This is a genomic window from Vreelandella sp. F11, assembly GCF_042466685.1.
In the GTDB taxonomy this organism is placed as follows: domain Bacteria; phylum Pseudomonadota; class Gammaproteobacteria; order Pseudomonadales; family Halomonadaceae; genus Vreelandella.
Map to the genome: position 1 here is coordinate 396,013 of NZ_CP170448.1, position 115,343 is coordinate 511,355.

The window sequence follows — 115,343 nt, forward strand, 5'->3', positions numbered from 1 at the left end:
CCTACGGGAGAAAGGGGGCTCCGGCTCCCGCTATTGGATGAGCCTATGTCGGATTAGCTAGTTGGTGAGGTAAAGGCTCACCAAGGCAACGATCCGTAGCTGGTCTGAGAGGATGATCAGCCACATCGGGACTGAGACACGGCCCGAACTCCTACGGGAGGCAGCAGTGGGGAATATTGGACAATGGGGGCAACCCTGATCCAGCCATGCCGCGTGTGTGAAGAAGGCCCTCGGGTTGTAAAGCACTTTCAGCGAGGAAGAACGCCTATCGGTTAATACCCGGTAGGAAAGACATCACTCGCAGAAGAAGCACCGGCTAACTCCGTGCCAGCAGCCGCGGTAATACGGAGGGTGCAAGCGTTAATCGGAATTACTGGGCGTAAAGCGCGCGTAGGTGGCTTGATAAGCCGGTTGTGAAAGCCCCGGGCTCAACCTGGGAACGGCATCCGGAACTGTCAGGCTAGAGTGCAGGAGAGGAAGGTAGAATTCCCGGTGTAGCGGTGAAATGCGTAGAGATCGGGAGGAATACCAGTGGCGAAGGCGGCCTTCTGGACTGACACTGACACTGAGGTGCGAAAGCGTGGGTAGCAAACAGGATTAGATACCCTGGTAGTCCACGCCGTAAACGATGTCGACCAGCCGTTGGGTGCCTAGAGCACTTTGTGGCGAAGTTAACGCGATAAGTCGACCGCCTGGGGAGTACGGCCGCAAGGTTAAAACTCAAATGAATTGACGGGGGCCCGCACAAGCGGTGGAGCATGTGGTTTAATTCGATGCAACGCGAAGAACCTTACCTACCCTTGACATCTACAGAAGCCGGAAGAGATTCTGGTGTGCCTTCGGGAACTGTAAGACAGGTGCTGCATGGCTGTCGTCAGCTCGTGTTGTGAAATGTTGGGTTAAGTCCCGTAACGAGCGCAACCCTTGTCCTTATTTGCCAGCACGTAATGGTGGGAACTCTAAGGAGACTGCCGGTGACAAACCGGAGGAAGGTGGGGACGACGTCAAGTCATCATGGCCCTTACGGGTAGGGCTACACACGTGCTACAATGGCCGGTACAAAGGGCTGCGAGCTCGCGAGAGTCAGCGAATCCCTTAAAGCCGGTCTCAGTCCGGATCGGAGTCTGCAACTCGACTCCGTGAAGTCGGAATCGCTAGTAATCGTGAATCAGAATGTCACGGTGAATACGTTCCCGGGCCTTGTACACACCGCCCGTCACACCATGGGAGTGGACTGCACCAGAAGTGGTTAGCCTAACGCAAGAGGGCGATCACCACGGTGTGGTTCATGACTGGGGTGAAGTCGTAACAAGGTAGCCGTAGGGGAACCTGCGGCTGGATCACCTCCTTAAACGATGCGTCACAGTTAGTAAGCGTCCACAATGAATTACCTGATCAGAATGCTGTTGATGAGCAGTGATAAGTGACTTTTTCTTTTTAATACGAAAAAAAACGCTTATCACTGCTTATAGCAGTCGCTCTTTAACAATGTATATCATGCTGACAAGAACACTTCGCAAGAAGTGCTTCTTAAATTGTGATACGTCTCAAGCGTATCCGGCAAAATGAAACGTTATCATTGCGAAAATCCAGACTCCTTCGGGTTATAGGGTCAAGCAATGAAGCGCACACGGTGGATGCCTAGGCAGCCAGAGGCGATGAAAGACGTGGTAGCCTGCGATAAGGTTCGGTGAGGTGGCAACAACCTGTGACCCGGACATCTCTGAATGGGGAAACCCACTCATCATAAGATGAGTATCGTGCCCTGAATACATAGGGGTACGAGGCGAACCAGGGGAACTGAAACATCTAAGTACCCTGAGGAAAAGAAATCAACCGAGATTCCCCTAGTAGCGGCGAGCGAACGGGGACCAGCCCTTAAGCATGAGACTGATTAGGCGAACAGATTGGGAAGTCTGGCCGTAGCGGGTGATAGCCCCGTAGTCGAAAATCTGATCATGTGAAATCGAGTAGGTCGGGGCACGAGAAACCTTGACTGAAGACGGGGGGACCATCCTCCAAGGCTAAATACTCCTGGCTGACCGATAGTGAACCAGTACCGTGAGGGAAAGGCGAAAAGAACCCCGGAGAGGGGAGTGAAATAGATCCTGAAACCGTGTGCGTACAAGCAGTAGGAGCCCACTAGTTGGGTGACTGCGTACCTTTTGTATAATGGGTCAGCGACTTATATTCAGTGGCGAGGTTAACCGTATAGGGGAGCCGTAGGGAAACCGAGTCTTAACTGGGCGACACAGTCGCTGGATATAGACCCGAAACCGAGCGATCTATCCATGAGCAGGGTGAAGGTTGAGTAACATCAACTGGAGGCCCGAACCAGGATCTGTTGAAAAAGATTTGGATGACTTGTGGATCGGAGTGAAAGGCTAATCAAGCTCGGAGATAGCTGGTTCTCCTCGAAAGCTATTTAGGTAGCGCCTCACGTAGTACCGCCGGGGGTAGAGCACTGTTTCGGCTAGGGGGTCATCCCGACTTACCAACCCGAGGCAAACTCCGAATACCGGTGAGTAACGCGTGGGAGACACACGGCGGGTGCTAACGTCCGTCGTGAAAAGGGAAACAACCCAGACCGTCAGCTAAGGTCCCGAAATCCTGGTTAAGTGGGAAACGATGTGGGAAGGCTCAGACAGCTAGGAGGTTGGCTTAGAAGCAGCCATCCTTTAAAGAAAGCGTAATAGCTCACTAGTCGAGTCGGCCTGCGCGGAAGATGTAACGGGGCTAAACCAGGTACCGAAGCTACGGGTTCACGCTTAGGTGTGAGCGGTAGAGGAGCGTCGTGTAAGCCGATGAAGGTGGATTGAGAAGTCTGCTGGAGGTATCACGAGTGCGAATGCTGACATGAGTAACGATAAAGGGAGTGAAAAACTCCCTCGCCGGAAGACCAAGGGTTTCTGTTCGACGCTAATCGGAGCAGAGTGAGTCGGCCCCTAAGGCGAGGCCGAAAGGCGTAGTCGATGGGAAACGGGTCAATATTCCCGTACCGGACATGGTTGCGATGGGGGGACGAAGAAGGCTAGGTGAGCCAGGCGTTGGTAGTCCTGGTGAAAGTGAGTAGGCTGGGATCTTAGGTAAATCCGGGATCCTTTCAGGCCGAGACACGAGATGAACTGACCACGGTCAGGAAGTCACTGATGCCACGCTTCCAGGAAAAGCCTCTAAGCTTCAGATCATGTGCGACCGTACCCCAAACCGACACAGGTGGTCAGGGTGAGAATCCCAAGGCGCTTGAGAGAACTCGGGTGAAGGAACTAGGCAAAATGGTGCCGTAACTTCGGGAGAAGGCACGCCGGCGTAGGGTGAAGAGACTTGCTCTCCTAGCCCGAACCGGTCGAAGATACCAGGTGGCTGCAACTGTTTATTAAAAACACAGCACTCTGCTAACGCGCAAGCGGACGTATAGGGTGTGACGCCTGCCCGGTGCCGGAAGGTTAAATGATGGTGTTAGCCGTAAGGCGAAGCTCTTGATTGAAGCCCCGGTAAACGGCGGCCGTAACTATAACGGTCCTAAGGTAGCGAAATTCCTTGTCGGGTAAGTTCCGACCTGCACGAATGGCGTAATGATGGCCACGCTGTCTCCACCCGAGACTCAGTGAAATTGAAATCGCCGTGAAGATGCGGTGTACCCGCGGCTAGACGGAAAGACCCCGTGAACCTTTACTATAGCTTCACACTGGACGCTGATGTTGCCTGTGTAGGATAGCTGGGAGGCTTTGAAACTCGGACGCCAGTTCGGGCGGAGCCAACCTTGAAATACCAGCCTGGCATCATTGGCGTTCTCACTCAGGTCCGTTATCCGGATCGAGGACAGTGTGTGGTGGGTAGTTTGACTGGGGCGGTCTCCTCCTAAAGAGTAACGGAGGAGCACGAAGGTACCCTCAGCACGGTCGGACATCGTGCATTGAGTGCAAGAGCATAAGGGTGCTTGACTGCGAGACAGACACGTCGAGCAGGTGCGAAAGCAGGTTCTAGTGATCCGGTGGTTCTGTATGGAAGGGCCATCGCTCAACGGATAAAAGGTACTCCGGGGATAACAGGCTGATACCGCCCAAGAGTTCACATCGACGGCGGTGTTTGGCACCTCGATGTCGGCTCATCACATCCTGGGGCTGAAGTCGGTCCCAAGGGTATGGCTGTTCGCCATTTAAAGTGGTACGCGAGCTGGGTTTAGAACGTCGTGAGACAGTTCGGTCCCTATCTGCCGTGGGCGTTGGATGTTTGAGAAGGGCTGCTCCTAGTACGAGAGGACCGGAGTGGACGACCCTCTGGTGTTCCGGTTGTCACGCCAGTGGCATTGCCGGGTAGCTATGGTCGGACGGGATAACCGCTGAAAGCATCTAAGCGGGAAGCCCCCTTCAAGATGAGACATCCCTGAGGCCTAGAGCCTCCTGAAGGGCCCAGCGAGACCAGCTGGTTGATAGGCACGGTGTGGAAGCGCTGCAAGGCGTTGAGCTAACGTGTACTAATGGCCCGTGAGGCTTGACCCTATAACACCCAAGGGGTCTGGTCGTGATGATAACGTAGAGGTTGAGAGATCAACAGAACGCCGGATACGCAGCGTGTGGCCTGACTCACATGAGCAGGCGGCAGGCAATGAGACGATCACAAACAGCATGATGTACATTAACAGTTACGCCTGACGACCATAGCACGCGTGAACCACCTGATCCCTTGCCGAACTCAGAAGTGAAACCGCTTAGCGCCGATGGTAGTGTGGGGTCTCCCCATGCGAGAGTAGGTCATCGTCAGGCACTTATTAAACGAAGAACCCAGCCAATCGGCTGGGTTTTTTGTTTGCGTGGAAAAAAAGCCATTACTTTCCATAAAAATACAGATGTCTTAGAAACCTAAAACATGTGTTTTAAAGACATTTATAACAATAGGTTACGTATTTGGCATGGTATTGTTGCCAAGCAGCATCTAGTATTATGCTGCACGCACCCGAAGTAAAATCTCAGGAGGAGAATCGGTATGACGACGCAATTAGCCAAGAAGTTAGCAATCGCTCTGTTCATGGCCTTGATGGCAGGCGGACTGGTAGCTTGTGACGATCAAGGGCCGGCTGAAGAGGCTGGTGAAGACATTGATAACGCCACAGAAGATGCCGGTGAGAGCATGGAAGAGCTCGGCGAAGATATTGAAGAGGCAGCGGAAAACTAGGCCGAGCATTTGTTGATGAGTTAAACGAAGCAGTCGCTGAAAAGCGGCTGCTTTATTGTTTGTATCGCGCCTATTATGGTTAGCCTAAATAACGATAAAAATGGGGTGTCAACGTGCTGCTACAACGCGATAAAAGTTTGCTGTTAATGGTCGATTTCCAGGCGGGCCTGCTGCCTGTGATCGATGGTGGTCAAGAAGCCGTTAAGGAAGCAGCTTGGCTAGGGGAAATGGCGTGCTTGCTTGAGGTGCCGGTATGGTTAACAGAACAGTCTCCAGAGAAACTGGGAGGCTCCTCGGCAACCCTGCTGACCTGCTTGAATGACTATCAGCTTTGGCAGAAGCAGCATTTTGGGGCCATGGCGGAAGCTGAATTTCGTGAAGCACTAAACGCAACGGGAAAAACGCAGATCGTACTGTGTGGAACGGAAGCACATATCTGCGTGCTGCAAACGGGATTAGGGCTATTAGACGCAGGCTACGAGCTTTACTGGCTGAGTGATGCCTCTGCCAGTCGTCGGCCGCAAGAGGCTGCGTTTGCCCGAGAGCGCGCCTGCGCAAGGGGGGCTGTGGCGGTGACAGCGGATATGGTGGCTTATGAGTGGCTACAGCGCTGCGACACAGCGCTGTTTAAAGAGGCGCACCAGCGGTTTTTGAAGCCACGTTCAGCTCGCCCCGTACGTTTCTTCTAGGCTGTTTGCCTCGCTCTAGCGATCACTCTCCTTGCGAGTGAAAACGAAGGTATCACCCTCGGATGCCGAGGCATCGAAACGATAGCCTGCTACATCGAATGCTTTGAGTTGTTCTGGGTCGTTGACCTGTTGCTGAATCAGCCAGGCACTCATGAGTCCGCGGGCCTTTTTGGCGTAGAAGCTGATGATTTTAAAGGTGCCGTTTTTCTCATCTTTAAACACCGGCGTAATGACCCGAGCATTAAGCTGCTTGGTGTCTATCGCTTTGAAATACTCATTCGAAGCGAGATTCACCAGCACGTCAGAGCCGCTTTCAGTAATGGCCTCATTGAGCGCAGGCGTTAGTAGTGGCTTCCAGTAGGCATATAAATCCTTACCGGCACTGTTGGAAAGCTTAGTGCCCATCTCTAGCCGATAGGGCTGAATCAGATCCAGGGGCCGTAGCAGGCCATATAAGCCGGAGAGTATGCGCAAGTGGGACTGCGCATAACGGTTCTCTGCTTCGCTGAACCTTTCCGCTTGGAGGCCGGTATAGACGTCGCCCTGAAAAGCCTGCGCAGCGGGCTTGGCATTGCTCAGCGTGAAAGGGGGGCGCCACTCCTCAAAACGCGCCGCATTCAGCCCCGCCAATTTATCGCTGATGCCCATAAGTTCACTGATTTGCTGGGGCGAGTAGTCGCGCAAAATAGTGATCAGCGCTTGGCTGTGCTTTAGAAAGTCAGGTTGTGTCACCTGCTCAGTGGTCGGTGGGGTTTCAAAATCCAGCGTTTTAGCGGGAGAGATAACGCTCAGCATTGCATGCTCCTAAGGCCATCATAAGTGAACGTAGTATACCAAGCCTCGGCCAAGGCCGAGGCTATAGCTTCGATAGTTCTGGCGGAGCCGCTTACTGCCTACAGGCGGGGCTCAGCAGTAGCTTTAAGGGCAGGGATTCGGCATGCGGCGGTGAATATCTTCGATTGCCTCTAACACTTCGTTATCCAGTTTTAGGCTCTCGCTGGCAAGGTTGCTTTCCAACTGCTCCATTGTGGTGGCACCAATGATATTGCTGGTTAAAAAGCTGCGTGAGTTAACAAACGCCAGCGCCATTTGCGCGGGATCTAACTCGTGCTTCTCAGCAAGCGCAACGTAAGCCTGAGTGGCGGCTTCGGCTTCAGGCGAGGTGTAGCGCTTAAAGCGTTCATACAGCGTCAGGCGGCCTTTAGGTGGCTGCGCACCGTTGAGATATTTACCCGAGAGCACACCGAAACCTAGCGGCGAGTAGGCTAATAAGCCAACCTCTTCACGGTGGGCTATTTCAGCCAAGCCGACTTCAAAGGAGCGGTTAAGAAGGTTATAAGGATTTTGAATAGACGCCACGCGGGGTAAATCCAGCTTCTCGGCGAGCTGCAGTGAGCGCATTACGCCCCAAGGGGTATCATTAGAGAGCCCTATAGCCCGCACCTTGCCGGCATCAACCAGCTCTTTCAGCGCAGAGAGCGTCTCTTCTAACGGCGTCGCGTCTTCATCTTCGCTATGCACGTAACCCAGTTTGCCAAAGAAGTTGGTTTGCCGGTCTGGCCAGTGCAGTTGGTAAAGATCAACGTAATCGGTATTCAAGCGCTCCAGGCTGGTGTTAATGGCCTGATGAATATGCTCACGGGTTAAGCGCGGCCCGCCGCGGATATGGTCAAGTCCTGGGCCTGCGGCTTTGGTGGCTATGATGAGATCGTCTCGGGCGCCGCGCTGCTTTAGCCAACTGCCGATATAGCGTTCCGTCAGGCCCTGGGTCTCGGCCATGGGTGGGACGGGGTACATTTCTGCGGTATCAATAAAGTTGATGCCAAAGGCCACTGCCCGGTCAAGCTGCTCGTGGGCTTCGGCTTCGCTATTTTGCTCGCCAAACGTCATCGTGCCTAAGCAGAGTCGACTTACCTCCATGCCGGTTCTGCCAAGTGGGCGCGTTTGCATTTTCATCTCCTTCATAAGGCGGAATTGCCACAAGATAAGCCACTATTACCCAGATGGTAAACGGCGTATGAATGGCATGTTAGCGAGGCTCTTTGCAAGCAGCAAATTAATGGGGTTGAGTCGTCGCAAAGGCAGGCGTATGCTTGCCAGCCCATCGACCGGCTAAAGGCCGGTTTCTCGTGTGGTTGGCAGCTATTTTTGTGACTGCTAGCCCAAGATTCCAACAGACAGGCAGGGTGGTTTGCCATGCTGCAGGCATCAACGTTATTTACTCGGCTAGAGTTTCGCCTAGCTGAACGGCTGTTTCATAATCACTGGTTGTTGCCGCGATCAAAGCGCACCCAGCGTTTAACGATGTGCTTATTTAAGCGCTGTGCGGAGGCGGGTCACCCTGACGCGCTCTCTGTTTATGGCCATATGTTGTTTCATCGCAGTCAGACGCCCCAGGACAAAGCGCGCGGTGCGCGATACGTTCTGGAAGCGGCGCATGCCGGGGATGTAAAGTCACAGTACCAGGTGGCACAAATCCACGAGCACGGCTGTGCTCAATACCCGCGCCGCGAAGACTATGCGGTCACGTGGTACGCCCGTGCCGCTCAATCGGGGCACTATCTTGCGGCGGAGCGGCTTGCCCGCGCTTATCGCCTGGGTGAGTTAGGCTTGGCGGTAGATGGCGAGCGAGCGGCTTACTGGCAGCGACAGGCGGATCAGCCGACACTAAATGATGTGGCCGCTGCATGAAGCGTTACCGCATTTTGATTGAGTGAGGAAGGTTGTGTCCGAGACGCTACCCACAGTGCTAGATATTGAAGCGTCCGGATTTGGGCGTGGCAGTTATCCCATCGAAGTAGGCATCGCCCGCGCTGATGGGAGCTGCTGCGCTTTTCTCATTCAACCGCTGGAGGAGTGGACGCACTGGGATCCCAAGGCCGAACTGCTGCACGGCATCACCCGTGAGCGCCTTATTCAAGAGGGCTACCCGGTACGCCAGGTCGCCCACTGGCTGAACGATGAACTGCGCGAGCTGGGTAAGGCGTACAGCGATAGCTGGGGATACGATAACACCTGGCTATCGCTGCTCTTCCATCACGCGGGCATGCTGCCGCGTTTTCGCCTTGAGGCGCTAAGAATTCTGCTTAGCGAGGAGCAGCAGGCAGTGTGGAGCGACACCAAAGAAGCGCTGATCGCCGCACAAGGTATTCACCGCCACCGGGCAGGAGAAGATGCCCGCTTACTGCAGCTGACCTATCAGCATACCCGCAGGCTCACCGAGCACCCGGGACGTTAGTAACTCTCCCTCTCATCAGCTTTATAGTTTGGCTTCAAGCGCCTCAAGCAAGTCATGGGGTGACGGCGCGTCTAACAGCATCTCGCGGGTGGGAGATGCTAAAAAGCCATGATTAACCGTGCTGTCTAAAAAATTCAGTAGCGGCGAATAGAACTCGTCAATGTTCAGCAACCCCATGGGTTTTTCATGCAGGCCCAGATAGCCCCATGTCCATATTTCAAACAGCTCTTCCAAGGTGCCGATCCCGCCAGGTAAGGCGATAAAAGCGTCGGCATTGGCCGCCATGGTGGCTTTGCGTTCGTGCATATTGCGCACCCGAATCAGCTCACTTAAGCCAAAGTGGGCCTGTTCGCGCTCCACCAGGTGGTCGGGCATGACACCAATGACTTCACCACCAGCCTCAAGTGCTGCGTTAGCCAGCTCGCCCATCAGGCCAACGCGTGCCCCGCCATACACCAGCGTGTGGCCGCGTTCAGCGAGCGTGCGTCCCAGTTGATTGGTCGCCTGGCGGAAGGCAGGGCTGTTACCTTCACGGGAGCCAAGATAAACGCAAATTCGAGCCATTCGTTTATTCCCTGTCGTTAAAAAATGAACGTAACTAAAACCGTAGCCAAAAAGAAAACGAGATTACTACGAGGCTTAGGGTAAAAGGAGCTTAGGGTAAACAGCGGTCTACCTGGTAGTGCTCATCCATCCACTGCCCAATCACATTGTCACCGCAAAGGTGGTGGGCGTACTGGGTGTGCAGGCAGCGTATCTGGTGCCAGTTGCTGATTCCGCCAATACCACGCTCGGTCATCACCTTGGTGTAACCTAGCTTAGCGACTTCTTCGCGCTGAGCATCGCTCATAGCGTCCCAGCGGGCGGTCACATAGTCGCGATGGCTCTGTTGGTAAGCCTCAAGAAATTCGGGCTCTTCCTGCAGGCGTTGCTCGAGTGCTTTGATAACCCCAACGGCTTCGATGCGGGAAATCTCAACTTTCAGCACGTCGGAACAGAGCCAATACAGGGTGGGGAAGGGTTTACCATCGACAATCGGCGCCATACGCAGTACTAGCGGCGTACCTTCACCGTCGGTGGCGGCGACCGCTTCGATACCACGCGGTGCGCGGCCAAGCTGCTGGGCAATAATGGCGAGCTGACGTTCGTCAGGCGCTTGGTTGGTGCGTATCACCATTGGGTTGGTCTCTCACGAACGGTCGTCTTGAACAAATTTAGTCGAGCGTCCAACGGCACGGAAAAAGCAGCGATTGAGCTGTTCAGGCGACGCGACATAGCACCACGTCCGCTCACAGTATTCAGCGGCTCGTGCCATTAGCACGTCATAAAGGCGATTGAAGGGGGCATCATAATCGTAGGGGTCGGCACCAAACAAGCGGATATGCGGATAGTCGGCAAAGCGCTCAATAAAATAGCGCTCAAGGTCTGCCTCCACGGCGCGATGCTGGGCGACGTTGTCAGGGTCTATCCAGAGATTGTAGCGGATTGCCATTATAAGGCTCCTGTTGCCCCGTCAGTGCGGGGCAGCGTCAATCAGGCGGGCTCAGGCGCGTCTTGCAAGTGTGACGTTAGCGCCTCGCGTAGGTCACCCTCGATGGGCTTGGCGCACTTGGCCTGGTGGTCATACTGCACCATAACGGTATGCCCCAGGTTAGTGAGCTTGCCGTGCTGCCGCGCCTCTTGGGTCACTGTAAACGAGCTGGTGCCTAACCGCGTTAAGTAAGTCCGTATTTCGATATCGTGACCGTAAAACAGTTCAGCCCGGTAGTCGACCTCCATACGGGCCATAATCAAGCGCCACTGCTTAGGGTTTAAGTCAGGGGTAAAGAGTTTGAACAAGTCGTTCCGGGCAAGCTCAAACCACGCTGGCAGGCGGGTGTTGTTAATGTGCCCTAAGGCGTCGGTATCGTAAAAGGCGGGCTCAATGGTACGGGTAAACATGGCTTGTCCTTGTTATTAAAAAAACAGCTATTAGTACGGGTAGTCGCAACGGCAACGCTCAGCATTAACCCAAGCAAGCGCTTGGTCAAGAGTTCTTGGTCAAGCGGTGCGGCGTTGATACCACGCGGTGAGTTGCATCCACACCAGTAGCCATAGCGTGGCAGCTACGAAGCCGGCCAATGTGCCCCATAGCAATCCCAGTGTGCTGTAAGTATAGGAAACACATAGCGTGTAACTCAGTAACGAGCCAAGTCCCATCGGGTAGTGTTTGATGACCGTCGCCACCGGTGCTGCCCCATGGTTCAGGTGTAGGATCAGCAAAAAAGGCAGCATCGTGACGGGAAAGGCGGCCAACGTCCCCGCCCAGGCGGGCGGCAGCCAGTGGGCAAGGCTGGTAATGGTAAATATGATCACGGTGGCAAGTGCCGCGCGGGCGGCAAGCGCCGGTAATGAAAATGCTCTGCTGGCGGGTATCCTGATATCAGTAATGTTGCGAAATAAGCCGCTGAACAGAGCAATGGCACACAGTGTCACCAGCGTGCCGCTTAGGCGCGTGAAGTTAAACTGAGCGAGCAGTGTGCTAACGGCGAGCCAAGCAACCAAACCGCCCGCCACGCCGCCAATAACACCTTTAACACCAGGCTGTCGTCCAGCCAGCCAATAACCGGCCCCTAGCGCCATTGTGGCCGTAAACCCCGCCAGAGTATGCACTGCGCTTTGGGTCGCAAACTGAGGGGAAATCTCCAAGCCGATAAAAAATAGCGCCAACGCCGTGCCTAATGGATAGCCCGCTAGCAGGCCTGCCATGCGCGGGCTAGCGCGCACCGCTATCGCGCCTAGCCCCAGCACCATGCTGATAGAGAGCCCTAATTTCGCTAGCTGCCAAGTGAGAGGGACTTCAATCATGCGGCGTAATCCTTGCTGTTATTGTTTGCGGGCTGTCAGACTGTGGGCTCGTTACTTAAACCAAGCGCAGGCCTTGCTGGTCGCGCCAAGCGGCTTCAAGGGCGTCTTGTAGAGGCGCTTGCAAGTGCGCGGGGAGCGACTCCTGGGCCGCTTGCAGTGACTCAAACGAGCGGTTGCGCAACCAGCAGTACGCCCAGGCGCAAGCTTCGGCGTCGCTATCGGGGGTCGGACGAGCGGGCATTTGATTAAGCAGAAAAACCGCCGTGCGCGGCGCCCATAGCGGCATTTCCCCTAGCTCATCTTGGCTCCACTGCTCAAGGGTGGCGCCGCTGGGCGTGGCGTCGGGGGTGCCTAATTTCGCTACCCGTGCTGTCTCAGCCAAAATAAGCGCTAGTTGGTCAGTATCCGCTTGGCCTAACGAGCGCCATTGCCGCAACAGCGCCGATAGCCCCGCCCGCATCTTGGTATAAAAGTCATCTTGCGGCATGCTTGGCACAACCCCTATTGAATGAGTGAGATGTTTCATGGCCTACGATTTTGCCACGCCTGTAGAGCGACGCCACCCAGAAGGTGGCTGGGCATCGCAAAAATGGCACCGCTACGGCGACGAGGTACTACCCCTTTGGGTCGCCGATATGGATTTTCGCTCCCCGCCCGCGGTGATTGATGCGCTGCAGGCGCGAGTGGCCCACGGTGTCTATGGCTATGGCGAAGTGCCCGCTACGTTAACAGAAACCCTGTGTCAGTGGAGCGCCCACCACTATGACTGGCCTATTCAGTCGGCGTGGCAGCAGTGGCTGCCGGGCGTTGTGCCAGCGTTGCACTTGGCCGCGTTAGCGCTGACCGAGCCGGGCGACGGTGTATTGACGGTGGCGCCGATCTACCCGCCATTTTTAGACGTTGCCAAGCGCACCGGGCGACTACCCCAGCAGGCGATGCTGGCAGCGCCTTCAACACCCAATGAGCCTTGGCAGCTCGATATTGCTGCCTTGGAGGCCGCTATTACGCCACGTACGCGCTTGCTGCTATGGTGTCAGCCCCACAACCCTACGGGGCGTGTATGGCGGCATGAGGAGCTTGCCGCGTTGGCTGAGCTAGTGGAGCGCCACGACCTTTGGGTGGTCTCCGATGAGTTGCACTGTGACCTGTTATTAGACGAAGGCGCCCAGCACCGCCCGTTAGCCGCGGCATTTCCTCAATTAGCGAAGCGCACCATTACGCTATGGGCACCGTCGAAAACCTTTAATCTGGCGGGCTTAACCAGCGCTTGTGCGGTGATTCCCGATTCGGCACTGCGTGAGCGGTTTGCAGCGGCTACCAAAGGGTTACTTCCCGATGGCAACGTGCTCGGCTTGGTCGCGGCGGAAGCAGCGTATCGACATGGCGAGCCGTGGCGCCAGGAGCTGTTAAGCGTGCTACGTGAACATCGGGAGACGCTGCAGGCGCGGGTAGCGAGTTGGCCGGGGGTTACTTGGCGTGCGCCAGAGTCGACCTATCTTGCCTGGCTGGATATGCGCGAGGCAGGGCTAGGCGATGCGCCGCATAAGACGCTGCTAAAAGAGACGGGAGTCGCGCTTTCGGATGGGGCGGCCTTTGGCAGCCCCGGCTTTGTGCGGCTTAACTTTGGTACCACCGCTTCCCAGCTGGAAGCGGCGCTGTCGCGTATGGATTCCCTGCTGAAGGGGGATTGAAAGCCCCTAGTACAGCATCGCAAAGAGTTTGCGGCGGTAAGCAACGGTTAGCGGGTGTTCGGCGCCGAGTGCGTCGAACACCTGCAGCAGCGTTTTGCGCGCCGCGTCATCGTTATAGGCGCGATCCTGTTTCATCAGCGCCAGCAGCGCTTCCAGCCCTTCATCGTAATGACCGTCGGCCACTTGGCGCAGGGCGCGCTGGTATTGTGCTTCACTGTCAGTGCGATCGCCCAGCGCGGCGACCTCTTCGGCGCAGAGTGCCTGCTCGCTAAATTCGATGCTAGCGCGTACGCCCCGTGCAGGCGCCGCATCGCGCTCTTCCGGCGGCAGGTTATCCAGCACATCGCGGGCCTCATTGCCTTGCCCTTCTGCCAACAGTACTCGGGCGAACGCTACTTGATAGGCGTAGTGTTCGGGGTATTGCTCCATTAAGGTTTGGTAAATCTCGCGGGCGCCAGCGGTATCGCCTGCTTTCAGCGCCTCTTCCGCCTGCTCTTCTGGGGTGGGCGGTGCCTCACCTGGGGCCGGGAAGTAGCGGTTCAGCCACTCACGCACTTCTTTCTCCGGCAGAGCGCCCTGGAAGCCATCGACTAAACCGCCTTGGCTAATCAGCTTCACATCAGGCACCGACTGTACGCCCAATTGGCCGCCGATTTCAGGGTTCGCTTCGATATCGAGCTTGCCGAGCAGGAAAGCACCCGCGTACTCAACTACCAGCTTTTCCAGTATTGAAAGCAGAGTACTGCTGCCAGGGTGAGAAGGTGAGTAGCAGCCCAATAGCACGGGCACCTTCATGGAGGCTTCCAACACCTGCTGAATATTGCCTGCATTAAGCTCGATAATAACGTCTTCAGGGCGCACCGCCCCTTGGTTAGCGTCAGGCGTGGGAGCGTCGGCATTTCCGGTATCCGCAGTCAGCGGTTTACCTGAGCGGGGATCAATAATCTGCATGGGTAGACTCGGCATCAAAAAATGAACAATAGTTCCCCATGATATGCAGGCATGCCCGGGAGGATTCAAGGAAAGAGGGGGAAATAAAACCCAGGGCGCAATCATAGGCGCCCTGGTCGAGCATTTTTCTGGCAATGTTGCTGGTACTGTTTCGAGTACTGTTTCTGATACTGCTTAAGGAATGATGCGTTCAGCGCGAAGGCGGGCGAACAAGTCGAAAAACGCCGCACGGGTTTCGCGGAAATGGTCAAAGCCGAAATCACGGGATTTGGTCACATCGTTGACGCACTTAAGTTCGCGCCCCAGGTCGGCATCGGTGTGCCACCAGGAGGCCAGCTTGGAAACGTCAGGTTCAATCAGGTCGTGTTGTTCGGCCATTTCAGCCCAAGTTGGCGCAATGTCGGCCATTTGTATTTCAAGCGGTTGCGGCGTTTCCGGGCAGTCCGGCACTTCAAGGCCGAAAAACTCACCCATTTCATTCCATAGCCGACGCCAGCGGAAAATGTCGCCATTGACGGTGTTGAAGGCTTCGTTATGCGCCCCAGGCGATACTGCCGCCCACTCCATCTGCCGCGCCAGCACCAGCGAATCGGTTAGGTCGGTCAAAGCGTTCCACTGGGTCTGCGAGCCTGGGAAAATAAACGGCTTACCCGTGGCTTTGCAGATAGAGGCGTAAACCGCCAGCGTCACGCCCATATTCATGGCATTACCGCGGGCATAGCCGATCACGGTGTGCGGACGGTGCACGTTCCAGCTAAAGCCGTCCCGATCCGCTGCTGCGAACATGATGTCTTCGAGGGTGTAGTAGAAGTTCTCACCCGGTACGCGGGGCGCTGATTCACGAAATGGCGTCTCGGTCTTGCCACTACCGTAGTTCTCGAAGGCGCCTAGGTACTGCTTGGTGCCGGTGACCAGCGAGACATGGGCCACGCTTGCGTCCTGCAAGGCATCAAGCAGGTTGTGCATCATTGCGCCGTTGGCCTCGACGTTGGCCTTTTCATTTTCGCGCCGCACCCAAGTGCAATAAAACACGTGGGTGATGGGTAGCCCCGCCAATGCTTCAGCTGTGGCCTCGCGATCTAGCAGGTCGGCAGCGACGGGAATGACTCCTGCTTGATCAGAGGGGCGTCGAGATAATCCATAGACACTCCATCCGCTAGCGGTGAGGTAGCTAGCTAAGTTGCCGCCGGTAATACCGGTCGCGCCGACGACTAATGCGGTGCCTTTGCGCATGTTTAACTCCTGTTGCAGACAAGATTTTCGGAACGGGCACCGGAAATACATTTTGTGCCCGATGAAAAGCAGTCTGGTCGCCGATGATCATTGCTACAATTGGAAAAATCGCAAATCTTTATTGCGCTAGGAGCAACTTGATGGATCTCAATGCGCTACGCATCTTTGAGCGCGTCGCCGCGACCGGCAGCTTTACCGTCACTGCACGTCATTTTCATCGGGCGGTGTCGTCGGTCTCACGTCAGATTGCCTCTTTAGAGGAGGCGCTTGGCCAGCAGTTGTTCTACCGCCATACCCGGGCTGTGACGCTGACCGAAGCGGGGTGGCGTTACTATCAGGAAGTTCGCGAGATACTGGAGCGGCTCGACCTGGCGACCGAAGCGCTAATGGCGCCTAATACCGAGCCTAGCGGCATGCTACGTCTCAACGCCCCGGTGGCTTTCGGCCAGCGCCAAATCGTGCCTATCCTGCACCACTTCCAGCGCCGCTACCCGGCGATCAAAGCCGAACTGATGCTGACTGATCAACTGACCGACCCGGTGCGCGAGGGCATCGATATCACCTTTCGCGTCGGGGCATTGGCGGATTCCACCTTGGTGGCACGCCGCCTAGCGCCAATGAATTATGTGGTGGCCGCGGCGCCCGACTATTTGCAACGTTGTGGTACACCCACCCGCCCGGACGACCTGAGCCAGCATGACTGCTTACTTTACCAGGGCGAAATGGGCCGCCAGCGCTGGTATTTCAATACTGCTGATCAGTCACAAGCCTGCACTTATAAAGTCGACGGCAGCCTCTACAGCAACGATGCCGAGAGTTTGGTGCGCGCAGCATTAATGGGGCAGGGGCTGGTGATGTTTCCCACCTGGCTGATCGCTGACGAATTGGCATCCGGCGCACTGGTGCCGATACTCGAAGCGTGGGAGTGCGAAGTTATGCCGGGCAGGCGCGATATCCACGTGCTCTATGCTCAGCGTCGCCTACACACACACAAGGTAAGTGCATTTCTAGATCATCTGTTTGAGATGGTTGGGCCTACACCACACTGGGATCGCTGGCGTGAACAGCAGGATTAGCGCCGATAACACAGAAAAGGTGTCTGAGAATATTTAACCTGCAACCGCACATGCAACAACCGTCAATCTTCACGCATGGCTCGGGCCAACATGTCGTTGATGGGTTTGGCCAAATAGCTTGAAAAACTTCTTTCGCCTGTACGCAGCATCACTTCAGCTGGCATACCAGCGAGCAATTTCATGGTTTCGGTCATGTTTTCTTGCCCTACAGTGGTGACGCGCAGGCGCACCTTATAATAGCGGGCCCGGGTCGCTTCATCCTCGAAACTGTTGGCACTGACGTGGATAACCTCGCCGTCGATGACATTTGAAAGACGCTGGTTGAAAGCGCTGAAACGTATCTCGGCAGGCTGACCCATATAAAGGTGGTCGATATCATGGTCTGGCACTTTGGCTTCTACAATAAAGCCGACATCGGTTGGCACAATATCGAGCAGCGGATCACCGGAACGGATAACGCCGCCCAGCGTATGCACTTTTAACCCCACCACCGTTCCCGACACCGGTGCCAGCACCTCCGTGCGGTTCACCTTATCCATTAGGGCGGTGAGACGTTCTTCGGCGTCGGCCACTTCGGCTTGGATCTGGCGTAGGGCTTCGCCTACCTGCTGCTGAAACTCCTGCAGGCGAACCTGTTTTTGCAGCGCATTTTCACTGATTTGCGAATGCAGGCGAGCGACTTCTGAGGCGTGCTGGGCATTGATGCTTTGATATTCGAGGCTCTCGCGCTCCAGTTCGTGCATCCGCTGACTGCTGATCATGCCGTTTTGAAACAGTTTTCGGTGGTTGGCGACGTCGCCCTCAAGTGAGCTGATACGGCGCTGATTGATGGTCTGGGTATTGATCAATCCTTCAATCTGCTCATTCATTTGCACCATCTGCTCATCAAGAGAAGCAAGCGTGCTTGTGAGCGACTCCCGTCGGGAATCGAATAAACGGCGTTGTACTTCAAGCACCTCCCTCACACGGGGATAGTCCGAGGTGGTCAACTCCTCGGGAAAGTTGAGCGTTTCGGCGTCGCTGAGTTCAGCCAGTAGTCGGATCTCGGTCGCTCGGCTGATGAGATAGTCAGAGCGGGTGACCCGCAGTTGTGAGCGTACCTGGGTATCGTCCAACACCATCAGGATATCGCCCGTTTCAACATGATCACCATCTTCAACCTCGATGCTTTTGACAATACCGCCTTCCAAGTGCTGCACAGTCTTGGTGAAGCTCTCTACTGATACGGATCCTGGCGCCACAACGGAGACCGCAAGATTCGCGAACACCGACCAACTGCCAAAGCCTCCTAGGGCGATAATTAGGATGGCGATGCCCAGTCGGCGGTAGCGCGTATCCTCAACCGGCAGTGCATCGGGCTTTTCAGCTGCGGTATTGTTGCCTTGTGACTTTTGCATGTTCATTACTGAGCCTCCTCGCCGCCATGGCGACCGCGTGCACTGGGTTTTAGCGACGCCACGCGCTGAGGTGGCGTGGGGCGACCTCCATCTGCGGTCATGCGAGTAACTGGCGCTATTCTGGTGGGTGGCTTGAGCGAGGCGATTTGGCCCTCTTTCAACACTAATACTCGATCAACATTTCTAAGCAGGAGCGAACGGTGAGTAATGATCAGTGCCGTGGTGCCTTCCTGGCGTAGCCGAACGAGACAGTGAGCAAGGGAGTGCTCGCCCGCATCGTCCAGATTGGCATCGGGCTCGTCCAGAACTATCAGTACGGGGTGGCCATACAGCGCCCGCGCCAAGCCGATACGCTGGCGCTGGCCTGCGGAGAGGGCATTACCGCCATGGGAGAGCCAAGTGTCATAGCCGTTCGGCTGTTCGAGAATCATGTCATGCACACCGGCTCTCTGCGCCGCCAGTACCACTGCTTCAGGGTCGACTTCGTCAAAGCGAGCAATATTCTCCGAGATCGTGCCATCGAAGAGTTCAATATCCTGGGGCAGGTAGCCAATGTGGGGCCCCAGTGCCATGCGGTTCCACTGGGTGATATCGGCGCCATCCAGGCGAACACAGCCGAACTGGCTCGGCCAAATACCCAGCGCCACACGCGCAAGCGTCGACTTGCCGGAGGCGCTGGGCCCCACGATGGCGATGTGCTCGCCCTTGGCAATGGTTAGGTTGATATCGCGCAGGGTGGCCAGCTTCTGTCCAGGCGGCGCTGCCGTGACGCCATCAAGCGCGAGACGGCCCTTAGGTTTGGGAAGTGGCATACGCGGCTCTTCAGCAGGAATCGCCGTCAGTAGCTCACCGAGGCGCGCCTTGGCGGTACGAGCGCCAGCAAATCCCTTCCAGCCGTTAATCATTTGATCGATAGGCGCCAGCGCCCGCCCCATCAGAATGGATCCGGCAATCATCATGCCGGGCGTCAGGTCGCCCCCAAGTACCAGATAAGCCCCTAAGCCAAGAATCAACGACTGGAACATAAGCCTTAGCACCTTGGAGGTGTTGGTGATCAGCCCGGCTCTATCGCTGGCTTTGGATTGCAGAACCAGGTATTCGCGATGGCGAGCGCTCCACCGCCCCATGATGCCGGGCAGCATACCCATGGCGTGGAGCACCTCTGCATTTCTCAGATTGCTGTTAGCTAGATCCTGGGACATCACATGCTGACTGTTGGCATCGTTCAGAAGCGATTTGGTGGTGACTTCGTTAATGATGGCAAGTGTCGCCAGGATGATGCCTGCCCCCAAGGCGAAGAGCCCAAACCAGGGATGGAACAGCGCAAGCACACCGATATAGATCGGTACCCAAGGGGCATCGAAGAAAGCAAACAGGCCATTGCCGGAAAGAAATTGACGGAGTGTCGTCAGGTCATTCAGCGGTTGCGCCGAGGGCTTGCCGGGCATCATCAGTGAGCGTTTAAACATAGCCGAATACAAGCGCTGACTGATCTGGACATCGAGTTTGTTACCGATCCTTACGAGTATGCGCGAACGCATTAACTCTAGCCCGCCCATGACCATAAAAAGAAAGACCACAACCAGGGTCAGCATCAGCAGTGTTTCCTGGCTTCGTGTGGTGATGACCCGGTCGTAAACCTGCAGCATGTAGAGGGGCGGCACGAGCATCAGCAAGTTAATAAACAAACTAAATAGGCCAACGTAAAGGAAGCTGCTTCGGCAGGTGCTAAGCACTTTCTGCAGATCTGACCCCTCGCGTGAATTCAACATGGCTGAGCTCCAGGGCATTGTTGGATGTTCTTTAGGCCCAGCTCTCAACAACTGATAACAACGCCTTGCACAGTCATTAAGGGGGTCGCTATGAGAGGATTCATCGCCTGTTGGGCACCTATCTGCCTTTAAAGCAAAGCCACTCTTTTGTAATTGTTGTGTAAGTTGTTTGTTAGTTAGCGTATCAGGTTATTTTTAAAGGCAGGCTATTAATTTTTTAGTTTTGTTTGAGGTAATAACTAGTGTGCGTTTTTGCTAATCACCGAGATTTATCGTAAGACGAGGGCGTTATTTTTCTACTGAAAACCGCTTGTTTTTTTTGTCACCATATCCCCGCTTAACGCTCAGTACTTTTATGTGTTTATTATTATGATGTTGATTATATTGATTTTTTTAATATAACTTTAGCGATTTGCTGTAACAATTAGATACAAAATAGTGTTTCTCGCCGCCGCTTGCTACCCCTAAAAGCTCGATTAGACTCACGAAGTGTCACTCCGATTTGCCAGCGGTTTAAAGCTGTCTGCAAAGCGGTGAGGAAGAGAACATTGTAACAAGCGTTGTAACAAAGATTGAGGTGGTTACTCCCAGGCGCACGCGCTGGTGCGTTCGTAGAATTCTAATGAAAACCGTGAGGTGGACCATGTTTTCAATGTCATTTGTTTCCGGTCAGGCGAAGTCTTTACTGGGAACCGTTCATGAAGGCGGGCGCTGGGGTAGAGATACGTTTCATGACCATCAGTTACACGTGGTTCCACATCCCAGCCCGTGGGAGTCGTCTATCCAAGCCATACGCTTGGCGTGGGAAGATGCTCGTAATGAAGTCTCGGTATTTGAGAGTTTCGAGCGGCCCTTCGTTTTCGAAAACTTGCCTATGCCAGCGTTGGGAAGGCTGAAAATGCGCCTGGAAGCAATGGATGAGTTCGGTAACGTGCTTCCTAGCTCAGACATGACGATAGATTTAGATGTGGTGCCAGAGAGTGATACGTCTCAAGAGACGCTTCCAGAGTCAAGAGAGGAAGCGTCTCTTGAGACTAAGAGTGCTGCGCTCGTCGATGACCTGATGCTTCCACAAGCTGACGGTGGTTTTGCGGTTCAGGCGGTGATAGCAGATACCTTCACTCCGATTCGGATTCAGGCAGAAGATGCTGACGACAGCGATGGTATCTCGGCGGTTATTACGGGCTCCGGTATTAACGTGGTCGATGACCCCGTCAGCCAGCCGAATGCGGTCAATGCCGACGGGCAAGCTTATGTGGACTATGGCGACGGTGTTAATGGTGGGGAAACACTGACATTCACGTTCAGCGTTGAAGAGGCGGGTGAGTACGAACTGGCGCTGGGCTATGCGCTTAGTCAAAACGACGATGGCAGCGATCGAAACCGGCCTCTACGGTTGGACGTCAATGGCGAGTTAGTGGATCGCATGTTCGATCTCCCCAGTACCACCCTGACGAGTACTTCAACCGACTTCAGCGACTACGGTGAACGTACCATTCGTGTACAGCTTGAGGCGGGCGAGAACACGGTAACCTTTACCTCTAACGGCGCTAGCGGCCCTAATGTTGACTACCTGGAAGTTCGCGCACCGGATCCGGATGTGTACGTTGTTCAGGCGGAAGATCTCGTGCTTTCGCCAGTGGCTGACAACGAAAACGGTGCGACCAACCGTGTGGTCACCGTGGACAACATCGCCGATTTTACCAATGGGTTAGAAACCTTCCGAGTGGGCGCCGAGGGCGCAAGCTATCTCGACTGGGCATTCAACAATGCCAATGCCTACGGCGAGTTCACTCTGGATGTCGCCACTTCGGGCACCTACAGCGTGACGGTGACTTATGCGACCAGTTCCGCGCGGCCGTTGGGTCTCTCCTTGGTGGATGAGGGTGTTTTGACCCCGCAAGGTACATTCAATTTCACCCCGACGGCGGAGCCGAACTACTACCCCGACGATGTCAGCGATGTGCCCACGGCCAATCAGCCAGCGGGCCCAACGGGTGGCAATCCAACTCGACAAACCGAGTGGGAAGGCTGGTCCACCGAAACCATTGAAATCTCCCTCGCCGCGGGCAGCAACACCCTACGCCTTGGCGGCGCCGCCAACGGCCCCAATATCGATAAGTTTGAGGTGGCGCTAGTGGCGGCAGACCCGGTCGCCCCCACGACGCCAGTGATCGATGCCATCGTGGTGCAGGCTGAGGACGCCGAACTCGGGGCTGGTAATGATGCAGGCACCTTGGTGCGCGATGCCGAGAACCCTGAAAGCGGGACAAGTTTTCAAGGACTTCGTCCTGATTATTCTGGCACCGGCTATGTCGACTACGGCAGTGCGCCGGGCGATAGCCTAACCTTCACGGTCAATGTCGCCGAAGCCGGCAGCTATGATCTGAACTTCCGCTATGCTAGCAGCGGCGACCGTCCGATGAGCCTTGCCGTCAACGGTTCGCCGCTGGCGCAGCAGGCCTTTGCGTCCACGGATCCCAACGCAACTAACCAAGCGCCAGAAGGCTTCGATGTGTGGGCTTATCAAAGCCTGACCACCGAGCTCGTTGCGGGCGACAATACCATTGTGCTGAGCATTCCCGCTGGGGCTGGCAGCGGCCCGAATCTCGACCGCCTGGAAGTCACCACCGCGGGCACCGGCCCGGTCGGCGATGTTCAGGCAGATGCCGACGAAGCGCCGCTGGCATTCAGCGCTGACAACAGCGTGATTAACGGTGCTACCGTGGGCGAGGCCGGTTTCAGTGTGACCGGGCTCGATGCAGACATTGCGACAGTGGGGATAAGCTTCGATGGCGGCGTCACCGTTGAGGAGGTAACGCCTAATACGGACGGCAGCTTCACTCTCGATCTTTCTGGCCGTGGCGACGGTGACCTCACAGCCACTCTGATCGCCATGGATGCCTTTGGTAACCGTGTCGAGCAGTCAATTGATCTTACCCTGGATACCACGGCTGATGAAGGCGATGATCTAGCCCTTGAGGGCCCGGCTGCCGAGATCCCGGATGGCGACAGTGCTACGGTCGTATTCGGTGTGGCGGGTATCGACGCCGGCTCGACCCTTGAAGTCAGCTTTGATGGCGGCGCGACGCGTCAACCTGTCACCAGCGATGGCGATAGCCTGTCGATTGACCTTAGCGGCCAGGGTTCAGGCGACGTGACGGTAACGCTGATTGTCACCGACGCGGCCGGTAACGAAGCCAGCGTGCAGGATACGGTGACGCTCGCCGCAGCATCTGGGCCGGTTACTCTCGATGTGGTCTTTGATGAAGCTTCGATTACTCCCTATAACGACACCCAGGACAACCCGGCAAGCGGTACCGGCGCAACGGTGGAAGATGACGGCGCCACGCTTTCGCTGACTGATAATGTCTGGAAGCGGGCAGAACTGCCAAGCAGCTACACCATTACCGGCCAGACATTGCTGACGCTGGATGTGGCGATTTCGGACGCGCCGGTACCGGAAATTGTCGCGATCGGTTTTGATAACGACGACAACCCCTTCAACGGTGGCAATAGCGTCTACCAACTAGGCGGCACCCAGACCCAAGGTGGTTTCGTTGATTTGCGCGGCCAAGGTGTCGACAACGGCGACGGTAGCTTCCGCTTTACCATAGACCTGTCGGCGCATGCCGGAATCACAATCGACTCGCTGGTATTCGTCAACGACGATGACGTAGGGGCCAAGGGCAGCTCAAGCTTCAGCACCGTGAGCCTATCTGAAGACGAGGGTGTGGACACCAACAGCGCGCCGCGCGTTGTCGGCGGCGGCATAGCCGACCTCAGTCTTGATGAAGGCGCCAACATCGAGGTCGATCTGCCCTTCGTCGATGATGATGGCGACGCGCTGAGCTACAGCTTCGTAGTGACCGATGGCGACGGCCAAGAGGTGGTCGTGGAAGGCCTGAGCGTCGCTGATCAAGTGTTGAGTGGCAGTCTCGAAGGGCTGGCACCCGGCGACTACACCATCTCGGTGACCGCCGATGACGGTACCGCCAGCACCTCGACCGACTTCACCCTAACGGTCGAGAACGTCAACGAGGCGCCGGTGGTCGAACCGATAGCGCTCGAACCTTACTTCGGTGAAGTGGGCGAGAGCTTCATCCAGATTCCGCTTTCGGACTTCGCCGAGCTGTTCTCCGACCCCGACGGCGATACCCTAACGCTCTCCGCCGAGGATTTGCCCGTCGGCCTTGAGGTAATAGACGGTATTATCCAGGGTATTCCCAGCCAAGGGGGCTCGTTCGATGTAGTGATTCGCGCCACCGATCCATCTGGCCTTTCAGCTACCCAAACGCTGAGCTTCGTTATCGAAGGCACGCAAGTAGGGGATGCCATCACCATTGAGGCGGAAAATTTCACTGACCTGGATGCCGCCAACTTGATCGTGACCGGCAGTGCGAGCGCATCCAATGAACAGCTGATCCGGTTAACCAGTAACGCGCCTGCCACCATCGGCACCGACTTGGCCGCCGGTGGTGTCGAGCCTGGCTGGTACGTGGCGCGGCTGTATGTGTTTGATGAAAACGATGGTGAAGGTGCATTGACGCTCACCATTGGCGATACCGTGCTGCAGGCGCGTAATAGTGCAAGTGATAGCCTAAGTTCCGATGTGGTGCTCAACGACAACTTTGGCACCATCGTGGGCAGCGGGCCAAGGGGGAATGCAGGGCAGAGTGGTAACCGCAAGGAGATCGTGTTTGAAACGCCCTTTGAGGTGACTGCTGGTGATTTAGCAAGTCTCGAATTGCGAGGTGCCGGTGGCGAACAAATGCGCATCGATTCGCTAACGTTCGAGCGAATCGATGAACCGGTTAACTCGGCGCCGACGCTTGAAGGCCTCTCTGCCGACGTTAGCGTCGACGAAAACAGCTCAGCCGTGGCTAACCTGGTGATCGACGATGCCGATGGTGACAGCCTGACCGTCACGCTGTCCGGTGCCGATGCGGCGCTATTTACTTACGATGAGGTGAGCGGGGAGCTTGCGTTCGTCAACCCGCCGGACGCCGAGCTGGCCGCCGACAGCAATGAAGACGGCATCTATGAGCTCACGGTGACCGTTTCCGACGGTGAAGATAGCGTTTCCCAGGACACTCTGATCACGGTGGCGGATATTAACGAAAGTATCGTCATCGATCAGACGGCTTATTCGATTGATGAGAACCTGACCGAGATCGGCGCGATTCCGGTGGTCGACGAAGATGGCGCTACGACAGGCCTTAACGCACCGGTATTTGCTATCACCGGCGGCATTGATGCACCGCTGTTCACCATCGATGCGTCGACCGGCGTACTGAGTTTCACCAGCGCCCGCGACTTCGAGCTTCCGGTGGATGACGATGAAGATGGCGTTTATGAAGTAGAGGTCACCGTTACCGACGGCGACCTGACCGACGTCCAGACGCTGGAAGTGACCGTGAATGACGTCGACGAAGACCCCTTGGCGCCGATCACCCTGCAAGGCGAGGAGGCGAGCGTCACCGATGTCGGTGGCACCGGCCAGGGGGCCGTCACGCGTGTGGTGGATGCCGACAATCCCGATGACTTCGGCAACTTCCGGGAGGGCGCGGTCGGCGACGCCTACCTGGACTTCGGCACCGACGCGGGCGATCAGATCACGTTCAATATCGACGCACCCGCAGCGGGTACCTACACGGCGACGATTCGTTATGCTAACGGCGCCGCCACACCTCGGCCACTCGACCTGACGGTCAATGGCAGTGCGCAACCGCAGGTGCCTTTTGCCAACGCGCCGGACGATGGCGTCAACGACCCCTGGGATGAATGGTTGGAGCAGGAGGTGCAGGTCACCTTTGAAGAGGGCGCCAATACCTTCACGCTGACCATCCCCACGGTGGCTAACGGTGGTACGAACAACGGCCCCAACATTGATCAGGTCGTGTTCAGCTTCGATGATGGTGATACGACCCCAGCGCCGTTCACCTTCGAGATTCAGGGCGAGGCGTTGTCGATCGACGATGATGAGCCTACTCCCGATACAGTGGTGCGTGACGCCAGCAATCCTGAAACAAACGAAGCGGCGGGCCCCGATGGGCTATGGGATGGCTATACCGGCACTGGCTATCTGGACATGGGTGGCGAAGCCGGTGATGCGGCCTTCTTTGACGTGAATGTCGAAGAAGCGGGCACCTATACCCTGAGCGTGCGCTACACCAATGGCGGTGGAGACGGTGCTGACCGGCCCATGAATATCCTGGTGGGCGGCGAGCCCCAGGGTGAGATGGCCTTCCCCATCACGGGTGAAGGCAACGCTGGCTGGTTGAACTGGCAAGAAGCCACTATCGAAGTTGAGCTTGAGGCGGGCAGCAATACGATTCGGCTTGAGAACGTGGGCAATGCAGGCCCCAACATCGATAGCCTGAGCGTCACGCGGGACGGTGTCGAGCCGCCGGATGTGGTGGAACCGGTTGACCGCTTTTCGGTCAAGATCAACTTCCAACCCGACGATGTAGCGATACCGGAAGGCTACATTGCCGACAACGGCAAAGCCTTCGGCACTCAGTCGGTGACCATCGACGGCCAGACCTACCAATATGGCTGGGTCACCGAGGCGTCGATCTACGATGACCAGCCCGGTACCATTCCATTAGATATTTCGAGCCTTACCAACGTGGCGGTCAACGACCGCACCGATGACATTGCGGGGCTTGATCCGCGTCAGGGCACCTATGCCCATTTTGACCAGCCTGGAAGCCAGTATGTGCGCGCTGGCTGGGAAATAGAGCTGGAAGACGGCTACTACGAGGTCACCATTTCGATTGGCGATACCTCTGGGCCGTACGACAGTCGTAATGTCCTGAATGCAGAAGGCGAGCTGTTCAACGATCCCTTCACTCCGTTCCGCCCTGACGACTTCCCGGCGGACAGTAATCCGGGCGACGACACCGAGGGCGTGCGCTCTGACTTGGTCACTCGCATCGTACAGGTGAGCGACGGTCGTCTGACGCTGGATTCGCTGGGTCTCGATAACGAGAATACTGAGATTCAGTACATTGAGATCCAGTCGCTTCCCGACCTAACCCCGGATGATGATCGTGAAGCGCCGCAGGACTATGCCTTCTTCACCGATGCCCGTGCTATTGCTGGCGTTGGGGAGAATGAAGTGGAGGTTGATCTCGACGGAGAAGATGGCGCTGTCCCCACCGGTGTTGATCCGACCTCGGATATCTTCGTGGGGATTTCAGTGGTCGATGGGCGTGGTGGTGCCTTGCTGGAAAGCCTAAACGACGGCTCGGTGAAGCTATTCGAAACGGTTACCGGTGAAGAGGTCTCGTTCAACGTTAATACGACCGGCGGCTTTGACTCACTGACCATCTCACCCAGCCAGATGCTCAAGCCGTTTACCAGCTATACGCTGGTGATCGATGGCTTCCAGGATCGCGGGCCCAACGATGATGCTGATGCGCCCACCCGGGAATTCCAGAAGTACACTAACACCTTCGTCACCGGTGAAGAGCCGGAAGTCGTCGCCCGCGACGTGGCCTTCAACGATGTGGTTGAGCTCAACGGTGCTGCCGACAATGCCTATGGCTTCACATCGCTCGAGATGAGCCCCGACGGCGCCTTCATGTACATCGCGACCATTGGCGGTGATCTGTTGCGCTACAACGTCGATCCGGTCGACGGCTCGCTATCCAACCGCCAGGACCTAAGCCTGCCGAACGATTACTTCGACCAGCCCGGGGAGAGTCAGCAACGTGGCATCATCGGCTTGGTGGTGGATCCCACCGACCCGAACGTGCTGTGGATCACCGATAACTACCCGATCCCGCTCAATGGGCGCGATAACGGTGTGCCGGAGTTCAGTGGTCGCATCACCAAGATCACGCTGGACGGCGGTAGTGATTTTTCCGGTACCGCCGAGCCCTACATCACCGGGCTGCCACGCTCCAACGGCGACCATGTGACCAATAGCCTCGAGTTCCGCGCCAATCCGGACTATGACGCCGACACCAACCCTGACGTGCCGACGCACCTGCTGTATCTGATTCAGGGCTCCAACTCGGCCATGGGTGAGCCGGATAGCGCCTGGGGCAACCGTCCTGAGCGTCTGCTGAATGCCGCGGTCATGGAGATCGACCCGACCCGTGATGCGCCGCCTGGGGGCTTTGATGTCTCCACCGAACCGGTGCCCGACAATGGCCAGAACACCCGCTACGATGACCCGGATGGCCATCCCAAGGATGATCCTATCCCCATGGGCAACGGCGAGTTTCTGGTGTTCGATGAACGCGGTGTGGCCACGGTGCAGGATGCCGACGGTACCGTGCTCCAGAGCTACTACGACCCCTACGCCGAAGGCGCGGTGCTAACGATCTTCGCCACCGGGGCGCGCAACGCCTACGATCTGGTATGGCACTCCAATGGCTTCCTGTACGTGCCGACTAACGGCTCGGCGGCGGGAGGCAACGTGCCGGACGACCCCTCAACGCCAGAGAACGAGCGTTACACCAACGTCGAGAAGCAGGACGACTATCTGTTCAAGGTCGTCGAAGGGGGGTATTACGGTCACCCCAATCCGCTCCGGGATGAGTACATCATGAACGGTGGCAACCCCACCGGGGGCACTGACCCTAACCAGGTTGATAGCTACCCAACCGGAACGAATCCCGAGGGGAACTACGATATCTCCGGTGTCTACTCGCTGGGCGAGAACCGTTCACCCAACGGTGCGGTGGAATACACTAGCGGTATCTTCGGCGGTAATCTACAGGGCAATCTGCTGTTCACCGAATACTCCGGTGGTGATGACGTGCGTAGCATTACCCTTGATGCCAACGGCAACGTGATTGGCGACGATGTGCTGCGCGATCCTGAAGGTAACGTTATCAGCTACGTCGATCCGCTGGATATTATCGAGAACCCGGTGACCGGCCAGCTCTATCTACTGACCTTGAACCGGGGTAATGGGCAGAGCCAAATCATCCGCCTCGACCCGGCACCGGGCGGTGTCGTTGATCCGGTTGATCCCGATCCGGGCGACGATCTGGTATCGCTGTTGGTCATCCAGGCTGAAGATAACACCCCCAATGACGGCACTGCGGTGACGATCGCCGAGGGTGGCGGCGCGGAAATCCAGATTCGTGACATTGATAATCCAGAATCCACTGCAGGGCTACCTAACGGACTGCGCCCCGGCGCCTTTGGTCTGGATGGCAATACCAACGGTGATGACGGGGTGCCCGGCGGCTATGCAGACTTCGGTGCCACCAATGCCGATTTCCTCACGTTCAGCTTTAATCTTAATGCCGACCAGGCCGGTGAGTCGGTGCTGCGGCTGCGCTATGCCAATGGTGGTACCGCTGATCGACCGCTTGAGGTATTCGTCAACAACGTTAGCGTCGGAGTGTTCGACTTTAGTCCTCCTCCAGGGCTGACTGGCGATGCGGCCTGGGCCGAGTGGCTGACCGAAGACGTGGCAGCGTCGCTGGTGGTGGGAGAAAATACCGTCCGGTTGCAGTCTACGGATAATACCGGCCCCAACATTGACCAGCTTGAAGTGCTGCAGTCGCCGCCGGATACCACGCCAAGCTTCACCGAATATGAGGCTGAGGACGCCTTGCTTGATGGCCCTGTAGTGGTGCCGGAAAGCGCTGATGACCGCAACGCCTCTGGCGAAGGCTACGTTGATTTCGATGGCACAGGCGATCAGACCATCACCTGGACTGTCGATGTCAATGAGACCGGCAACTACGAAATCGGCTTCCGCTACGCCCTGGCGGCGAGCAAAGCCGACCGCCCGATGGAAGTGACCATCAACGGCGTTAACTTAGGGCTGGTCAACTTCGTCGGCCAGAGCAATGAGGCGGAAAACGACTGGTTCTTCCAGGAGCTATTGGTCAACCTGCAAGCGGGCAGCAACACCATCAGCGTCACGGCACCTGAGGCCAACGGTCCCAATGTGGATCTGCTTCGGGTTCCAGATGCACCTACCGACACCTTTATGCCGGTGTACGCCGATGTCTCCGACGGTGCGCGCATTGAGCTGGAGAGTGGCGACAATGCGCGCACAATCAACGACCTGACGGCCGATTTCTACTTTACGGTGGATGCCGATGGCCTTTATCGCCTGGATCTTGCGGCTAATGCCGGTGCCAACGACGGCCAGGGCTTGACCCTGACGCTTAACGGTCAGCCAGTGGATGTACTGGCCTATCCGGGCCAGGGGGATGCCGGGGAAGAAGGCACCTATGTCGAGCTTGAGGCGGGCGTGGAGTACAACCTGCGAGTGGTTTCGACTGCCGATGGTGCCGATGAACTGGACTATCTTGATGTGACACCGGTCTTGGGTAATGACAACGCCGACATTGCCATCCAAAGCGGCGATGCTGCCTACTACTCTGACCGGCTGCACTTCAGCTACCTGGAGAACAATAGCGCCTCGAACCCTGATCGGGACTTCAAAGAGAGCGCAACGGTAACGATTTCTAACACCGGAAGCGAGACATTGGAGATTCTCGATGCCGATATCGATGGCCCGTTCGTGCTACAAAACCCGAGTATCTTCGAAGGCTTGACGCTCGCCGCTGGAGAGTCGCTGGAGGTGACGGTGCTGTTTGACCGTGACAGTTACAACCCGCCAACCAACGACGCTGGTGACGGAGTGTTCGAAGGGCGCATTCGTCTGACGACCAACGATGCCGACTCGCCGATTGCCGAAATTCACATGGCAGGCTTCTGGCAGGCGCGAGACGAGGGCGGTTGGGAACCCAATGTTAACGAGGTCTGGGAAGTCTTCGGCTTCGGTAACCGCATCGATGGCCTGACCACAGTGGGAGGCGGCGAAAACTCCGTGCTCAATGACTTCGACCTTTATCGCCCCGTCAACGACGACGAGGTACTGTCGCGCTACTGGACGCTGGCCGACGGTGCTGGCGAGGCGAAGATCACCCAATTGGCGGCTTATCATGGGGATGGTGGCGCGACGTTGGGCATTCACAATCCTGGGAATAAAAACCAGGACATCATCTTCAGTAACCATGCCGGCGACAACAACCAAAGCCTTCTGCCGATTAAAGGAAATGGTGATTTCGCTACCGCGAGTTTCTCGCTTGCCGATATTCCTAGCGGTTGGGCCGGCCAGGGTGTGTTTGGCATTGAAGTGGCGAACCTGTCCACCGACCCATCGCTGAACCCCGAGGGGGGCGGCACGCCGCCGGCCGATGCCGAGGGTATCGAGCGTGGCTACACGGTGCGCATGTTCCGTGCGCTGGACGCCGAGGGCAATGTGATTCCCAATACCTACCTGGGCGTCATGGATTACACCGGCATCAACTACGACTACAACGACAACATGTTCCTCATTGAGGGCGTGAAGCCGGTGACCGGTGGTGAGCTGACGGTAATCAATAATGACGGCATACCGTCCAATGATCGCCTGGTGATGTCGCGCATCGAGAATCCGGCCAACGCCGCGCAGGAAGTGCACGACGAAGTCACCATCACGATCAGAAACGATGGCTTCGAAACCCTTGATATCAACAGCATTGAAGTCAGTGATACCACCCTGTTCGAGCTGACGGAGGCGTTCGCGGCGATTAGCCTGGAGCCGGGCGAGTCCATCGACGTAACGGTGCGCTTCATCGCCGATGACCCCAACGATGCCAGCCTGTACGAGGCAAGCCTGGTCATCAACTCAAGCGATGCTGATGAGGGCGAGAAGGTCATCCAACTCGCCGGTTTGGCCCAGAACCAGTCCGAGAGCGGCCAGGAACCACTCGTTCAGGAGATCATCAACGCCTTCGGCTACACCACCAATGTGGCCGAGGGGCAGATGAATCAGGGCGGGCTGGTGGAAGCCAATGGCGACGAGATCCTGTCGCCTTACTTCCAGCGTGCTGACGGTAGCTCGCCGATCAAGATCACCCAACTGGCGGCCTACCACACCCAAGGCGACGTGGCCCGCCTGTTCATCCACGACGTGGATAGCCGGGATCTCGACGAGATTCTGGCCCACGATGAGGCCGATGGTCAGACGCTACTGCCGCGCACGCTCAACAATGGCGATCTCTTGACCACGACGACGTTGGATCGCGATGCACCCTTTGGGTTCTTCGCTGAGATTTCGGGTCGCCAGGGCTATATTTCCTGGTCGGATCCGGATGCCAACCTTTATGAGGACACCATTGATGCTATCGGCAATCCGGGCACCAATCTCAACTGGGACGAGAACGACGGCCATCTGATTCGCGTCTATATCGCCAAGGATGCTGCCGGTAACGTGATTCCAGATACCTATATCGTGATTCAGGATTACGCGGGGGTGAACTACGACTACAACGACAATATCTTCCTGGTCGAGAACGTCCAGACCTATGATCCCACCGGGGCGGAGGATGCTGACGGCAATGGCCGGGTGGATCTGTACGACGACGATGACAACGACGGCATACCGAACTTCCTCGACAACCCCGAACCGGTCGGTCAAACCGCCTTCAATGACAGTGAAACTGCATGGGCGGTGGGCAGCGATGGCTTGACGCTCGAAGCCAAGCTTTATGATAACGGCGGCCAGGGGGTGGCGTATAACGACACCACCGCTGCGCACCAGGGGGCGGCCTTCCGCGCCGACGAAGCGGTGGATATCTCCAACGGCACCGAGGCGCTTGGCTACATTGCCGATGGCGAGTGGGTCGAATACACCCTCAACGTAGAGACAGCGGGCACTTATACGCTTAGCTTCTCAACGTCTGCGGTCACCGACGGCAAGACCATCACCGCGGCCTTTGAACAGGGTGGTGGCTTCTATACCCCGGCGCAGGTACAGGATCTGCCTAACACCGGTAGCTTCACCAGCTTCCAGACCGTTGGTCCTCTTACCTTTGAACTGGAAGAGGGCGAGCAGGTGCTAAGACTGACCTTTAACGGTGGCCAGTTGGATCTGGCCTCGTTCACCCTGGACTTTGAAGCACCAGTGAACGATGGACAGAGCGCCTTTAATGACACCCAGACTGCCTGGGAGGTTGGCGCGGAGGGCTTGAGTCTGGAAGCGCGCTTCTATGACAACGGTGGTCAGGACGTCGCCTATAACGATACCACCGCCGCTCATCAGGGCGATGCCTTCCGCTCCGACGAGGCGGTGGATATCTCCACGCCCTCGCAGGCGATCGGTTTCATCGAGGACGGCGAGTGGGTGGAATACACCATCAATGTGGCGGAAGACGGCGTTTACGACCTCGACTTCCTGACCTCTATGGCTTCCTCCAACCCAGCCGCACGCTCGATTACCGCAAGCTTCGCCAAGGGCGATACGCCCTACGTGACGGCTTCATCGGTCGGGGTATCGCCAACGGGAAGCTGGACCTCCTTCACCCAGACCGATACCACCCAGGTAACGCTCGAAGCCGGTGAGCAGGTGCTACGGCTAACCTTCAATGGCGGGCCCATGGATCTCGCATCGTTCAACTTAGTGCCCGTTGATCAAACCCCGGTCAATCAGGCGCCTGAGGTGGAGGCAGGTATTAATGACATCACGATGGTGGAAGGCGAAGCGATCAACTTCAGTCTACCTGAGGATGCTTTTGTCGATGACGATGGGGATAGCTTGACTTATACCGCCAGCGGCCTGCCCAGCGGAATCTCTATGTCAACGGAAGGCGTGTTCTCGGGGACGGCCACTAGCGCGGGAAGCTTCGACATTATCGTGACTGCCTCGGATGGTCAGGATAGCGTTCAGGCAGCGTTCACGTTAGCGGTAGAAGAGGCCCCGGTCGTCGACGGCCAGCAAGCTTTCACGGATGACGGAACTCCCTGGCAGGTGGGTAGTGACTTCACGCTAGATGCGGTCAACTACGATGAAGGAGGGCAGGACGTTGCTTATAACGATGCCGAGGCTGATCAGATTGGATCGGATTTCCGCCCCGGTGATGGTGTGGATATCGTCGGTGACGGTGACGCTATTGGCTGGGTGGACGAGGGCGAATGGGTGGAATACACCCTTAACATCCAACAGGCTGGGGTCTACGACCTTTCGTTCTTGTCTGCCCTTGGTGATAGCAGCGGTGCACAGCGCAGCATCACGGCGACCTTTACTAAAGGCGACGGCACGCCCTACGCGTCGATTGACCCGGTGGTGATATCGCCGACAGGTGGCTGGGGCAATTTCCAGCCCACTGATGCCACCCAGGTAGCGTTAGAGACCGGTGAGCAGGTGCTGCGATTGACCTTCAATGGCGGGTCGCAGGATCTGGCTTCGTTCAGCTTGGCGCGTGATGGTCAGCAGGCTTTCAATGCAGGCGGCACTCCATGGGTGGTGGATGCTGATGAAGGTTTGACGCTTAATGCGGCTCTGTTCGACGAAGGTGGCCAGGACGTTGCCTATAACGATGCTGATGCTGTTCAGATTGGATCGGATTTCCGCCCGGATGAAGGGGTAGATATTGTTGGGCAGGGCGAGGCGATAGGCTGGGTCGATGAAGGTGAATGGGTGGAATACACCATCAATGTCGAACAAGCTGGCAGTCACACCCTGTCGTTCGTGACCTCGTCACCCAATGATGGCCGCACCATCTCTGCTGCAGTTGAACAGGATGGCGTCTTTTACGAACAGTCCGCCCCGGCGTCGGTGCCGAACTCTGGCGCCTGGGGAATCTATGTGGACGGGCCTTCGCTGACGCTGGATCTTGAAGAGGGTGTCCAGGTGTTGCGACTTACCTTTAACGGTGGTTCTCAGGATCTGGCTACGTTTCAGATCAGTCGCGATCCTGATGTAAGTGCGGCCAGTGTGTTGAACATGGATATGATGAACATGGCCAGCGATATGAGTGATGGTTCGTTCATGGAGGAAGAACTCGTTGCGATGAGTGATGATGTGAGCATCAGCGGCGTGCAGGAAAATGACCAAGGCGCCTTGATGTAATGCTCGAATCATATAGCACTTGCTAGAGTCTGCGAGGCGGTGCTGATGAGATAAAAAGTGCTAATCAAGCCTGCGAGAAATCGCAGGCTTGAATTGTGCAGTGAATATGGTTTGCCACTGTCGGCGGTGTGATCCCCTTTTCTCTATGGGCTGCGCAAGAAGCCCGCTGAGTGACAGCAAAGGATGGGATTGTGTCTAGGCAAATTCGATCAGTTCGTGGCGCAAAAGGAGCCAACTACGTATGTGGCCATCGCCCTGATCCATGGCAGTATGCACTGCTCAAACGCATGATTTTCGAAATTGGGGGAGTGCAGTCGACTGAAGGGACGCTAGAAGAGATTGCTGAGGCAATAGTGAAAGCTAATGTACTAGAGGAAATTAGCCGACACATAAAAACAAAAAAGGCAGACCAGTAAGTAACTGATCTGCCTTTCAAAATATTGGTAGCGGGGACCGGATTTGAACCGATGACGGTTATGAGACTGATGAAATAGGGACATATTATATGTCCTAAAATTACGTTTAATGCTCTAAAATCATCATTAGGAAGGGTTTTTTCTGGGTTGCGTTCGTTGAGGCCGTGTCATTTAAGAGCACATGAGGGAGCTTATAGTTGGCACAAAACTTGGGGAAATTCCTTGAAAGGAAGTGACCTTCGGGCCAATCACAGGGCACAGTCAAGCTGATGAGGTAGGTCGAACGTAGATGACCTTATGCCTCAGTTTCCTGAAAGCCAAGATCGAGTAATCCTGGCCGTAAATCAACTAACGCACTGGCTGGCACACCAAGCCAAAACAGGTTCCGGGCACGGGTTACCGCAACATAGCCAATACGCCCAATCTCTGTATCCACGCCGTTCATTAAGCCTTCGGCATGTTCCTTATTTGTCAAATACAACACTGCATCCAGACTTTCTCCCTTCGCCTGATGAACTGTGTCAACGCGAATGCGGGGTCGGTCATTATTCCCATTCAGGTCAGCGGCAGATAGTAACGGTCCATCAGGCAAATCTCTTGTAGTGAGCTTGCTACCAAGCTTATTAACGCTCGTCAGACCACAATCTTTATTAATTTGAGCCAGCAAAGTTTTGACTCTATTAAGTAATAGGGGGTGCCACTGCGCTTTTCCATTGAGCGATACACCGGGCAGTCCTGAATCAGGATTACGAGTAAAAGCCCAGATGAGCCGACGTAACGCCTGATCCTCACGTTGGGATGTGAGCTTAGCCAACATCCCATTTGGAGCATCAACGAGCAGGTTGACGATACCGATAGCCACCAGCCTGAATGCACCTTGATAGTCTTTAAAACGCTCGCGCAGGATTGCAGCCTGTGTAAACCGTTTGACGATGCCCCAACCTGGGGCCCCTTTGTTGCCAGCCAGTTTATCTGCCTGTTTGCGTCCGCGGCAGAGTACCGCCGAACGCTCCAGCCTAAGGCCAGCGGCCTCCACTGCTCTCTGAAACGAAACAATGAGTTGCTCTCTGTCATTCTTACCGTAAGCTACAAAGAAGGGACCATGGACTGTATCAGGCGCTTCCCTATCTGCGGCATCGGTTCGTCCGGCCAGATGGTTGGCCAGATCAAGGATTGGTGGCACGGACCGGAAGTTTCTCTTCAATTCGAGGCTATTTACGCCGTCACGTTGCCCGTACTTTGACAAGAACGCCCCATCAGCACTGGCAAATTCATAAATACCCTGATTTGGATCACCTATCAGTGAGACCTGACAACCAGCACTCACTAGCTGCTCGATGATGACCTGATGAACCGTTCCGATATCCTGAGCCTCGTCAATCAGGATATGCGGATAACGGCGAACCAGAGCACGCAGAATCCCAGGTTGATCTGCTAACGTGCGATAGCACCAGTAACGCCCGAGGTTGTGTGTGTAGGCACCGATCCGCCCAAGGCGATGCACCACGTCTGCAGCTTGGGCAGTATTGAGCCTGTGCATTTCACTTTTAATATCCGAGTAGCAGAAGTAGACACCTCCAGCGTCAATACCGACCTGCATTTCATTGATAGCGCGCGGGTAAGGATCCGTTTGAAAGGTGAATCCTTTCAGAAATGCTTCTCCACCGGTCACAAGGAAAGCCGTCTGTTGCGCGCCCATCGTCCGATAGGCATGAGGGCGCAACACGTTGCTGGTGATGAAAGTATCCAGCGTATCTATGTCCACGCGGTTGTTGACGTTGCTGCTGAGCCCCAGATCTTGATATTCCTTTCGGAAAGTATCTACAGCGACATTGGAGAAGGACAGGAGTGCCACACGTCCACGATGATTACCAAGTTTTTGACGAATATTGGCCAGACGTCGCACGGCAGTGAATGTCTTGCCGCTGCCAGCACAGGCAATTACTGACAAGGGCTCTACTGAGGCATCTATAACCTGCGTCTGCTCTTCGGAAGGGTGGTTCACTACTTGGCCTCCGCTGTTTGACAGGCATGAGAAATCGCATTCTGGATATACTCTGGCACTACAAAAGCGTTGCCTTCGGCAATAACTTGCGCAAGTGACTGGCCAAAGCGCCCCTTCTGCACATTATTTTGTTTGCGCTCAAACATGCCGCTGAATAGAGTCCGTGCTTTGGCTGCATCGCCTTCTTCCTCTTCGACCTTAGTCTGGAGGTCTTGCGCGATTCTCGGGTGCATATTTCTAAGTGCCGCCAGCATTGCGGTGCGATTAACGTCAACCAACGCCAGATCATATTCGAGAGTTTTGAGACCGCAGAAAACCTTAACGAGGGAATCCTCGTTTTTCTTCATCCTGGCGGTATTGTTTGAAACCCTAATTTCCTCGTCGAACGTGGGATAAACGGCCACCGTTTCTCCGGTTTCATCCGCTTCACTTACTGGATCCGCGTCGGTGATCACGGATACTGGAATTTTCAGGGCCTCCTCGCCAAACAGAGGCAAAAAAGAGTCAAAATTGAGTCCTTCGACACTGATCAGGCTGACGCCGTGCTTGCGCAGGTTATAGCCACACATTTCCGCGAGCACATTGACCAGCATCAATTCGGCCGCGCCTTCAACGAAGATGATACGACGGGCAAAAAACAGTTCAGCGCGGGTCACATCAAGGTAGCGTTCGAGCTTTTCTCTTTTTCCCCTTTCGAATTGGATGGTGCGTGGGAAGAAAGTCTCCACGCCAGTGGCTGTTTCGACCAGACATGTGAGGCTGTCGAGATTAGCAATGCTGGCGAAGTTGGGGGAATGGCTAGAAACAAACAACTGAACGGGCTTCTCACCCTCCCCATCTTGAATCGATTCCAGGTAATCTAGCAACACCGCCTGCAACTGCGGATGCAAGTGTGCCTCAGGCTCCTCAATGATCAGGCCTCGGTAACTCGCGTCAGCGTTCCTGGCCAGCTCACAGAGAACCACCGCCATGTAAATCAGATTGTTAAATCCAAGGCCGTTCTGTTCAATTTCGAAGTCGTCCACTACTAACGACAGGCGTGATGCCAGCTTCTGAAAATCGCTTCCGCTCAATCCCAAATCCAACACTTGGGCTAGCTGAGACCCTAGCATCGTGTCATGCCGACTTGTGATGGCCGAGTGAGCGGTAATAATCGGATCGTGGCCCCTTAGCTCTTCATCGAGCAGTTTAAGTGCTTCATTAATTCCATCACGACCTTCATCATCGGCAAGGAGCTGAAATAGTCGAGCCAGCTTGCTATGGCGATTGGGCTTGAGACCCTGTGAAGCATCTCTAAGAGGTGGCAGGTAGACACCGCGAAGGTTCTCGATCATATCCGCGGTCAGGCCTATCTCTTCATGGTCTCCACACCAACGCCTTACTCGCAGCCTGCCAATCTTGTCAGCTTCTGAATAACGGATGTTAATGTGAGCTTCAAACCTGCCATCTTCGTCCGGCTTCAGTGCTGCCAGAAAGTCGGCTTCGTCGTCTACGTCCAAATCCTGGAAGACGTACTTAAACTGGATGTCACCTGCCGGATCGCCCCCCTTTGGTCGATGCATATCGTCGTTGTTAAAGCGCGGGTATGGCTCGTCGTATCCTGCAAGTAGCGCGCGCAATGCATCAACAATAGCGGTCTTGCCAATGTTATTAGAGCCGACCAGGACGTTCAGCCCGGGCTGAAACTCAAGGTCAACAGATTGCAATTTTCTGAAGTTCGTTATTTTCAGTTTTGCTAGATACACTGATGTAGCGCCCCCTGTGGATCGGTTTTTAATTCATCCATTGTTATCACGACTGTGTAATCAACACATCACCTGCGCCCCATCCCAGAAAAGGTCCTAAGCGGTTACCCCAGCAATAGCATGCTTCTATACCAATGTGATACCCCAAGCCCAGGGGAGGAAAAGGGCTATTTCCGCTCCCTAAATAAATTTTATCCCGCTAGCCCTTTCTTAAGTCGTTTCAAACCTTCGCGGTTACTGGGAGGCCTCAGTAGCCTCAAGCCTGCCATATTTTGTAAACCTTGAGAGTGCTTACTAAAATTAGATATGGTTGTGGCAACAGGTACCTAAAGCTCACTAAAAATAAACGGTTTCGGGTACCGACAGCCTGAGAGAAGGCCGGTAAGCTATCTTTCAAACTTCACGGAGATAAGCACATGACCCACCTCAAGCCGCCAGCCTCTCCCCTAGCCGTTTGCGAAGACATTCTGCGAAAGAGTAAACAATACAATTTGGAGCATCACTGTTTGCCGAGTGAGAACAGAGTGATTGATAGACTGTTGAACAGAGGCCACGAGCTGGAAAGCGCCCATCTGGAACTGCACCGTAAGCTCGGCCATCACCCTCATGCACTGCAGGAATTTCTCGCCAAGCTTTTGAGTACAGCCGCATTTTGGAAACCGGAAGACATGAAGGCCGCCCGTGCTAGTCGATATCGTCTCATTGAGGTCAATCGGCAGATTGCGGACAAGGCTATGGAGCTCTCGACGCTGCTGGATGAGCGCAGCGTGCTCCATAATCATTCCGGCTTCGCCAGCAATACCCATTATCATGTCTGCGAAGTAATCGAAGAAGCCTCTGAACACAACCCTTTGTTTGGAATGGAGATTGGGGATAAGCTTAGCCGCTTACACTATCAATATGACCTAAAATATTGGCCATCACTAAGCGACTTCATGGACGAACTAGCCCAGGATGCTAGCGACGCAGATATTGAATACTGATCCGCTAACCAAGGCGGCCACGGAGAGCTCTAGATCGTCAAAAGGTGATTTTCTCAGGGCCTTCCTCGCTGCCATCGAGGAAAGCAGTGCTCAGGTGTTTGGGCGGCTGCCCAGTGACTTGAAGATCACGGACAATACCATGGCCTCCTTGATTAACTGCGCACTGGAGCTAAAGGTGGACGAGATGGCATCCACCGACTATGTGAAGCGCTTCCGGCAGAAGGAACGCGAGCGCAGTAGAAGGACATCCTATTGGACATCAGCCAGCAATTGAAAAGATGAAATAAACACTCTGCTCGGATATGCCTGATTCGAACAAAATTTCAACTTAAAAGTAGAGCGGTATAACCATATTGTATGTGCTATGCGTCACTTGCTGCATCAACGCAAATGCTCCCATCATGAACGCTAACCGGGTCTCACAGTGCAAATAGGTCGTTTATTATCACTGGCTGCTTTGCGCCGTATTGTGTGCATGCCATAGATAGGACGGATAACCTCTTGCCGAAATGCTAAATATAATTTTTCTTTAAGAGCTGAAAAAGTCGTAAGATCAGTCAGGTCTTATAGGCTTGGAGTACTCATTTTGCCAAACGTTTTTTTCTCATACTGTCACGCTGACGAGGTGCTGAGAGATCAGCTAGAAAAGCAGCTAGCGATGCTCAAGCGTCAAGGTGTTATCGACAGCTGGCACGATCGAAGAATTGATGCTGGTCAGGAGATCGACGCAGCCATTGATGAACATATCAACAGCGATGAGATAATTTTGCTGTTAGTGAGTCCTGATTTCATTGCTTCCGACTATTGCTACAACATAGAGATGGCGCGTGCCATGGAGCGCCACAACGCTAAGGAGGCAATCGTCATTCCAGTGATTTTGCGAGCATGCGATTGGCACCACGCCCCATTTGGAAAGCTGCTTGGCACCCCCCAGGATGGAAAGCCGGTCACTCTCTGGCCGGATAGGGACGAAGCATTGTTACAGGTCGCGAAGGAGGTTCGCAAAGCGGCTGAAAGGTGGCGAAGCACTCAATCAAGCGCCGAACGCGTGGATGTTGGGGCTTTGATGCATACCCAGCAGACTGTAGTTGCCGGCCCGCGTTCGAGTAACCTTCGAGTCGCTAAGACCTTTACTCAGCTGGACAAAGACCGGTTCCAAATCGACACTTTTGAATACATTGCGCGCTTTTTCGAAAACTCTCTGAATGAGCTCCAAGCACGGAACCCAGGCTACGAAGGTGTATTTCGTCGAATTGATGCTAATCGGTTTTTTGCGACCATCTACAAAGATGGTGAGAGCGTCGCGACGGCGACAGTGTATGTTGGAGGGCAAATGGGAGCAGGGATCTATTACAGTCAGGGTGGTGACTCTTTCAGCAGTAACTCCTTTAACGAGGCTCTTTCGGTGCAAGCAGACGACCAAGCCCTTTACCTAACGAGCATGGGAATGGCTTTCCAGGGGCGTCAACATCAGAAGCTATCTCAGGAAGGGGCAGCAGAAATGCTTTGGGAAATCGTTATCGCGCCACTTCAGCGTGCAAGATAACTTCTCTATCGGAAACTGGGCCCCTGCTGATTCATGGGTGGTAAACCCTATCCCAAAATAGGCATCGCATGGGATAGGCTATTCCGATGACTACCTTCTGAGGCTGCCTAGCGCTTGGGTGCTGAAACGCCTGTTGGGCCCATGTGCACTATGGAAGGTTGTGACATCAAACTCGTCAATTACCAGTGAGCAGTGATAGTTGCCTTTTGCCCACGATACCTACTTAGAGTTAAGCAACTGTATCCCTCAAAGTGGCCAAAGCTATTTGGGTGCACCGCTAGTTGATACCCTAAAAATGTTTTGCCACCACTTGTGAACCACGCCACTCAGGTAATCTCTGGTCTGCCGTGCATATAACGTTAAATGTTGCCTGGGCATGCAACATCTGTTCACGAAGTTTAGCAAGGCAGAATTTGTTTGGCTGGTGGCCACACCGTCTTTAGTCATACGAATAATCAAAAATGTCAGGGTGGCAGCTCTGGTGCGCGACTACTTTGGCTACTCGTGCTTGGTATCAATAGATATTGGTAGCTATCACTATTATTTATATGTTTTTTAGATATATAGTAACTGTCTATATAAGAATGAATAAGTCGTAATGGTAGAGCATACGTTCGCGGTCAAAAGAGACGATATAAGCACTGGTAAGCAAATAGCGCGCTTTGGCCACCCCTATCGCGATATATGCCAATGGGCTGCCCAGCATGATCTCAGTGATGCTCTGGAACTGGCCTTTTGGACGCTTGGATTGGATCACCAGGTCGTCGCGATTGGTAACCTGGTTAATGAATTTCACCATCCTGAATCAAAAGACATTCTGGCTCGATGGCGGCAAAATCCCACCCTTGCCTCGCTAGATGATCTGGCGAAAGCCATTCGTCAAGATCCCTTGATCAACCTTCAGTATCCTGCATTTCCTCATGCAGGAGACGCTACAAAAACGAAAAATACATATAAAGGCAGCCTTAAAGAGCAAACGTTTCTTATAACGTTAATTACTTACCCGCTGCCTGGGGCGGAGCAATCATCTGAATACGTGTTAAGGCGTGCGCTACGCTTGTGGTTGATCGCGCAGGCGGCGAATCGGGTAGTGACAGAGCATTGCTTAGCGGATCGAAATATCAGTACCGCAGCGCGCTTTTTGATTGCAGACCGCTATCAAGCGCAGTGGCAACTCGTTGATGATGTCTTGCGCCGTGCCCGACGTTACCTGACACCTGATACTTGGACATTTGAACGTTTTACTGACGCGTTGTCTTTGGCTGCTGAGCAGTACAAGCAAAGCCATACATTTGGTAAAAGTGGCACCGCATTCATCAATGCCATCATCGAGATTGCCAGTGGTGATACAAAAGCTTTCACCACTCAGCGCGATTTCCCTCCGCAGCCTTTTGTGCATGCTGAGTTATCTGCACCCATTTCTGAGCCGACACCGTTAATAAGCCTTGATGAGTCATCTGAACAGTTCATAGAAGTATGTCCTAACCCGGCGGGGTTGTTAGATGAAGAGGCTGATGAGGCGATTTATTTACTGCCGGTTGATGCAACAGATACTCAGGCTCAACAAGAACTGACAGGGCGTAGCTTTTATCAACAACAAGCGGAAACGTCCCATTACCTACCGTGGAGCTATTCCAAGCTTTTACCTCCTGAGCGTTTGCTGATTGAGCAGTGGCTTGCCCAGCAGCTCAAGCATACTGATCAACGAGAGCGATTGGGCGGAGCGTTAGTGTGGCTCGCGATACGTTTTTCGCGGTCTCTTAGCCAAGTGCTTTCAATGGGCATTGGAGACGAGGCCCAAGGGGAGTGGTCTTTAGCATCAAACCTCAAGCAGATGGTTCGCTTGTCGCCGCGTCGACGTAATGCATGGAAACCCGATATCGCCGCGCAACCTTACGTGGCAGCTGTTCAAGAAAAGCAGTGTGTTGGACTAATCCCCGAAGTAAGAGAGACGCTTGTAATCAGTAGTCAACCATTGTCCACCCAAGCCTCACTGGCAGAGTTGTGGCAAAGCGTATCGCCAGCCCAAAAAATTGAGGTGTGGTTTAATGAACGCATGCGCATAGCGTGCCCACGCGTTACCAGCGGAAAGCTTTCCGAGGTATGGGGCCAATCTGTTTTTGATGCCTCAGGCAATCACCATTTCGCGAGGATGCTAACCGCTCACCCCAATAGCGCGTTACCTGGTGCATGTAGCTATGCCAGCTGGGATATCGAGGCGATTGAGCAAGGGCTTGCATTACCTTATCAATTCCAGGGTGCCGAAACGTTACAATCGACGAATCAAGGCAGCTTGTTGGTACCGCTTGAAGCCCAGCTCAATAGGGCGATTAACGAAGCGACTCAGCAGCTCAAAGAAACATTAGAAGGCAATGATCTGGTGCGTCTACATAATCAGTGGACCAGCTACTGTGTCATGGCCCTCTATGCGGCAACGGGGAGTCGGTACCTTAAAGACCCTTTTGAAAGCCCACGGTTTTTTAATCACGACCTCCCTGCTATGTTTATTAATGATAAAGCGGAAGGCAGCGGTGTGCGGAATGGTCGTATGGTGCCTTTGGCCGATAAGGCGATTAAGTTTGTCGAGGCTTACCTCTCGTACCTCCAACGTCTCGCCAAGCATTTGTTGAGCACCCATCCTGCAATATCCTCACGAATTAACACGCTATTAGAATTGCCTGCGAAGGCTGAACAGCCCCTGTTCTTTTTACTTGATGAGTCGCTCAATTGGCACTCTATGTCAGCGACTGATCTACCAGGTGCCACCTTATTCGACTGGCCACTACCCCCCAATCTTTTCCGTCACCGACTAGCACAGCAATTACCCTTATTAGGCGTCGATAACGAAGTTGTGGATGGTTGGCTGGGGCATGCGGAAAAAAGTGTCGCCACCTATGGCGACACCTCGGCCCGCTGCTGGATGGACGATTGGACAGCCTATCGCAAAGAGGTCAACGAACTCTTTGAGCGACTATCGTTTGATTTGCTAGCACCACCTGCCTCCTTACCAATAGCTGCCGTGAGCAGCTTGCGTGATTCAGCGACATCTTCCCGGGCATTTGGGCAGCGTCTACGCGAAAAAAATCGTCGCTTGGCAACACGAAACGCTATCAGAGCAGCGCTTAACGATATTGAGTTGTTTTTAAAAGGGCGTGATATGGCCACGCTGTCCGCTGATGAGATCAATCAACTGGGGCGGCAAATGTTGCTTCAGCAGGGAAAAACGCCTTACCCCTCTGCAGCCTTACGGTTTAGTGTGCTGACACGCTTGCTAGAGCGGCATGAGTCACCGCATCGCCATGCGTTTCAGCGCCGTTACATTCCGATGTTGCCGGAAAAAACGCTGATTCATGAGCACGCGCCGGCTTACGCTGCATTAATGACTCAATTGACGCATTGGGCATCGACTATGCGTCCATATGCTACCCGAACCCACTGTTCTAAACGCCAGGCATTAGCGCTCGGCGCGTTACTTTTGTGTATTGAAAAACGTATTTGTTATATGCGCCTGCTGAAGGATGTGTGCCAAGGGGACAACTTTCGGCTGATATATCACCGTAAAACCTATTACTTGGAGTATAGCGAACAGTTAGATAGCACCAGCTGGCAAGCTCCCATACAGCGGCACACAGTGTCATATCATGTGGCATCACTACTAACTCACGGCCAACGCCTAACATCTACCAAAGCGCTCGATGATCCTTGGACGATCCCAAAACAAGCGCCGCCTTTGCCTGAGGCGTTGATCCAGTGCTGTGAGAGTCAAGAGTGTATAACGATCCAGCAGATACTTGGGCAGGCGGCCGCTATTGTCGATCAAGCCAATCTTCTGAGATTACCGGGCGTAGTGGCTGGCGCGTTAGCAGGGCGGATAGTGGCCACCAGCCTCCCTATGCAAGCGCACATTCGTATGGTGCACGGCAAATCGCTGATGTTCCCACCTTCAGCAGTCAACACTGAGGATTTGGAGCTCTCGACAGCGTTGCCAGCGCTATTACGAGCTAATGGCGATAAACATGAGCTGCAGCAACAGGCGGTACTTCTTTTTAAAGAGGTGAAGCAAATCTTGGATGGCTACACCAAGCCGCAGGCTAAAATAACGGCAAAATCGCTGGAGCAACTAGTAACACAGCGAAACGGTAAGGTAAGTAGTGCCATCATGCTGTTGGTCATCTGGATCGCAGCGGTTATCCGGAGTGGTAAGGGGCGAGCGGGCAGGCGCTTTAAGCCGTTCGAAAGCAGTAGTATCCATCGCTACTGGGGCGCGTTGCGTAAGCTTTTTGAGGAGCTTGCTTACGGTGTCGACCTGATTGCTCTCGGTAGTGAAGAAATCACCGCCTTTTATGCAGGTCTGATCGATTATCAAGAAACTCAGTTGAGCGATATGAGCTATTTTAGCCATCGTCTACGCTCTTTTCACCGCGTAGCCGCCTCTCTCGGCGTTGAAGAACCGGATTGGGATGAGCTACCCGTTGCAGAGCAAGGACGACACGTGCGTGCTGAAATGCTCTCAGAACGAGAATACCTTGAGACACTGAAGCGGATAGAAGCATCGCAACGAGACCCCGATATTGCGTGTTTACTTCAGTTTGTATTGCTATGCGCGTATCGCTTTGGTTTGCGGCTGGATGAAGCGAGAGGGTTGCTCAGGCGAGATTGGTGTGAATCTCATGGCTACTGCTGGGTATTGATTAGGAACAATCGTTATCGAACATTAAAAAGTGAGGCCTCTCGACGTGCTGTGCCGCTTTTGTTTCCTCTCGATGCGACAGAGCAACGTACGCTTAACGCTGTGCTTAATCGTCATGATGCGCTATTGGGTGGTGAGGCATCCCTTCCGCTGCTAGGCGAGATACGCAATGGGAAAGTCGAAGTAGCGCTCAGTGCAACAGCCATCAGCGCTGCTGAGATAGATGCGTTGCGTCACGTGAGTGGCAGCCCAACACTATCGCTCCATCACGCCCGTCATGCGTTTTACAACATAACGGCAGCCTCTCTGCTGCAGCTAAACACACCTGTCGCCACCAAAATAACTCAGCATATAGATAGCGCTAACATTCGTCAGATGGTGATGGGGCAGCAACATTACTGTTCGCGTCGCGTGATGATGGGGCTGGCGCGCTTAATGGGGCACCGCCAGCCATCGACTGGGCTGCTGAACTATAATCATTTAATTCTAGAATGGGCGGATGCGCTGACACCTGTTAAAGGGACAAATGGCAGCATTCTCAAAGAAGCAATCAAGCCGCAGGATTTTAAACGTTACACGCCGGCTGCTGTGCTACCTCAAGGACTTCCTTTATTTAACGACCCAACACCGCATTTATTGATGAAAGCGTTGCGATTAGGCGCGCTACGGCAGAATGTGCGACGATCGAGTGAGGCATTGGGATTGTCCCCGGTACATGCTGCTATCCTTGAAGGTGTTATTCAGGAAGCTGAAAGCAATATGCGCTTCAAAATTCGGGGAAAAGACCAATGGATAACATCGCAAGAATACCCCTTAGGACTGCTGCGCAGTATCAGCGACGCTGCATGGGATCGCCTGCTCGAGCATGCTAAAAAAATTGATGGCGAAACCTTAACGATTAATGGGGCACTAGAGCTCAGTGAGTTAGCTTGTCAGGTTGGACGGCACCGGCATCTACTGATGAGTGAAACGAGGCACGTGGCAGTTATCGCTCTTACTGTCAAAGCATTTAAAGTGTCTTCATCCAACTACGTCATTGTTGGAAAAAACTGCAGCGATGACGTAAAGCGAATGCTGCACTCGTATGGGTTGAAAGAGATAAGTGATACGGGTGTTCAGCTAGATATGTTTGAAGTCGTAAAGGGCGGTAGAGAGATGAAGTATCAGCAGTATGCCGGGCTGCTACTAGGTAAAAATGAACGCGATATTGTTAGAAATCGGTATGAGTTGGCAGTCGCTTACATAGTGACTGCCACTTATTTGTATATGAATAAAAGGTAGTTTGGCGTTAGCTAGATTGCAGCTGAAAGGTTTCGTACGGATTGTCATCGCTCGCAATAGAAAGAGTAGACAACACATATGTCTTTTGTTTGTTGGGGCCTTTGGGGTTTTCAAAACGATCGCCGGTATAGTATAGAATGTCGTTATTAACTTTTGCACAGGCTAATGTCATTATATGATCAGCATGGTTGCAGATTAGCGTGAAAGGTTTGCTTGATATTTTATTAGTTGAATCGATGCTGTAAAGAGAAATTGTGTTGTCGTATTCATCATATCCTGCTGGTACAGCATACCCTTCCATTGGCGTCGGTTTATGTGTTAAAAACGTTGGTGCACAATACTGACCGCTAACTAGGAGTTCCACTTTTGGTTGTGTTTTGTTATCTATTTCAGGTGATACGGTAAACGGATGCTTAATAGATCGTGCATTTTTTTTGTTAATGAATTTTTCAGAGTGTTCTGTAATAAATGCTTTGTCGTCTGATGATTGTTGATCGGTATAGGTGACGCTTAAAATATCTTTTTGCGTGATAACGGAGTACGTTATTTTGTAAGCTAAGAGGGCAAGCTTATGTGTGAGCGCTTCTTGATGGGGTTGGTTTTCTAAAAACAGCATGCCAATATATTTGTTTTTATGCTCGCCTTCTGTTTCTATGAAAAATTTATTTTCAATGCGGTCTTCGATGTCAGGTGATAGATCTTCGATGTATTTGGTTAAAATACTTTGTAAGTGGTAAGTGAAATCTTTTATTTCAGTATTTGCTAGATTTTCTGGGGTGCATTCGATGCCGTTGATATATTGAAGTTTTATAGCGTCTTCTAAAGAAACTACTTTTATGATGAGGTTTTCAGGATACTGAAAATGCGTTTTCTTTTGTTCTTTGGGCATGTTGTTCCTCAATACTTTAGGATCGAAAGGTTTAGGCTCTATGCTAAGGAAAATTGATATTGTGCAGTGAGATGTACTACCGCCTCCTTCTTATTTTTTACTATATATACGCAAAAATAATTTATCAGCTACTACATGTGCTCAAAAGGTTAAATAAACACAGTTTTTAATGCTATTTCCTAATTTAGCAACTATAGCTTCCGTACGCGTGATTAGCGTACATGCGGCAGTTCTTCCCATCGAGTGGTGTAGCTCGGAGTCCGGTGTTCAGAACGTAATGCCCAGGCATCGCCTGCACGTGGCAACCCTAGCTGTATTGTCCCTTGTCCTAACTCTCGATTGAACTGGTCGACAGTGGCCATCAGCCGATGCTGAGTTTTGCTTCGGCTTCTATTTGCGATGTTTCCGTTAGTGTAAGTTAACAGTTGGCTTTGGGAGAAAGGTCGAGGAGCATGACGTCGGCTTTATGGTAGGCGTAACCCTTACAGCCACAGCTGTCGAAGTCCTTGTGTGGCATGAAACAACTCGCGGCTTTCCCTCGTCGGGCGGTCTGATGTCGCCACTGTTGCTGGGTAAGACCAAGGCTAACGATAGACGTGATTCATGGATAAACGGAACCTAATGGAGCATTGGCACCCCGTAGTTTTCGACATCAAGCTTGAGCTATTTAATTGATGAGTCTATTATATCGGTATTGATATAATGGTTATGAAAATTGAGGAGTCAGCGTGGCGCGCAAGAAACCTGTTGCATTCGTCGGAGACTCTAAAGATAGGCTGCGCGACTTCCCTCTGGATGCCAAGAGAGAAGCGGGGTTTCAGATAGACAAAATTCAGTCTGGAGGTCAGTCAGACGATTTTCGTCCGATGCTCATTCAGACATTCATCTCGAAAGCGCCCATTGAACGATTCGATATAGGCGTTTTGATTGGGTTTTCCAGGCTTGATTAAAAACAGGGCAACGCCAGGTAGATGCGCCCACAACAGCACGGCGCGGCCACAAAATTTTTTCCATTATCCGTACGAATGGCGCTAGGTAGGCCACGTTGTAAAGCCAGGTGATCCAGAATCCGTGTTAACGACAGGCCGCCAATGGCACGTTCAGGCACGATAGCCACGGCTTCATGGGTAGCGTCGTCGACAACAGTGAGGTTCTTTATCACTGGCACGTCTGAGGTACGGTCAAAAACAAAATCCATTGGTCAGACCTGATTGGTGGCGCCAGGGCGAGCCAGTGGCTATCGCTCAGATGTAGGAACCTTCTTGCGCTTTCGTCGTTTTACCTGCAACCGAGCCGCCGCATAGAGGCGCTTGACGCGCTTATGATTGACCTGTTCCCCGGCTTGACGCAGCTTCAGGTAGATTATGCCCGCGCCATAACGACGATGCCGATCGGCCAAGGCCACAATGCGTTCACGCAATGCCTCATTGCGGTCAGGTGCCGATTGATAGCGCAATGCACTGGCACTCATACGGATGATACGGAGCGCTCGGCGCTCACTCAGGCCACGTGACACCATAAAGCGCACCACGTCTCGGCGTGTCGGGGCACTCACCACTTTTTCTCAGCGCCTCGCGAGTGACCTCCATTTCCAGTAGCGACTCGGCGAGCAGCTTTTTCAAGCGTCCATTTTCGGCTTCGAGTTCTTTGAGTCGTTTGGCATCGGGTACGCCCATGCCGCCAAACTTGCTGCGCCATAGATAGTAACTGGCTTCTGAGAAACCGTGCCGACGGCATAGCTCCTTGATGGGCAGCCCTGCTTCTGCTTCGCCCAAAAAACCAATGATCTGTTCTTCGCTGAAACGCTTCTTCATGTCCAATCTCCTGACGCATAGTTTCGGACGCTAAAGTGTAGCGCTACTCAATCTGAGGGTGATGTCGGGGCCGCACGGCGCTTAAATGAGCAACCTGTGGCCCGGCCTATAAGCGGTGAAACGACTTTCTTGTTTGCTCAATTGCCTGCTTTATCGGCTTGGAAATAGAGATTGTAATTGTCTGCTAGACATCGACATCACCCTCGACCTTGTTACGTCCACGTTGCTTTGCGCGATAGCTCTCAGCGTCAGCTCGATTGAGTACATCGTCGATCGTTGTATCCTCTTGGTGGAAATGACTGACCCCAATACTGGCGGTGACTTGCCATTGACGACCCTCTGCTTCGATAAAGCTAGCGGCAATACTGGCACGCAGAGATTCGGCGATGGTGAGCGCCCGCGCTGGCGTACAGCCTGGCAGTAAGACAGCAAATTCATCTCCACCTTGGCGAGCGGCATAATCACTGCTGCGAATCCCGCTCTGTACGATATGCGCAATCTGTTGAAGCATCTGATCGCCTAGCGCATGGCCTCCTTGATCGTTAACGGGCTTGAAGCGATCTAAATCAAACAGCAGGACGGCGGTAGGTTTGTCTTTTGACTGCCATTGCATCAGCAACTCTTCAAGATGCCTCGTTAGCCCGCGACGATTCAGTAAACGGGTGAGAGGATCATGCTCCGCTTCCCAGAGCTTTTGAGCATAGTCGTGGTGGTGCTGGGTGATATCGCGTACCGTACCCACGGTGCCGATAAACTGATCATCGACATGCACAGCCGCTGTTTGCACATCTAACCAGTACATCTCTCCATCGGCACTAAAGAAGCGGAACTGACGTTTAAAATCCGTTTGTTTAACGAGACTGCGTAACCAAGCGGTTCTGACCTCAGGGCGGTCATCGTGATGAATTTGATCGCTCCAATCTTGAAGGCTGCGAAGTGCCTCATCACCCAAAATCGCGTTCAGAGCGTCGTTGATAAAGGTCAGTTGACCGCGAGGGTTCGTCACAAACGTGCCTTGAGGCGAAGCGGATAACGTTCCCCTCAGCAAGGCTTCCCGCTCCGCTAAGTCATGCAAGCTTGCTTGGCGTGCAGCTTCAGTCATGTTGATCACATCAATAACGCGGCGCAGCTCTTTCATCGTGGTGGGGATATTCAATACAGAGCGGCGCCCGTCTTGAAGCTCTTGAATCTGTCGAGCAAGATGCGCCAAGGGGCGTAAAGCCAACCAAATCACTCCCCACACCAAGGGTAAAATCAGTGCTAGGATGCCCCAGACGTAGACAGTAATTTGCTTCATGCCCACAACAAGGGGGGCTTCGGCTTGTGCTTGCGGCAAATGCACGCCAACGATCCAGTTCGCAGGCCAAATTTGTCGATAGGCGACCAGTTGAGGTTCGCCAGCGATAGACTGACCTAAACTCTCGCCTTCCCAGCCATCCAACGCTTGCTCCAAGACGGGCGAAATGGTGTCAGGTAGCGTCACAATGGCTTCTTGTTGATTGGGAGCGTAAATACGCTGACCGGTTGCCGTTGTGATCGTGACATAGCCGCGATCGCCTAAGCGGAGCTTATCAAAGTTGTTGAACAGTTGGCTTTTCCTAAGATCGACCAATCCACCTAAAAAGCCTGTGTAGCGACCCGCGTCGTCGTGGAGGGGGACCAGCATCAGTACCAACGGCGTGTTAGTAATGCGTCCAACCAGGGGAGCGCTGACGTAAGGCGCTTTGAACGCATGCATAAACCGGGTATATTCACGATCAGCAAAATTGTTACCGCTGCGGCCTCCTTCAGCAGGCCACTCATCAACGACATCGCTACTTAAATCAAATACCAGCAGCGCTTCAAAGAGAGGTTCCATCGTGTACGCGTGCTGATCAAGAAGAGCTCCTTGCCTGGGAAACGACATTCTCTCTGCCAAACGCTCAAGCTCTTTGAAACGCTCATTCACCTGACGTGTGATTGAGTGGCTAATGAGCTCTGCCTCGTAGCGCAGATGCTGGTGGTTGGTCTCATTCACCAGGAACTTGCCCGCCTGCCAGCCAAACATGAGCACGATTAGGCAAAGCAAACTCCACAGCACCACAGCCCCCATAACCAAGCGCCCGCGTAGCGTCGCAAAGGGGAATGTGATCATGCGCAGGAGCGAATGCTGCACGCGCCGTCTTGGAGCGATGTTTTTATTCGATATCGATGTCATGAACGGTACCTAGCAGGCGAAGGTTCAACGCGATCGCGTATCGCCTATCTCGTATAAAGGTGTCTAGCCATCATAACTGTTGAAAAAGTGCTGAATTAGCTAACGTACCAACAAATGCTCAAGGAAGGCTAGATCCTTCACTCGCCGGCGGGTACGGCGCTACGTGTTTGGCGTAGCACTGGGATATGACGGCAAAAGGATAAGTAGAGAGCGTGGTAGGTCAGACGACCCTGTAGAGAAGAAACGACAGCACAAGCTAAACCATGGATGTCTAATTTGATGCGGCGCAAAATACCTTCTAAATTGATTTATGTTATGGCATGAAGCCTCTAGACAAGGATGTCACCCCCCATGGAAGGCCTAATTCCTTCTGATCTGTTCCATTTTATTGGCTCCAGCAGGAGCCTTTTTTCTTGTATCCAATATTTTAAAAGTTCCATCACTGTTAAAGAAGCCTCATTCCAAAAACAAGAAGCGACGCTGGAGCGCCGCTTCTCGCGATACGTTTATTAATTAGCCTTATGCCACTCAAATTTTTTGAAAGGGGCATCAACCGGCGTGTCTGCTAGATGATTGGTATAGTTGCTCATGACCTTCTGCGCTGTGACAAGTACGACCTCTAGAATCTGGCGTCTTGTAAAGCCAGCAGCGAGGAAGGCCTGCACGTCATTTTCATCTACGTGGCCACGACCACGCACAACGGAAAGCGTAAAATTACGCAGCGCTTCCAAACGTGCTGTGGGAAGTGGAGTCTCGTTTCGCAGAGCCTCAGTGATGGCATCGTCCACATTCATTGATTTAGCAATGCCCGTATGTGCAGGAACGCAGTAGTGGCAGGCATGTTCGACATTGATGGTCTGCCAAACCACGGTAAGTTCTTCCTTATCAAAACTGCTATCCAGCGCTAGCTGGTGAAGCTTTTGATACCCCTCCAATAGCCCCGGTGCTTCAGCCATGACGGCGTGTAAGCCAGGAATCATGCCGAATGCTTGGATCGATGTATCCAATAGCTTTTGGCTGGGTTGAGGGGCGCTTTGCTGATCGTGAAGCGTAAAATCGGTCATGTAACGGCTCCTTTACTTTTTCGACAAAAATATGTCTTGCTACAGGCAAGAGCATGATTTTGAGTGATCACTCAAAAAAAGGCGTGATAGGTATAGTTTTTATCGAACACGACTGTAGCTGTACTTGAGTGATCGTTCAAGATAAAATTGAGCGATCGTTCAAATTGTTGACGCCGCTTTTCTCTAGCGGCCTTTTGAAATCGGATTCGATCATGCCTCGTGCAACTCTCCACCAACGCCATGACTCCTTAGAGCGGGCTCTACAGCTTTTCTGGCGGAAGGGCTTTCATGCCACTTCGCTGAAAGACTTGGAGCGAGCCCTAGATATGCGCCCGGGCAGTATCTATGCCACCTTCGGTAGTAAGGACCGGCTGTTTCAGGAAGCTCTAGAGCGCTACGCCCGTTTGGCTCTGGCCGAGCTTGAGCGTACTTTGAACGCTCACGAATCACCGCTGACAGGCCTGGCTGCCTATCTGCGACGGCTCGGCGGACTTCGTGACCAAGAGCTGCCAAATCGCGCCTGCATGCTAGTTAAGAGCCTGCTGGAGCTGGGCGAGCGAGAGCAGGCGGCTTGGCGCAAAGCAGAGGAGTTGCTGGCGAGCATGGAAAAGCGTTTTATCGAACGCTTCGTTGCTGCCCAGCAGGTTGGGGAGTTGGACTCCCAGCTCGATCCCAACAGGCTAGGACGGCGTCTGCAGGCCGAGGTAATAGGACTAAGAGCCTTTGCCCAGCGCGACGTAGACAGCGCTGTTGTACATGATCTTGCCGAGGACATGGCGTTGTCCTTAGAAGCCCTGCGAATGGGTACTGTTTCATCTTCTCGGTAGTTTTCTATGTAATGTCTTGGCACTGAGAAGCGGATCTCGTCGCCCATAGACGGGCTGTTGACCGTGCTTGCTCACTCATTACGTCCTAGCAGCAGTACACCGATAGCCGCGAGGCAAATACCCGGAATTATTCGCTGGCGCTATGAACAAGGCCTTGAATAGCAACGATCAGGTTCTTGTTGGTCCAAGTTAGCCCTATAACAAAACTAAAAATTCGTGGATCTTGCCAGCTTTATAGGGGCGGTGCCGACATGCGAGCACCAGAATATATTTGCGTAAGCCCTGATAGTATTTATGCATATTAGCTAATAGAGCAATCCCCTGGCATTCATACGAATGACTCGCAGCACTCAGCGTTTACTTGGATAGGGAATAGGATCGAGTGCCGCCGAAGCCCCCAGATTGAGTAGCTCACTATCGAGAGACAGCGTGGGGCGCCTGGGTGTTGATCTCCGGTCTTGGCTTCTAGAACAGTTTTAATACAAATATTTCCTTATTAGACCTATGTCTAAGTTGGAGGTGTTTGATTTAATTTTGTTGGCGATAAGTGATTAAGAAACTGATTTTATTCATTAAATTTATTTTATCTATCGAATATCTATCATTTAAATAATAGGGCTTTGCTGCATTTTGAATAAGTTGTAAAAATTTGTTTGAAATATCTTTTGACGATTTCTATAGTGATCCCGTCATCCAAAGACTTTATTTGCCAGTTACAGGCGGAGCCAATGAGCATCATTAACGACTATCCCCACGAAGAGCTGTCTAACCTGACCCGTGAGCGTCTGACACGGGCTTCAACGGCGACACTTCACACGCTGCTGCACAAGCGGGGCTTTAGGAATACCTACATCCAGCACGTCGGTCGTATGAACGACTCTCAGGTCAAGATGGTTGGGCAGGCCTATACCTTGCGTTACATCCCGGCCCGGGAAGATCTGGATGTGGTCGCTGCTTTCCGGAACCCGGAGCACCCTCAGCGTCTGGCGGTGGAAAGTGTGCCGGCGGGACGTGTACTGGTGTCTGACTGTCGCCAGGATGCGAGTGCTGCCAGTGCCGGTAGCATTTTGCTGACTCGGTTGCAGGTGCGCGAATGCGCCGGTTTCGTCTCCGATGCTGGTGTGCGTGATTCCGAGTACGCCGGCGGCATGGACATGCCGGTGTTTTGTACCAAGCCTAGCGCCCCGACCAATTTAACCAAGCACCATGCGGTGGATATCCAGCAACCTATCGGATGCGGTGGTGTGCCGGTCTACCCGGGAGACGTGCTGGTTGGCGATGGCGATGGGGTCATCGTGGTGCCGCTAGAACTTGCCGATGAAGTCGCTGAAGAGGCCAGCGGCATGGAAGCTTTCGAGGACTATGTGCTGGAGAAGGTAAATGCCGGCGCGGCGGTCATCGGCTTGTATCCACCCAACGAACAGGCCCAGGAAGAATATCAGGCCTATCTCCGTAGCAAATAATCCTGCGGCTGCCCGCGGGCGACTTCGATCCAAAGATAATCACAATCATTAGGAGACGTCATGTTCACTTCTAACGCTCTCAACTCGTCCATTCGTCAACGTATTGCCAAGGGTGTGGCGGGTGCCACGTTAGCCACTACGGCGCTCACCGCCATGTCGGCAATATCCGTCGCCCAGGCCGATTTCCCTCAGCGGGACATCCGCATGATTGTGCCCTGGCCCGCTGGTGGTGGTGCTGATGCGATCTCGCGTAAGATCAGCAGCCTGGCCGAAGAGTCGCTGCCTACCTCCATCTACGTTGAGAATATCGGCGGGGCAGTGACAGCCACCGGGCTGATGCAGTTGGGCCAGGCGCGTCCCGACGGACATACCATTGGTGTGCTGACCTACGACAGCGTTGTGACCTTGCCTCGTGGCAATATGGTGCCAGGCTACTCGCTGGATAATCTGGAGCCTTTCGCGAGAGTGACTCAGGAGGCCGATGCTATCGTGGTGTCGGAGCAGTCCGGCTACTCGTCTTATGAAGAGCTGATCGCGGCAGCCGAGGCTGATCCCGGCACGGTGCGTATCGGGGTGGCGCCGGAGGGGTCTGGCCCTTATCTGGCGGTGCGCCGTCTGGAAGCAGCTACAGGCGTATCATTTAATGTCATTTCCTATCCGGGATCTTCCACGGCCGAAGCCGAAGCACTATTGTCCGGAGAGATCGATGCTGCTATCTCAAGCCTGGGCGACTTCTCCGGCATCCTGTCCTCCGGTGATGCTTTAGGTGTGGTCGAACTGTCTGGTTCGCAGAACGCCGCGTATCCTGACGTGCCACCGATCTCTGAATTTGGTATCGACTTTGAAACTGGTAGCTTCATTGTGCTGGCGGCCCCGGCCAATACTCCAGAGGATGTCATTGAAACGCTGGAGACTACCTACCACGAGGCTTACCAGAGTGAAGAGTTTCAGGAGTGGGTCACCAGCATTGGTGTTGCTCCGGGGTGGCTCGGTAGCGAGGAAGTCAACGAGTGGATCGAGAGCTACCAGCAGAAAACCTTTGACGCCATGGATGAGCTGAATCTCTAAGCTCTATTGGCTTCAGGGACATCGGCGGGACGCCTCGCCGATGGCAAAGGTTCAACCGGGTAGGGCGCCTGACGGTACATAAGGCGCCCGCCCGGGCCCACTGATTCTGGTCGTAATCCACTTCTCCCCCCCCGATCACCAAGTTGTCGGTCTCCAAAGCGTAGAGACCGAGAGAGGTTTTGATGTCTCGTTCTTCTTCCCTGCTAGCACGTTCGCTTGGCACCGGCGCGGCCCGGTTCCATGGTGTGCTGGCACTGCTTTCGCTTGCCTACTTGATTGGCAGCCTAGAGATGGGCCCACCCCTAGAAGGTGGTAAGTTGACGCCATCTTTCTTCCCGCTGTTGATCGGCGTACTGGCTACGGTGCTGTGTAGTCTGCAGTGGTGGTCTGCGGTACGTCATATCAGTGCTGATGGCGCAGATTGTGCTAACGAGGCCAGCAATAACGAGGCGCCGACAGGTGCCGCACGAGGCCGTCGTTTATCGCTGGAACTGACGCTGATGGTAGCGACCCTGGTCTATGTACTCGCTTTCCAGTGGCTGGGCTACGTGCTGTCTACTGCGGTCTACGTCCTGGCGGTTATGCTGCTGTTCTCAGGGCTGAGCAAGTGGTTGAGCAAGGTGGTGATTGCACTGGCGATCACCGCAGTGGGCTTTGTGCTGTTCAACCAGGTCTTCAACGTCCGTTTGCCGACACTCTGGGGGTAAGCCATGCCTAGTAATTCGATAACCGTACACCAATGCGTGGAGGGTGATGCGTGGACTTTATAATGCAAGTGGCGGGAAGCTTTAGCCTCCTGCTCAATCCCACGGTGCTGTTTTATGTCGTCGCTGGCTTTCTGATCGGCACTATCTTTTCGGCAATTCCTGGCCTGACTGCCACTCTGGCGCTGGCACTGTTATTGCCGTTGACCTATAGCCTGGACGTGACCACTGCACTAATGGCCTGCGCCAGCATTTATATGGCGGGCATGTGTGGTGGCAGTATCACCGCTACTACCATTAATATTCCCGGTGCGCCGTCCTCGATGATGACGGCGTTGGAAGGTTATCCCATGCAGCAGCGAGGCGAAGGCCCTCTGGCGCTGGGGCATGCTGCCTTTGGTTCAATGATCGGCGGCGTCTTCGGTGCGGTGCTGCTGGTAGTGTTGGCACCGCTGGTCGCTGACCTGTCGTTGCTAGTGCAGACCACCGGCAAATGCGCGCTAATCCTGTTTGCGTTAACGGTCATCGTGATCGCACAGCGGGGCAATGTGCGCCGTGCGGCCATTGCGGCTTGCCTTGGTCTAATGCTGGCCACCGTGGGGCTCGATGCCATGGTGCCGGTGGCGAGGTTCAGCTTTGGTATGGGAGATCTGGCCGCAGGCATTGATCTAATGCCAGTGATCATCGGTACCTTTGCGATCAGCGAGCTCTTGGTGCAGTTGGCCGATAACGACGAGGCGAAGCGCATTCGCGAGAAATTAAAGAGCGTCGCGAAGATTCGCCGCCGCGATTTTATTCCGCCGTTTTCATCGATTCGTCGTATTGGTGCCGCCTGCTACCTTAAGTCCTCTACCATCGGCTATCTGGTAGGCACCCTGCCTGGTGCGGGCGGTTCCATGGGCGGCTTCCTGGCTTACGTTGAAGCGGTGCGTACCTCGCGCGAACCAGACAGCTTTGGTAAGGGCAATCCGCAAGGTATTGCTGCAGCGGAAAGTGCCAACAATGCGGTCTGTGGTGGTGCCCTCGTGCCCATGCTGACCTTTGGCATCCCAGGTGACCCGATCACTGCCATCGTGCTTGGCGTGCTGGTGATCAACGGCATTCAGCCGGGGCCCCAGTTGATGGAGTCGCAAGCTGGGTTGATCGCCCCTATGCTGGCAGCGCTGATCTTCAGTGCGTTGGTTCTGATCCCGCTAACCATGTACCTGCTGGGTCCCTACTTTATCCGCATTGTGCGCATTCGCCGCGACGTACTGTTTGGCTCAATCGCTATGTTGGCGGTAGTCGGTAGCTATGTAGCGACCTACTCGACCTTCCAGATGCTGATGACGTTGGTCATGGGGGTGTTGGCATTCTATATGCGCAAGTATGGCTATCCAGTGGTGACCCTGCTACTCGGCTTTATCCTCGGCCCAGGTCTGGAAGAATATTTGCGTCGTTCTTTGACATTGTCCAACGGCGACCTAACGGTATTCTTTACCCAGCCTGATAGTCTGTTCTTCATTGTGTTGACCGCGGTTTTTGTCTATTTTCTGGCAATCCGTAAGCCGGTTCAGTTGAAGACCGGTGAATAAGCCAACTGAGGTAACGGAATAACAAAAGCAGCAGATTCTGGCGTCTGAAGTGAGGTTGAAAAACCTCACTTCAGACGCCTTTTATATCGCCGACTCTTAGCCATGAATGGTGACTTGCCAGCATGGCCTTATCGTCTTATAGAACTGCGATGAATAAAAAAGGCCCTCGCCATTGGCGAGGGCCTAGTCATGCCAGGCGAGAGTTCAGGTAGAGATAACCCTGGGTGTCGCCAACTGATGGGCCATTAGCGTTTGCCGTTAACCTGGCGGGGCAGGTCCAGAGGGTTGTTAGCTTTGAGGCTATCAGGGGCCAGTTGCTCTGGTAGCGCCTGGTAGCAAACCGGGCGTAGGAATCGCTGAATTGCGGCACTGCCCACCGAGGTAGTGCGTGAGTCGGAGGTTGAGGGCCATGGGCCACCGTGGACCATGGAGTGGCACACTTCGACGCCGGTGGGCCAGCCATTAAACAGAATGCGCCCGGCGCGACGCTCTAGCAGCGGGAGCAGTTTGTCGGCCAGCTCGTAATCGGCTTCCTCAAGATGGATCGTGGCGGTCAGTTGGCCTTCCAGCGCGGTTAATACCTGTTGTATCTGAGCTACTGACTCGCACTCAACCACCAGCGCACAGGAGCCAAACACTTCATCGTGTAGTTCGGCGTTGCCGATGAAAGCATCGGCGGTGGTCCGGAAAAGGTGCGGTTGGCAGGGGCAGGCGAGTTCGTCATTGCCTTTGCCCTGGGCGACCAGGGTGACCTTCGTCTGCTCTTTAAGCCGCGCCACGCCTTGCTGGTAGGCGGCGTGGATACCGGGCGTTAGCATCAGCTGAGAAGCGGCATCGCGCACTACTGTACCGGCCTGCTCGACAAAGCGCTCAAGTGCAGAGCCGGACAGGGCCAGGACTAACCCAGGGTTGGTGCAGAACTGGCCGGCACCCATGGTCAGTGAAGCGACGAAGGCATCGCCCAACGCCTCGGCGTTGGCTTCCAGGTGCTGTGGCAGTAGCAGTACCGGATTGATGCTGCTCATCTCGGCGTAAACGGGAATTGGCTGCGGGCGCGCCTGAGCGGTACGTAGAAGGGCGGTGCCGCCATTGCGAGAGCCGGTGAAGCCGACTGCCTGGATGCGCGGGTCCTTGACCAGTGCCTGGCCGAGCTCATTACCACTGCCGTAGAGCAGCGAGAACACACCTTCCGGCATATTCAAGCTCTTCGCGGCCTGTTGTACGGCGCGACCGACCAGTTCGGAAGTGCCGGGGTGAGCTGAGTGCGCCTTGACAATGACCGGGCAGCCCGCTGCTAGTGCCGCCGCGGTATCGCCGCCGGCAACAGAGAAAGCCAGCGGGAAGTTGCTGGCCCCGAAGACAGTGACCGGACCCATAGGAATTTGTTGTTGGGCCAGTGATGGGCGAGGCATGGGCGCGCGATCGGGGAGTGCATCCTCGATGCGGATACCGAGGTAGTCGCCGCTGCGCAAGACCTCGGCGAACAGCTTGAGCTGGCCGCAAGTACGCCCGCGTTCGCCTTCAAGACGTGCGTTGGGCAGGCCCGTTTCGGCCATGGCGCGCTCGGTCAGTGTATCGCCGAGGGCTTCAATGTTGTCGGCTATAGCCTCAAGAAAGGCGGCTCGCTCGACCAGCGGTAGGCGGCGGTAGGTAAGAAAGGCGTCTTCTGCCAGCTGGCAGGCGCGCTCAACTTCATCCTGGCCAGCCAGCGGGTACTGGGGAGCAATAGGCTCGCCAGAAGCGGGGTTGACTGCCGAGATGCCACGGTCGTCGGGGGAGCCGGCAAGCGACTCAAAGCCGATCAGGTGATGGCCTTCGATTGTCATAGTGGGTCTCCTGCAATAGGGGATAACGTCGGTGGATGGTAGGTGGTGGCGAAGCGGCCGGAAACATGGCCGACCGCTTGGGGTGCGCGATCAGTTAGCGCCAAAACATTCACCCAGGCGTGAGGCGCCTTAGGGGCACATCTGGCCGCCGTTGACGTCGATAACTTGGCCGGTGATGTAGCCACTGGCAGCGTGGGAGGCTAGGAACAGGAAGGACGGTGCGCACTCCTCGGACGTGCCGACGCGGCCCATGGCGATGCTGGAAGCGATTTTTTCCATCAGCTCAGGGCTCTTGTCAGCGTGGAAGGCTGTATCGATAGTGCCCGGCGCGACGATGTTGAAGCGTACGTTATCCTTGGTGAATTCCTTCACATAATTGCGGTGCAAGTTGTGCAGCATGGCCTTGGAGCCGCCGTACAAGGATGCGCCCAGGCCACCGCCCTCGCGACCAGCGATCGAGCCGGTGCTAATGACGCTGGCAGTTTCGCCACGCTTCTTGGCGGAGGCCTTCAGGTGCGGCATAGCGAAGCGTGTGGTCATGATGACGGAGCGCAGGTTCAGGTCCATCACCAGATTAAAATCGTCGTCTTCGAGGGACTCAAGGCCTTTACGTACCCCGAGCCCACCGGCGTTGTTGATCAGTACGTCGAGGCTACCAAATTGCTCGACGAAAGCATTGACCAGTTTCTCGCACTCACCGCTCTTGGTGAGGTCGCACTCATAGTAGGCAAAACGCGCGCCTTCGGCTTCCAGCTGGGTAATGAGCTCCTTAGCAGCCTCGTCCTTCTGGTGGCTGTTGATGCCGACGGTAGCACCTTGGCGAGCAAAGGCTACCGCAGCGGCGCGACCAATGCCTTTAGTAGAGCCAGTGATAAGAACGGTCTTGTCGTTGAGATCGGCGAACATGAAGTACTCCTGAATGAATCGGGTCTGCACTGAGCCCCGCATAGAGTTGAAGAATGGGGAGAAGGGCTACGTAGCGAAAAGCTTGGTTTTATTCTGCTGGGTGTCGGCCTGGATGCAGTAAGGGACGTACGTAGCTACACGTAGCTAGCCAGCATTACCCACCTAACCTTAGACCAGCGCTCTGTGGCTTTCAAACAAATAATAACAAGTTGTTGGGTGATGATGAGGTGTAGCGCTTATGAAGAGATTTTTTTCTGACGTTTAAGTGAAAGAATATTTAATCTAATAATTATATAAGTTTATGTTTTCAATAATTTTAAATATTTAATGTGAAAGTGTGTGAAGTTGATTTCGGTGATGTCGAAGTGGTGTGTTAGTAGAAAGTCTAACTTGTAATAACTTGTATAATCCATGTTGAGAAGTCACGATTGCTTGCGTGCTTCCCGGTGGCGGTCCTTGCAGGTCCTAGCCGGGCCTTCAGAACTCAACTAACAAGTAAACAACAAGAGAGATAATCCATGCGAACGCTTACACAACTGCTCTGCACTTCCCTGTTGGTGGCCACCTCTACGGTTGCTGTTGGTGCCGACTACCCTTCCAAGCCGATTACACTGATTGTGCCCTGGTCCGCTGGTGGCGGTACCGACGCCGTGGGTCGGCAGTTTGCTGCCGGTCTACAGGAAGAGTTGGGGCAGCCTGTCAATGTAGTCAACCGTACAGGTGGTGCTGGTGTTGTCGGCCACGTAGCAATGACAAGGGCTCGCCCCGATGGCTATACGTTAGGTTTGGGCACCGCTGAGATCGCCACCTATAGGCACATCGGTACTGCCGATCTGTCCTACGAAGACTTCACTCCGATTGCTCTGCTTAATCTCGACTACGCGGCGTTCACTGTTAGCGCTGATTCACCGTGGAAGAACCTGGATGACGCGCTTGCCGATCTCGCCGAATCGCCAAATGAGTACACTGTGTCGGGCTCCGCTCCTGGTGCAGCCTACCACCTGTCTTTTGCCGGTTTCCTGGACCAGCAAGGCATCGATCCGAACACCGTTAATCTAGTGCCCAGTGAAGGGGCGGCTCCGGGGCTGCAAGAATTGGCGGCGGGTGGTGTCGATATCGTCTTTTCATCGCTACCCGAGATCGATTCCATGCGTGAAGCCGGTCGTGTCCGCACGCTGGCGGTCTTGTCCACAGATCGTGTAGATGCTTTCCCTGATACCCCGGCAGCCGGTGAAGTGACGGGTGATGAGTGGACACATGGTTCCTGGCGCGGCCTGGTAGCCCCCGAGGGCCTGCCCGAAGATATCTCTGAGCGCCTGCTCACCGCGGCTGACAATGTGTGGAACTCCGACGACTTCCAGTCGTTCATGGAAGGTCGGGGCTTCGGCGCTGTCTGGGAAGGTCCGGAAGGTTTCGAGGAGTTCATGGCCGAGCAGGACGCCAACAACGCATCCATCATCGATAAGCTGGGCCTTGCTCAGTGACATGCCTGAATACGCGCCGTGTCCACGGCGCATTGACTATGGCGTTACCACGCCCGGGAGATAGCCATCATGCGCACCAGTGATGCGGTATCGGGAACAATGGCGGCGGCCCTCGGGGCCGTCCTCATCGTTGCTTCTGCCGATCTGGATCCTTTACCACGCCAGGTCTACGGTGCCGGGACCTTTCCCAAGGTGGTAGGGGGCCTGCTGCTACTGATGGGAGGTCTTCTAGTTATTAAAGGGTTTAAACAGCGTCAAGCTTGGGCGCGGTGGACATCCAGGGTGGCCCTGCGTCCTTTTCTGCAGGCACTGGCGGCGGTGGTGGCCAGTGTCGTTGCCTATGTATTGCTGACGCCAGTACTCGGTTTTCCCATCGTTGCTACGGCATTGTTGACGCTATTATTTCGCGCTTATCACCGCCAAGGGTGGTGGCGTGCTTTGTTATTTGCAGCAGTGGCGACGACGATGATCTGGATAATGTTCGCTCAGCTTTTGCATGTGCCACTGAATCCGGGATTGCTTGAACAGGTGCTTTACCGATGAACGAACTGATGCAAGCCGCCTCTATGGTATTCAACGGGGAGGTGATCCTGGTGATCTTCGCGGCCTCCTTGTTCGGGTTGTTTATGGGGGCCATACCGGGACTCACCGCCACCATGGCGACGGCCTTGCTGGTGCCGGTAACCTTTTTCATGGAGCCGCTGCCAGCGATTGCCGCCATCGTCTCCGCTACCGCCATGGCCATCGTTGCTGGGGATATACCCGGCGCGCTGCTGCGCATGCCGGGAACCCCGGCGTCGGCGGTCTATGCCGACGAAGCCTATCTGATGGGTAAGAAGGGCAAACTTGGTCTGGCCCTGGGCATTAATGTCACCTGCTCGATGCTGGGCGGCGTTATCGGAGTGGCGGTGCTTGCGCTGTTCGCGCCAAGGATTGCCGAGTTCGCACTGCAATTCACCAGCGACGAATATTTCTGGCTAGCTCTTCTGGGCCTATCCTGCGCGATTCTTGTAGCTGGTGGTGATCCGCTCAAGGGTGCCATCTCGATGTTGATTGGCCTGTCATTGGCACTGGTCGGCATGGACAGTGTATCCGGGCAAGTGCGATTTACGATGGGCAGCTACGATCTGCTGGCGGGCATTTCGTTGTTGCCAGTGCTGATCGGCCTGTTTGCCATTACTGAGTTATTGCGTAGCCTGCCCACAGCGGGGCAGCAAGCCTCTAAAGTAGAGACCCCCAAAGGCAAGATGCTCGATGGTGTGGCCGGTACTGTCTGGCGCTACAAGGGTGGTGTTGCCCGGGGCGGCATTCTCGGCACCCTGATCGGCGCACTGCCTGGCGCCGGGGCGGATATCGCATCGTGGATCAGTTATGCCATTAGTCGCAAGCTCTCTCGGCACCCTGAGAAGTACGGTACTGGTCACCCTGAAGGCCTGGTCTCTGCCAGTGCTGCCAACAATGCGGCTCTGTCAGGCGCATATATTCCCGCACTGGTGTTCGGTATTCCCGGCGACACCGTCACTGCAATTATCATTGGGGTGTTGATCACCAAGGGCATCACACCGGGCCCGGATATCTTCACCGAGCAAGGTGCGCTGGTCAATGCCATCTTCATGGTATTCGTGTTGGCCAACTTACTGCTGTTGCCGTTGGGCCTGATGGCAATCAAGGGCGCTGGAAGATTACTGGCGGTGCCAACAGGTATTCTCTACCCATTGATACTGATGTTTTGTATCGTAGGGGCCTTCTCCGCCAATAACACCATGTTTGATGTCTGGGTGATGCTCGGTTTAGGGCTGGTAGGCGTCTTTCTGATGGAGAACGATTTTCCGCTGGGCCCCTTGATTCTGGCATTTATTCTCGGGCCGATTATCGAGAGCAATTTCATGCGCTCTATTCTCAAGTCCGACGGCGACCTGATAGCCTTCGTCGACAGGCCTATCGCCATGGTGCTAGCGATACTCGCGATCCTGACGTGGACATTGATTATCGCCAGTGGCATCTGGAGAGGTAGGAAAGGGGGCGGTGAAACCAAGGCGCAGGTCAAGGCACCTTGAGCGCTGGCGGCTCTCAATCACTGCTAAATCGCAGTTCAAGCATATAGCAGTTCAAGCATATAAAGGTGTCCCGGTTTGGCCGAAAAGATCCAGTCGTTGGCACCTTTGATATGGTATACGGAAATACCGCTCACCAGCGGCCTCCAGGAAATCAAGCACCGGAGCAAGGCAGGATGGCACAAGACGAGACATTTTCACTGGCTTCTGCAGTCTACGAAAAGATTCTGGAAGCGATCATTGAAGGTCAGTATCCGGTTAACAAGAAACTACCGACCGAGGCGCAACTGTGCCAACGCTATGAAGTGTCCCGCCCGGTGTTGCGTGATGCCTTATCACGTCTCAAGGAAGACGAACTAGTGGTGTCTCGGAGAGGCTCTGGTAGTTTCGTGATCCGACAGCCCGACAGCGCTGTTCTCAAGTTTGCGCCGATATCCAGTATTGCCGATATTCAGCGCTGCTTTGAATTTCGTACCAACGTCGAGGCGCGCGCAGCACACTTGGCCGCCCTGCGGCGAACGCAGGAACAACTTGATCGGATTCGCAGTTGCTACGATATCATTGACGAAGCTAATGCCCGTCATGAATTAGCAACTGATGAGGACTACCGCTTTCACTTGGCGATCACCGAGGCGGCTAGCAACCATTACTACATCACCGTCATGAAATCACTTAACGAGAGCATAAGAGAAGGCATGAATCTGACCAGGGGGCTGTCGTTGATGGCCTCCCAGGAACGTTTACAAATGGTGCAGAATGAACACTTGGCCATAGTGGAGGCTATCAGCGATAAAGATGGTGAGCGGGCAGAGGCCGCAATGCGCTCGCACATCGATAATGCTCGCCACCGCATGTTTGAGGGTGCTCATTAGGCCGTTCGTCTCTTCTGACACCGGGTTGCCTTCTGCCCCTTATAAGCCTAGTAAAGCGCGGGCTGTATCTAGCTAGTAATTGTATCGCCGAATGCAAGCAGCCAGTCGTCTCTTAAACTGTCGCCAAGGTACGATGTCAAGCACAGTCGGTGTGGTAGCTCTCGATACCGAAAGATAACCTTGCTCGATTCAGGCACAGGGTATGTAGCGAGTAATACCATGCGTTGAGAAACGAGATGCCTGTGTTTTGAAACATACTGTGGATTGGCAAAGATTGCCATGCGTTTAATCTGCGCAGCCAGCGCCCCCGCATATCTAACAACTTCATATAAATATGATTGGCCAGTTATGAACGTGACTGTTTCAGGACATCCGTTAATTTTCTCTGTCTCAACGGGTAACGCTTGCTCCTACGGCAATATAACGTCTGTGGTAGCACGCAATCAGGCTTCTTACCAACCTTTTCTCCGAGCTGGGCTGGTGAAAGGACGGGCTAACTGTAGCTTCTTAAAGAGAGGCAAATGTCAGTGCCCTGCGTGTATGAATATTGAGCTAAGCGCTTTGAAATGGCAGTCTCGACCCAACTGTCTTGCTGTTTTCACAGCAAACGATTGAACTAAGTCAACGCGCCACGACGTTTGATATCGAATGATTTGATGAGCCTATTCTGCCCGAACAAATTAAATATTAACGCATCGGTTCGGCCAGGTAGCCGATTTCCATTGCCAGCCCAACGCTGGCCTTTGACATTAACCTCGAAGCGCCATCCATTTACTCATTCAGGGAGAAGTAACGTTGTCTATCCCTACGAATACTCGTCAATTAACAGGAGTTCCGCCCGCTTATAAGGCACTTGCAGGGGCAATCGACTGCCATATTCATCTATTTTTAGACGGCTTTGAAGCGCAGCGAGGCGGCCCCAAAATAGCTGAGCTGGCAACGGTTGCCGATTACCGAGAGGTTCAGCAACGGCTCTCGCTGGAGCGCGTTGTGGTGACACAGCCTAATGCCTATCAGTTGGATAATCGGGCTACTTTGCAAGGAGTGGAGGAAATTGGACAGGATAGCGCACGTGCGATTGTGGCCATTGCCCCGGATGCTTCCAACCAACAGATTGAGGCTCTACACGCACAAGGGGCGCGGGGTGCCAGGATTATGCAGTTGCCCGGCGGGGCTGTGGGAATTGAGGATTTAACTACCTTAGAAGAGCGAGTGCGCGCGTTTGGCTGGCACTTGATGGTGCAGTTCAATGGTCGCGAAATAGATGACTATATGGCTAAACTGAACGCGGTAAAAGCCGATTACATCATCGACCATATAGGCAAATTTATGCCACCTGTTGCTCCTGATGATCACCGAGTTGAGCAGCTTCTCCGCTTGCTGGATCGCGGCAATGCTTGGGTGAAAATTTGTGCTGGTTATGAAGCCAGTCTAAGTGGCGGGCCTGAGTATACTGATGTTGGACTTATAGCAAAGCGGTTAATCAAGCACGCACCTGAGCGAATAATCTGGGGCTCAAATTGGCCGCATGTTGGCGTCTCCCGCGAGCACTACCCGGATGATGCCGAACAGCTTGACGTGCTGCTGCATTGGGCAGATGTGGATACGCGTCAAAAAATTCTGGTGGATAACCCAGCAGCGCTATACGGCTTTTAAAGCGTTGTTTTATATAAAGATCGATATTTTTGAATTTTTCGTGTGTTTTTACAAACGTGGCTTTTCATAAGCAATAAGGAATTAACATGTTAAATCGTATTCTAGTAACCGGCCCGGTGTCAGGGTAGTTGAAGTTCATCCCCAGTGATCAGGCGGACTGGGTGATAGGCTGATTTGATTCTATCGCCAGTTTGATGGCCGCTTCTCTGAATTCGTCGGTATAAGAATTGGTTTTCTTCTGAGTCAGGACACATTTCTACAAGTAGAAGATATAAGGCCTGGAGGTATCTACGAAACCTGGGGCACTCCAAACGACAGCTGACCCAGATCCAACAATACCAAAATTTCGCCTATTTTGAGATCGGCATCAGCCGGCGACAGATAGCTAAGGTTCTTTTCTTTCACAGCAGCACCGTTAGTTGCGAGATAAAGCATATCAATCTGAAATCTGACCAGTGGATATGTGCCTGAACAGGATCAGTTGACCAGTGATCAACGCTGACGTAGCGCTTGGAAAGTGACTAAGCGGCTATCAAGCCTGATTCGTTGGGTCGCTAGCCAATTAATGGACAAATTGGGCCCTCAAAAAATCAGCGGCTTCATGGCCAATGCAAACGGCGTTTATGTGAACTATCAGCGGATCTACGCGCTCACCTGGGTTGACAAGAAGCACGGCGGGGACTTATGGAAACGACTCTGACTGCCACGCCAACGGCGCTATCAGCGCCAGTTAACTAAACGGGTAGGGTTGGGCAAGGTCCCGCATCGGGAATTAAACAGCGCCCTGCCGAGGTGGTAGAACGTCGCCATATTGGGCGTTGGGAAGGCGACCCGTACCGCTCATTTCAGCGTGGTAGCAATGAAAACAACAATAGTTTGATTAGGCAGTATTTTCCTAAAGGTATTGGCTTCCGAAAAGTGGCTAATGCCGAGGTCTGAAGTTTCATCAATACGCTAAACTATAGACCAAGAAAGCGGTTGGGATACCGGCGAACCCCAGTCCAGGTCTTCTTAGATGAATGCACTGAAGCACTTGAAACCGCAGGTGCTGTATTAATTGGTTGAATTCAGTAAATAAGCGAAAAGCGGGTCGGGCTTGCGCTCGATCTGATTTTAAAGACGTAGGCCTAGCGCATGCAGTTTTCGTACTGAGTCTAAATCCTTATGTGTTGCGAATCAGTTGCTTTGGCCTTAGTTAAAGTAGTAAAAAATGTAAGCGATGGGTGTTGACATGTAAATTATCACTTTTTTGCATATCCAAGATTCTCTGAGATATTACGACCTGCCTCAATAAGTATTTTCTTGTATTCATTTGTTATTTCTTGATGGTAACGGATACTGGGAATCGACATACTCAAGGCCGCAATGGCTTTACCGTTATGGTCGAATATAGGCGTGGCGAAACAGCAGACTCCTTCATCCATTTCCTCAAGATCTTCTGATAACTCGCTTTTGGCTATAGAGCTAAGCTCTTTTTTTAAAACTTGCTCGGAAGTTACTGTTTTTTCTGTGCGAGGTTCGAGCTTTATATTTTGAAGTAATGTATCCAGCTGATTTTGTGGCAAATGAGCGAGTAGTGCCTTCCCAATCGAATTAGTGTAGGCCGGGCTACGGTCACCGATTCGCGTATGCATGCATAAATTGAAATGCGAATTGTACTTGTGGACATAGACGACTTCGGCAGTGCTGGTGTCTAAAGTACCTAGGTGAACAGCCTCTCGTGTCAGTTTCGATAGTGAGGCCATGGCAGGGTCTGCCGTTTTAATGAGATCTACATTGCCTAATGCCGAGCTCCCCAGTACGAATACCTTCATCGTCAGTCGGTATTTTTCGCTCTCTGGATTTTGCGTAACGTAGCCAAGGTTTTTTAAGGTCTGAAGAAAGCGATAGGCCGTACTTTTGGACATTACAGCACGTTGTGACAAGTCCGCCAGGCTAGATTCTCCCACGGCATCCAAACCCTCAAGAATAGCTATTACTTTAAGCACCGCCGTTACATTGTCGACTTTCATATCAGATGTCATAAGCTCCATGGTTCCAAAAATAATGAAATGCGGTTTTATATATATATTTTATACGCTCCAGATGTAGTGAGTGCAATATATGAATCTATTATTATAGGAATAACGTTAGAACAAAAAATTATTAAAACAACGTTTTAAAAATTACCCCTAGCTGATAGCTTGTCTAAAACGATGTTTCATAAAATTGAAATTACGTTTCTATTTTTTCTTATTCCTTCGTTGCCGTTCTGTAGGTTGAAGTGACGCAGATATGATTTTGACAATTATTTTCTTCGGGAGCTGCTAAGTGTTTAATGATTTGAAAGGCAAAAAAGTGTTGGTGACAGGGTCTACTGCGGGTATTGGGCTGGCAGTGGCCAAGGTGCTGGCAGAAACTGGTGCGAAAGTAGTGCTGCATGGTAGCCGTTCTGTTGCGGACGCGCAGCCCATTCTTGAGCAATTTGATGACTCTTGCCAAGTAACTTACTTCCAAGCAGATATCCGCAGCTCTCAGGATTGTAAAAAACTCGTTGAGTCATCAGCAGACTATTTAGGCGGTATTGACGTTTTAATTAATAATGCTGGTGGATTGGGGGGGCGCAAAGGCCTGGAGGATATTGATGACGACCTCTTGGACCTTGTGATGGATCTTAATATTCGTTCCGTTGTGATGGTTACTAAGTATGCCATTCCTTTTTTGCGTGAGTCTGCGCAAAAGAGTGGTGGGACTAGCAGTGTCATAAGTACTGGGTCTATCGCAGGCCGAGAAGGTGGTGGTCCAGGAGCGTCTCTTTACGGTGGTAGTAAGAGCATGTTGCACAATCTTCACCGCAACTGGGTTAAGGAATTCACCAAAGACAATATCCGCTTCAATATTGTAGCGCCGGGCACCATTGATACAGCCTTTCACGAAGATAAGAAACAGGAAGTGAGAGACGCGATCAGCGGCACTATTGCCATGGGGCGTTTTGGGACATCCGAGGAAGTAGCTCCTAGCTATGTGTTCCTTGCCTCTCACGCTATGAGTGGGTATATCACTGGCCAAGTTATAGATGTGAATGGCGGGCAGATGTGCCCATAACGGTAAAGTTAAATTCGCCTTATAAAATATAATAAAATGCAGAGAAGTGAGTAAATAAATGGATACAGCGTTGTTGTTCAGTGCGACTGAGCTCGATGAGCTTCGGAAGGCTTTCGAAAGCGATATTACAAACCCTTTGCTTCTTCAAAGAGTGGTTAATGCCCAAGAAAAACTGCGCCCACTTCTCTGCTCGCCACTGAATATTCCTGGCCAGGGAGAGGCTGGAGGGAGTGAGCATGCTCAGCATAAGCTTAACTACCAGCATCTGAACCTTGCATCTCAGCTGTGGTTGATTACTTCAGATTTGAGCTGTTTAGAGTTTTCGAAAGCCATGCTACTTGGCTATGCAAAGATGTATGAATCTTTACCTCCACATGTATCAAAAGACAGCAACCCGCCCGGAAAGCTTTTTCATCAATGTCTTAACGAAAGCATGTGGCTTTTATATGCAGTAGATGCCTATAGCAACATTCACTCTGAGTTGGCTAAAGATGAAGCTCAGGTTATTGAGAATCGCCTGTTTAGACCTATGGTCGACCTTGTCGCCATACAGAACGTAGATGATTTTGATGTTATTCATAATCATGGCATCTGGTCTGTGGCCGCAGTCTGCTTTGCTGGTCTTGTGCTTGCTGACGATGATCTTGTAGCGCGTTCTTTGTATGGCAATAACAAAGATGGTAAGACCGGCGGGTTTTACGCGCAGCTTGATAAGCTTTTTTCTCCCGATGGCTATTATCTGGAGGGGCCCTACTACCATCGCTTTGCATTACGCCCCGTAATTTTACTGGCAGAGGCCTTGTTTCAAAGTGGTAGGGATTCTGAAATTTATCAATATAGAGCAGGAATTATCGGCAAAGCGATAGAGTGTCTGCAAGAGCTAGCATTTGGCAACGGACGATTTGTCGCAATAAATGACAGTTCTAAGACGATTGGATTGTCAGATGAAGGCGCAGTCTTAGGAGCGGTTACACTGGTAGGACGTTACGATAAGTGCGAGTTGCACCGCGCTATGTTGGATACTCTCATGGATGATGTGAGTCGCCTACCTTTGCTAGCATCGACACGCCTCTTTCTTGAACGTATTCAAAATCATGCCAAGATCCCGGTAGCACGTGATAGCCGCTACATCGTAGATGGTGCTAATGGGGATCAGGGTGGTGTTGCAATAATGCGTGCTCCCACCTCGAGTAATGAGGAGGCCATGGTTTATATGACCTTTGGGCAGCATGGTAGTGATCCAGTATTGCATTCTGCGCTTGATCATGGTCATTTTGATGGGTTGCACTTAGGGTTTTTTAACGGCAAGTTTGAATCACTTACTGATTATGGTTTTTGTCGGTGGGTTAATGTAGAGCCTAAGTTTGGTGGTCGCTATACGGCCGAGAATAAAACTTATGCCAAGCAAACAGTTGCTCATAACACCATAGTGGTAGATGAAGTATCGCAACACGCACTGGATACGCAACGTGCCTGTGATAACCATGGCTCTTTAGTATATATCGATTTTTCAAACCCGAAATGTCAGTCCATAAGCGCTCGCTTGATAGGCTACTACCCCGATGTCTCGCTTCAGCGCACTATCTTTTTAATTGATCTGCCGGACATTAATGAGCCGTTGCTAGTCGATATTCAACGCGCTGAGAGTGAGTCTGAACACCGTTACGACAGTCCGCTACACTTTCAGGGGCAAATCATTACAACAAAGCCTGCTTTGCAACCCTGTGAATCTCCACGACCATTATCTACAGGCAATGGTTACCAGCATCTATGGAAGCTCTCTCAGACGGCACGTATTGCTGCCAACCATTCGGCAAGCATAACTTGGCTGCAAGAGGATACTTTTACTTCTGCACATGTTGCTACCTCAAACCCCAGTGAAATTGTTTATGGTCTTACTGGAGCAAAAGACCCAGATAATAATCTGCGCAACGAACCTTACTTGATGTCCAGATCGCAAGGCGTTGACCATACTGTTGCCACTGTAATTGAGACCCATGGATATTTTGATGAAGCCCATGAAGTTTGCCATGGCGCAAGCGCTTCAATAGAAGATGTCAAAATTTTATCGAGCAGTAGTGATAACGCAATTATTGAGCTTTCTCTAGTTTGCGGTCGAAGCTTTCGACTCTCTGTGGCATTTCAAGATGCTGGAGATCACTCGGTGGAGATTGCTGGCCAGGAGCACGGCTGGAACGGGTGGTTTGATTTCATAGAAGTGTAATTTATTGAAAGCATTTTTTATGTCGATTATTTCGGCAGGGTATTTGTCGTGCCAACATCAGCGGCTGAGGATGATCATGTCCACCAACTCTACAAGTGTTTTATGGTCGGGTAACGATTTTTTAAGAATTCGTTCTCACCTTAATACCCCTAGTTTACTTGGGTTAACGCTCAAGAATCTGCAAGCTAATATTGATGCTGCATTGCTAGTGGGTATTGTAATCCCGGGTCAAGGCGAGGCGGGAAGTTTTGAGCACAATACCCATAAAGATAATGCGAAATTAATTGAGTCTGCAGCTTTATTAGGGAAAGTAACTGATAATCAGGCCTACCTTGATTTGGCTCGAGACTTGTTGTTGGGCTATGCCTCTATCTATTCCGGTATGCCTTTTCAAGTGGCAAGGAATACAAATCCACCAGGCAAATTGTTTCACCAAATTCTTAATGAACATATTTGGTTACTCAGTGCTTCATTAGGGTATTCACTGCTTCAGGACTTTCTTTGCGAAGAAGACAAGAAAGCTATTGTTGATGGCCTGTTTGAGCCAATGCTTGAGATGTTCACTGTTACTTATGCTCATGATTTTGATCGAATTCATAACCATGGCTTATGGGCAGTGGCCGCAATAGGTATTTGCGGCATGGCCTTAGACCGTAAAGCTTATGTCGAAATGGCTGTTTACGGCCTCGAAGGTAGTGGGGAAGTCGGTGGTTTCCTAGCGCAGATTGAGCAGCTTTTTTCACCGGATGGTTACTATGTTGAGGGGCCTTACTATCATCGTTTTGCGATACACCCATTATGCCTATTTGCTGAGGCATTAGAACGCCATTATCCCAGCCTGGTTATTTTTGACAGATCGGAGAAAAAAATTGGACGTTCTATTAAAACTTTGCTGGCTACGGCATATCCCAATGGTGCTTTTCCTGCGCTCAATGATGCATCTAGAACAATGGGCATTGATGATGAAGGCGTTCGCTGTGCGATGGCTATTTATTTTGGCCGTTATGGGTACGATGAAGAACTCGCGGTGCTGGCGCAACAACAGAAAGGGGCCTGGGCACATGCCCATGGCGCAGAGCTCTCTGATGTAGTAGTGAAGGCGCCGGAGTCTTGCTGGGCTCCTAGTGTTTTATTGACCGATGGAGTCACGGGCCAGGGGGGAGGGCATGCTCATTTGAAACAGGGTGAGGGGGCAGGCCGCCAGCACTTAGTCGTTTCAGCAGGCCAGCATGGCATGGGACATGGGCATTTCGACCAGTTAGGCCTTAGTTATTTTAGTGGCGGTCGTGAGTTCTTACAGGAATATGGTTTTTGTCGGTGGATAAATGTTGAACCCAAATTTGGGGGGCGCTACCTACCGGAAAACGAAGGCTATGCCAAGCAGTCGGTTGCTCATAATCTTGTTGTAGTGGATTGTTTGAGTCAGCATCAAGGCGATCATGCTCTCGCCGACCGTTACACAGGTCGTATTGAACATTTCGTAGAGCGTTATGACGTTGATGGCGTGGATGCTGTTTGCTGTTCAACAGACAACGCGTACCCCGGTGTGCAGAAGCGTCGTCATAGTATTCTACTCAGTACTAAGCATTCATCGTTACCTGTCTTAATCGACTTGGTTGAAGTAGAGGCTAACGATACTCATACCTATGACTATGTCTTCAACTTCTCCGGACAAGTCATTAAATGGGATGGAGATTACACGCCGAGTGAAGAGCTTCACGCGCTTGGTAATGCTCATGGTTACCAGCACTTGTGGGTTGTCGGTAAACAGAGTGAGGCTCCCAATCATGCTATGACATGGTTGCATAACAGCCGTTTCGTGACTTGGCACCAAACTTCCCAGCAACATACTAGTGCATTTCAAATTCTCGTGGGTGCCAACGATCCTCAGCATAATCTTCGCCATGACAAAAAAGTCATTACTAGAACCTCGTCGACAGCCAATATTTTCATGAATGTTTTTGAAGAGCACGGTTATTTCGATGAGGCTAGCGAGACTTGCCTAGGTTCCACGCCAACGCTGAAGTCTATTAACTTAGAGTGTGCTTCTGACACTCACTACATTATTGATATGAACTTCGATAATGGTCTGGAGACTCTAGTGATTTGTATGACTGAAGACTGCTCTCCAACAAGTATTGAAGTACATGGGCGACGTATTACCACTGCTGGATATATAACAAGAGTTTCCTAGCTTTAGTAGTTTTGCGTTTTTTTATAAATACAACACTATTTTATACAAACGTTCTCGGCTAGAAGCGCTTGAAGCTTATTGTCTTTATGTAAGGTTCTTTGAGCACGTAGTTTTCTTCCGGGAACAATGATCGTTTCTCTCTTAGAGAAAATATAAAATCAATGAACTAACGAGTGCGCCATTATGAACTTAGATTTAGATACTACAATAATAGGAATCTATTTCCTTTTTCTTATAGCCATTGGTTGGCTATTCAGAACATTTACCTCGACGACCAGTGATTACTTCCGAGGTGGTGGTAACATGTTGTGGTGGATGGTCGGTGCAACATCCTTTATGACCCAGTTCAGTGCATGGACATTCACTGGTGCTGCGGGCAAGGCGTATGACGATGGTTTTGCTGTCGCCATCATTTTTATAGCCAATGCGTTTGGCTATCTAATGAATTACTTATATTTCGCACCACGCTTCAGGCAACTCCGGGTAATTACCGTTATCCAAGCCATGCGTCTTAGATTCGGGAAGGTCAATGAGCAGGTTTTCACTTGGTCAGGGATGCCAAACAGCATAATCGCGGCGGGCATTTGGCTGAATGGGCTAGCAATCGTTGCTTCTGGTGTCTTTGGCTACGATATGGAAACTACCATTATCATCACTGGTCTGGTTGTGCTTTTTATGTCGGTCACTGGTGGGTCTTGGGCAGTCATTGCTTCGGACTACATGCAGATGGTGATTATCATGGCAGTGACCATCACTTGCGCTATCGTAGCGGTGCATCATTCTGGGGGTGTCACGGAAATAGTAGACAACTTTCCGGTCGACTTCTTTGTTGGCGATAACATCAATTACCTTTCCATCTTTGCTTTGTGGGGCTTCTTTCTTTTCGTAAAGCAATTCAGCATTACCAATAATATGCTGAACTCCTATCGTTATCTAGCTGCCAAGGATTCTGCAAATGCCAGGAAAGCTGGTCTTCTAGCATGCGTACTGATGACTATTGGACCACTTATCTGGTTTATGCCGAGTTGGTTTATGGCAAGTGAAGGTGTTGATTTGGCTGCGCTCTACCCTGAGGCTGGCGCGAAATCGGGTGATTTTGCCTATATGAGCTTTGTAAGCTTATATATGCCGGCAGGTATGCTTGGATTGTTAATTGCCGCTATGTTTGCCGCCACGATGTCATCCATGGATTCGGGGCTGAACCGCAATGCAGGCATTTTCGTCAAGAATTTCTATGAAGTAGTGTTGCGTCCTAATGCCAGCGAGAAGGAGCTTGTACTGGCATCAAGGCTTTCTTCTACCGTATTTGGTTTGGCGATTATCGGTTTTGCATTATTCATCAACTCGCTAAAGGGGCTCAGCCTTTTCGACGCTATGATGTATGTCGGCGCTTTAATCGGCCTGCCGATGACAATACCTGCACTGTTAGGTTTCTTCATTCGTAAAACACCGGACTGGGCTGCCTGGGCAACACTGGTTGTGGGGGCCGGAGTTTCCTATTTGGTTGGCTTTGTGATGACCGCTGAGTTTATCGAGAGCACTTTTAACCTGGAGACGGCTTTAACTGGACGTGAATGGTCTGATCTTAAAGTGGCAGTAGGTATCATGGCGCATGCAGTTATTACAGGTGGCTTCTTCATTTCCACGCGGCTTTTCTACCGTGGGCTAAGTCCGGAGCGTGAAGCAGAAGTTACGCAATTCTTTGTTAACCGTGAAACGCCCGTAGTGACTGACGACGATGAGCATCGCAGTGTCGATAACCGCCAGCGTAATATTTTGGGCTATCTAATTGTGGTCGCAGGATTAGCTGTTGTATTGATGTTCCTTCTTCCAAATCCTTTCTGGGGCCGTATGGTGTTCGTTCTGTGTGGCGGCATTATTTTAACCATCGGTTTAGTACTAGTTAGTTCTGTAGATAAAGGAAAAAAGGAGGTGTTAGCGAATAGCCATTAAATATTTTTCACATAACAAAAAGTGAGCTAATTTAGCTATTAATAGGAAATAAGAATGCAATTAAAAAATACAAGTACAATTTATACGAGCGCTGCCTTAGCGGCAATTTTAATATCGAGTACGGCTCAAGCCCGTGAGCCAGTCTTTATGTCCTTAGACGTTTTAGAAGCATCACGGGCAAGTGTTGCAGCCAGCGATGATAACTCGAATGTTAAGCGCAGCTACGAGCGTTTACTAGAAGAGGCTTCCTATGCAATGGAGGCAGGCCCTTTTAGTGTGACTAATAAAGGTATGGTTCCGCCCAGCGGAAGCCGTAACGACTACATGAGTATTAGCCCTTACTGGTGGCCAGACACATCGAAGGAAGATGGGTTGCCCTGGATCCGTAAGGATGGCGATGTCAATCCAGCCTCTAAGACGGGTGAAACCGACTCTCGTCGTATTGGACATTTTACTCGTTCAGTCAGAGCATTAGCTCTGGCAGGATACTTCTCACAACGTGAGGAGTACTCTGAAAGAGCCGTCGAATACTTACGTACTTGGTTTATTAACAGCGATTCTCGTATGAACCCCAATATGAATTACGCGCAAGGCGTTCCTGGGGTGGCGGATGGACGGCGTGGCGGCATTATTGATAGTCGCTCATTGGCGACCAGATTGCTTGACAGCATCGCGATTCTCGAAGAAACAGGCTACTTAAGCACTGAAGATTCTGAAGCACTTGATGCCTGGTATTCTGATTATTTAGATTGGCTACTAACCAGCGAACTGGGCATGGCTGAATCTCGTTCAGAGAATAACCATGGTACTTGGTATGACGTACAGGTAGCGAGTATCGCCGCTTTTTTAAATAATGAAGAAGTGGCTCATGAGTGGGTCTTGAATGGGCGAGAGAGGATTGGTTTACAGTTTTCGGTTGATGGTTCCCAGCCCCATGAGTTGGAAAGGACACGTACTTACCATTACAGCTACTTCAATATCGACGCCCATAGTTTTCTGGCACAGCTAGCTGATAAGTATTCACTTGCATATTGGGATTACTCTATACCAGAGAGTGGTAGCCTAATCGATGGTATTCATCTTCTAGCGAATTACAACGATCGAGCTGATCATTGGCCATGGCCAACAACGTCTGAACCACGCACATTACGCATGATGTCTATCTATCGAAAGGCGGGTTTGGGGGCTGGAGATGAGGATCTCTTAGCCCTATCTGATAGTGGTGATTTCAGTGATTTTACGGTTGAAGACAACCTTGCAGAGATTTGGTCAGAGCGGGATGTCGAACTCCTATATCCCTTGTCTGAACAATAACGTCTCTGTTTTTAAGCAATAAATATAATAGATAAAAGGAAATTCAAATGAAAAAGAAATTTTTATGGGGTCTGGCAACAGTCGGGCTTATGTTATCTACTAGTGCAAGTGCGGTAACGTTAGATTTCCGGCATGAGTTGAAGCATCACACCGATCAGCATGCCAGCAGGGTTAAAGTTAGTGACTCTATCGGTATGTTTTATTATGGCCTGGAGGCGAAATTTTCTGGTGACAGGAGAGAAGATGGTAGTCAAGACGCATTCTCTGACCTAGGACGAGGAGATAGTGAAATTGACTGGGGTATTAGGCATTCGCTGGATGACAATTGGTATATTCAGCCAGGTATGCCGATCGCTTTTGGTGATGGTAACTATAGTCTAAAACCACAGCTGCGTGTTGGCTACCGAGCTGATGATATTCCTCTTACAACCTCCTTGCGTTATCGCCGTCAGTTCACCAGCTATAGCGAAAACTCTAGTGATGACTACGTACTGAATAAAATTACTTTTAAGATGGATTATAGCCAGGGGCCATATCGCTATTGGTTCGAAGCGAACTATAACCATAACGAAGATAGAAACATCTTCGATAATAGTAGAACGTCCTACGATGCCCAAATTGGTGCAGGTCGCCGATTCGGTGCCTGGATGCCGTACTTTGATATATCGGATGTTGGTGTAGGATCTGATACCGATACTCGTCAATTGAGAAGTCGTGTAGGTGTCAAATTTTACTACTGATTGATCTACTCAAGTAGTGGAAGATCGATATAAAGACCATGGTTTCCGGCGCTGCAATAAGCCTTATGTTTATCAAATATACATAGTGATAGGGAGAGTTATAGATCATGTCGGTTGTAGACAAGGTTGCGCTACTCTTTTCTATCGCTTTAATTGTGGTAACAGTAATAGCCTATAGGCGGCGTGCGGAAACCCCTGATGGTTTTGTTCGAGGTGGGGGCAGGGTTCCGTGGTGGATGGCTGGGAGTACAGCCTTCATGACACAGTTTTCTGCCTGGACTTTCACCGGCGCTGCACAAAAGGCTTACGAAGATGGCTTTTCTGTACTGATGATTTTCTGGGGGAATGCCTTTGGTTTTCTCTTGGCTGCTATATATTTTGCGCAAAGATTCAGGCGCTTGAGAGTCTCTACCTATTCAGAAATCATTCATCTTCGCTACGGGAAATTAACGCAGATTTTTTATGTGGTTAGCCAGATCTTTCTGACACTGATGACGGCCTCTATCGCTTTGTATGGTGTGTCTCTCTTCTTAGGGGCGGTTCTCGGTGTCCAAGTTTCGCTAGTATCGGTTGCTATCGGATGCGTCATTATAGTGGTCAGCTTGGTCGGTGGCGTGTGGGTCGTTTCTGCTAATAATTTTATTCAAATGATTCAGTTAGCTGTGCTGACTTTTGTTATCGGTGGCTTCGGGCTTTGGTTTTCAGCGGATACCAGTACGCCGATCGTTGTTAACGAGAAGGGCTTTTGGATCGGTTCTGACGACTATAGTATTACGATCATGGTGATCTGGTCTTTAGCCATGTTGGTTAAGCAATTTATAAGTATTAATAACGCTACGTCGAGTTATCGCTTTCTGACTACCAACGGCGATCATGAAGCGCGCAGAGCAGCGGCGCTCGCTGCAGTGCTGTTTATCATAGGGCCTGTCACGTGGTTTATCCCACCTTGGCTGGTTGGTCGGTTAGGCGTCGATCTTGTCTCTATATATCCCAATTTGGGAGACAATGCAGCTAATGCAGCATATGTATATTTTATACAGGAGTACTTACCTTCGGGTGTGCTTGGTTTAGTGGTAGCGGCAATGCTTGCGGTGACGGTGGCTCCCATTACTACATCGCTCAATCGTGATGCAGGAGTGGTCATTAGTTTACTCTCTCCTTTGTTAATATCGTCGAATAGGCTAGGCCATAGATTGGTTAATATAGGCCGTGCATTCGGTGTTATGCAAGGATGTTTGATTTTACTACTAGCGGTTCTTTTAGGCTATGTGCAACATCTTAGCCTCTTTGAGATTATGGTGCTATTTGGAGTGCTCTTTCAAATGCCGTTGGCTCTTCCAGCTATGTTGGCAATTGTGAAAACGGGCGCGCCAGACTGGGCTGGGTGGGGAGGGGTAGTAGTGGGGTTGGTATCTACTATTTGTACTTACATATTCCTCGATATTGAAGCGATTTTCCTTTGGTTAGGCAATGCTTCAATTGAGCAAAGTCAATTAGTGGATATCAAGCTAGCTGTTTCACTGTTTATTCAAATTGTATCAGTACTTAGCTTTATTTTTTTAGCGAAGCATATTTATGATCCAGTAAGAAGTTTTGCGCGTCAGTCTGATGTCGACCTACTCTTTAGTCGGCTTAAACAACCAGTAGCTGCACAGAATGTAGCAGGCAGTTCCGGTCACTCGCGTCATCTAATGCCAAGAATTGTTATATGTTCGGCATTGGCCTCCCTTGTGCTTGCCGCCATTTCAGATCATATACTGGGTGCGAGTTTCTTCATCGTTGTGGTCACGTTACAGCTAGGGATATCAAGATTATTAAGAGCCTAAATTTTAAAATTTATAATCATTAATATTGCCGATGATTAGTTTGTTTTTAATTAGAGATAGGGTTATAGCAACCCATGCCTCGTCACGTCACATGAAATAGGCTTACGGATATAATGGCGCGATTATGCTTCGAGTATCATAAAATTATTTATGTAAAATAGCGTTTTATTTTTATTTAAAACATTTGATTTTTTTGAAACGTTGCTCTAGTTTTGTATGCGGTTAGCATATTAATTGTGGTAATCGCCTCAACTTAACAACCAGAACAAAAGGATTAAAATTATGTTACTACGTAATAAAACGCATCATCACTCCGTTCTCAAAACTATAGTGGCAACCTTTGTCACCTTTAGCATGACTTCCTCGGCGCTAGCGAATGACGCCATCCCAGCAGAAGTGTTTGACCTCGGAAACTGGAAAATTACACTTCCCATGGATGCTAACAACGATGGAAACGTTGATGAGGTGCCGGTAGCTGAACTGCAGTCCTACGTTCACCCTGACTATTTCCATCTAGATGACGATAGCAACTTGGTATTCGTAACGCCTAATAGTGCATTTACCACTCCCAACTCCAGTAATTCACGCACCGAGCTTCGTCAGATGCTCCGTGGAGAAAATGATAGTATCGGGACTAAAGACCCAGCGAACAACTTCTCCCTTGCCTCTCACCCTGAAGCGGAAAGCTTTGCCCAAATAGGTGGATATCTTGAGGCTACCCTTCGGGTAGAGCACGTCGCCGAACGTACTGAAAATCCTGAAAGGCAGTCTGCTTATTCAGTGGTGGTAGGGCAGATCCACGCCCTCAAAGATGAAGATGCCATTCAATCAGGTAGCGGCTTCGGGCATGGTAACGAGCCATTAAAGATCTATTACAAGAAACTTCCCAATCAAGCGACTGGGTCTGTGTTTTGGAATTATGAGAGAAATCTCGCAAAAGAAGACGCTGACCGCACCGATATAAGTCATGCCGTATGGGGCAATGATTGGAGCAACAATACCAACCCGAATGAAGAAGGCATTGCTCTAGGCGAAAGCTTTAGTTATCGCGTTGAGATCAAAGGCGACATCATGCACTTGACCTTCCTTTCAGATGGTCATCCGACGCGAACTTTTGAACAGAACCTTGCTGACAATGTAAACAGTAACGGCAACGCAGATACCAAAGACAATCCTGAAGGATACGCGGGAGAAGGAATGTACTTCAAAGCAGGCTCCTACAACCAATGCAATACGAGGCCTGACTCTGGGGCTTGTGCAGGTACCGGCAATTGGGAAACTGACCTCGCCAACGGTGATTATACGAAGGTTGTTTTCTCTACCTTGGAAAGTGGAAGTATTCAGTAACAGTTTGAAGGCATGACGCCGTTTAAGGTGCAGCGCCAAGGACCGAGCAGTGGCGCTGCAGAAAGATCAGGCAAGGGAGAACGCGAGTGAAAATAGGTGCCCCGAAAGAGAGTGCCCGGGGGGAAGCGCGGGTCGCGCTAACCCCCGAGAGCGCCAAGCAAATTCAGAAGCTAGGCCACGAGTGCTTAGTAGAATCCGGCGCTGGACTAGCGGCGGGCTTTAATGACGACACTTATCGTGATGCGGGCGTTACCGTAGTGGAAGGAGCCGACGCGCTCTGGAATGACACTGATGTGGTCATTAAAGTCCGCGAGCCTTCCGATGATGAGGCCGCGCGCCTGCGCCAAGGCCAAACCCTCATAGCCTTCTTCTGGCCCGCGCAAAACGAAGCGCTGCTGGAAAAATGCAAGGCACAAGGCGCCAGCGTAATCGCCATGGACATGGTGCCGCGGATTTCCCGGGCCCAGAAAATGGACGCGCTCTCCTCCATGGCCAATATCGCCGGTTACCGCGCGGTAGTTGAAGCCGGCAATAATTTTGGCCGCTTCTTTACCGGCCAGGTCACCGCCGCCGGTAAAGTGCCGCCCGCTAAAGTGCTGGTGATTGGCGCAGGCGTTGCCGGGCTCTCGGCCATTGGCACCGCCACCAGCCTGGGCGCCGTGGTACGCGCCTTTGATGTACGCCCCGAAGTCTCCGAGCAAATCGAGTCGATGGGTGCGGAGTTTCTGTTTCTCGATTTCGAAGATAGCCAGGATGGCTCAGAAAGCGGTGGCTATGCGTCGCCCTCCAGCCCCGAGTTCCGTGAAAAGCAGCTGGCGTGCTTCCGCGAACAGGCCGCCGATGTCGATATTGTCATCACCACCGCGCTGATCCCCGGCCGCCCCGCGCCCAAGCTGTGGCTGGAAGATATGGTGGCGGCTATGAAGCCGGGTTCGGTGGTTATCGACTTAGCCGCCGAGAAGGGCGGCAACTGCGATCTCACCAAGCCAGATGAGCGCGTTGTCAGCGATAACGGTGTTGTAGTGGTGGGCTACACGGATTTCCCTTCACGCATGGCAACGCAGTCATCGCTGCTTTACGCCACCAATATTCGCCATATGCTGACCGATCTCACCCCCGAGAAAGAGGGCGTGATCAATCACAATATGGAAGACGACGTGATTCGGGGCGCCACGGTGACGCACGAAGGCGAAATCACCTTCCCGCCGCCACCGCCGAAAGTTAAAGCGATTGCGGCCGCTAAGCCGAAGAAAAAAGAGAAAGAGCCGACGCCGGAAGAGAAAAAGGCCGCGGAGCTAGCCACCTTCAAAGCGCAAACCAAGCGTCAGGTGAGCCTACTGGCCATCGGCGGTGTATTGATGCTGCTGCTGGGCCAAGTGGCGCCAGCGTCCTTTATGCAGCACTTTATTGTCTTTGTGCTGGCATGTTTTATCGGCTTCCAGGTGATTTGGAAAGTAAGCCACTCGCTACACACGCCCTTGATGGCGGTGACCAATGCGATTTCGGGCATCATTATTTTGGGGGCGATTCTGCAGATTGGCTCCGGCAGCGCAGTGGTGAGCGTGCTGGCGGCGATCTCAGTACTGATCGCGTCAATCAATATCGTGGGTGGCTTCCTGGTGACACGCCGGATGCTGGCCATGTTCCAAAAATCCTAAGCGGCGGAGAGACGATATGTTAGGTCAAGGATTCGTATCTGCCGCGGCAATCGCGGCGAGCGTACTGTTTATTCTGTCGTTAGGCGGGTTAAGCAACCAGGAAAAAGCCAAGCGGGCCGTATGGTATGGCATCGTGGGTATGGCGGTGGCGGTGTTCTTCACGGCCCTCGGCCCCGGTATCGGCGGCTACTGGTGGCTTATTCCGATGATGCTAATCGGCGCGGGTATTGGTGCCTATGTGGCGGGGAAGGTCGAGATGACCGAAATGCCCCAGCTTGTGGCAGCGTTGCATAGCTTTGTGGGTTTGGCCGCGGTGTTCGTGGCTTGGAGCGCAGACCTAGAGCGACGCAGGGTAATGGCGGCGCGTGCCGCTGAGGCGTCGTTGGATCAGTTCTCCGCCTTTGCTGCGCTAGTCGCGACGAAAGCCCCCGACGAGCTGATGTTCCTGCAGGTTGAGGTAGTGCTGGGCATCTTTATCGGTGCGGTGACGTTTACAGGCTCGGTAGTCGCCTTCGGCAAGCTGGCAGGTAAAGTGGATGGGAAGCCTCGCCAGTTACCCGGCGGGCATATGCTCAATGCCGGAGCTGCAGTGCTGTCACTGCTGCTGGCGATTCTCTACCTGAACGGTGCGGGCTTCTGGACGCTGATTGTGCTGGCGGCGCTGGCCTTCTTCATCGGCTACCACCTGATCATGGGCATTGGCGGGGCCGATATGCCGGTGGTCGTTTCAATGCTCAACAGCTATTCCGGCTGGGCAGCGGCTGCTATCGGCTTCACGCTCTCTAACGATCTGCTGATTGTCACCGGCGCGCTGGTGGGGTCATCGGGTGCGATTCTCTCTTACATTATGTGTAAGGCGATGAACCGCAACTTCGTTAACGTGATTTTGGGTGGCTTTGGCGGAAGCTCTGGACCGGCGGCAGAGATTGAAGGCGAACAGGTGGCGATTGACGCCGGTGGCGTAGCCAGCGCTCTGAACGATGCCGATAGCGTGATCATCGTGCCGGGTTACGGCATGGCGGTGGCTCAGGCGCAGACGGCGGTGAGCGACTTGGTGCGTAAGCTTCGCGCAGCGGGTAAAACCGTGCGCTTCGGTATTCACCCGGTGGCTGGCCGCTTGCCAGGGCATATGAACGTACTGCTGGCCGAGGCCAAAGTGCCTTACGACATCGTGCTGGAGATGGACGAAATCAACGACGATTTCGCCACTACCGACGTGGTGATCGTGATTGGCTCCAACGACATCGTGAACCCAGCGGCGGAGGAAGATCCCAAAAGTCCTATCGCGGGTATGCCGGTGCTAAAAGTATGGGAAGCCAAGCAGGTGTTTGTCAGCAAACGCGGCCAGGGCACCGGCTACTCGGGTATCGAGAACCCACTGTTCTTCAAAGACAACACGCGGATGTTCTACGGCGATGCCCGGGATAGCTTGAATACGCTGCTGCCGTTGATTGATTAGAGTTAGGTATCGAGTCCTTGGTGATGATTAGTCAGCCTTACGATTAATAACTCTAGTTGTTAGGGCTGTATTTTTTCCGTCGCGGTGATCGTTGATTGATGTTGCAGCGCCCTGGCCGAGTAATGGCTATAGCGTCAGTGCCTAGCGAATACGGCAATTGAAAGGTTCGACCACCCTGTTTATATAGGGCTTTCCGGTTTTGCATAGGTGGAGTTCGATGCCACGAGCCAGGGCTCTTATTGGCAAATGAATGACGACCGCCAGGCTGGTGCTCTTTGCTCGGGTGAAGCGATCTGAAAAGGCCTTTCACTGTCGGTCAGTACAGTCTGGGTTTTGAAGAGGGCTTTTTTCTGTACCCACTTCATGAACGTCAACGCATCGTTCGCGGGCTTCCGACACCTGAATTCCCAGTCGGCCCAGCGCGTAACTCGGATGATGGTGATACTAAGGTAGTGCTTCAGCTGCTTGTTAGGTAACTCGGGCGGTTGCTTAATATAGATATACACGAAGCTATACTTTATACCCATTGATAAATGGGGAATTACCAGCATTGCTACTTAACAACTGCCGCAACGGTGCAATTAATAATTCAACCTCTTACGATATGGTAGAGAACTATGAAACAACCTTTGGCTCCTCCAGAAATCTTAGCTTTCGGTGAGGCCATGACGATGTTCGTCGCTAAAGAGCACGGCGAAATGAGCAGCGTCGAGAATTTCCAGCGTCGAATTGCTGGGGCGGATACCAACGTGGCCATAGGCCTAGCTCGCTTAGGTTTCCATGTAGGTTGGTTGAGTCGAGTCGGTAACGATGGTTTTGGATGCTTCGTTCGGCAAGCTTTGGAGGCCGAAGGACTCGACTGCCGACACTTGCATATCGATCCAGCTCATCCCACCGGATTAGTTTTTAAAGAGCGTGCACAAAACGGTGTTGACCCTAACGTGGAATACTATCGTCGTGGTAGTGCTGCTAGTCACTTGGCACTGTCAGACGCTGAAGGCGTTGATTTTAAGGCACTGCGCCACGTCCATGCTACCGGCATCCCCCCAGCACTTTCATCAAGCTCCCGTGAGCTCGCCGAGACTATACTTGAGAGGGCCCGAAACGCTGGTGCGACCCTCTCTTTCGATCCCAATATTCGCCCTAGTCTGTGGAGTAGCAAAGCAGAAATGCGCGAAGTTCTTAACGCTATGGCAGCCCGCGCCGACTGGGTGCTGCCTGGCCTAGCAGAGGGACGCTTGCTGACTGGGCGAGACAGCCCTGAAGCGATTGCAGACTTTTATTTAGAACGTGGTGCGAGGGCTGTCATCATTAAGTTGGGTCCCCAAGGTAGCTATTATCGAGGTAGTCTAGGCGGCATTCACTCTGACTTCACTATGCCGGGCGTACCGGTTGATAAGGTCGTCGATACTGTGGGCGCTGGAGACGGCTTCGCTGTGGGCGTTATCAGCGCATTGCTTGATGGCCTTTCCCCGAGGGAGGCTTTGCAGCGTGGCAATCTTATCGGAGCTCTGGCGGTACAGGTGCGCGGTGATATGGAAGGCTTACCCGACCACAAGCTCCTGGTTCGATTGGAAACTACGCTAATCAAATAAGGTGCATTGCATTTTATCGGGTAACGCTGCTTTTATCTCTGAATTTAACTAATAAGCGCAGCACCTGCGGTTTCTAGTGCTCATGAGCATTCACCTAAGAAAACCTGGGCTGGGGTTAGGTATCCCAGCCGCTTTCTTGATCTATCGTTTAGCTCATTGACAACACTGAGTCGCCTCTGGATTCGTAGACACCACTTGGGGTTTGAAGAGGTTGCCTGACTGGTCAATTTGAGTTCTGGGTAAGGATCTTTCATTCAGTAAGGTGGCATTCCATCAGCTTTCGCTAGACCACCCAGATAGAACGCACAAAAAAGCCGCTAAGCGAAACTTCAGGCGGCATTAGAATGGTTTCATGCGTGGTGCTATTACGTCTGTAAGGTTGATACCTCGGGTCGCCAAAAAATGTTTTGGCCAAGACGGCTGAAGCCCCAGTGGCTTTTGGTACGAAATGCTCGCACTTGGTTATCGGCCATTGCACTTTGCCCGTCGGCATCACGGATATAACGAGCGAGTGTTATGGCGGCTTTCTGGCCGTAGCGTGCACCCGGTGAGGCGCATGTCCAAATATGCCGCAGCATGATGGCAAGGTCAGACGCGTGCTTATCCAAATACGCCAGCCCATAGGCGCAGGCTTCCAATGTAAAGGCATCGTGGCTGCAAAGCTTCCAGGCGGCGTTTGGTTTGCCTTTAGAATCGTAGGTATAGGTCTTGCCAATATCGTGTAACAACCCGGCCACAAAACACGTTTCTTGCATCAAGCGCGACATGGCGGGCTCGTTAAGACGCAGCATTGCCACGGCATTGTTAGCGACATTCAACGAATGCTCTAGCAAGCCGCCCGGGTAGGCATGGTGATAATTGACGCTGGCCGGCGCATTCAAAAAAGCTTCAAGACGATCCTTGCGTTCCAGTACCCGCGTCAAAAACGCCCGGAGGTGCTCTGATTGAAGAGACTGCACGGTCGTGACTAACTGATCAAATACCGCTGGTACTGGGCAATACACCCGCGGCAACGAGTGCAGTGTATTAAGCGAAATTACTTCCTCTCGGGTCGCCTTGCGAAACTCATCAAGTAAAAACTGGCCTGATAAGCACTTCACCCCAGAGGCGGTGACAAAATCCAAATGACCGATGCGCTCAGGTATAAGCGTTTTGTTCAGGTTGAGCATCGCGACTTGATCCCCCGCGCAATCGCTCAGCCGCAGTTTTAAGAAGGGCGTTTTCACGTTATCAAACTCCGCCACACGCCCAGTAAGGCGGTAAGTGCCCGTGAAGGTGCGAGACAGGTGAGTAGGGATGTTATCAAGCCGTTTCATGACGCTGCTCCTTCTGGGGCTTAGTGGGCGTGGTGTTGCCGAGTAAACGCTCAAAGGCGGAGCCATCCATACGGGTGGCATTAGGGACGTAACGTGAATAGACCTTGAACAGCATCTCGGTTGAACTGTGGCCCAGCATTCGAGCCACCCATTCTGGGTTTTCTCCAGAAGCCAAAAAGAGTGTCGCAGCAGTATGGCGCGTTTGATAAGGACGGCGTTTGGTTAGACCAAGAGACTTGAGCAAGGGATACCACACGCGCTTCGTCACGTTATTGTGGTCAAGCGGCTGCCCCAGCTGATTGCAGAACACGTACTTACTCATATGTCCAGTGGCGGCGTACTGCGTTTTTAGCGCATCGTATACCTGCCCAAACATGGGGATTTCACGCTGCGATCCATCGGTCTTGGTGTATTCCGTTTCGCCATTGATCAATGTTTCGCGTACTAAGATTTCACGCTTAGCAAAATCAATGTTTTTCCACTTCAACCCATCGACTTCGCCGGTGCGCATGCCCGTAAAAAAGCGCACGGTGTAATAGTTGCAATAGTCTGGGCGGACGTTGTCGATGATGCGTTGCACCTCGTGTAGCGAAAACGGCTCAATATGCGTCTTCTGCAGCTTTAACGGCTTAATATTTTTGTACGGCGTCTCATAATCGAAACGCTCGGCCGCCTCATCAAGCACCATACGCAAAATGGACATATGGCTGTTGATCGTCTTTGGAGATACCAGTCCCGTAGCACCGCGGCCCTTGCGTTTAGCCAGCTTGGCGCGAAACGCCAGGATGTCGGCCTTGGTGATATCGCCGATGGGCTTTTTCCCAAACGCGGGCTTCAGTGAGCTATCCAAGATCGAGTTCACATTGCGCACATGAGAAGCACGCCACTGGATTTTGCTCTCGTCGAACCACTGATCAGAAAAATCGTTGAAGAGGGGTGTGTCTAAATCGCTGACTACTTGAGGCTCAGCTGTATTGGTAGGCTGATGGGTCTTCAGTTTCTGCAAATTGCTGCTGTTGGGAAAGAATTCTGCATAATTGAATTCGCCGAGCAGCATTTTTGCTTCCATGCGCTGTAAAAGCTGTTCCAGCTGTTTACGATTTTTTGCGTTATCGTCAAGCAGGGTCTGCTCGCGAAAGCGCTGGCCGTCAAATCGAAAGTCGATAAAAAGCTTTTTGCTCTCTTGGCGGACGCGAACCTTACCCATGGCATACGCCTCCGTTCGCCATTGGAATGGCGATAGCTTGCTCACGAGGGGTCGCTTTCAGCATTTCTTCCTGAATAGTTTCCCAGATATAAAGGATTTTCCGACGCCCAAAGGGGCGGATGTAATGAGTGCCTTCAATGAGCACACTATCTTTGAGTTGCTGGCGGATAGTACGCGCATCGTATTTGATAAGCGATGCTAGCTCTTCCGTTGTCAAAAAAGTGCAGTCCATGAGACTATCTCCTCGATCAAGTGATCATTTGATAATATTTTTAATCGTTCGATTATAAATATAAACGATCAAATGATTATTTCAACACTTTTTTGATAATTTTAATGATCATATTGGATAAATAGATGATTCGGTATCACTTAAAAGAGCTGATTGCGGAGAAGGAATTTGAAGAACGGCGCAGGATTACGATAGGCGAGATAGCTAAAGAAACGGGTATTAATCGGATGACGTTGTCTAAGATCATCAACCATCCAGGGCATAGTACGGTGACGGATAACCTAGATAAGCTCTGCTACTACTTTGATTGTGAGATCGAGCAGCTGGTGACTCATATCAAGGAGGCTAAAGATGAATCTGCGCCTTTGTCCGACTAAGAACGTAGTATGGAAATTAATGGTGGGGTAGGAATTTGTCGTCAGGTGCCTGAAGGTCACGCAAATTTTTGAACGTCAGTTGCAATGAAAATATTGGGCACGGTGTGGGCACAATATGGGCACAGAGGTATTTGAAATTGCGGGCAACAAAAAAGGCAGATCAGTAAGTTACTGATCTGCCTTTCGAAATATTGGTAGCGGGGACCGGATTTGAACCGATGACCTTCGGGTTATGAGCCCGACGAGCTACCAGACTGCTCCACCCCGCATCAACGTGTGGCGTATTCTACAGAAGTTTTAGATGAAGTCAATAGGGGGATTAACACGTTTGGCTTATAGCCGTTGATTATGACCTGCGGCAACATGGGGTAAGTGCAGCTATGCTTTAAGTAGCCATAACAAAAAGCTTACGTTGGTGCATTTTTTACGCAAATAATGCACTAGGGTAATACAGGCGCAGTCGCGCTTATTCACAATGGCTTGCGACATAACGTGCATGTTTTGAGATCCAAGCCATTTGTCATATCAGGGAGGTAGTCAATGGCCAATCAAGCCCCCGTCGCCTGGGTAACTGGTGGAACTGGTGGTATCGGTACGGCAATTTGTCGTTCGTTGGCAGATGCGGGATATCTGGTCGTGGCGGGTTATCGCAACCCCGACAAGGCCAAAACCTGGCTAGAAACGCAGCATGCCGACGGCTACAACAATATCGAATTGTCAGGTGTCGACCTTTCTGACCACAACGCCTGCCTGGAAGGTGCCCGCGAAATCCACGACAAGTATGGCCCGATTAGTGTGCTGGTGAACTGTGCGGGTATCACCCGTGACGGCACCATGAAAAAAATGTCCTACGAGCAGTGGTACGAAGTGCTCGACACCAACCTCAACAGCGTATTTAACACCTGTCGTAGCGTCATTGAGATGATGCTTGAGAGTGGCTATGGCCGGATTATCAATATTTCATCCATTAATGGCCGTAAAGGCCAGTTTGGTCAGGTTAACTACGCGGCGGCGAAAGCCGGTATGCATGGTTTGACCATGTCGTTGGCACAGGAAACAGCGACCAAAGGAATTACCGTCAATACCGTATCACCTGGCTATATCGCCACCGATATGATCATGAATATCCCCGAAAAAGTACGCGAGGCAATCCGGGAAACCATTCCAGTGAAGCGCTATGGCACGCCAGAGGAGATTGGCCGATTGGTCACCTTCTTAGCCGATAAGGAGTCAGGTTTTATCACCGGTGCAAACATCGACATCAACGGTGGTCAGTTCATGGGGTAGTCGTTAGCCCAATAGGAGAGCGTAAACGGGAGGCTATAAGCCTCCCGTTTTCTTGCTAACGCTATGGCAGTGGTACTCGTGCCAGTCGGCTGAGCAGGTTATCCAACTCTTCTACTTCAGCATCCCATAGCGTGGCTGGCATTGGCCCTAGCGCCAATAGTGCCACCAGGATGTCGATCACTTCTTGATCACGGCTGCGCTCTTGATTGAAGCCTTCATTCAAACGTTCTACCTGAATCGCCAGGCGCAGTGGCTCATCACTCTGTCGCACGCTACCCACGGCCAGCATCGAGAGGTGCACTCTTAGCCTAGCAAGGGAGTCGGCGATGCGGGCGTGCTCAGCGTCTGATAGCGGTACTGCTACGCTATGGCGCTGTTGATTGCGTACGTTATGTGACTGATTGAAAGCGCTAGGCAGTGAAGTGTCGAGAACCGTTTGCGCGTCCACATCACTGGGAGACCCCTCGCTGAGATAGCGTTGGTCGGCGGCCAGGTGAGCGTTCACTAATGGCATAATCGCATGCCACTGTTGCACCGTGTCGGCGACCGCTAGACGGTTTAGGCGTTCTCGGCGTGCACGCACAATGCCGCTCATCCGCTTCTGCATGCCTTCGCTGCGTCGATTGCGGGGCAGTGGCTCGAGCTGGTTGGCCTGCTCGATAAAGCGCTCCAGTGTGGCCGACTCGCCCGCCTCCAGTGGCTGCCAACTATCCATTTCATCGATGAGCGTCTGCATCTGATCAAGCTGCTGTTGCTGGCGCGCTGCCTGCTCATTTTTATGTGCATCGCGTTGGGCAAAAAGTTGATCACACTCGTGGCGAAAGGTTTTCCACAGCGTTTGCTCTTCGCCCTTTGGGGCTCGGCCTAGCGCACGCCACTGCTGCTGTAACTGTTTGGTCAGGTGGATGCGCTGGGCCAGCGGCTGGCTGTCGTCGCTACGCAGTGCACTTACTTGACTGATCAGTTCGCGCTTTTTTGAGGCGATCGTTTCAGCGCGCTGATCAATCAACGCCTGTAGCTGATGGCGAATAGTGCCAAAGCGCCGCCCAACGGCCTCTGAGCCCTCGCGAGGAACGGGGCTGTAGTGCCGCCACTGGTGGCGTGCTTTATCGCGAATTTGCCGGAGTACATCGGGGTCGGCATCTTCTGCTGGCTGAGCCAGCAGAGTCTCTAGCTGGTCGCATAGCGCTTCCCGGGCTTTCAGGTTGTTCTCGCGCTCTTTACTGAGCTGATCCCGCCAAGGGGCAAGACGTTCATGGATACGATCCGAAGCGCTACGGAAACGAGCAGACTGTTCGCGGTTGGCCGCCGCATCGCCCAGTGATTTCCACTCTTTGACCAACTGGCGATGGTGGCGGTCAAGCGCTTCTTCCGCCATGTAGAGATCGTTAGCCAATGCTTCGATGCTCGCGCATAGCTGCTCGCGCTTGGGCCCGGCGACAAACCCTCGCCAGTCGCGTAATTCCGCGAGCCGGGCGGCTAAGTGCTTTAAGCGCGTTTTGAGCGGTTGAGCGGCTGAGCTCTCCAGGGCTTCAATGCGCGGTTTTAGGCGCTGATGCAGGCGGCTGGCGCTTTTAAAGGCGCCGCGCTCTAGCAAGTGCTCAAAGGTATCGAGTTCCGCGCCATGGGCCTCCAGGGTGGTGCTGCCCTCTGTAGGTTGCGAGGGGGCGGTGCTGTCAGCATTACACGCAGCCAGAGCGCGGCCGAGCAGTGCCGGGGGGGTTAAGGTGTCTGGCCACTGGCAGTCGCTAATCAAGGTGGACAGGGTCGCATGGTCGCCACTGGCCAGGGCGGTTTCGATGGGCGCGCTTACCGCGCACCAGCGCTGCCATGCCTCTAAGCACTGGTCGTAGTGCTGAATCGCCAGCGTGTAGCGCTGGCGCATGGTCTCGCTGGGCGGGTGGATATCGGAAAGCGCCTGCCAGCGTTGGCCGAGTAGCTGACGCTGGGCGCGCAGGCTGTCGACATCCTGTACGGTCATGGCGGAAGCGTGGCGCAAGCCGTCAAGGGTCTCTTCTATGCCTTCAAGCAGCTGCTCTCGGGTGTTTTCAGCTTCTTCACGGCGCTCGTCGCTCTGCTGGCGAGCCTGCTCCTGGGTCTCGTGGTCGTGAAGCGTTTTGCGGCAATTGAGTACGGCTTGATGAAAGCGCTGCTCCTGTTCCACGCTGGGCGGCTGGGTCAACTGCTCCCACTGCCGTTCAAGGTGGCGAAAACGGCCACCGTAAAGGGGCTCCCAGGGCGCACGGGCATGCTGCTCTAGCTGATGCAAAAGTGTTTCGCGCTGCTGCTCTTCCGCTTCCAGCCACTGGGCGTCGCTGCGCAAGCGGTTGAGGCGTTCCCGGGCCAGGCGAACCACCTGCCGGTCTCGGCGTGCCTCTTTCAGCAACCGTTTTAGTCCCTCTTCATCTTCTATGCGCTCAGCCGCCTGATGGCGAACGGCGGCCACCCCATTGTGACAAGCTTGACGAATCAGCTCATCCTCGTCGCTCAGCTTACTCAGTGCGGCCAAACGTAGATTAAGATTGTCCCCCTGCAGGGCTACCGCACTCAGTACCCGCGGCTCATCCATCTGTTCAACCAGTGTCTGGCGCTGGTTCAGGTCGGTATGGCCTTCACGCCCACTAAGCCGTTGGCAAACCGCATTGAACCAGGTTTCCTCCTGCTGATGGTGGGGGTACGCGTTGACCAAGCCTACGCAGTCATCCAGAGCCAACAGAGCGGCAAGGCGAATCTGGCTATCGCTATCTTGAGTGAGCGACTGCAGCGCTTGACGCTGCTCCGCTTGCTCGGGGTTCAGTCGTTGGAGGGCCTGACGGCGCACCTCGGGGTCAGGGTGTTGCCACCGAGGTGCGAACAGGCGTCTTAACAGTCCGTGCATGGATCATCCTGCGATTATGAAATGCGTAGCATGAAAAAAACGGCTCGGTGGTTGCAGTCACCGGCGCTGTCGCTTAGCTTGGCGTTGCTATTGCTGTCTTGTAATAAGCATGGTGTGATAAACGTCTATTTTCTAGGCCACACTGCTTCTAGATCACACTGTTTTTAGACTACAGTGTTTCTAGACGACGAAATGCGTGATAGTACGCTACCTTAATCTTATATGAACATGACGGGGAGTTCGGCCATGAGCCTTAACGTGGATAGTGCCGTAGTGGCCTTTACCTTCAAAGGCGGCATGCTGCCGATGACCGTCATGGAGCTAAGTAGTGCTGACCCGGAGCAAATCCGGCAGCAGTTGGCTGGTAAGTTTTCCCAGTCCCCTGCTTTCTTTCAGCATACACCGGTTGTGCTCAGCGTGGAAAAACTCGATGAACCCCACTTAGCCCTTGAGCGCATTTGTGCCGTGTGCCGTGACCATAAGCTGTTGCCGGTCGCCGTGCGCGGTGGTACTGAGCCTGTTCGCCAATCGGCTTGGGCGCTGGGGTTGGGTTGGTTTCCGCCGGTGGCTGAAGGGCGTGCGCGGGTGCTCGAAAGTGTCGGTAGCTCGCCGGTGCAAGAGGTCGCCCGTGAGGAGCCCGTGAGCGAGTCCGAAGCGCCAACGCTGGCCACGCGGCTCTATCGCGGTACCGTTCGCTCTGGCCAGCAAGTGAGCGCCTCTGATGGTGATTTAGTGGTCATCGGGGCGGTGAATGCCGGGGCGGAAGTGCTGGCTGCCGGCAGTATTCATGTCTACGGTGCACTACGAGGCCGGGCACTGGCAGGTATTCATGGTAATACCCAGGCGGGTATTTATTGCCGCGAACTGGAGGCTGAGCTGCTTTCAGTGGCCGGCAATTATAAACGTTCGGAAGATATCGACGCACAGCTTCTGGGGTGTCCCGCAGAAGTTCACTTTACAAAAGAACAGCTTGAAATTAAGCCACTGGGCTAAGGTATTTGTATGAGGCTGCGTTGGTGCTTCATGCCTAGCGACGCCGAAGACGCTATCCGTTACAGTATGGCATGTTGATGACATTGACGTTCCCGTTATGCGCTGAGCGCCAACTGACTCGCGCTCGCGACGAACGACTTCAAGAAGGAAGTGACTCTTGGCCAAGATAATTGTAGTGACCTCCGGTAAAGGGGGGGTCGGTAAAACCACTAGCGCGGCAGCCATCTCCACAGGGCTTGCGCTGCGCGGTAAAAAAACAGTCGTCATTGATTTTGATGTGGGCCTGCGTAATCTCGACCTGATCATGGGCTGCGAACGACGCGTGGTGTATGACTTAGTCAACGTGATTCAAGGCGAAGCGGGTCTGAATCAGGCGCTGATTCGCGACAAGCGGGTTGAGAATTTGTTCATTCTGCCAGCTTCCCAGACCCGCGATAAAGATGCCCTGACCCAAGAGGGCGTTGCAGAGATTTTGGAGAAGCTGAAAGAGGATTTCGACTTCATTCTTTGTGATTCACCCGCCGGTATCGAACGCGGTGCGCAGTTGGCCATGTACTTCGCCGACGAGGCGATTGTGGTCACCAACCCTGAGGTTTCATCGGTGCGTGACTCTGACCGTATTTTGGGGCTGTTGGCCTCGAAAACCCGGCGTGCAGAGCAGGGCAATGACCCTATCAAAGAGCACCTGCTGGTGACCCGCTATAACCCCGAGCGCGTGACCTCCGGCGATATGCTGACACTCGACGATATTCGTGAAATTTTGGCGATTAACTTATTGGGCTTGATTCCTGAGTCTGAGGCCGTGCTGCGTGCTTCCAACCAGGGCGTGCCCGTTACCCACGATATCTCCAGCGACGCGGGCCAAGCTTATAGCGATACGGTATCGCGCCTGCTCGGAGAAGACATGCCTTTGCGTTTCCATGAAATGCAACGCAAAGGCCTGCTCAGTCGTATGTTTGGGGGGGCGCGCCGATGAAATTACTTGAGTTCTTGAAGCGTGAGCGCAGGAAATCCGCCTCGGTCGCCAAAGAACGTTTGCAAATTATTGTCGCGCATCAGCGTAGCCAACGCGGTCAGCCCGACTATATGCCGATGCTTGAGCGCGAACTGCTTGAGGTGATCCGCCGCTACGTGCACGTGGATGACGACGCCATTCAAATTTCTATGGACAGCGAAGACAACTGCTCTGTGTTGGAGCTGAACGTTACGCTTCCAAAGAGCTGAGCTCTTTAGCTGAGTTCAGGAACTGAAGACGGGGCGAAAGGGGCGGCGGGTGTGCTAGGCTTGGGCTTTTAACTGCCCAGCGGAGTGATTGTTCATGGCGCCACCCAATGCTGCCCCTACCAGTTTTCTATGGCACGACTATGAAACCTTCGGGGCGGATCCGCGTCGTGACCGGCCTGCACAATTTGCAGCCCTGCGCACGGATGCCGATCTGAACGAGATTGGCGAACCGATCGAACTCTACTGCAAGCCCGCCGATGATTACTTGCCTCATCCTGCCGCCTGTTTGATCACCGGTATTACCCCTCAAAAAGCTCAGCGCCATGGTCTTCCCGAAGCAGAGTTCGCGGGCGAGATTCAGCGCCATATGAGTGAGCCGGGTACCTGCGTGGTGGGTTACAACAGCCTGCGTTTTGATGATGAAGTCTCCCGCCATCTGTTTTACCGCAATTTACTCGATCCTTATGCCCGCGAGTGGCAAAACGGCAATTCCCGCTGGGATTTGATCGACATTGTGCGCGCCTTTTATGCGCTGCGCCCGGATGGCATTGAGTGGCCGCAGCGCGAAGACGGCGCGCCCAGCTTCAAGCTAGAGCACTTAACCGCAGCAAACGGTATTGCCCATGAGGGTGCCCATGATGCGGTAGCCGATGTGCGCGCCACGATCGCCTTGGCCCGCTTACTTAAAACGCGCAATGCCAAGCTGTTCGACTATCTGCTTGGTCTGCGTGGTAAGCGTGCGGTGGCCAAGCAGCTTGACTTGCCCAACGCCAAGCCGCTGCTGCATATCTCCCGCCGCTATCCTGCCAGCCGGGGCTGCAGTGCCCTGGTGATGCCGCTGGCCGAACATCCGACAAACCCTAATGGGGTGATTGTTTACGATTTGAGCGTTGATCCCAGCGATATGCTTAGCATGTCGGCGGAGCAGATTCGTGAGCGGGTATTCGTCAGCCAGCAGGATTTGGCTGAAGGTGAAGCACGTATTCCGTTGAAGGTGATCCATATTAACCGTTGCCCGGTGGTGTTCCCCGCAACTGCTTTAAAAGACGTTGAGGGGCCGCAAAAGGGGGAGTATGGCATTATCGTTGCGCGCTTAGGCCTGGATGTGGCGGCCTGTCGGCAGCACTGGAAAACCCTGCGCGATGCCAGCGGTGTTGCCGCTAAGGTCGCCGAGGTGTTTAGCGCTGGTTACGACGACGCCCCGCAAGACCCTGATCTAATGCTCTATTCGGGCAGCTTTTTCTCCGCCGCTGACCGTCAGCAGATGGAGCGGGTGCGGGAGATGGAGCCGTGGGATCTGGTAGGACAGCGCTTTGCGTTTCAGGATCCGCGTTTGGAAGAGATGCTGTTTCGCTTTCGTGCGCGCAGTTACCCCGATACGTTGGAGGGCGAAGAGCGCGAGCAGTGGGAGGCGTTTCGCTGGATGCGGATCAATGACCCGGCCTTGGCGGGCTTTACGCTTAAGGCGTTTGCGCGGGAAATCGAGCAGTACAATCAGCAAACCCTCACTGATCGCGAGCGGCAGATTCTGGAAGAGCTGGTGATGTTCGTGGAGGCGATGATGCCGGCCCAGGCGTTTGATGCCTGAGCCGGTGCCGATGGTCTAATAGCGCTGTTTATTCACGCACTTTAGGCAGCGCTGAGCGTGCTTCCCGATAAGTACTGACATCGCTGGGTTCGTCGCCTGGGTTAAAGCGTATGTCCAGGGTGTGCTCGCGCAGCGATGGCCAGAGAGCCTTAATATCCTCAAGGCTAACGTTCAGCACTAGCTCGGCCAACTTATCACGGCGGTCAAAGCGAACGTCTTCAAGCGCCGTGGCTTGCCAATAGCGGTTAGCCATGCCTGAAAGGCTGGTATCGCGCTGGCGTAATTGGTCGTGAACCGCCTGGCGATAAGGCACTAAGTCATCGTCGCTAAGTTGCTCAAGACGTTGGTTCGCCTCGTCAAGAAACGCATCCATACGCTCGGCAATGGTGCCGCTGTCTACGTCGGGGGATTGCACCATAAGGGCAATGCCTGGTGCTTCGAGCAGCGGTGAATAACCTGCGTTGACGATGTAGCCGAGCTGCTGCTCGGTGCGCAGCTGCTGGTAGAACGGTGTTTCCAGCCACTGGGCGATCACAGCAGTGGTGGCTTGCTCCTCTGGGGTCTGGTCGCGACCTTGCAAATAGCGCAGTACCAAGGACTCATCCCGCGTGCTGTGAGGGTGTAGTACGCGGTGCTCATCACTGGCCGCAAGGGGCGTTAAGTTAGCAATGGCGTCGCGGGTTAGTCGTGGCTTGAGCTTGGCGCGCATCAGCTGAGTTTGCTCACGGGCCAGGTCAGCATCCAGGTTGCCCACTGCCATAGCATCGACGTACAGGTCATCTAGAAAGCGTTGACGAAAATCTTCCAGGTGGCCACGGTCAAAGCGCTCGCTGGCAGCGAGAAGTTCAGCGGTAGACCATTGTGGTGTGAGCAAAGCTTCGCCCAGCGTGCGGCTAGCCTGACCGTAGAGCGACGCTTGGGGCGCGTTACGCCACTCCCGCTGTAGCTGATAACGCACGCGCTCGAAAGCACTGTCGGTGATTTCTGCGTGCGCTAACTGCTCAAGGGCTTGTTCAATCAGTGGGGTTTGGCCATCACGCCAGCCCGAGAACGATAGTGTCATGCCCCTGGCGTGGGGGTAGGCGCTAAATGATTGCCCTGCCAGCCACGCTGGGTAGAGGGACTCATTCAAACTGTCGTTGAGCCAACTGGCGAGCAGCCGAGTGAGCACTGCTTCATGGGCGGAGTAGCTGGCGGTGGGGCTTTGTAGGCTAACCCGCCACTCAACTTTGGGAGTATTAAAGCGCTCATCCTGCATATGCCAGGCGCTAAACGATGGCGTATCGACCAGCAGACTGGGGCGCTCATCCTGGCCCTCTAACAACGTTAAGTCACTGGCAATAAAGGGGTTCGGGCCGGGAAGGGATAAGCCACCAAGCGCCTGACCCGGTTGATCGGGTGTTTGCTCTTTCCATTGGGTATTGAACCACGGTGAAACGGTGTCGCTTTCCACATCCGGCGCGGAGTAGAAGCGCAGCATGTTATCCGGCGTTAGCGCGTCAAGATAAACCTGCTGGCGCTCTGCATCGGGGCCATCCATACGGTAGGCTGCGTACTGCACGTCCTCTACCGGGTAGCGCGAAAGGCTCATCGAGAGCCGTGTGGCTTCCTGCTGCGGTGCGCCATGCTGCTGGAAGCGGAAGGCTTGCTCATTGAGGTCTGCCTGTTCCTGGTAGCGCCACTCAGATAGGCCATCGTTGCGTAGTTGCTCAATGGCGGCAAACAGGGTGGCTTCAATATCGTCCAGGCGTTCGGCGCCTGCGGGCGTCAGGCTGATGGAGATAGTGAATAGCGCTTCGTTGCCATCGCCGCGACCCACACCGGCGGAAAGTCCATCGGCCAGTCCAGCATCGCGCAGTACCGCTAACAGGCTGCCTTCACCTTCATCGCCAAGCAGGTGGGCGATTACCTGGGTCGGTTTGGTACGGTAGTCGTCAGTGGGGTCAGGCACTGGGAAGTAGAAGCGTAATTGACGACGATCCTGCAGGGACTGGCGCTCGATATAGCGGGGGAGTGTGTCTGAATCAACCAGCGGTGCGTCAATCGTTGGCACGCTTACGTCGTTGTCGGGAATGTCGGCAAAGCGTTCGGCGACCCACTCCTCCAGCGTATCGAGCGGCTGAGGCGCTACAATTGCCAAGTTCATCACATTGGCATCGTAGTGCTGATGATAGAAGTCGATCACCCGCTCGCGTAGCGTTGCTTCGCCTTCAGGTGGGCTGGCTAAGGTTTCCCGGCTACCCACGGCAAAACCGGTGGTGGGGTTATCAGGGTTGAGCAACTGATTGAGTACATCGTTTTCGCGCCGGGACTCATCACGAATACGCGCCATGTACTCCGAGTGAACGATATTGCGCTCACTCTCCAGGTGGTCGGCGTTAAACAGCGGTGAGAGGAAAAATTCGCTGAAACGGTCAAGGGCGCCTGGCAGCGCTGACGGCTCAATATCGAAGAAGTAGTTGGTATCCTGCTGCGCCGTAAAGGCGTTATGGGAACCCGCATTATTGGAAATATAGCGTTGGTAGGCATCCGATTCCGGGTAGGGTTCGGTGCCTAAAAACAGCATATGCTCCAGAAAATGCGCTAACCCCTGGAGGTCGTCGGGATCTTGGGCGCTGCCGACACGCACATTCATTGAGGCTGCTGCCTTGTCAGCTTCCGGGTCGCTGACAAGCAACACATTGAGGCCATTTTCAAGGGTCAGTACGCGGTAGTCGCGGCTGTCATAAGGGCTAATGATTGGGGTGACAGTTTCGGCAATGGCGTCGGCAACGTCATCATCGTTATCAGCCAAAGCGGTGGGGGACACCGCGAGGCTGGCAATGATGCCAAACAGTGCGCACTGGGGGAAAAGTGGCCAGCGGATTAAGCTTGAGGATCGCAACATTACAGCTCCTGTGACACAGTCCAACGTAGCATCGACCCGTTGGGATGGGCGCAGGCCGATGACTGGTAGGCGGGATTATTGACATGTTTAGATACCGGAAAAGCGCCCAACAGTTCCAACGGAGCGGGTGCTAACAGCGCATTAAGCGTTTCGGTATCGGTGTCGGGGTTGAGCCAGGCGTCTAGCGCATGGCTGGGAATGGTGACCGGCAAGCGGTCGGTTAACGGTGATAACAGTAGATTGGCGGGCACGGTGATCAGTGCCGCTGAATCGCTGAATGCCGTTAACGTGGTGTGGTAGCGGCACCATAGGGCGCCCAACAGCAGCGGCGCGCGGGATACCTGGGTGACTAAATAGGGCTGCTTGCTGCGCGGCTGGGTTTTCCATACATAGAAACCGCTCACCGGAATAACGCAGCGGCGCGCGCTAAAGGCATCGCGAAACATCGCTCGTGATTCAAGAGTTTCGGCCCGAGCGCAGTGGGGCGCGTGATCCAGCACCTCCAGCCAGGGTGGTGTCAGACCCCAAAAAAGCGACGAAAGCCGGTATTCGCCCTGCTCTAGTCGAATTGCCGAGATTGGCCGTCGGGGGGCTAGGTTAGGCGACTCAACCAGGGGTTCGACGTTGACTAGCGTGGGCAGTAAACGGGTTAGTGGTAAATTTTGCACATGCAGTCGCCCCGTCATACCTATCTCCTACTCATTAAGATCTTCCCGGAAATTAAGCAAAGTGTCGAGGAAGTGTAACTGGATAGCGGGGGACTTCGCGCAATAAAGCGCGAAATGGTGTGTTTTAGTGTCGAAAACAGTGTTCGATGTAAGGTATCCTATCGTATCCCTTGCTCCCGCTAAAGCGCAGTGAGGCACTCCTTCTTGTTTGCCGTTGACCTTAAGAGATCGCCATGGCCCGTCCTAGACAGCATGCGCCCGATGCCCTCCACGCGCAGGTCATGCACGCTTGTGATGAGTGGTTGGCTGAGCAGCCAGTCCATGGCCTTTCACTGCGTGCTTTGGCTAGAGAGGTCGGCTGCGCCCCCAGCACCCTACTGAAGCTATATGGCAGCTTCAATAACTTATTGCAGCACGTCAATGTGGAAACATTGGCACGCTTACAGCACACCATTACCAGCTTGGTCGATGATGACCCTGAGCCATGGCTGCGCTCCCTGGCGCGTGCCTATTGGCGGTTCGCCGAGCAGGATTGTTACCGCTGGCAGTTGCTGTTCGATTACCCGCTGGCCCAGGAGGGTGAGCTTGATCAGCGCCAAAGCGATTTGATCGAAGCGCTATTTACCCAAGTGGAGGCCTCGCTTAAAGCCTACCAGCCCGCGCTGGATGATCTCGAAGCCCGCCGTTTGGGGCGCACGCTGTGGGGTAGCGTTCACGGCTTGGTTCAGCTAGGGCTTAATGAACGATTGGGCTACTGGCAGGGCCAGCAGTTGAAAGTGGATGAATTGTTGGATCAACTGATGAGCACCATTCTGGCTGGCTTACGTCACCGTGAGGCGTCGACGTGACTTGGTGGGTCAATGCGGCTCGCCAGGTACTACGCTGGCTGATTTTTGTCTCGATGCGCCTCTGCTACCGGCTACAGGTGCATGGGCGTGAGCATATCCCCAAGCAGGGCGCTGCGTTGGTGGTGTGTAATCACGTCAGTTTTATGGATGCCCTGGTGCTCGGTGGCGCTAGCCCCCGGCCGCTGCGTTTTGTTATGGATCAGCCGATCTTCGACTCACCCTGGCTTAAGTGGTGGTTTCAGTTGGTCGGTGCCATTCCCATTGAGTCTGAGCGGCGCAGCCCCGGCGCCCTCAGGCGTGCCCTGGATGACGTGAGCACAGCGCTGCGCCAGGGGCAGGTCGTGATGGTATTTCCTGAAGGGCGACTGACTCCGGATGGCGAAATTCACGCCTTTCGGCGCGGTTTGGAAGCCATTCTCGCTCGGGATGATGTGCCGGTGATACCCGCTGGGCTGGCAGGCTTATGGGGGTCGTGGACATCCCACCATAACGGCAAAGCACTCAAAAAGTGCCCAAGGCGCTTTCGGGCGCCGGTGAGCCTACACTTTGGGCCTCCACTCAACCGCCTGGACGCCGATGATATAGCGCTGCGGCGGTTTTTAGAAGCGCGGGTCAGGGCCTTAAAAGCGGCGGCTGATCAGGAGCTATCCCGCCGCCGTTAGCTCGCTTGCTAGCGGCGAGCCGCCCGCTGCTTTTGCCAGCAGCGCGCAGAGGTGATGAGGTTGTCGCGAATCTCCAAAATCTCCATGCGCATATTGCCAATTTGCAGACACGCAGGCCCTTCCGGAAAGGCTTCCAGATGCTCAAGGATTAGTCCGTTGAGCGTCTTGGGGCCATCGGTCGGCAACTGCCAGCCGAGCATCTTGTTAATCTCGCGGATGTTGGCAGTGCCTTCAATCACATGACTGCCATCGTCCTGTTGATGAATCTCTTCATCCTCAGAGACATCGGTAGTGAATTCACCCACGATCTCTTCCAGAATATCTTCCAGAGTGACGAGACCCTCTACGTCGCCATACTCATCCACCACAATGCCGATACGCCGCTTCTGCTTCTGAAAGTTGAGCAGCTGGGTATGGAGCGGTGTGGATTCAGGAATGAAGTAGGGTTCGCGAGCCTCCTGCACAATCGACGCTTTGGTGACTTCGTCTCGGGAGAGAAAACGAGCCGCGTTGCGTAGATGCAGCATGCCGATAATATTATTGATGTCGCCCTTATAAACCGGTAACCGGGTATGCTGGCTGGTACGAATCTGGGTCAAAATATCTTCGAGAGAGTCATCCAGGTCGATACCCAGCACCTCGTGGCGGGGCACCATAATGTCGTTCACGGTGACATTCTCAAGGTCAAGGATCGATAGCAGCATCGCTCGGTGGCGGTAGGGGATCAGCGTGCCCGCCTCGTGAACCACCGTGCGCAGCTCATCGCGAGTCAGGCTATCCCCGCCATTATCAACGCTTTTAACGCCCACCAGTCGGAGCAAGCCGTTAGACATCACGTTAACTAGCCATACCAGCGGGTAAAGTAGCTTCAGCAACGGCTCAAGGGCGAAGGAGGTCGGGTAAGCGATCCGCTCAGGTTTAATCGCGGCGTAGGTTTTTGGCGTTACTTCGGCAAAAATAAGAATCGTGATGGTCAGAAGGGCGGTAGAGATGGCCGGCCCAGATACGTCGCCGAAGAAGTGAATGGCGATAATAGTGGCAATGGAGGCCGCCAGGTTGTTAACGAAGTTGTTGCCGATCAGGATAACGCCGATAAGGCGGTCTGGGCGGGTGAGCAGGCGCATGACCCGTTTGGCTCTGCGGTCACCGCTGTTGGCTTGATGGCTCAAGCGGTAGCGGTTAATCGACATCATGCCGGTTTCAGAGCTGGAGAAAAACGCAGAAAGCAGTATCAGTAAGGCTAGCAGGCCGAACAGTAACCCCAGGGGGAAGTCGTCGCTCAAGTCGAAAAGTCCTTTGTGGCGGATTAGGCTCGATTTGTAGAAGGTAGCGAGTGGTGTGTCAAGACAACCAAAGGCGTGAACACACCCCGTCAGCGGTTGAGTAACACCTCAAGCACGAACTTGCTGCCAAAGTAGGCCAGTACCAGCAGGCCGCAGCCGCCCAGTGTCCAGCGTACGGCACGCATGCCGCGCCAGCCAAAGCGATAACGGCCAATCAGAAGCGTAGTAAAGATTATCCAAGCGAGCAGTGACAGCACGGTTTTATGCGCCAAATGCTGGGCAAAGAAGTTGTCTAAGAAAATAAGTCCGCTGGCGATGGAGAGCGTCAGCAAAATGATGCCAGCCCACACCAGTTCAAACAGCACTCGTTCCATGGTGGTGAGCGGTGGGAGCGACTGCACAATGCCACGGATGTGGTGGTGGCGCAGTGCCTGGTTCTGTAGGCCGACCAGCACTGCTTGAACAGCGGCGATAGCCAGCACGGCAAATGCCAACGCTGAACTTATCGCATGCAATAAAATGCCCGGTGTCAGTCCGGTGTGGCCGCCTTGATTGGGTAGCCAAGTGGCAGCGAGTAGCGCAATACCCGCCAGTGGAAACAGCGCAATGCCCGCGTTCAGTACCGGTTTAAACAGGCTGGCTACCAGCACAACATTGACTGCCACCGCCATCAGCAGCGTGGCGCTAGTGGTAAAGCCAGGCAGCAGGCCAGGCGATTGGCCGACTAGTTTGACCACCACAGGGATGTGCAGCAGTAAGCCCAGTACGGCGAGCAGGCGTACCATGCCCTGGCGAGGCGGCACGCGCCGGAACAGCGTCATGCCCTGCCAAATGGCAGCGGCAACATAAAGAACAAAAGCAATCGTGGCGAAAGGGAGCGCCTGCATGATGCTATCCGTGCGCCTTGCAGCGCGTTGCTGTGAATAAATAAACGAATTAAGTGTGATTACGACGAGAATCTATCCAGCTACTATAACGAATCCAAGCGGCGTCGCCCAGCAGAGCAAACGCATGAAAATAGCTAAAGACTCGGAGTAAGTAAGTGGGATTGCTAATCCTCTCCCATGGAGACTCAAAGCGTGAGCGCGTATAATCTTTTTACTAATTAGTCCAGGGCGTGCGCGCCGACGGCAGTGACGGAGGCAGAGAGGCCCCATGTTCCAGAATCTAAGTGAGCGTCTTTCCCAGACGTTGAAGTCGATTAAGGGTCAGGCTCGCCTGACCGACGACAACATTAAAGATACCCTGCGCGAAGTACGCCGCGCACTGCTTGAGGCCGACGTAGCACTCCCGGTCATCAAGGCGTTTATCGAGCGTGTACGCGAGCGGGCGGTAGGCCAGGAAGTATCCAAAAGCCTGTCACCAGGCCAGCAGTTCGTCAAAATCGTCCAGCAAGAGCTGGAAGCGATCATGGGCGAAGCCAACGACGGCTTTGTGCTTAAAGGCTCCCCTGCCGTTGTATTGATGGCCGGCTTACAGGGTGCGGGTAAAACCACCTCGGTGGCCAAGCTGGCCCGCTACCTACGCGAGCGCGAGAAGAAGAAAGTCTTGGTAGTGTCCGCCGACGTTTATCGTCCGGCAGCCATCGACCAGCTCGAAACCCTGGCTAAAGAAGTCGAAGTGGACTTTTTTCCTTCGCGCTCTGACCAGCAGCCGGTGGCGATTGCCGAAGCGGCCATCAAGCACGCCAAGATCCAGTTTCACGATGTGGTGTTGATTGATACCGCCGGTCGTCTGGCGATTGACGAAGCCATGATGGCGGAGATCCAGGCGCTGCATAAAGCGGTCTCGCCTCAGGAAACGCTGTTTGTCGTCGATGCCATGACCGGCCAGGATGCCGCCAATACCGCCAAGGCGTTCAGCGAAGCGCTGCCGCTAACCGGTGTGATCCTGACCAAAGCGGACGGTGATGCCCGCGGCGGTGCGGCGCTATCAGTACGCCACATTACCGGCAAGCCGATCAAATTTATGGGCGTCGGTGAAAAAGTCGATGCCCTCGAGCCGTTCCACCCAGACCGTGTTGCCTCGCGAATCCTGGGGATGGGCGACATGCTGTCGCTGATCGAGGAAGCCGAACGCACCGTCGATAAGTCCAAAGCCGAGAAGTTGGCTAAAAAGGTCAAGAAGGGTGACGGATTTGACCTGGAAGATTTTCGCGACCAGCTCCAGCAGCTCAAAAAAATGGGCGGTATGGGCGGTCTGATGGGCAAGTTGCCGGGGATGGGGCAGATGGCCGAGATGGCCCAAGGCCCCGGCCCTGAGAAAGAGCTGGGTAAGCTGGAGGCGCTGATTAACTCCATGACCCCTAAAGAGCGCCGCAAGCCCGACATCATTAATGGTTCGCGCAAACGCCGCATTGCTGCTGGCGCCGGCCTACAAGTGCCTGACCTGAACCGTCTGCTCAAGCAGCATAAGCAGATGCAGAAGATGATGAAGAAAGCAGGGCAGAAAGGCGGCATGCAGAAAATGATGCGCGGTATGTCCGGCATGATGGGCGGCGGCGGTGGCCCGGGCGGTCCTGGGGGGATGGGCGGTCCCGGCGGTATGGGTGGCCCTGGTGGATTGCCGCGGCGCTAAAATACCAATAGTGAAAGCGCTGATGCGCTGGCTAAGGTTGACGGTCTATGAGTTTTCTGGCTATCAGGCTTTCCAAGCCGAGCGCATTTGCGTAGAATGCGGCCTCTTCATGCGTGGGTGTTGCGTAAAAGCGCGTCAATCGCGGTAGCAGCGCCACTCAATGAAGGCCTTTATATAGCCTATAGCACGACGAGTGTTCCGATAGCGGTTAGCGCTAACAACGCACTCTCGTAACCTCAACCGAAGGATAGTTATCGTATGGTTACCATTCGTTTGGCCCGTGGTGGCGCCAAGAAGCGTCCCTTTTACCACCTGACCGTTACCGACTCGCGTAACGCTCGCGACGGTCGTTTCATCGAGCGTATCGGCTTCTTCAACCCGGTTGCCCGTGGTCAAGAAGAGCGTCTGCGCGTTGACCTAGACCGCGTTGTTCACTGGCAGAGCCAAGGCGCCCAGCTGTCTGGTCGTGTTGCTGAGCTGGTTAAAGAAGCACGCAAACAGGCCTAAGCCTGCCTTTGGGTCTTGTTGTTTGAGACTTGTTGCGTGAGAAAGAGAGTGAGTGCTGGGTAGCTGAGGTCGTCGATGACGCGTTTTGAAAGTAGCCAAACTGACGACACACATGTGGTGCTAGGCAAGCTGACTAGCCCTTATGGGGTGAAAGGTTGGCTCAAGGTGTACTCCTACACTAGCCCAATGGACAGCATTCTTGAGTACCCGGAATGGTGGGTGCGCCAAGGCGAAACCCTAAAGCGCATAAGCATTGTTCAGGGGCGTCGGCAGGGCAAGGGAATTGTAGTGCAGCTTGAAGGGGTCGATGACCGTAGTGCGGCGGAAGCATTAGCCCAAACGGACATCCTGATGCCCAAAGAGGCGCTGCCTGAGCTTTCCGACGATGAGTATTATTGGCATGAGCTTGAAGGCATGGCGGTCTTCACTCAGGCTGGCGAACGGCTAGGACAGGTCAGCTACCTGTTTGAAACCGGCGCCAACGATGTCATGGTGGTTCGCGGCGACTCTGAGTCAATCGACAAGCGCGAGCGCCTGCTGCCTTTTTTGCCAGATGACGTCATTGTTGAAATCAGTTCCCAAGAGGGCCGGATGGTCGTCGATTGGGATCCTGAGTTTTGACCGAACTTATGAACAGTTTGAGCAGTGATGCAGCTACCGACTCACCAGAGCTGGATAGTGGCAACGTGCCGGAAACGGCGGGCGAAGCAGCAGTGCCTGCGATGTGGATCGGTGTCGTGTCGTTGTTTCCCGAGATGTTTGACGCGTTAACGCAACAGGGCGTGGTCGGCAGAGCGGTAGAGAAACAGCGTATTGCACTGGAGTTTTGGAATCCGCGGGATTACGCCACTGACCGCCACCGCAGCGTCGATGACCGCCCCTACGGTGGTGGTCCAGGCATGTTGATGAAAGTCGACACCCTGCGCGCAGCGATCTTTGCGGCCCGGGATCGGGCGCAGCAAGCCACTGGCTTAAAGCCGACGGTGATCTACCTTTCGCCCCAGGGGCGTAAGCTGGATCAGCAGGGCGTTCAAGCACTGGCATCCGCCGGGCCTTTAGTGGTCGTGGCAGGGCGCTATGAAGGCATTGATGAACGCGTGGTGGAGAGTGACATCGATGAAGAGTGGTCGATTGGTGACTATGTGCTGAGCGGCGGTGAGCTGCCGGCGATGGTGCTGATCGATGCAGCGGCAAGGCTGATTCCCGGTGTACTGGGTCATCAGGATTCCGCTATCGAAGACTCGTTTAATGACGGTCTGTTAGACTGCCCGCACTATACCCGTCCAGAAGTCATCGACGGGCGACAAGTGCCGGATGTGCTGTTAAGCGGTAATCATGCAGCCATCAAGCGCTGGCGATTAAAGCAGTCATTAGGCCGTACATGGCAGCGTCGTCCGGACTTATTGGAAGGGCGGCCGTTAGACGCCGAACAGCGCAAGCTGTTGAACGAGTTTATCGAGGAACACGCTCTGTCCACTCATTAGGCCAGAGCGGCGGTGCAGGGCGAAAAAGCGCACCTGTGTCACCCATAACGACTCCCGCGTAGCTCGTTTCGAGCGCCGGGATCACGGCTTCCGCCACCCATGATAGAGCGGTCAAGCCAACACGTTATTCAGGAGTATGATGATGAGCAGCAAAAGCAAAGTGATCCAGGCGATCGAATCTGAGCAAATGGGCAAGGAAATTCCTGCCTTTGCCCCCGGCGACACCATTGTCGTTCAGGTAAAAGTAAAAGAAGGCACTCGCGAGCGTCTGCAGGCGTTTGAAGGTGTGGTCATTGGTAAGCGTAACCGTGGCCTGAACTCCGCTTTCACCGTGCGTAAGATTTCTCACGGCGTTGGCGTTGAGCGTACCTTCCAGACCTACAGCCCGCTGGTTGACTCGATCGAAGTCAAGCGTCGTGGTGACGTGCGTCAAGCCAAGCTTTACTACCTGCGCGAGCGCAGCGGTCGTTCTGCACGTATCAAGGAAAAGCTGGCTTAAACGCCACTGCTCCTCGGGCGCCCGCTGTTTTCGAACAGATGTTGCGCCCGGATACCAAGACCCCGTCACCGCTTTGCGGGGCGGGGTTTTTTTATCTAAATGCATGTTTATGTCGCTGAATAAAAGCGGCTGAAGGTGGCTAGCGTATGAGCGTTATCGATGCCTTTTTAGATGCTCTCTGGCTTGAGCAGGGCGCCAGCGATCATACGTTAGCCGCCTATCGGCGTGATTTAACTGCCTGGCAAAACCACTTGGAGAGCCACGGAGAAGCCCTCTTGGCGCCACCGCCGGATCGCCTCAGTGAATGGCTGGCCAGCCGCCGGGAGGAAGGCTATCAACTGCGCAGCAATGCCCGGCTGCTGTCGACGCTGCGCAGCTTCTATCGCTGGGGGCGTTTAAATAATCAGGTGGAGAGCGATCCGCTCACCGATATCAAGTTACCCCGCGTCATACCAGGTTTGCCGAATACCTTGGAAGAGGATGAGGTAGAGCGTCTGCTGATGGCGCCGGATACCGATACCGCGCTGGGCGTCCGCGACCGCGCCATGCTGGAGTTACTCTATGCCTGTGGTCTGCGTGTCTCTGAACTGGTGGGGCTTACCGGCGACGCAGTTAATTTAAGCCAAAATGTGGTGCGGGTGCGCGGTAAAGGCGACAAAGACCGCCTGGTGCCCATGGGTGAAGAGGCAGCGGATTGGCTGGCGCACTATATGCAGAGCGCACGGCTGGCGCTAATGAGCGACCCGACCCGACCAGCGCTATTTCCTGGGCGGGGCGATAAAGCTATGACCCGACAAACCTTTTGGCACCGGATTAAGGTGCATGCAATAACAGCCGGGATTACTCGACCACTGTCGCCACATACGCTTCGCCATGCATTTGCTACCCATTTATTGAATCATGGGGCCAATTTGCGGGTCGTACAGCTGCTGCTGGGTCATAGCGACCTGTCGACGACCCAAATTTATACCCATGTAGCCCAGGCGCGCTTGGAAAGCCTACATGCAGAACATCACCCAAGAGGCTGAATTGATGATGCGTCAACGCCGTTTAGTTGTACCTCCTCTAGTAACACCTATCTCACTGCTGACGTGCCTGTTAACCGTCAGCCTGTTACCTTCCGCTGCCCTGGCGGACGAGGTGGCTGATCGACTGACTGAATCGCTGAGTGTTAATGGACAGAAAATGCCGGTTGAAACGGTCACTGAGACACCCATGGAGGGCGTCTATCATGTGCAGCTGGAGAGTGGCGAAGCCTTCTACTCCAACGCTGACGGTAGCCACTTTCTGGTCGGTGACCTATACGAAAATGGCGATGAAGGGTTGGTCAATTTGACCGAACAAGAGCAGAACCAAGAACGTGCCGATGCGCTGGCAGCCGTGCCTGACAGTGAGTTGGTGATCTTCCGTGGTGCCGAAGAACCGAAAGCCACTATAACGGTGTTTACTGACCCTACTTGCCCCTACTGCGCGCGGTTACACGACACCATTCCGGAGTTGAACGAACGCGGTATTGCCGTTCACTATATGGCGTTTCCCCGTGCGGGCATGGGCAGCCAAGCGGCGACCACGCTGCAGCAGGTATGGTGCTCGGATAATCGCAGCGAAGCGATGACCCAAGCCAAAGAGGGTGAGGCGATTTCCAGTGCTGCAGACTGCGACAATCCGGTGGCGGGGCAGTATGATCTGGGTAAGGCGCTGGGCGTACAGGGCACGCCGGCGATTATTTTGCCCAATGGGCAAATGGTGCCGGGGTTTGTCCCCCCCGAGCGGCTCTCTGCCATGTTAGGCTTGGATGACGCATAACGTCACCTTCAAAGATAAAGCAAAACGCTGAGACACGGTCTTTAAGATCGACTTCAAAACCGTAATTAAGGCCAGCACCGCCAGGTGCATAACACAAAAGGGGAAGTATTTTGAAACCGGTAAGAGTAGGTATTTGTGGTCTAGGTACTGTCGGTGGCGGCACCTTTAACGTATTGACTCGCAACGCTGATGATATTGCGCGTCGTGCTGGCCGCCCTATTGTGATTGAGCAGGTTGCTCACCGCAGTATTCATCCTGACTGCGATATTACCGGCATCAATGCCACTTCCGATGTGTTTGAGGTTGCAACCAACCCCAATGTAGATGTCCTGGTGGAGCTGATTGGCGGTTACGATATCGCCCGTGAACTGGTGCTCACCGCCATTGAAAACGGCAAGCATGTGGTCACCGCCAACAAGGCGCTGATTGCGGTTCACGGTAACGAAATCTTCAAGGCCGCTCACGAGAAAGGCGTCATCGTGGCGTTTGAGGCCGCAGTAGCCGGCGGTATTCCCGTCATTAAATCGCTGCGCGAAGGGCTGGGTGCCAACCGTATCGAGTGGGTGGCGGGCATTATCAACGGCACCGGCAACTATATTCTTACCCATATGCGCGATGAAGGTCGCGCCTTTGAAGACGTGCTCGCAGAAGCTCAGGCGCTAGGCTACGCCGAATCTGACCCCACCTTTGACGTGGAAGGTATCGATGCCGCGCACAAGCTGACGATTTTGGCCTCAATTGCCTACGGCGTGCCGCTGCAGTTCGAGAAAGCCTTCACCGAAGGTATCTCGCGGATTACTGCGGAAGATGTCGAGCAAGCCGACAATCTAGGCTACGTGATCAAGCACCTGGGTATCTCCAAGCGTACCGATCAAGGCCTGGAACTGCGGGTTCACCCCACGCTGATTCCTAAAGAGCGCCTGCTGGCCAATGTTCATGGCGTCAAAAATGCTATTGCGGTAATGGGCGACGCGGTAGGGCCGACGCTCTACTACGGCGCCGGCGCCGGCGCAGAGCCGACTGCTTCAGCGGTGGTGGCCGACTTACTCGACGTGGCGCGGGATATCTCCACCGACCACCACTACCGGGTTCCCTACCTCGCGTTTAGCGGCATCGACGAAGATGTCAGTCAACTGCCCATCATGCCGATGGAAGATATCATCACCGCCTACTATCTGCGTCTGTTGGCGGTGGATCGCCCCGGGGTACTGGCCCGGGTGGCGACTATTCTGGCCGAGCAGGGCATCTCTATCGAAGCGCTGATCCAGAAAGAGGCTACCGAAGGCGAACTGGTGCCCATCATTCTGTTAACTCATCGCACCAAAGAGAAGCAGATGAACGCCGCGATCCGCGAAATTGAGTCCATGGCCGATATTGCCGGCCCCGTTACACGCATCCGCGTGGAAAGCCTGGACGAGGGGGAGTAAGCCTAGATGCGCTATATCAGCACGCGTGGGCAGGCGCCCGCGCTCTCCTTTGAAGAAGTGGTGCTCACCGGTATGGCCAGTGACGGTGGCCTCTATGTGCCGGAAACACTGCCTGAGTTCTCCCGGGAAGAGCTGGCCGACATGGCCGGGCTCTCCTATGCGGAAATTGCCTTTCGTGTGATGAAGCCGTTTGTAAACGGTGAGATCGACGACGAGACTTTCCGCAACATCGTGACCGAGGCCTACGCGACCTTTAATCACGACGCCGTGCTGCCGCTCAAACAGCTGGATGCCAATCACTTCCTGCTTGAGCAGTTCCACGGCCCGACCCTGGCGTTTAAAGACGTAGCGTTACAGCTGCTCGGCCGCTTGCTCGATCACTTTCTGAAAAAGCGCGGCGAGCGCGCGGTGATCATGGGCGCAACCTCCGGCGATACCGGCTCAGCGGCCATCGAAGGCTGCCGCCACTGCGATAACCTGGACATCTTTATCCTGCACCCGCACAACCGGGTCTCGGAAGTTCAGCGTCGGCAAATGACTTCGGTGTTGGCCAATAACGTCTTCAATATTGCCATTGAGGGCAATTTTGACGACGCCCAGGCGATGGTCAAAGCCAGCTTTGCCGATCAGTCGTTCCTCAACGGTACGCGTTTGGTTGCGGTGAACTCGATCAACTGGGCGCGCATTATGGCGCAGATCGTTTACTACATTGCCTCAGGCGTTGCCCTGGGTGCGCCGCACCGTGAAGTGAGCTTCTGTGTGCCGTCGGCTAATTTTGGCAACGTTTTTGCGGGCTACATGGCCTATAAAATGGGGTTGCCGGTGAAACAGTTCATCATCGCCACTAACGCCAACGACATTCTGCACCGCACCCTGGCCGCCAACGACTTCTCCAAAAAAGAGCTGGCGGCAACGCTGGCGCCCTCCATGGATATCGTCGTGTCGTCCAACTTTGAGCGCCTGCTGTTTGACGCTTACGACCGCGATGGCTTAGCCGTGGCGGCGCTGCTTGAGCGCTTCCAGCAGGAACCCACGGCGCTGGCCGATGCGCCACTGGCCAAGCTGCGCGAGAAGTTTTCCAGCTACAGCGTGGATGATGCGACGATTCTGGAAGTGATTCGCGATGCCCATAAGCGCACCGGCGAAATGCTCGACCCGCATACCGCCACCGGCTATCGCGCTGCCGAGCGCGCCCGTGCGGATCAGTCAACGCCGATGATAACCCTGGCCACTGCGCACCCGGCCAAGTTTGCCGAAGCGGTCGTGAAAGCGGGCTTCCTGGGCGTGCCGCTGCCGCCGCATATGGAAGACCTGATTGAGCGGGAAGAGCGCTACACGGTGCTGCCCGCTGAGCTTACCGCGGTGCAGCAGTTTGTCGTGGAAAATCGTCGTTGAAGGCCCGTTCGTTGAAATGCCGATGACCTCCGTCACCGACTTACCTCAGGGCGAGCGCTCCTCACGCTCAGCTGGGCCGCGTTTAGAGCCTCGTCCGATAGACGAGGCGCTCTATGCCCGTGCTCAGGCGGAGGGGTTAAGCGAACTGCAGGCGCGTTTGCTGGCCTCACGCTTACCGGGCTACAGTGGTGAGTTGCTACCCTTAATCTCGCCCAGCCTGCGCTATCTGGCCCACCCGGAGAAGCTTGCCGACGGTCGCCGGGCCGCTGAGCGTATTGCTCAGGCGGTCACGGAGGGTGAGGCGATCGGTATTCTTACCGACTACGATGTGGACGGTATTACCTCCCACGTGGTGATTCGGCGCACCCTGGTAGAGTTGTTTGGGGTACCGGAAGGCAAGCTGCACAGCCTGATTGGACACCGTATTCACGACGGCTACGGCATTAGCCTGCCACTGGTAGAGCGCACCCTGGCGCAAAAGCCGTTTCCTACCCTGGTCATCACCGCTGATTGTGGCAGTAGTGATGAACCGCGTATCGCGCGCTTAAAAACCGCGGGTATCGACGTGGTGGTCAGCGACCACCACGCACTGCCCATTGAGGGGCCACCAAGCTCGGCATTCGCCTGTGTTAACCCTACCCGGGATGACTGTGAGTATCCTGATAAAACCATTGCCGGCTGTATGGTGGCGTGGCTGTTGATGTCACTCGCCCGCGGCGTGCTGATTGAGTGGGGGGCGCTTTCAGCGTCGACGCCCAAGCTGTCGCCCTGGCTCTCTTACGTAGCGCTGGGC

The 115,343-nt window shown here is 53.6% G+C and carries 79 protein-coding genes, 1 tRNA gene, 3 rRNA genes and 1 pseudogene (2 of these 84 only partly in view); 53 read left to right on the forward strand and 31 right to left on the reverse strand.

Annotated features, from left to right (window positions below; translation table 11 throughout):
• From ACFIOZ_RS01935 to ACFIOZ_RS01955, 5 genes are all read left to right on the forward strand, one after another.
• Positions 1–1,351: ribosomal RNA gene (locus tag ACFIOZ_RS01935) — 16S ribosomal RNA — on the forward strand (it extends 182 nt beyond the left edge of the window).
• Between the two features lie 259 nt (positions 1,352–1,610).
• Positions 1,611–4,502: ribosomal RNA gene (locus tag ACFIOZ_RS01940) — 23S ribosomal RNA — on the forward strand.
• A gap of 148 nt (positions 4,503–4,650) precedes the next feature.
• Positions 4,651–4,766 (forward strand): 5S ribosomal RNA (gene rrf, locus ACFIOZ_RS01945).
• Together the 16S, 23S and 5S rRNA genes form the textbook arrangement of a ribosomal RNA operon.
• Positions 4,767–4,986: 220 nt before the next feature.
• On the forward strand, positions 4,987–5,175 hold the full coding sequence (locus tag ACFIOZ_RS01950; RefSeq protein ID WP_386081874.1) for a hypothetical protein: 189 nt from the start codon (positions 4,987–4,989) through the stop codon (positions 5,173–5,175).
• 113 nt (positions 5,176–5,288) lie between these two features.
• Positions 5,289–5,864, forward strand: coding sequence for an isochorismatase family protein (locus ACFIOZ_RS01955; RefSeq protein WP_386081876.1), 576 nt, complete (start codon positions 5,289–5,291; stop codon positions 5,862–5,864).
• A 15-nt stretch (positions 5,865–5,879) separates the two neighbouring features.
• Here ACFIOZ_RS01955 and yaaA read toward each other — a convergent pair whose 3' ends face one another.
• Entirely contained in the window at positions 5,880–6,659 is a 780-nt protein-coding gene (gene yaaA, locus ACFIOZ_RS01960; protein ID WP_386081878.1) for a peroxide stress protein YaaA, read from the reverse strand.
• A 123-nt stretch (positions 6,660–6,782) separates the two neighbouring features.
• Positions 6,783–7,814 carry an NADP(H)-dependent aldo-keto reductase gene (locus tag ACFIOZ_RS01965; RefSeq protein ID WP_386081880.1) on the reverse strand — a complete coding sequence of 344 codons (1,032 nt, stop codon included), beginning with the start codon at positions 7,812–7,814 and terminating at the stop codon, positions 6,783–6,785.
• A gap of 246 nt (positions 7,815–8,060) precedes the next feature.
• On the opposite strand from ACFIOZ_RS01965, the gene ACFIOZ_RS01970 reads away from it, so the two are divergent.
• Together ACFIOZ_RS01970 and ACFIOZ_RS01975 are read left to right on the forward strand one after the other, a co-directional pair.
• Positions 8,061–8,555: a tetratricopeptide repeat protein gene (locus tag ACFIOZ_RS01970; RefSeq protein ID WP_386081882.1), complete on the forward strand. Its 495-nt coding sequence runs from the start codon at positions 8,061–8,063 to the stop codon at positions 8,553–8,555.
• A 34-nt stretch (positions 8,556–8,589) separates the two neighbouring features.
• Positions 8,590–9,102: a hypothetical protein gene (locus tag ACFIOZ_RS01975; RefSeq protein WP_386081884.1), complete on the forward strand. Its 513-nt coding sequence runs from the start codon at positions 8,590–8,592 to the stop codon at positions 9,100–9,102.
• Between the two features lie 21 nt (positions 9,103–9,123).
• Here ACFIOZ_RS01975 and ACFIOZ_RS01980 read toward each other — a convergent pair whose 3' ends face one another.
• The 6 genes from ACFIOZ_RS01980 to ACFIOZ_RS02005 form a co-directional block, all read right to left on the reverse strand.
• Positions 9,124–9,666, reverse strand: a complete 543-nt coding sequence (locus tag ACFIOZ_RS01980) for a TIGR00730 family Rossman fold protein (RefSeq protein WP_386081885.1) — start codon at positions 9,664–9,666, stop codon at positions 9,124–9,126.
• Positions 9,667–9,757: 91 nt separating this feature from the next.
• Positions 9,758–10,279, reverse strand: coding sequence for a DUF501 domain-containing protein (locus ACFIOZ_RS01985; protein ID WP_386081887.1), 522 nt, complete (start codon positions 10,277–10,279; stop codon positions 9,758–9,760).
• A 12-nt stretch (positions 10,280–10,291) separates the two neighbouring features.
• Positions 10,292–10,594, reverse strand: a complete 303-nt coding sequence (locus ACFIOZ_RS01990; protein ID WP_007111787.1) for a hypothetical protein — start codon at positions 10,592–10,594, stop codon at positions 10,292–10,294.
• Between the two features lie 41 nt (positions 10,595–10,635).
• On the reverse strand, positions 10,636–11,043 hold the full coding sequence (locus ACFIOZ_RS01995) for an acyl-CoA thioesterase (protein ID WP_386081889.1): 408 nt from the start codon (positions 11,041–11,043) through the stop codon (positions 10,636–10,638).
• A gap of 99 nt (positions 11,044–11,142) precedes the next feature.
• Positions 11,143–11,949 (reverse strand): hypothetical protein, encoded by an 807-nt coding sequence (locus ACFIOZ_RS02000; RefSeq protein WP_386081891.1) that lies wholly within the window; start codon positions 11,947–11,949, stop codon positions 11,143–11,145.
• 55 nt (positions 11,950–12,004) lie between these two features.
• Complete coding sequence (locus ACFIOZ_RS02005; protein ID WP_386081892.1) at positions 12,005–12,436, reverse strand: hypothetical protein; 432 nt, start codon at positions 12,434–12,436, stop codon at positions 12,005–12,007.
• A 37-nt stretch (positions 12,437–12,473) separates the two neighbouring features.
• Between ACFIOZ_RS02005 and ACFIOZ_RS02010 the strand changes: the two genes are divergently transcribed.
• Positions 12,474–13,640: a MalY/PatB family protein gene (locus ACFIOZ_RS02010; RefSeq protein WP_386081894.1), complete on the forward strand. Its 1,167-nt coding sequence runs from the start codon at positions 12,474–12,476 to the stop codon at positions 13,638–13,640.
• Between the two features lie 6 nt (positions 13,641–13,646).
• Here ACFIOZ_RS02010 and ACFIOZ_RS02015 read toward each other — a convergent pair whose 3' ends face one another.
• Together ACFIOZ_RS02015 and ACFIOZ_RS02020 are read right to left on the reverse strand one after the other, a co-directional pair.
• Positions 13,647–14,591: a co-chaperone YbbN gene (locus tag ACFIOZ_RS02015; RefSeq protein WP_386081896.1), complete on the reverse strand. Its 945-nt coding sequence runs from the start codon at positions 14,589–14,591 to the stop codon at positions 13,647–13,649.
• Positions 14,592–14,765: 174 nt separating this feature from the next.
• Complete coding sequence (locus tag ACFIOZ_RS02020) at positions 14,766–15,824, reverse strand: SDR family oxidoreductase (RefSeq protein WP_386081898.1); 1,059 nt, start codon at positions 15,822–15,824, stop codon at positions 14,766–14,768.
• A 140-nt stretch (positions 15,825–15,964) separates the two neighbouring features.
• On the opposite strand from ACFIOZ_RS02020, the gene ACFIOZ_RS02025 reads away from it, so the two are divergent.
• Complete coding sequence (locus ACFIOZ_RS02025) at positions 15,965–16,900, forward strand: LysR family transcriptional regulator (RefSeq protein ID WP_386081900.1); 936 nt, start codon at positions 15,965–15,967, stop codon at positions 16,898–16,900.
• Positions 16,901–16,962: 62 nt separating this feature from the next.
• On the opposite strand, the gene ACFIOZ_RS02030 is transcribed toward ACFIOZ_RS02025, so the two are convergent.
• Complete coding sequence (locus tag ACFIOZ_RS02030; RefSeq protein WP_386081902.1) at positions 16,963–18,303, reverse strand: HlyD family type I secretion periplasmic adaptor subunit; 1,341 nt, start codon at positions 18,301–18,303, stop codon at positions 16,963–16,965.
• On the reverse strand, positions 18,303–20,069 hold the full coding sequence (locus ACFIOZ_RS02035) for a type I secretion system permease/ATPase (protein ID WP_386081903.1): 1,767 nt from the start codon (positions 20,067–20,069) through the stop codon (positions 18,303–18,305). Before ACFIOZ_RS02035 ends, ACFIOZ_RS02030 begins: the two co-directional genes overlap by 1 nt.
• A gap of 643 nt (positions 20,070–20,712) precedes the next feature.
• Between ACFIOZ_RS02035 and ACFIOZ_RS02040 the strand changes: the two genes are divergently transcribed.
• Positions 20,713–34,947 carry a carbohydrate-binding protein gene (locus ACFIOZ_RS02040; RefSeq protein WP_386081905.1) on the forward strand — a complete coding sequence of 4,745 codons (14,235 nt, stop codon included), beginning with the start codon at positions 20,713–20,715 and terminating at the stop codon, positions 34,945–34,947.
• A gap of 711 nt (positions 34,948–35,658) precedes the next feature.
• On the opposite strand, the gene ACFIOZ_RS02045 is transcribed toward ACFIOZ_RS02040, so the two are convergent.
• Both ACFIOZ_RS02045 and ACFIOZ_RS02050 read right to left on the reverse strand, forming a co-directional pair.
• Complete coding sequence (locus ACFIOZ_RS02045; RefSeq protein ID WP_386081907.1) at positions 35,659–37,368, reverse strand: UvrD-helicase domain-containing protein; 1,710 nt, start codon at positions 37,366–37,368, stop codon at positions 35,659–35,661.
• On the reverse strand, positions 37,368–39,113 hold the full coding sequence (locus ACFIOZ_RS02050; RefSeq protein ID WP_386081908.1) for an ATP-dependent nuclease: 1,746 nt from the start codon (positions 39,111–39,113) through the stop codon (positions 37,368–37,370). The genes ACFIOZ_RS02045 and ACFIOZ_RS02050 overlap by 1 nt, the downstream gene beginning before the upstream one ends.
• Positions 39,114–39,529: 416 nt before the next feature.
• On the opposite strand from ACFIOZ_RS02050, the gene ACFIOZ_RS02055 reads away from it, so the two are divergent.
• The 3 genes from ACFIOZ_RS02055 to ACFIOZ_RS02065 all read left to right on the forward strand — a co-directional run bounded on the left by ACFIOZ_RS02055 (position 39,530) and on the right by ACFIOZ_RS02065 (position 47,613).
• Positions 39,530–40,096, forward strand: a complete 567-nt coding sequence (locus tag ACFIOZ_RS02055) for a hypothetical protein (RefSeq protein ID WP_386081909.1) — start codon at positions 39,530–39,532, stop codon at positions 40,094–40,096.
• Positions 40,097–40,682: 586 nt separating this feature from the next.
• On the forward strand, positions 40,683–41,642 hold the full coding sequence (locus ACFIOZ_RS02060) for a toll/interleukin-1 receptor domain-containing protein (protein ID WP_386081911.1): 960 nt from the start codon (positions 40,683–40,685) through the stop codon (positions 41,640–41,642).
• A 598-nt stretch (positions 41,643–42,240) separates the two neighbouring features.
• A complete protein-coding gene (locus ACFIOZ_RS02065) occupies positions 42,241–47,613 on the forward strand; it encodes a hypothetical protein (RefSeq protein WP_386081913.1) in 5,373 nt (1,790 codons plus the stop codon).
• A 7-nt stretch (positions 47,614–47,620) separates the two neighbouring features.
• On the opposite strand, the gene ACFIOZ_RS02070 is transcribed toward ACFIOZ_RS02065, so the two are convergent.
• Together ACFIOZ_RS02070 and ACFIOZ_RS02075 are read right to left on the reverse strand one after the other, a co-directional pair.
• A complete protein-coding gene (locus tag ACFIOZ_RS02070; protein WP_386081915.1) occupies positions 47,621–48,502 on the reverse strand; it encodes a hypothetical protein in 882 nt (293 codons plus the stop codon).
• Positions 48,503–48,714: 212 nt separating this feature from the next.
• Positions 48,715–48,864, reverse strand: coding sequence for a DUF4113 domain-containing protein (locus ACFIOZ_RS02075; RefSeq protein WP_082116821.1), 150 nt, complete (start codon positions 48,862–48,864; stop codon positions 48,715–48,717).
• Positions 48,865–49,230: 366 nt separating this feature from the next.
• On the opposite strand from ACFIOZ_RS02075, the gene ACFIOZ_RS02080 reads away from it, so the two are divergent.
• The gene (locus ACFIOZ_RS02080; RefSeq protein ID WP_386084165.1) at positions 49,231–49,452 is read left to right on the forward strand and encodes a hypothetical protein; all 222 of its coding nucleotides are present in this window, start codon (positions 49,231–49,233) and stop codon (positions 49,450–49,452) included.
• On the opposite strand, the pseudogene ACFIOZ_RS02085 reads toward ACFIOZ_RS02080, so the two are convergent.
• The 3 genes and pseudogenes from ACFIOZ_RS02085 to ACFIOZ_RS02095 all read right to left on the reverse strand — a co-directional run bounded on the left by ACFIOZ_RS02085 (position 49,351) and on the right by ACFIOZ_RS02095 (position 53,577).
• A pseudogene (locus ACFIOZ_RS02085) lies at positions 49,351–50,316 on the reverse strand (IS3 family transposase). The gene ACFIOZ_RS02080 and the pseudogene ACFIOZ_RS02085 overlap by 102 nt on opposite strands.
• A 184-nt stretch (positions 50,317–50,500) precedes the next feature.
• The gene (locus ACFIOZ_RS02090; protein ID WP_386081917.1) at positions 50,501–52,513 is read right to left on the reverse strand and encodes a diguanylate cyclase; all 2,013 of its coding nucleotides are present in this window, start codon (positions 52,511–52,513) and stop codon (positions 50,501–50,503) included.
• A 509-nt stretch (positions 52,514–53,022) separates the two neighbouring features.
• Entirely contained in the window at positions 53,023–53,577 is a 555-nt protein-coding gene (locus ACFIOZ_RS02095; RefSeq protein ID WP_386081919.1) for a carboxymuconolactone decarboxylase family protein, read from the reverse strand.
• A gap of 212 nt (positions 53,578–53,789) precedes the next feature.
• Between ACFIOZ_RS02095 and ACFIOZ_RS02100 the strand changes: the two genes are divergently transcribed.
• From ACFIOZ_RS02100 to ACFIOZ_RS02120, 5 genes are all read left to right on the forward strand, one after another.
• Positions 53,790–54,404 (forward strand): TetR/AcrR family transcriptional regulator, encoded by a 615-nt coding sequence (locus ACFIOZ_RS02100; RefSeq protein ID WP_386081921.1) that lies wholly within the window; start codon positions 53,790–53,792, stop codon positions 54,402–54,404.
• Between the two features lie 665 nt (positions 54,405–55,069).
• Positions 55,070–55,867, forward strand: a complete 798-nt coding sequence (locus ACFIOZ_RS02105; protein WP_386081922.1) for a ribonuclease activity regulator RraA — start codon at positions 55,070–55,072, stop codon at positions 55,865–55,867.
• Positions 55,868–55,927: 60 nt separating this feature from the next.
• Complete coding sequence (locus ACFIOZ_RS02110) at positions 55,928–56,935, forward strand: Bug family tripartite tricarboxylate transporter substrate binding protein (protein ID WP_386081923.1); 1,008 nt, start codon at positions 55,928–55,930, stop codon at positions 56,933–56,935.
• A 182-nt stretch (positions 56,936–57,117) separates the two neighbouring features.
• A complete protein-coding gene (locus ACFIOZ_RS02115; protein WP_386081925.1) occupies positions 57,118–57,642 on the forward strand; it encodes a tripartite tricarboxylate transporter TctB family protein in 525 nt (174 codons plus the stop codon).
• A gap of 50 nt (positions 57,643–57,692) precedes the next feature.
• Positions 57,693–59,213 (forward strand): tripartite tricarboxylate transporter permease, encoded by a 1,521-nt coding sequence (locus ACFIOZ_RS02120; protein WP_386081926.1) that lies wholly within the window; start codon positions 57,693–57,695, stop codon positions 59,211–59,213.
• A 245-nt stretch (positions 59,214–59,458) separates the two neighbouring features.
• Here the strand turns inward: ACFIOZ_RS02120 and ACFIOZ_RS02125 are convergent, their stop codons facing one another.
• Together ACFIOZ_RS02125 and ACFIOZ_RS02130 are read right to left on the reverse strand one after the other, a co-directional pair.
• Positions 59,459–61,039, reverse strand: a complete 1,581-nt coding sequence (locus tag ACFIOZ_RS02125; RefSeq protein ID WP_386081928.1) for an aldehyde dehydrogenase (NADP(+)) — start codon at positions 61,037–61,039, stop codon at positions 59,459–59,461.
• 129 nt (positions 61,040–61,168) lie between these two features.
• The gene (locus ACFIOZ_RS02130; RefSeq protein WP_342583616.1) at positions 61,169–61,945 is read right to left on the reverse strand and encodes an SDR family NAD(P)-dependent oxidoreductase; all 777 of its coding nucleotides are present in this window, start codon (positions 61,943–61,945) and stop codon (positions 61,169–61,171) included.
• 518 nt (positions 61,946–62,463) lie between these two features.
• Here ACFIOZ_RS02130 and ACFIOZ_RS02135 point away from each other — a divergent pair.
• From ACFIOZ_RS02135 to ACFIOZ_RS02155, 5 genes are all read left to right on the forward strand, one after another.
• Positions 62,464–63,429, forward strand: coding sequence for a Bug family tripartite tricarboxylate transporter substrate binding protein (locus ACFIOZ_RS02135; RefSeq protein WP_386081930.1), 966 nt, complete (start codon positions 62,464–62,466; stop codon positions 63,427–63,429).
• Between the two features lie 69 nt (positions 63,430–63,498).
• Positions 63,499–63,972 carry a tripartite tricarboxylate transporter TctB family protein gene (locus ACFIOZ_RS02140; protein WP_386081933.1) on the forward strand — a complete coding sequence of 158 codons (474 nt, stop codon included), beginning with the start codon at positions 63,499–63,501 and terminating at the stop codon, positions 63,970–63,972.
• Entirely contained in the window at positions 63,969–65,486 is a 1,518-nt protein-coding gene (locus ACFIOZ_RS02145; RefSeq protein WP_240720025.1) for a tripartite tricarboxylate transporter permease, read from the forward strand. The genes ACFIOZ_RS02140 and ACFIOZ_RS02145 overlap by 4 nt, the downstream gene beginning before the upstream one ends.
• 173 nt (positions 65,487–65,659) lie before the next feature.
• Positions 65,660–66,355: a FadR/GntR family transcriptional regulator gene (locus tag ACFIOZ_RS02150; RefSeq protein WP_386081935.1), complete on the forward strand. Its 696-nt coding sequence runs from the start codon at positions 65,660–65,662 to the stop codon at positions 66,353–66,355.
• 795 nt (positions 66,356–67,150) lie between these two features.
• A complete protein-coding gene (locus ACFIOZ_RS02155; RefSeq protein WP_386081937.1) occupies positions 67,151–68,011 on the forward strand; it encodes an amidohydrolase family protein in 861 nt (286 codons plus the stop codon).
• 1,241 nt (positions 68,012–69,252) lie between these two features.
• Here the strand turns inward: ACFIOZ_RS02155 and kdgR are convergent.
• Positions 69,253–70,035: a DNA-binding transcriptional regulator KdgR gene (gene kdgR / locus ACFIOZ_RS02160; RefSeq protein ID WP_386081939.1), complete on the reverse strand. Its 783-nt coding sequence runs from the start codon at positions 70,033–70,035 to the stop codon at positions 69,253–69,255.
• Between the two features lie 286 nt (positions 70,036–70,321).
• On the opposite strand from kdgR, the gene ACFIOZ_RS02165 reads away from it, so the two are divergent.
• The 11 genes from ACFIOZ_RS02165 to ACFIOZ_RS02215 all read left to right on the forward strand — a co-directional run bounded on the left by ACFIOZ_RS02165 (position 70,322) and on the right by ACFIOZ_RS02215 (position 87,405).
• Positions 70,322–71,095: an SDR family NAD(P)-dependent oxidoreductase gene (locus tag ACFIOZ_RS02165; RefSeq protein ID WP_386081941.1), complete on the forward strand. Its 774-nt coding sequence runs from the start codon at positions 70,322–70,324 to the stop codon at positions 71,093–71,095.
• A gap of 58 nt (positions 71,096–71,153) precedes the next feature.
• Entirely contained in the window at positions 71,154–73,319 is a 2,166-nt protein-coding gene (locus ACFIOZ_RS02170; protein WP_386081943.1) for a heparinase II/III domain-containing protein, read from the forward strand.
• 76 nt (positions 73,320–73,395) lie between these two features.
• On the forward strand, positions 73,396–75,513 hold the full coding sequence (locus ACFIOZ_RS02175) for a heparinase II/III domain-containing protein (protein WP_386081945.1): 2,118 nt from the start codon (positions 73,396–73,398) through the stop codon (positions 75,511–75,513).
• 183 nt (positions 75,514–75,696) lie between these two features.
• Positions 75,697–77,466: a sodium:solute symporter family transporter gene (locus ACFIOZ_RS02180; protein WP_386081947.1), complete on the forward strand. Its 1,770-nt coding sequence runs from the start codon at positions 75,697–75,699 to the stop codon at positions 77,464–77,466.
• Between the two features lie 54 nt (positions 77,467–77,520).
• Positions 77,521–78,780: an alginate lyase family protein gene (locus ACFIOZ_RS02185; protein ID WP_386081949.1), complete on the forward strand. Its 1,260-nt coding sequence runs from the start codon at positions 77,521–77,523 to the stop codon at positions 78,778–78,780.
• A gap of 47 nt (positions 78,781–78,827) precedes the next feature.
• The gene (locus ACFIOZ_RS02190; protein ID WP_386081951.1) at positions 78,828–79,520 is read left to right on the forward strand and encodes an oligogalacturonate-specific porin KdgM family protein; all 693 of its coding nucleotides are present in this window, start codon (positions 78,828–78,830) and stop codon (positions 79,518–79,520) included.
• A 107-nt stretch (positions 79,521–79,627) separates the two neighbouring features.
• Entirely contained in the window at positions 79,628–81,346 is a 1,719-nt protein-coding gene (locus ACFIOZ_RS02195) for a sodium:solute symporter family transporter (protein WP_386081953.1), read from the forward strand.
• Positions 81,347–81,628: 282 nt separating this feature from the next.
• Positions 81,629–82,693 (forward strand): polysaccharide lyase family 7 protein, encoded by a 1,065-nt coding sequence (locus tag ACFIOZ_RS02200; protein ID WP_386081955.1) that lies wholly within the window; start codon positions 81,629–81,631, stop codon positions 82,691–82,693.
• Positions 82,694–82,779: 86 nt separating this feature from the next.
• Complete coding sequence (locus ACFIOZ_RS02205; protein ID WP_386081957.1) at positions 82,780–84,351, forward strand: Re/Si-specific NAD(P)(+) transhydrogenase subunit alpha; 1,572 nt, start codon at positions 82,780–82,782, stop codon at positions 84,349–84,351.
• Positions 84,352–84,367: 16 nt separating this feature from the next.
• Positions 84,368–85,810: an NAD(P)(+) transhydrogenase (Re/Si-specific) subunit beta gene (locus tag ACFIOZ_RS02210; protein WP_386081959.1), complete on the forward strand. Its 1,443-nt coding sequence runs from the start codon at positions 84,368–84,370 to the stop codon at positions 85,808–85,810.
• Positions 85,811–86,427: 617 nt separating this feature from the next.
• On the forward strand, positions 86,428–87,405 hold the full coding sequence (locus tag ACFIOZ_RS02215; RefSeq protein ID WP_386081961.1) for a sugar kinase: 978 nt from the start codon (positions 86,428–86,430) through the stop codon (positions 87,403–87,405).
• 365 nt (positions 87,406–87,770) lie between these two features.
• Here the strand turns inward: ACFIOZ_RS02215 and ACFIOZ_RS02220 are convergent, their stop codons facing one another.
• Genes ACFIOZ_RS02220 through ACFIOZ_RS02230 form a run of 3 tightly spaced genes read right to left on the reverse strand, consistent with a single transcriptional unit; the run spans position 87,771 to position 90,160 of the window.
• Positions 87,771–88,721, reverse strand: coding sequence for a TraI domain-containing protein (locus ACFIOZ_RS02220; RefSeq protein WP_386081964.1), 951 nt, complete (start codon positions 88,719–88,721; stop codon positions 87,771–87,773).
• Positions 88,708–89,928 carry a tyrosine-type recombinase/integrase gene (locus ACFIOZ_RS02225; protein WP_386081965.1) on the reverse strand — a complete coding sequence of 407 codons (1,221 nt, stop codon included), beginning with the start codon at positions 89,926–89,928 and terminating at the stop codon, positions 88,708–88,710. Before ACFIOZ_RS02225 ends, ACFIOZ_RS02220 begins: the two co-directional genes overlap by 14 nt.
• Positions 89,921–90,160, reverse strand: coding sequence for a hypothetical protein (locus tag ACFIOZ_RS02230; RefSeq protein WP_386081966.1), 240 nt, complete (start codon positions 90,158–90,160; stop codon positions 89,921–89,923). Before ACFIOZ_RS02230 ends, ACFIOZ_RS02225 begins: the two co-directional genes overlap by 8 nt.
• Before the next feature lie 125 nt (positions 90,161–90,285).
• Between ACFIOZ_RS02230 and ACFIOZ_RS02235 the strand changes: the two genes are divergently transcribed.
• Entirely contained in the window at positions 90,286–90,537 is a 252-nt protein-coding gene (locus ACFIOZ_RS02235) for a helix-turn-helix domain-containing protein (protein ID WP_386081968.1), read from the forward strand.
• A gap of 192 nt (positions 90,538–90,729) precedes the next feature.
• Here ACFIOZ_RS02235 and ACFIOZ_RS02240 read toward each other — a convergent pair.
• Positions 90,730–90,806, reverse strand: a tRNA-Met gene (locus ACFIOZ_RS02240).
• Between the two features lie 271 nt (positions 90,807–91,077).
• On the opposite strand from ACFIOZ_RS02240, the gene phbB reads away from it, so the two are divergent.
• Positions 91,078–91,824, forward strand: coding sequence for an acetoacetyl-CoA reductase (phbB, locus tag ACFIOZ_RS02245; protein WP_088698736.1), 747 nt, complete (start codon positions 91,078–91,080; stop codon positions 91,822–91,824).
• 61 nt (positions 91,825–91,885) lie between these two features.
• Here the strand turns inward: phbB and ACFIOZ_RS02250 are convergent, their stop codons facing one another.
• On the reverse strand, positions 91,886–94,702 hold the full coding sequence (locus tag ACFIOZ_RS02250; protein WP_386081971.1) for a DUF349 domain-containing protein: 2,817 nt from the start codon (positions 94,700–94,702) through the stop codon (positions 91,886–91,888).
• Positions 94,703–94,948: 246 nt separating this feature from the next.
• On the opposite strand from ACFIOZ_RS02250, the gene minC reads away from it, so the two are divergent.
• The 4 genes from minC to sbcB all read left to right on the forward strand — a co-directional run bounded on the left by minC (position 94,949) and on the right by sbcB (position 98,507).
• Positions 94,949–95,695: a septum site-determining protein MinC gene (gene minC / locus ACFIOZ_RS02255; RefSeq protein WP_230804222.1), complete on the forward strand. Its 747-nt coding sequence runs from the start codon at positions 94,949–94,951 to the stop codon at positions 95,693–95,695.
• Positions 95,696–95,852: 157 nt separating this feature from the next.
• A complete protein-coding gene (gene minD / locus ACFIOZ_RS02260) occupies positions 95,853–96,671 on the forward strand; it encodes a septum site-determining protein MinD (RefSeq protein WP_230804220.1) in 819 nt (272 codons plus the stop codon).
• On the forward strand, positions 96,668–96,919 hold the full coding sequence (gene minE / locus ACFIOZ_RS02265) for a cell division topological specificity factor MinE (RefSeq protein WP_230804218.1): 252 nt from the start codon (positions 96,668–96,670) through the stop codon (positions 96,917–96,919). The genes minD and minE overlap by 4 nt, the downstream gene beginning before the upstream one ends.
• A gap of 94 nt (positions 96,920–97,013) precedes the next feature.
• On the forward strand, positions 97,014–98,507 hold the full coding sequence (gene sbcB / locus ACFIOZ_RS02270) for an exodeoxyribonuclease I (protein WP_386081974.1): 1,494 nt from the start codon (positions 97,014–97,016) through the stop codon (positions 98,505–98,507).
• A 28-nt stretch (positions 98,508–98,535) separates the two neighbouring features.
• On the opposite strand, the gene ACFIOZ_RS02275 is transcribed toward sbcB, so the two are convergent.
• Together ACFIOZ_RS02275 and ACFIOZ_RS02280 are read right to left on the reverse strand one after the other, a co-directional pair.
• Positions 98,536–101,394: an insulinase family protein gene (locus tag ACFIOZ_RS02275; RefSeq protein WP_386081976.1), complete on the reverse strand. Its 2,859-nt coding sequence runs from the start codon at positions 101,392–101,394 to the stop codon at positions 98,536–98,538.
• A complete protein-coding gene (locus ACFIOZ_RS02280) occupies positions 101,394–102,080 on the reverse strand; it encodes an SOS response-associated peptidase (protein ID WP_386081977.1) in 687 nt (228 codons plus the stop codon). Before ACFIOZ_RS02280 ends, ACFIOZ_RS02275 begins: the two co-directional genes overlap by 1 nt.
• Positions 102,081–102,295: 215 nt before the next feature.
• On the opposite strand from ACFIOZ_RS02280, the gene ACFIOZ_RS02285 reads away from it, so the two are divergent.
• Entirely contained in the window at positions 102,296–102,910 is a 615-nt protein-coding gene (locus ACFIOZ_RS02285; RefSeq protein WP_230804210.1) for a TetR/AcrR family transcriptional regulator, read from the forward strand.
• Positions 102,907–103,572 carry a 1-acyl-sn-glycerol-3-phosphate acyltransferase gene (locus ACFIOZ_RS02290; RefSeq protein ID WP_230804208.1) on the forward strand — a complete coding sequence of 222 codons (666 nt, stop codon included), beginning with the start codon at positions 102,907–102,909 and terminating at the stop codon, positions 103,570–103,572. The genes ACFIOZ_RS02285 and ACFIOZ_RS02290 overlap by 4 nt, the downstream gene beginning before the upstream one ends.
• 8 nt (positions 103,573–103,580) lie before the next feature.
• Here ACFIOZ_RS02290 and ACFIOZ_RS02295 read toward each other — a convergent pair whose 3' ends face one another.
• A complete protein-coding gene (locus tag ACFIOZ_RS02295; protein WP_386081980.1) occupies positions 103,581–104,855 on the reverse strand; it encodes an HlyC/CorC family transporter in 1,275 nt (424 codons plus the stop codon).
• Positions 104,856–104,944: 89 nt separating this feature from the next.
• Positions 104,945–105,742 (reverse strand): cytochrome C assembly family protein, encoded by a 798-nt coding sequence (locus tag ACFIOZ_RS02300; RefSeq protein WP_230804204.1) that lies wholly within the window; start codon positions 105,740–105,742, stop codon positions 104,945–104,947.
• A 268-nt stretch (positions 105,743–106,010) separates the two neighbouring features.
• Between ACFIOZ_RS02300 and ffh the strand changes: the two genes are divergently transcribed.
• The 10 genes from ffh to ACFIOZ_RS02350 form a co-directional block, all read left to right on the forward strand.
• A complete protein-coding gene (gene ffh / locus ACFIOZ_RS02305; RefSeq protein ID WP_386081982.1) occupies positions 106,011–107,432 on the forward strand; it encodes a signal recognition particle protein in 1,422 nt (473 codons plus the stop codon).
• Positions 107,433–107,690: 258 nt separating this feature from the next.
• Entirely contained in the window at positions 107,691–107,939 is a 249-nt protein-coding gene (gene rpsP / locus ACFIOZ_RS02310; protein ID WP_007111767.1) for a 30S ribosomal protein S16, read from the forward strand.
• Positions 107,940–108,014: 75 nt separating this feature from the next.
• Entirely contained in the window at positions 108,015–108,560 is a 546-nt protein-coding gene (gene rimM / locus ACFIOZ_RS02315) for a ribosome maturation factor RimM (protein WP_386081984.1), read from the forward strand.
• A gap of 101 nt (positions 108,561–108,661) precedes the next feature.
• A complete protein-coding gene (gene trmD, locus ACFIOZ_RS02320; RefSeq protein ID WP_386083977.1) occupies positions 108,662–109,423 on the forward strand; it encodes a tRNA (guanosine(37)-N1)-methyltransferase TrmD in 762 nt (253 codons plus the stop codon).
• A 142-nt stretch (positions 109,424–109,565) separates the two neighbouring features.
• A complete protein-coding gene (gene rplS / locus ACFIOZ_RS02325) occupies positions 109,566–109,922 on the forward strand; it encodes a 50S ribosomal protein L19 (protein WP_008958726.1) in 357 nt (118 codons plus the stop codon).
• 146 nt (positions 109,923–110,068) lie between these two features.
• Positions 110,069–110,950 carry a site-specific tyrosine recombinase XerD gene (gene xerD, locus ACFIOZ_RS02330; RefSeq protein WP_386081986.1) on the forward strand — a complete coding sequence of 294 codons (882 nt, stop codon included), beginning with the start codon at positions 110,069–110,071 and terminating at the stop codon, positions 110,948–110,950.
• Positions 110,925–111,728 (forward strand): DsbC family protein, encoded by an 804-nt coding sequence (locus ACFIOZ_RS02335; protein ID WP_386081989.1) that lies wholly within the window; start codon positions 110,925–110,927, stop codon positions 111,726–111,728. The genes xerD and ACFIOZ_RS02335 overlap by 26 nt, the downstream gene beginning before the upstream one ends.
• 110 nt (positions 111,729–111,838) lie before the next feature.
• On the forward strand, positions 111,839–113,155 hold the full coding sequence (locus ACFIOZ_RS02340) for a homoserine dehydrogenase (RefSeq protein WP_386081990.1): 1,317 nt from the start codon (positions 111,839–111,841) through the stop codon (positions 113,153–113,155).
• Positions 113,156–113,161: 6 nt separating this feature from the next.
• Positions 113,162–114,550 carry a threonine synthase gene (gene thrC, locus ACFIOZ_RS02345; protein WP_386081992.1) on the forward strand — a complete coding sequence of 463 codons (1,389 nt, stop codon included), beginning with the start codon at positions 113,162–113,164 and terminating at the stop codon, positions 114,548–114,550.
• Between the two features lie 22 nt (positions 114,551–114,572).
• Positions 114,573–115,343, forward strand: partial view of a single-stranded-DNA-specific exonuclease RecJ gene (locus tag ACFIOZ_RS02350; protein WP_386083979.1) — the beginning only. Its footprint extends 1,041 nt past the window's final position; the window shows 771 of its 1,812 coding nt (coding positions 1–771); it begins with the start codon at positions 114,573–114,575; its stop codon lies off the right edge, out of view.

Excerpts from the sequence above, each read along its gene's own strand:
- ACFIOZ_RS02100 (WP_386081921.1), top strand. The coding sequence starts at position 53,790 with ATGCCTCGTGCAACTCTCCACCAACGCCATGACTCCTTAGAGCGGGCT.
- ACFIOZ_RS02235 (WP_386081968.1), top strand. The coding sequence starts at position 90,286 with ATGATTCGGTATCACTTAAAAGAGCTGATTGCGGAGAAGGAATTTGAA.
- ACFIOZ_RS02070 (WP_386081915.1), bottom strand. The coding sequence starts at position 48,502 with ATGCCCAAAGAACAAAAGAAAACGCATTTTCAGTATCCTGAAAACCTC.
- ACFIOZ_RS01970 (WP_386081882.1), top strand. The coding sequence starts at position 8,061 with ATGCTGCAGGCATCAACGTTATTTACTCGGCTAGAGTTTCGCCTAGCT.
- ffh (WP_386081982.1), top strand. The coding sequence starts at position 106,011 with ATGTTCCAGAATCTAAGTGAGCGTCTTTCCCAGACGTTGAAGTCGATT.
- ACFIOZ_RS02035 (WP_386081903.1), bottom strand. The coding sequence starts at position 20,069 with ATGTTGAATTCACGCGAGGGGTCAGATCTGCAGAAAGTGCTTAGCACC.
- ACFIOZ_RS02150 (WP_386081935.1), top strand. The coding sequence starts at position 65,660 with ATGGCACAAGACGAGACATTTTCACTGGCTTCTGCAGTCTACGAAAAG.
- rimM (WP_386081984.1), top strand. The coding sequence starts at position 108,015 with ATGACGCGTTTTGAAAGTAGCCAAACTGACGACACACATGTGGTGCTA.
- ACFIOZ_RS02095 (WP_386081919.1), bottom strand. The coding sequence starts at position 53,577 with ATGACCGATTTTACGCTTCACGATCAGCAAAGCGCCCCTCAACCCAGC.
- ACFIOZ_RS02130 (WP_342583616.1), bottom strand. The coding sequence starts at position 61,945 with ATGTTCGCCGATCTCAACGACAAGACCGTTCTTATCACTGGCTCTACT.
- ACFIOZ_RS02075 (WP_082116821.1), bottom strand. The coding sequence starts at position 48,864 with ATGGCCACTGTCGACCAGTTCAATCGAGAGTTAGGACAAGGGACAATA.
- ACFIOZ_RS02190 (WP_386081951.1), top strand. The coding sequence starts at position 78,828 with ATGAAAAAGAAATTTTTATGGGGTCTGGCAACAGTCGGGCTTATGTTA.
- ACFIOZ_RS02090 (WP_386081917.1), bottom strand. The coding sequence starts at position 52,513 with ATGACATCGATATCGAATAAAAACATCGCTCCAAGACGGCGCGTGCAG.
- ACFIOZ_RS02215 (WP_386081961.1), top strand. The coding sequence starts at position 86,428 with ATGAAACAACCTTTGGCTCCTCCAGAAATCTTAGCTTTCGGTGAGGCC.
- ACFIOZ_RS02285 (WP_230804210.1), top strand. The coding sequence starts at position 102,296 with ATGGCCCGTCCTAGACAGCATGCGCCCGATGCCCTCCACGCGCAGGTC.
- ACFIOZ_RS02185 (WP_386081949.1), top strand. The coding sequence starts at position 77,521 with ATGCAATTAAAAAATACAAGTACAATTTATACGAGCGCTGCCTTAGCG.
- ACFIOZ_RS01995 (WP_386081889.1), bottom strand. The coding sequence starts at position 11,043 with ATGTTTACCCGTACCATTGAGCCCGCCTTTTACGATACCGACGCCTTA.
- ACFIOZ_RS02225 (WP_386081965.1), bottom strand. The coding sequence starts at position 89,928 with ATGGGTAAGGTTCGCGTCCGCCAAGAGAGCAAAAAGCTTTTTATCGAC.
- ACFIOZ_RS02170 (WP_386081943.1), top strand. The coding sequence starts at position 71,154 with ATGGATACAGCGTTGTTGTTCAGTGCGACTGAGCTCGATGAGCTTCGG.
- minE (WP_230804218.1), top strand. The coding sequence starts at position 96,668 with ATGAAATTACTTGAGTTCTTGAAGCGTGAGCGCAGGAAATCCGCCTCG.
- ACFIOZ_RS02300 (WP_230804204.1), bottom strand. The coding sequence starts at position 105,742 with ATGCAGGCGCTCCCTTTCGCCACGATTGCTTTTGTTCTTTATGTTGCC.
- ACFIOZ_RS02040 (WP_386081905.1), top strand. The coding sequence starts at position 20,713 with ATGTTTTCAATGTCATTTGTTTCCGGTCAGGCGAAGTCTTTACTGGGA.
- ACFIOZ_RS02200 (WP_386081955.1), top strand. The coding sequence starts at position 81,629 with ATGTTACTACGTAATAAAACGCATCATCACTCCGTTCTCAAAACTATA.
- ACFIOZ_RS02250 (WP_386081971.1), bottom strand. The coding sequence starts at position 94,702 with ATGCACGGACTGTTAAGACGCCTGTTCGCACCTCGGTGGCAACACCCT.
- rplS (WP_008958726.1), top strand. The coding sequence starts at position 109,566 with ATGAGCAGCAAAAGCAAAGTGATCCAGGCGATCGAATCTGAGCAAATG.
- xerD (WP_386081986.1), top strand. The coding sequence starts at position 110,069 with ATGAGCGTTATCGATGCCTTTTTAGATGCTCTCTGGCTTGAGCAGGGC.
- rpsP (WP_007111767.1), top strand. The coding sequence starts at position 107,691 with ATGGTTACCATTCGTTTGGCCCGTGGTGGCGCCAAGAAGCGTCCCTTT.
- ACFIOZ_RS02195 (WP_386081953.1), top strand. The coding sequence starts at position 79,628 with ATGTCGGTTGTAGACAAGGTTGCGCTACTCTTTTCTATCGCTTTAATT.
- ACFIOZ_RS02000 (WP_386081891.1), bottom strand. The coding sequence starts at position 11,949 with ATGATTGAAGTCCCTCTCACTTGGCAGCTAGCGAAATTAGGGCTCTCT.
- ACFIOZ_RS01980 (WP_386081885.1), bottom strand. The coding sequence starts at position 9,666 with ATGGCTCGAATTTGCGTTTATCTTGGCTCCCGTGAAGGTAACAGCCCT.
- ACFIOZ_RS02220 (WP_386081964.1), bottom strand. The coding sequence starts at position 88,721 with ATGAAACGGCTTGATAACATCCCTACTCACCTGTCTCGCACCTTCACG.
- ACFIOZ_RS02335 (WP_386081989.1), top strand. The coding sequence starts at position 110,925 with ATGCAGAACATCACCCAAGAGGCTGAATTGATGATGCGTCAACGCCGT.
- ACFIOZ_RS02140 (WP_386081933.1), top strand. The coding sequence starts at position 63,499 with ATGCGCACCAGTGATGCGGTATCGGGAACAATGGCGGCGGCCCTCGGG.
- ACFIOZ_RS01950 (WP_386081874.1), top strand. The coding sequence starts at position 4,987 with ATGACGACGCAATTAGCCAAGAAGTTAGCAATCGCTCTGTTCATGGCC.
- phbB (WP_088698736.1), top strand. The coding sequence starts at position 91,078 with ATGGCCAATCAAGCCCCCGTCGCCTGGGTAACTGGTGGAACTGGTGGT.
- ACFIOZ_RS02175 (WP_386081945.1), top strand. The coding sequence starts at position 73,396 with ATGTCCACCAACTCTACAAGTGTTTTATGGTCGGGTAACGATTTTTTA.
- ACFIOZ_RS02280 (WP_386081977.1), bottom strand. The coding sequence starts at position 102,080 with ATGACGGGGCGACTGCATGTGCAAAATTTACCACTAACCCGTTTACTG.
- minC (WP_230804222.1), top strand. The coding sequence starts at position 94,949 with ATGAGCCTTAACGTGGATAGTGCCGTAGTGGCCTTTACCTTCAAAGGC.
- ACFIOZ_RS02010 (WP_386081894.1), top strand. The coding sequence starts at position 12,474 with ATGGCCTACGATTTTGCCACGCCTGTAGAGCGACGCCACCCAGAAGGT.
- kdgR (WP_386081939.1), bottom strand. The coding sequence starts at position 70,035 with ATGACATCTGATATGAAAGTCGACAATGTAACGGCGGTGCTTAAAGTA.
- ACFIOZ_RS02115 (WP_386081925.1), top strand. The coding sequence starts at position 57,118 with ATGTCTCGTTCTTCTTCCCTGCTAGCACGTTCGCTTGGCACCGGCGCG.
- ACFIOZ_RS02145 (WP_240720025.1), top strand. The coding sequence starts at position 63,969 with ATGAACGAACTGATGCAAGCCGCCTCTATGGTATTCAACGGGGAGGTG.
- ACFIOZ_RS02125 (WP_386081928.1), bottom strand. The coding sequence starts at position 61,039 with ATGACAATCGAAGGCCATCACCTGATCGGCTTTGAGTCGCTTGCCGGC.
- ACFIOZ_RS02210 (WP_386081959.1), top strand. The coding sequence starts at position 84,368 with ATGTTAGGTCAAGGATTCGTATCTGCCGCGGCAATCGCGGCGAGCGTA.
- ACFIOZ_RS01985 (WP_386081887.1), bottom strand. The coding sequence starts at position 10,279 with ATGGTGATACGCACCAACCAAGCGCCTGACGAACGTCAGCTCGCCATT.
- trmD (WP_386083977.1), top strand. The coding sequence starts at position 108,662 with ATGTGGATCGGTGTCGTGTCGTTGTTTCCCGAGATGTTTGACGCGTTA.
- ACFIOZ_RS02135 (WP_386081930.1), top strand. The coding sequence starts at position 62,464 with ATGCGAACGCTTACACAACTGCTCTGCACTTCCCTGTTGGTGGCCACC.
- yaaA (WP_386081878.1), bottom strand. The coding sequence starts at position 6,659 with ATGCTGAGCGTTATCTCTCCCGCTAAAACGCTGGATTTTGAAACCCCA.
- ACFIOZ_RS02030 (WP_386081902.1), bottom strand. The coding sequence starts at position 18,303 with ATGAACATGCAAAAGTCACAAGGCAACAATACCGCAGCTGAAAAGCCC.
- ACFIOZ_RS02110 (WP_386081923.1), top strand. The coding sequence starts at position 55,928 with ATGTTCACTTCTAACGCTCTCAACTCGTCCATTCGTCAACGTATTGCC.
- ACFIOZ_RS02015 (WP_386081896.1), bottom strand. The coding sequence starts at position 14,591 with ATGCAGATTATTGATCCCCGCTCAGGTAAACCGCTGACTGCGGATACC.
- ACFIOZ_RS02055 (WP_386081909.1), top strand. The coding sequence starts at position 39,530 with ATGACCCACCTCAAGCCGCCAGCCTCTCCCCTAGCCGTTTGCGAAGAC.
- ACFIOZ_RS02005 (WP_386081892.1), bottom strand. The coding sequence starts at position 12,436 with ATGCCGCAAGATGACTTTTATACCAAGATGCGGGCGGGGCTATCGGCG.
- sbcB (WP_386081974.1), top strand. The coding sequence starts at position 97,014 with ATGGCGCCACCCAATGCTGCCCCTACCAGTTTTCTATGGCACGACTAT.
- ACFIOZ_RS02275 (WP_386081976.1), bottom strand. The coding sequence starts at position 101,394 with ATGTTGCGATCCTCAAGCTTAATCCGCTGGCCACTTTTCCCCCAGTGC.
- ACFIOZ_RS02025 (WP_386081900.1), top strand. The coding sequence starts at position 15,965 with ATGGATCTCAATGCGCTACGCATCTTTGAGCGCGTCGCCGCGACCGGC.
- ACFIOZ_RS01965 (WP_386081880.1), bottom strand. The coding sequence starts at position 7,814 with ATGCAAACGCGCCCACTTGGCAGAACCGGCATGGAGGTAAGTCGACTC.
- ACFIOZ_RS02020 (WP_386081898.1), bottom strand. The coding sequence starts at position 15,824 with ATGCGCAAAGGCACCGCATTAGTCGTCGGCGCGACCGGTATTACCGGC.
- ACFIOZ_RS02230 (WP_386081966.1), bottom strand. The coding sequence starts at position 90,160 with ATGGACTGCACTTTTTTGACAACGGAAGAGCTAGCATCGCTTATCAAA.
- ACFIOZ_RS02065 (WP_386081913.1), top strand. The coding sequence starts at position 42,241 with ATGGTAGAGCATACGTTCGCGGTCAAAAGAGACGATATAAGCACTGGT.
- ACFIOZ_RS01990 (WP_007111787.1), bottom strand. The coding sequence starts at position 10,594 with ATGGCAATCCGCTACAATCTCTGGATAGACCCTGACAACGTCGCCCAG.
- ACFIOZ_RS02180 (WP_386081947.1), top strand. The coding sequence starts at position 75,697 with ATGAACTTAGATTTAGATACTACAATAATAGGAATCTATTTCCTTTTT.
- thrC (WP_386081992.1), top strand. The coding sequence starts at position 113,162 with ATGCGCTATATCAGCACGCGTGGGCAGGCGCCCGCGCTCTCCTTTGAA.